The sequence below is a fragment of the Flavobacterium potami genome (assembly GCF_020026915.1).
Classification (GTDB): domain Bacteria; phylum Bacteroidota; class Bacteroidia; order Flavobacteriales; family Flavobacteriaceae; genus Flavobacterium; species Flavobacterium potami.
Map to the genome: position 1 here is coordinate 1,211,101 of NZ_JAINUY010000001.1, position 115,343 is coordinate 1,326,443.

Genomic DNA, 115,343 nt, shown 5'->3' on the forward strand with positions numbered 1-115,343 from the left:
AAATCAATAAAAGTATTCCGCTGGAAAGCAGAATGACGAAAACAGAAGAAATTGCAGATACAGCACTTTTTATCATTTCAGAAAAATCATCGCATACTACAGGACAGTTTGTTTTTGTGGATGGAGGTTACGTACATTTAGACCGCGCATTAATCAGCGATGTTAACTAAGAAATTATGAGTAAAAGAATTGATTCCCATCAGCATTTTTGGAAGTTTGATCCCGTTAGAGACAGCTGGATTGATGAAACCATGCAAAATATTCAGAGAGATTTTCTTCCTGAAGATTTAGAGCCCATATTAAAAGAAAATCAATTTGAAGGTTGTGTTGCGGTTCAAGCAAGTCAATCGGAAGAAGAAACCCATTTTTTATTGGATTTAGCTTCTAAAAATGATTTCATAAAAGGTGTTGTAGGTTGGATAGATTTAAGAAATGAAAATATCGAAGAACGTTTACAATTCTTTTCTAATCAAAAAAAACTGAAAGGTTTTAGACACGTTGTTCAAGGCGAACCAGACGATTTTATGTTTGGAGAAGCATTTAGAAACGGAATTAAAGCTTTAAAATCATTCGATTATACGTATGATATTTTAATTTTCGAACGTCAATTACCAGCAGCAATTAGCTTGGTAAAAGACTTCCCAAATCAGCGATTTGTGATTGATCATATTGCAAAACCAGATATTAAATCAGGAAGTATCGATTCTTGGAAAAAAGGTATCGAAGAAATTGCAAAATACGACAATGTTTACTGCAAAATATCAGGAATGGTCACAGAAGCCGATTGGAAAAACTGGAAGCCAGAAGATTTAAAACCATATTTAGATGTTGTTTTTGAAAACTTTTCTGCAGACAAACTAATGTACGGATCTGACTGGCCGGTTTTAAATGTAGCTTCAGATTATACTGAGGTAGTTAAAACGTTAGAAGATTATATTGCTAAGTTTTCAATTGAAGATCAGAATAAGATTTGGTTTGAAAATGTAATTACATTCTACAATTTAAATGATTAAGATTTAATTTTTGCGAGCTTCGGAGAAGCGAAATATTTATAGCAAGAAATACCCGTTTACAATATAAAGCTCCAGCGGAGCGACATGTTTTTTATAATTATATGTCGCTCCGTTGGAGCTTTTTCATTATGTGTTGTTGCTGTTCTATAGATATTTTGCTCCGCTGGAGCTTTAAGCAGTTTAATTACGACGCATGTTTGTCATTTCGACTGAAAGGAGACTCGAGCGATAGCGAACAGGCGAAGCAAATCACAATAGAAGCTCGACAAAGATTGATGATTCTCTTTGCGGAATCCCGCATGTGATTTCTCCTTTCAGTCGAAATGACAAAATTGAGAAAACATAGCCCATGGTTTCAACCATGGGAGACAAAGATTGGAAAAACGTTGCGTCCCCATGGTTGAAACCATGGGCTATGTTTTTCAGAATGGCAAAAAAATAGCCACAGATTAAAGGATTTTATAGATTTTTAAATCATTTTAATCCTGTAATCTGTGGCTAAAAATTTTAGAGCCAATAATTTTACTTCTTCAAAACATCCGCATCAGGCGTCCACTTCTTCTGCCATTCCGGATATTTTTTTAAAGCTTTTTCGGGTTTATCGGTATACCAAGCATAACCTGTTCTTCGTTCGCGGCTTACTTCTGCTAGAGAATATAAAAACTCACTGTCACGATCGCTGAATAAAGGTCTGTGTGTTTTTAATTCATAATAACGTGTCCAAATTGGTGGTGCTTTAGGATCATTTACAACTCTCACGTCATTTTTGATTTTCTTATATTTCGATTCCATTTCAGGAGCTTGAAAGCTTTCAACTCTTGTGTTGTAAATTTTAGAATCCTGAAACCATTTTACGGCACTTTGCACCGCATTAATAACCTTTTCATTTGGTTTATCGATGTCCATTAAAAACAAAACAATATCAACACTTTCAGCATTGCAGATGCTTGGCGGTTCAAACTTACGCGCCCAAGCAGGTTGAAGTGTTATTTCATCGTGTTGTTGGCACCATGCAGTCAGTTTTCCATTGTCTTTAATCTGCATTTCTAAAATACATTCCAAGCCTTTTTTATAGGACTTCTCAACTTTTTTTCTGGTTTTGGCATCAATAAAAGCATAATCAGGATCATTGTTTACAATCTTTTTGAAGAGATTCATAATTCCCATATACGCTCCGTCATTAAACGTAATATGACGGCTGTAACCTTTTTCTAGCGGATAATATTGAGGCCAGCCTCCGTTTGAATATTGCGCTTTTAAAGTAAAATTAATACCGCGAAGACAGCCATCTTTATATCTTGGGTCTTTTGTAAGCGTATAAACCTGTGCTAGATAATGAATGTGCGTATAAGTCGTTTCGTTATCAAAAGTCGTATGTTCAATATATTTCGTCTTAACAACACTATCAATTTGCTGTGGCGTCAAGATAGCTTTCATATCATAATTCTTCGGCCATCCGCCATTATCGCGCTGGAAATACAGAATATTATCGGCGATTTTAGCATAGTCCGTTTCAGCATATTTTGGCTGATTCGGGATTGGATTTATGATATTGGTTTTGTCTTTGATAAAGTACCAATGATTGGTGCCGTCTGTAAAAGGTTTTGTACTGATTTCACTGGATTGCGCATTGGAACATACAAATGAAAGCGTACAAAAAGCTGATAAAAGCAATTTGGGACTGTTTATAAAATTCGCTTTAAACATATTAGCTAAGATTTAGAATTTTACAGCCTTTTTAGGAACATCTTTTCCAACCGTAGTAGTTTTAGATAAACCGCTTAAATCAACATTTTTAGTTACTCCACCATCAATTGTAATAGTATTTGCAGAAGTAGGTTTAAATTCTACATTCTTTAAAGATAGATTCTGAGCATTGTAAATTTCAAACGCATTTTTAGTCGCAATATCTAATTTTAAATTACTGATTTTAATTCCGTTGGCATCAATTATAGAAAAGCCTTTTTGCGATTTTGCGATCAAGTTTGAAATCTCAATATTTTCTAAATTCATTTCAGGAAGACCTTGTAAAAACACCGCTTGTTGAGCGCCTCTAATCGTAATATTTTTGATCGAAATGTTTTTAAACTGAGGCGTTTCTTCGTTTAGAGGAACCAGTTTGGTTGTTACTGTATTGCCACCTTCAGCTAAGGTTTCAGCGATTGATTTTCCTCCATAGTACAAATCAAAAGAAATGGCTTGAGAAGGAATGTCTGTCATAAAAACATCAGAAATAAAGATGTTTTCTACAACTCCACCACGTCCGCGTGTGCTTTTGAAACGAAGTCCAACGTCAGTTCCCATAAAAGTACAGTTTGAAACGTGAAGATTTTTTACGCCTCCAGACATTTCACTTCCAACCGTTACACCGCCGTGACCGTGATACACGATATTGTTTTTTACGATAATATTTTCGCACGGAACACCTCTGTCACGTCCGTCTTTGTCTTTTCCAGATTTAATGCAAATCGCATCGTCGCCCACATCAAAACTTGAATTTTCGATTATGACATTTTTGCAAGATTCAACATCAAGTCCGTCACCATTTTGAGAAAACCAAGGATTTCTAACGGTTACATTTCTCACAATTAAATCTTCAATTAATAAAGGATGAATATTCCAAGCAGGAGAATTTTGAAAAACGGGTCCGTCAAACATAACTCGTTTACTGTTTTGAATACTCACCAAAACCGGACGAAGAAAATCGTGAATTGCTTCAAAATCTTCTTTTGTTTTCAAATCAGGACGCACGTTTTGATCAGCGCCTTTTGCACCTTTTAAATATTGTTCAGAAGGATACCAGCTGTCTTTCTTTTCGTTTAAAACTCCGCCAGAAGCAACAAATTTCTTCCATTGTTCGTCTGTCAATTTGCTTTTTTTCACTTGTCTCCAAGCTTCGCCAGAACCATCCCAAACGCCATTTCCAGTAAAAGCAATGTTTTCAAGGTTTTTACCATAAATAGGAGAGATGCAGCGCCAAGTATTTAAACCTTCAAAACTAGTTTCGATAATGGGATATAAAGTTTTGTCTGTCGAAAATTTGATTAAAGCTCCAGTTTGAGCATGAAGTTCGATATTGCTTTTCAAAATAATCGGACCTGTAAGCCAAATTCCAGGCGGAATAATTAGTTTTCCTCCTCCTTTTTTAGAAAGTGCCTCAATCGCATCTGCAAAAGCTTTTGTGTTTAAAACATAGCCGCCATTTGTTGCTCCAAAATCTTTTAGATTAACTGAATTAGCAGGAATTACAGGCTCATTAACTTTTGGCATTTTGAATTCGACATTAGCATAAGTATCGTAAGTTGTACTTTGAGCGTTACTATTCTTCGAACTCATACAAAGTATAATTGCCATTCCAAGAGAAAAAAGATTTAATCGGTTGGTTTTCATTGTTAGTAATTTTTTGGTGTTATTTTTATAGATGTGAAAAATTAGTTCTCACATAAATAATAATAGTTAAATGTAATCGATTACACAAATCTATTAAAAAAGTTTAAAAGATAGCCACGAATTCACGAATTTTCTTTTTTTTTAATCTTTGCGATTATTTATTCGAATTAATTCGAATTATACTTAGATAAAGTATATAAAAAGAAAATTCGTGAATTCGTGGCTATAAAACCAACTAAACAGGAGGGTACAGGATACATATAACTTTATGTTCAAGTAAATTGGACGAATTATTTGGTAAAAGTGTTAAAAATACATTTATTTGTAAATTATATATGCTTAAAATTGACTGCCTTATAATTTTTACCCAGAAAAAAAATCAAAATATTAAATAATGCGTTTAAATTCATTTACTAAAATCCTGAGCTTCTTTTTAATCCTCTGCATTTCATTTTCTATAAGTGCGGCTGAAATTTGGGTTTCCCCGAAAGGGAACGATAAAAACTCAGGAACAAAAGAGAGTCCGTTGGCAACAGTTAATATGGCGATGCGAAAAGCCAGAGAACTTCGTCGTTTAAAAGATTCATCAGTAAAAGACGGGATTCGTATCATTGTCATGAATGGAACGTATTATTTAAACGAACCTTTATTTGTAAGGCCTGAAGATTCTGGAACCGCAGATAGTCCAACTACAATTGAAGCCGATGCAAATGCAAAACCAATTATTAGCGGTGGAATTGAAATCAAAAACTGGACAAAATCAACTACAGTTATTAACGGACTTAAAAAAGGTTCGGTTTGGGTTGTCGATGCTCCTAAAAAAGCAGGAAGCATTATTGATTATAGACAATTATGGGTTAACGGTAAAAAAGCCGTAAGAGCCAAAAATACTGCTGGAACGACAATGGAACGTATTCTATCATGGAATCACGAAGAACAAACGTGTTGGATTCCGTTTAAAGATAAATCGGTTAAGTTCGAACCAGGAATGGAAATGTTTATTGTACAATGGTGGTCGAATGCCAACTTGCGTATCAAAAACATTGAAGTACAAAAAGACAGCGCAAAACTTTCGTTTGAAGAACCAGAAAGCCGTATTCAAAGCGAGCATCCATGGCCAGCGCCGTGGATTTCTAAAAACAACGGAAATTCGGCTTATTTTTTAAACAATGCTTTTTCACTTTTAAACGAGCCTGGGGAATGGTATTTGGACAAAAAAAATGCTAAAATCTATTATATTCCAAGAGCTGGAGAAGAAATTAATTCGGTTACGGTTACTGCTCCAATTTTAGAGAATTTGGTTGAAGTTAAAGGAACAATCGATTCTCCTGTACATCATTTTAGATTTAAAGGAATTTCGTTTCAATACAGCAACTGGCTTCGCCCTTCACAACAAGGTCACGTGCCGTTGCAATCCGGTTTGTATTTGTTAGATGCTTATAAATTGAAACAACCGGGAACTCCAAATCAGGCGAATTTGGAAAATCAGGCTTGGGTAGGAAGACCTCGCGCAGCAGTTGAAGTCAATTATTCGAATAATATTCAGTTTGAATCGTGCCGTTTTGAGCATTTGGCTTCGACTGGTTTAGATTTAAACAAAGGAACAAATCACAATACGGTAAAAGGAAATTTGTTTAAAGATATTGGCGGAAGTGCCATCAATGTTGGGATTTTCTCTGAAGAAGCTTTTGAAGCTCATTTGCCTTTAATCATTAAAGATGAAAGAGAAATGTGCTCTGATGAAGTGATTGCTGATAACTTAATCACAAACGTAACCAATGAAGATTGGGGAACTTTAGGAATCAGTGCTGGTTTTGTTAGAAATATTACGATTGAACACAACGAAATTTCAGATGTATCTTACTCTGGAATGGCAATGGGCTGGGGTTGGACGCACACGCCAAACGTAATGCAGAACAATAAAATTCTAGGAAATAAAATTCATCATTACGCGAAACATTTGCATGATGTAGCAGGAATTTACACGCTTTCTGCACAGCCAGGAAGCCGAATTGAAGAAAATTATATTGATAAAGTGTACAACAGTCCGTACGCGCACGATCCGTTTTTATGGTTGTATTTATATACCGATGAAGGTTCTGAAGGTTTTACAATTAAAAACAACTGGATTGCCGAAAAGAAAATCTTAAAAAACCATAACGGTCCAAAAGGGAATATCTGGGAACATAACGATCCCTATGTAAGCACAAAAATTAAAGACGCTGCAGGAATTAGAGCGCCTTACAAAGATTTAGAAAAAGAAGTTGTAATCGACGAAAAATGGGGATTACAGGAAATGCCAAAACCATACGCAATCGAATTGATAGGTTCTGATTTTGATATCGAAAAAATCAAATCGACTTTGACAGGGTTCAGAATTGTGGGTCAGGAATTATACCAATGGAAAAATCATTTGGTGATTTACGGAAAAATGAATCAGCCAGAAAGAACTAAGCGAAAATTGGCTGGAGCTTTTCCTTCTTTAGAAATTAAAATTTATGAAGATCTGGTTTACGATTTCCAAAACTTCGAAAGATGTAAAGATTCAAAACCTGCATCAGATTGGGAAAATTTGGTTTTAACAGCGAATCTTCCTGCTGATGAAAAACTGCAAAAAGAATATGTAGAATATCACAAAACGCAATTCGAGAAATGGCCAGAAGTAGCAAAAGGTTTCTGTAATGCCGATTTCCAGCAACTGCAGGTTTTCAAAAAAGACAGACAATTAATCTTGGTAATCAGTATTCCGAAAGGTGAAAATCTGGATAAACTAAATCCAAAAACAACACAAAACAATCCACGCGTAGACGACTGGAATGCCTTAATGAAAAAATACCAAAGCGGAATAGATGGTACAAAACCAGATGAAACTTGGATTTTCTTGAACAAAGTAGAAGTAGAAGCAAAAAAATAAAAGATAGCCACGAATTCACGAATTTTCTTTTTTAAAATCTTTGCGATTATTTTTTCGAATTAATTCGAATGAATAATATTAGATAAAGTATATAAAAAGAAAATTCGTGAATTCGTGGCGAAAAAAAAACTATCAAAAACCTAAAATAACAACCATGTTAAAAATAGCCATTCTGGGACTTGGAGAAGGACGAAGCACAATGTCGGCGGCTTTGGAGAGTTCAAAATTAGAACTTGTAAAAGTGTGCGACAGAAACGAAGAAATCTGCAAACAGAGAGCAAAGGAATTCGATTTTCATTCGTACACAACCAATTACGATGATTTACTAAACGACGCATCAATTGATATTATCGCGATTTATACGCCAGATCATTTGCACGCACAACACGTAAAACAAGCGTTATTAAGCGGAAAACACGTAGTTTGCACCAAACCGTTTATCGATGATCTTTCTGATGCTAAAGAGCTTTTAGAATTAAGCAAATCAACAGGAAAAAAGGTTTTCATTGGACAAAGTTCGCGTTTCTTTGAACCAGCCAAAAGACAAAGAGCAGATTACGAAGCAGGATTAATTGGAGATTTAATTACGATTGAAGCACAATATCATGCTGATCACAGATGGTTTTTAAAGAAAGAATGGTCTTTATTACAGTCATTTAAATGGTTGTATGGAGGGTTGAGTCATCCTGTAGATTTCATTAGATGGTATCTTCCAAACATTCAAGAAGTAATGGGTTACGGAATGATCAGTGCGAACGGACAATCAGCAGGATTGAAAAATGAAGACACGATGCACTTTATTTTCAAAGCTACAGACGGAAGAATTGCTCGTGTAAGTGGTGTTTATACGTCACCAACTCAACCTGCGCAACGTGACAGCGGAATGAGCACCATTTTAAGAGCAACAGAAGGAGCAAGTCAAGCCGATTATCATGAATTGCGTTATGCGGTTACCGATAAAACAGGCGAAGAAAAAGTGGTGACTTGGGGCGACAGTACTTTAAAATATTATTTCCGTTTTGAAGGACAAAGTCATCATGGTGGAGAATATCAAAACTATTTAGAATACTTTGTAGACAGTATCGAACAGAATTTCGAAGCGTATCCAAACATGGAAGAAGGAATTGGAACCGTAGCTTTATTACAAGCAATGGACAAATCGCTACAAACTGGAATGCCGGTTAAAATTGCTGATATTCTTAATGAATACGGACTATGAACAGTATCTACGATAAATTAACGACACTTGATTTTGTAATTGTGGCTGGTTATTTGGTCGCATTATTAATCATTGGTTATGTGGTAAGTGTCAAGCAGCGAAAGAAAGACGAAACCCTTTTTTTGGCCGGAAATTCATTAAACTGGTACAGCATCGGGTTTAATATGTGGGGAACCAATGTTGGTCCGTCGTCTTTATTGGCCTTCGCGAGTATTGGTTACGCAACCGGAATTGTAGCAGGAAATTTCGAATGGTACGCGTTTGTTTTTTTACTGCTTTTGGCGATGGTTTTTGCACCGCGTTATATTGCGAGTAAAGTAAGCACAATGCCCGAATATATGGGAAAACGTTACGGCGACAGTACCCAAAACATTTTAGCTTGGTATGCTTTGGTAAAAATCTTGGTAAGCTGGTTGTCTTTAGGATTATTCAGCGGAGGCGTTTTAGTACGTCAGATTTTGGGAATTCCGATGTGGCAGAGTGTTACCGTTTTAGTGATTTTTTCTGGAATTTTCACTTTTGCAGGAGGATTAAAAGCGATTGCTAAAGTCAACGTTTTTCAAATGATTTTATTGATTGTAGTTTCATTAACGCTTTCGTATTTAGGATTACAGAAAGTGGGCGGAATCGAAGCTTTGGCAGCAAAAACGCCATCAAATTTTTGGAATTTAGTTCGCCCTTCAGATGATGCGAGTTACCCGTGGCCAGCTATTTTATTAGGATATCCTGTTGCTGCAGTTGCTTTTTTCTGTACAGATCAATCGATGGTTCAGAGTGTTTTAGGAGCAAAAAACTTAGAACAGGGACAACTTGGCGTTAACTTTATTGGATGGCTGAAAGTGATGGCACTTCCGTTATTTATTTTACCTGGAATTTTGTGCTACGCTTTATATCCAGAATTAGGTAGCAACTCCGATTTAGCTTATATGACCATGGTTACAAACCTTTTCCCAAGCGGCATGAACGGATTGGTAATCTGTGTAATGATTGCAGTTTTGGTAGGAACAATTGGTTCTTCATTGAATGCTTTGAGTACCGTTTTTACGAATGATATTTATGTAAAGAAAATCAACCCGACAGCTACTATTAACGATCAAATTAGAATTGGTCGTTTAACCATTGCTGCAGGTTGTGTATTTGCGATTTTGATTGCCGTTGCGATTGACAATATCAAAGGGCAGAATTTATTCAACATCTTTCAGGCCGTTTTAGGTTTCTTGGCGCCTTCATTATCTGTCGTTTTCCTTTTGAGTGTTTTCTGGAAACGCACTACTAAAAAAGCTGTTAATGCAACGCTTTCTTGGGGGTCTGCTTTTAGTTTGTTTGTTGGAGTTTTATATTTATGGATTTTCCCAGCTGATAAATACCCAGTTTGGCCTCACTTTTTATTGATTTCGTTTTACATTTTTGCTGTGCTTTTAATTGGGGCAGTTATTATTTCTCTATTAGATAAAAATCCTGAAGTTAATGTTTCTGATGAAACGGATATTCCTAAGACTAGTAAGAAAGTAAAAGTATTATTTGGTTTATTAGGATTGACAATCTTTGTTTTATATCTAATTTTCAATTTCCATTAATATTAAAATTGCGAGATTAAAAAAGAAACTCTTTTTCGCAAAGAATCTAAAAATATAGCCAAAGGTTTCAACCTTTCGAAACGTTGCAGGATATATTACTTTTCAGTTAGAACCATTGTCCAATTTTTTAGGTAGGTTAAAAAAATAAAAAAGCGCTTTCTTCAGTTAGAAAGCGCTTTTTTTATTTCATTCTAGAAGAAAAAAATGATTTATAATTGAGAATGAGACTAGATGATACTTTAAATAAGTAATCTTTTTATTACTTATTTGTTCTTGAAATGTATTTATTTGTAGTTTTTATATTACATTTGTATTGCTTTTTTAAACAATGTTTAACGATAAAAATGTAATTATGTCAAAAAGTAATTTTTTAAGGATTTTAGTTTTCTTTCTTGTTGGTTTTAATACCATTACTGCTCAGAATCAAATTTATATTACAAAGGTTAGGAATTTAGATAACAGTGTAGAGTTTAAATACAATAAGGCAGTACAAGGCAATTATTTTGTAGAATTTAATATAGAAAATGTTTCTAATGTTAAAGATATAGCCTCAATCAAAAAAACGTACAATGTCAACTTGATTGGTGATACGGGAACACTTTTTAAACTTTATCCAGACGATAAAGAAAAACCTATTAACTGTTCTTATAGCTATAGTTATACACGAGGACTTATAAAGCCTCAAATAGATTATGCCGTTACGTATTTGCTTCCATTTAAAGAGAATAAAAACGTGACCATCTATGAATCTAATCGTTTTAATGTAAGATCAGATATTTGGAAAAATTACGTTGTGTATTCTAAAACAAAAGATACAATTTGCGCGATGAGAAAAGGTGTTGTGGTTGATATTAAAAGAAATGCCCTTGATAATAAAGGAAGTATTGTTTTTAAAACCGAAATTATTGTTGATCATGCAGACGGTACCAATGCATCTTATGTCGGGATTGATGAAAAATCATTAGCTGTAAAAGTAAATGATGCTATTTTACCTGGAACTTACCTGGGAGTGATGGATGATATATTGGACGAAGGAAAGAATCGCAATTTTAAATTTAATATTTATTATTTTTCTAATGAAGAAATAGACGGGGTAGATGGAGAAAAAAATGTCAAAATAATTGAAAAATCTGTTATGCCAGTTTTTTATACCTCAAATGGATATCAAAATTTAATGGCAGATCAAAATTATACAGTAAAATATACTGATGAGATTTTGTTTAAGGAAATGACTCCAGAAGAGAAAACAAACTACAAGTCTTAAATTAGAAGGTTAATTGTTATAAAATAAAAAATGCTCCAAATACTGGAGCATTTTTATTTTATAGTTTCTTAAGTTTAAGAGGCTTTTTTTCTCCCTTCAATATTTGGTAAAAATCCAGTGATAACTCCAATTAAAGGCAGGAATGCACAAATCTTAAATACATATTCTATACTCGTTGCATCGGCGATTTTTCCTAAAACAGCAGAACCTAATCCGCCCATTCCGAAGGCAAATCCGAAGAAAAGACCTGCTACTAAACCAACTTTTCCAGGCATTAATTCGGTTGCATAAACCAAGATGGCTGAGAAAGCAGAAGAAAGAATCAATCCGATGATTACAGATAAAGTTCCAACCCAGAATAAAGAAACGTAAGGTAGCATTAAAGTAAATGGAGCAACGCCAAGAATAGAAATCCATATTACATATTTTCTTCCGAAATAATCTCCAATTGGACCTCCGATTAAAGTTCCAGCGGCCACAGCTCCAGAAAACAAGAACAAATAGATTTGAGATTGTTGAACTGAAATATGGAATTTATCAATCAAAAAGAAAGTATAATAACTTGTAATACTGCTCATGTAGAAGAATTTAGAGAAAATCAAAATCAATAAAACAACTAAAGAAACAATAACTCTGTTTTTAGACAAATGATGCGTTTCAACTTTATACGCCGATTTATTAGCGTTTCTTTCAGACATATGATCGGTGTACCAAATTGCAATTTTATACAAAGCAAAAATTCCAACCAAAGCGATAATACAAAACCAAGCCACATAACTTTGTCCGTGTGGGATGATGATAAAAGCTGCTAATAAAGGTCCGATAGCACTTCCCGCATTTCCTCCTAATTGAAAAATAGACTGCGCCAATCCTTTTTTACCACCCGAAGCCAAATGCGCTACACGTGAAGATTCTGGGTGAAAAATCGAAGATCCAATTCCGATCAAGCTTACAGACATTAATAAGAAAACAAAGTTTGTCGCAATCGAAACCAAGAATAATCCAATCATTGTGAAACACATTCCGATTATAAGCGAATAAGGTTTAGAATTTTTATCAGTATACATTCCAACAAACGGCTGAAGGATTGAAGCAACGATTTGATAGGTGAAAGTGATAATTCCGATTTGCGTAAAACTTAGCCCAAAATTATCTTTAATTAAAGGATAAATTGACGGAACAATCGCTTGTAAAAGGTCATTGATTAAATGCGAAAAGCTGATTATAAAAAGTATCGAATACGTGGTTTTTTTAATTACTTCTGGTTGTGCTTTAACGGTTTCCATGAGTTGTATTTAGGTTAATGGTAATTCTAAAAATAACAGCTGTATTATTTTTTTACAAAATTGAAATAAATTAGAATGTCAAAATTGCTATATTTGGACAATGAATAGTCAATATCGGACATATAGAATGGCAACGGATTTTGGATATCGAGTAGATTCCTCAATCCCAGTTATTGGTTATACCGAAATGGTAACCAACGAAGAGTGTATTTCGCATTCGCATCCAAGGGCGCAATTAATTTATGCGACACGTGGCGTTATGAATGTTGTGGTAGGAAATAATATTTGGGTTGTGAATCCGCTTCAGGGTTTGTGGCTTCCGAGTGGAGTAGAGCATCAGGTTACTTTTCAGAAAGACGTAAACTATTACAGCGTTTTTATTGATCCTTCTGCAATTGTAGGATTGCCAGAGAAGAGTTTTTCATTTGATATTCCGATGTTTTTGAAGCAATTGGTTTTTAAAATTATTTCGTTCGGAACAAGTGGAAATTTAACAGAATCACAGTTAAGAATCATTTATGTCTTTTTGGACGAACTGGCTTTAATAATGCCAAGTGCCACTTTTTTACCAACAACAAACGATGAAAGATTGCAGAAAGTTGTAGAACTTTTAATGAGTGATGTTTCAAGCAAACAAACCATTGATTATTATGCCGAACTTTCTTTTATGAGCAGTAGAACTTTATCACGCTTATTCATCAAAGAATTAGGAATGAATTTCAGCGACTGGCGTACCCGAATGAAATTATTGGAAGCCATTAAAAGATTAGGAGAAAAACAATCTATAAAAGAAATCGCTTTAGATTTAGGTTACGAAACAGCTAGCGCTTTTATTTATATGTTCAAAAAGCATTTAGGCACAACACCTTCTAATTATATTTTAGAAGATGAGAATGAGTCCGAGAAACTGATTGCTTAGATTATAGGCATGTAATAGACGCTGATTAAACGGATTTACTTCGTAAAAACGCGGATTGACACGGATTTTTTATTTTTTTAAACACATAGAGACATAGATTTTTATCTGCTTAAAGAAATATAGATGATTGAAAATGACTAGTCATTAACACATAGCTATGTGTGTTTAAATAAGTGAAACGCCTTTTTTACGTATAGAAAGACTATGTTTCTATGTGTTAAAAATAAAATCTGTGTTCATCCGCGTCTTCGCAAAAGCGAATCCGTTTCATCCGCGTCTCATAAAAATTCTAACATCATTTTTTTTAATACTAAAAAAGTGATAACTCGTAATTTTTCCCTTAAAAAATTATGAAAGAATAGTATTTTTTATGAAATTACAGGATAGTGCAGGGTGTAAAATGTAATTACAACACTTATCTTTAGTCCCAAAATAAACTTACTATGCTAAACCGCTTTTCCAACTTTAAACTTTTACTTCTTTTTTTTACTCTTTTTTCTTGCTCCGTACTATTTGCTCAGGAAAAATCAAAAGAAGCGACATGGATCTGGTATCCAGGCGATTTCGAAGTTTGGTTAAGCAATAAAATGCAGGTAAGACGTACAGAACGCGAAGCAGTTTTTCCTCCGCTTTGGCAATATTATAGTCCGTATGCTTTGGTCACTTTTCAAACCGAAGTTGATATTCCAAAACCAGATCAGGTTAAAATTTTCTCAGAAGGACCTTTTCAATTACTTTTAGATGGGGTTCAAATTTACGGACAGCCAAAATCAATCACAATTCCTGCCGGAAAACATAAAATCTCTTTTAAAGTTTACAATCAGGAAGTATTGCCGGCTATTTATATTTCGGGTCAATACGTGAAATCGGATGCTTCTTGGAAAGTAACTAACGAAGATAAACTTTGGATTGACGAAGCCGGAAAAGCACAGCAATCTGGTACGCCGTGGGTTCCTGTTGGTTCTTGGAATTTTGATTCAGCAGAAAATAAACCTTCTGAATTTAAATTAACAACAAAACCTTTAAGTGCTAAGAAAACAGAAAAAATAACGGGTGGTGAATTAGTAGATTTCGGAAAAGAAACTTTTGGTTACATCAAAATTCACGGTTTAAAAGGAAAAGGTAAAGTTGCACTTTATTACGGAGAATCTCGTGAGGAAGCTTTGGATTCTGCTAAATGCGAAACTTTAGATCATTTATCTTTTGATGGAAAACAATCTGAAACTTATACACACGACGGTTCAAAAGCATTTCGCTATGTTCAAGTACAAGCAGATGCTGGGGTGAAATACGATTCGATTTCGATGCTTTATGAATATTTACCATTAGATTATCGTGGTTCATTCAAATCTTCAGATCAATTATTGAATAAAATTTGGGATGTGTCGGCTTACACGATGCATTTAACTTCTCGCGAATTTTTTATTGACGGAATCAAACGCGACCGTTGGGTTTGGTCTGGTGATGCCTATCAAAGTTATTTAATGAATTATTATTTATTCTTTGATTCGCCTTCTGTAGAACGAACAATGTCAGCGCTTCGCGGAAAAGATCCTGTAACGGCTCACGTCAATATTATTATGGATTATTCACTATATTGGTTTGTAGGTGTTTACGATTATTACTTACACACAGGCGATACGAAATTCATCAAAACCTATTATCCAAGAATGAAATCATTGATGGATTTCTGTTTAGAAAGAAGAAACAAAAACGGATTCCTGGAGCCATTAGAAGGCGACTGGGTTTTCATTGATTGGGCTGACGGATTACCAAAAACAGGCGAGGTTAGTTTTGAACAAATGCTTTTGGCAAGAAGTTTAGAAGCTATGGCGGTAAGTGCTGAAATCGCTGGTAAAAATGAAGACCAAAAAGAATATCAAAAATTAGCAGCCGATTTAAAAACTAGCTTATTTGATGTTTTTTGGGACAAGAAAGAAAACGTAATGAAACACCAACGTATCGACGGAAAAATGCAAAATATTGTAACCAGATACGCTAATATGTTCGGTATTTTCTTCAATTATTTTACGGAAGAACAAAAACAAAGTGTAAAAAATAAAGTGTTGTTGAATAAAGATGTTCTTCAAATTACAACGCCATATATGCGTTTTTACGAACTGGAAGCGTTATGTGCAATGGACGAACAAAAATTTGTTTTAAATGAAATTCGTGATTATTGGGGCGGCATGTTAAATCTTGGTGCAACATCTTTCTGGGAAAAATACGATCCAAAACAAAGCGGAAAAGACCATTTAGAAATGTACGGTCGCCCTTACGGGAAAAGTCTTTGCCACGCTTGGGGAGCAAGTCCGATTTATTTATTAGGAAAATATTATTTAGGTGTAAAACCAACCGCTCCAGGTTATTCAGAATATGAAATCAAACCAAATTTAGGAGGTTTGAAATGGATGGAAGGAAAAGTGCCAACACCAAACGGAGAAGTTGCTGTGTATTGCAGTACCAAAGAAATTAAAGTAAAAGCTGGAGAAGGAGAAGGAAAATTAATTTTCAAAAGCGCAAGCAAACCAAAAACAAACTCTGGAACAATTACAGAATTAGCAAAAGATAAATATCAGTTGATTGTAAAACCGAATGTGGAGTATGTTGTGAGTTATAAAGCGATTTAAAGTTCTTAGTAATTAGCTCATAGTTATCCGCACAGTTTGTCATTGCGAGGAACGAAGCAACCTCACTAATGATTACGCAAAGTTTGATATAGCAAATGTGATTGCTTCGTTCCTCGCAATGACGTAAAAATTCAAAAAAATAAAAACCAATGTTTTCAAAAAACACAAAACACAATTTCAAATTAAAAACCGCTTTCTTAGCATTGTTTTCAATCTGTTTACAACTTTCAGTAACAGCACAAAACGCATGGAAACCAGCTTCATTTGAAATCGTAAAATCAAATTACAAAACTTTCAAAACCACTCAATACGCTCATGTTTTTTCAGGAAGCAAACACAATATTGTTCGTTTAGCTCCAGAATTGCAAGGCTTGACGGGAATCGAACTTCCTTTAGATAAATATAAAAATGGAACGAATGCTCCTTTGCAATTAAAGTTTAAAGAACCTGTAATGGTTTTGGTTGGTGTTTTTCAGGATAAAAATGCAGAATATCTTCAAGTGAATCAAATTGGAAATAATAATGAGATTATTTCAAATGGAGTTACCATTACAGGTTTACCGCCTGTTGATGTTTATGCAATTCCTTACGGAAAAGGAACTCACACTATTTTACCCAATCAAAAAGGATTGTTTACTGTTTTGGGAGTTTTAAAAAGCGATCAGCAGTTGAATGCAAGAGATGCTAAATTTCCAGACGGAAAATTGTGGAACCCAACATTTATTGTAGAAGGATTTTCAGATGAAAAACCGCTTTTCGAAGTTATCGGCGGAGAAAACAAACCCGTTATTGATGAAGGAATGTCAGGAACTGATGGAATCCAAGGAGGTTTTGAAGGCGGGCGCGTGGTAAAAGTAGGCGATACGTATCATATGTTTCCAACAGAAAGAGCTGGAGAAAAAGGTGTCGATTATTATTATGATCGTGTAAAAACCAAAATCGGACATTGGACAAGTAAAGATGCGATTCATTGGAAAAGAGAATCAACAATTTACCAAGCAAGCGGAACTTACGCGGTAACCGAAGATGATAACCCAATGAACGATCGTCGTGCCGCAATTTGGTCGTATATGCCGGTTTTTAATGAAAAAGCAAACAAATGGTACGGCTATTATTTGGCTTATACAGTTAGTAAAGAAATAGAACCAAATCACTCATTTGGTAGAATTTGGCGTTGCGAATCGACTGTAGATGGAATCAACGGAATCGGTGGTCCTTATAAAGATATGGGAATTATCATGGAACCAGGATTAGATTCTCAGCCTTGGGAAGGTCGTCAAGGTGTGGCTTCTTTTTTTCCATACCAAGTTGGCGATAAATATTTCGGATTTTACAGCGGTGCATATCCGTTTAATTCATGGGCAGATTATCCGAAGAAATCAGGAAAAGGCTGGTTTGTGGCTTTAGCCGAATCTAAAAGTTTAGAAGGTCCTTGGCTGCGAATGAACAAAGGTTTGGAACCAATCAAAACTATGCATCCGCTTTTTGTTGAAAATCCAATTGTGAGTCAATTGCCAAATGGTCTATACATCGCGATTTTCGACGGAGGTCCAGACGGTTGGGGACATCATTTACCAAACATGATTGCCTATTCATTATCTGCGGATGGCGTTAATTGGGCAGAAGCACATTACTTGCCAATCGAAACCAAAGTAGATAAATGGTGGGATATTATGAGGACTCCGCTTTGTCTAATCCCAGAAGGAAATGACGTTTACACCATAGTTTATAATGCCATCGATTTAAAAAGAAGATTTCATCCAACAGGAATGGTTAAAGTAAAATTGAATAAGGATGTAATGGAATCTAAATTGAAAGAATTGAAGAAGTAATTTAGACGGGGTAGAAGAAGGAAGCAAGAGGCAAGATTTTTGAGAATAGAAAAACTTTGCGACTCTGCGACTTTGCGAGATTAATTCGTTCAAAAATAAAAAAAAAACTTAGAGTCTTAGTGTCTTTGTGGCAAAAGCAAACAAAACATAACCAAAAAATGAAAATTAAGTATCTAATCCTAACCATTTCAGCACTTGCCCTAACAAGCTGTGCAACCAAATACAAGAAAAGAGAAATTACCGACAGCGTAATGCAGGAAATTTACGAGGAAATAAAAACGCCTTATAAATACGGTTTGGTGATGGTGCCAACAGACAACTCCTATAAAATGGATTGTCCAAGCGTATTTAGAAAAGACGGCAAATGGTACATGACGTATTTAATTTATGATGGAAGAGGTTACGAAACTTGGTTAGCAGAAAGCGACAATTTACTAGACTGGAAACATCTAGGAAAAGTAATGTCATTCTCAGAAAATGAAAAACACTGGGATGTGAATCAAAAAGCAGGTTATATTTCGTTGCAAGACATGACTTGGGGTGGAAGCTACGAATGGGAAAAATACGAGGATAAATACTGGATGAGCTATTTCGGCGGAGACAGCAAAGGTTACGAAGCAGGAGTTTTATCAATTGGAATGGCTTATACGAAAGAAGCGCCGACAAAACCACACGAATTTCAGAGATTAGAAAATCCGGTTTTAACGCCAAAAGATAAAGATGCAAAATGGTGGGATAATAGCACAATGTACAAAAACAGTGTAATTCGTGATAAAGATAAATTGACAGGACATAATTTTATCATGTACTACAATGCCCGTGGCGATAGTATCAATCCTGCGAAAGGTGCGGAACGTATTGCTATGGCGGTTTCAAACGATATGAAACACTGGGAGCGCTATGGTAATAAACCTTTAATCAACCATCATAAAGGAATTTCAGGAGATGCTTATATTCAGCGTATTAATGATACTTGGGTAATGTTCTATTTCGGAGCTTTTTGGACGGGTTGGAATCAAGGCGCATTTAACCGTTTCGCCGTTTCAAATGATTTAGTAAACTGGACGGACTGGAAAGGAGAGGATTTAGTAAAATCATCTGAACCTTATGACGATTTATTTGCTCATAAATCATTTGTTGTAAAACATGATGGTGTTGTGTATCATTTCTATTGTGCCGTTAACAAAGCAGAACAAAGAGGAATCGCAATTGCCACTTCGAAAGATTTAGGGAAAAGCAAATTGAATTTTGTAGCTCCGCCGGAGAAGAAAAAGAAGAATTAAGAGAAAAGTACAAAGTACAAAGTACAAAGTACAAAGAATTAAGATATAGTACGTTTTAAACCTTACAGGTTTAATAATCACAAAATAAAACATCCAGTTTGTCATTTCGAGGAACGAGAAATCACACTCGTAATCACAAAGATTGTCGATTATAGTTGAGGAATTTCTAGTGCGATTTCTCCTTTCAGTCGAAATGACAAATAAAACTAAAAATAAAATAATGTTTCAACCAATTAAAAATAATCACTTTTCAAGGTTTCGATTTTCGATACCAAAATCAGTATTCACATTTTACATCTTACTTTTTACCATTTTCGCAAATGCCCAATCCGTAACAGGAGAACCTGCAGGAGTTCCAGAACTTCATAAAAAATATGAATTTGCACCTTGGGAAGATCCAACGATTACAAGCATCAACAGACAACCGTCTAGAGCAACTTCATACTCGTACACAAGTGTTGAAGACGCTTTAAAAGGCGACAGAACCAAAAGTAGAATTCAAATGCTTAATGGCGATTGGAATTTTAAATATGCAGTAAACTTAAATTTAGCTTCAAAAGACTTTTACAAAAATACCGTTTCAGGCTGGGATAAAATCGAAGTGCCTTCCAACTGGGAAATGAAAGGATATGATAACCCAATTTATAAAAGTGCCGTTTATCCGTTTAGACCCATAAATCCTCCTTATATTCCGAAAGATTATAACGGAGTAGGTTCTTATCAAAGAAGTTTTACTGTTCCAGAAAACTGGAAAGATATGACGGTTACGTTACATTTCGGAGCTGTAAGTTCAGGTTTTGAAGTTTGGTTAAACGGAGAATTTTTAGGATATGGAGAAGACAGTTTTCTTCCGTCAGAATTTGATGTAACACCTTATTTAAAAGCAGGAGAAAATGTAGTTTCCGTTCGTGTAATTCGTTGGACAGATGGTTCTTATTTAGAAGATCAGGACCATTGGCGCATGAGCGGAATCCAGCGTGAAGTTTTCATTATGGCAGAGCCAAAATTGCGTATTCAGGATTTCTTTGTTCAAACGAAATTAGACAAAGAATACAAAGACGCAATTTTCAAACTGAGACCAAAAGTAGAAAATCTTACAGGAGAAAAAATCAAAGATTATACGATGAATGTTCAGTTGTATGATGCGAATAATACGGCAATGTTCAAAGAGCCGCTTCAAAGACCTGTGATTGATTTGATCAACGAAAGTTATCCTCGTTTGGACAATGTTCGTTTCGGATTCTTCCAAGAAAACATCAAAAATCCAAAAAAATGGAGTTCAGAAGAACCGAATTTATATACGATGGTAATTTCGATAAAGGACAAAAACGGAAATGTTACAGAAGCAAAAAGCTGTAAAGTGGGTTTCCGTTCGATTGAATTCTCTAAAGAGAACGGAAAAATGCTCATCAACGGAAAAGAAACTTATGTATATGGCGTAAACCGTCACGATCATCATCCGACAAGAGGAAAAGCCGTTACGAGAGAAGATATCAAACAAGATATTACAACGATTAAGAAATTTAATTTCAACTTTATACGTACGAGCCATTATCCAAATGATCCTTATTTCTACGAATTATGCGATCAGTACGGAATCATGGTTATGGACGAAGCCAACCAAGAAACTCACGGAATTGGCGGTAAATTAAGCAATGACCCGCAATGGACAAACGCTTATATGGAGCGTATGATCAGAATGGTTGAACGCGATAAAAATCATCCATCAGTTGTAATGTGGAGTTTAGGTAACGAAGGCGGAAAAGGACCAAATCACGCTGCAATGTCGGGTTGGGTTCACGATTTCGATATCACGCGTCCGGTACATTATGAACCAGCGCAAGGAAATGCGAAATTAGACGGTTACATCGATCCACTTGATCCAAGATATCCAAAAACAATCGATCACGCTTACCGATTCGAAAATCCGCAAGATGATTCGTATGTCGATATGGTGAGTCGTTTTTATCCAGGCGTTTTCACACCGAAATTTTTAGTAGATCAAAAGAAAGATACACGTCCGATTATTTTCGTTGAATATTCTCATGCAATGGGGAATTCAGTTGGAAATTTAAAAGAATTATGGGATGAATTCCGTTCGCTTCCAAGAGTTATCGGAGGTTGTATTTGGGAGTTTAAAGATCAAGGTTTAGTAAAATTTGATTCAAGATCTGGTCAGAATTATTTTGCGCATGGTGGAGATTTTGGCGAAAAATACCATGATGGGAATTTCAATACAAAAGGAATTGTTGATTCTAATGGAAAACCAAAAGGTTCGATTTTTGAAAATAAATGGGTATATCAGCCAGCGATTTCAACTTTAAACGGAAATCAATTAGAAATTAAAAATCGTCAGGCGATTAAATCTTTAGAAGGTTATGTTCCGGTTTTGAAAGTGTTAGAAAATGGAAATGTAATCAAAACTCAGATTTTAAAACCATTAAAAGTAGAAGCAGGGCAATCGACAACAATAGACGTAAGTTCATATCTTCCAAAAATGAAAAATGATGCGGAATATCTTTTAAATATAGAGTTTCAGCTTTCAGCAGATGAACTTTGGGGTTCAAAAGGATATGTTGTTGCCGAAGATCAGTTTCAGTTGAAAAAGAAAGAAGCTTTGGTTTTAAATGCTAAAAAAGAAGCTTTGAATGTTTCAGAGTCTGATTCGGAATTTAAAATCAAAGGAAAAACGTTTGATATTACGATTGGAAAAGCAAACGGAGCTTTGAGTTCTTATGTTTTCAACGGAGAAGAACAAGTTTTTGCGCCTTTGTTGCCTAACTTCGTAAGACCGCTTACAGACAACGACAAACGCGGATGGAAATCGCAAAAGTTGTTGAAACAATGGTACAAAGCAAAGCCAAAATTGGTGAATGTAAAAATCGACAAATCGGCTTCTGAAATTAAAGTGATAAGCGATTACGAAATTATAAAAGACAGTGCGAGTGTAAATGTGGTTTACAATATCAGCCCAGACGGAGTGATAAAAGTAGATTATAGTTTGAAAGCTTCAAACAAACTGCCAAACCTTCCAAAAATCGGAATGCAGATGGGAGTTCAAAGAAAATTCGATCAAATTTCTTGGTACGGAAAAGGAGAATTGGAAAATTACAGCGACAGAAGTTTTGGCTCGTTTGTTGGTAAATATTCACTTCCAATTAATGACTTTATCGAACATTATCCAAAACCACAAGAAAACGGAAACAGATGTGATGTAAGATGGATGGCATTGACAACGCCACAAAAAAATAAAGGTTTTATGGTAGTTAATGATTCCAAAGTTTTGAGTATGAGCGCTTGGCCGTACACACAAGAAAATCTAAGTGCATCAGGTCATACCTATGATTTAAAAGATCCGGGATTTTTGACTCTAAATATCGATTTAATCCAAATGGGAGTGGGAGGAAACGACAGCTGGACAATTGTAGCACAGCCAATTGAACAATATCAGATTAAATCTGGAAATTATCAATATAGTTTTTATTTAACGCCTTTCAGCGGTTCAAAGAATCAGTTGGAAAGCAGTTTGAAGAAGTTTAAGTACTAGTAAATTTATAATTGACAATTAAAAATTGATAGTTAAAAATTAACGAAACAGTTTGTCATTTCGAGGAACGAGAAATCACACGCGGGATTCGACACAGATTGAAGACAAACTTTGAGGAGTTTCTAGTGTGATTTCTCCTTACGGCGAAATGACAAAAATGCGTAATACTAAGAGATTATCAAACATAGCCCAAGGTTTCAACCTTGGGAAACGCATAGTTTAATTACGTTGTGTCTCAATGGTTGAACCATTGGCTATGTTATAAAAATACCAAACCCGACAGGTTTCAAAAACCTGTCGGGTTTACAAACGAAATAAAACGATTAAAAATGTTTCAAAAAAAACACCTCTTTTTTATCCTCCTTCTCGCAAGTTTTGTCTCTGCGCAGGAACTCCATAAAAAAGAATCTTTTCAGCCAACACTAGAATCCTCCAAAACTTGGGTGTATTGGTATTGGATGAAATCGGCGTATTCTAAAGCAGGAATCACAGCCGATTTAGAAGCCATGAAACACAACGGAATTGCAGGCGCATATCTAATGACCATCAAAGGTCCAGCAAATCCGCCATTGATTAATCCGCCAATTTTGCAGCTGACGCCTGAATTTTGGGATATGATTAGCTGGGCTTTTAAAGAAGCAGATCGTTTAGGTTTGAAACTCGCTTTTCATGGAGCAGACGGATTTGCCGTTGCAGGTGGTCCGTGGATTAAACCAGAAATGTCGATGCAAAGAGTAGTTTGGTCAACGACAGAAATTTTAGGAGGAAAAAAAATCACTTCAAAACTTCCTGTTCCTGAGCATTACAAGGATTATTATAAAGATATTGCAGTTTTTGCAATCCCGATAAAAGAATATCAAACTACTTCACAAATTCAATTACCAAAAGTTACAACATCAAACAATACAGATGCTTCTTTTTTGGCTGATCCTAAAAAAGATGAAAACTTCAAATTTGCAGATGCAGGCTGGATTCAATACAAATTTGCACAGCCTTTTACCTGCAAATCGATTGTTATTGAAACCAAAGGAAGGGATTATCAGGCACAGCGTTTAATTGTGGAAGTAAGTGATGATGGAGTTCATTTTAAATTCCACGAAAGATTGGTTGCACCACGCCACGGTTGGCAGGATATGGATTTTCCGAATACGCATACTATTACGCCTGTTACAGCAAAATATTTCAGATTTGTTTATAATCCAGTAGGAACAGAACCAGGAGCTGAAGATTTGGATTTTGCGAAATGGAAACAAAATCTGAAAGTGAGTAAAATTATACTTTCGAATCAGTCTTTAATCAATAATTACGAAGGAAAATCAGGAGCGATTTGGCGTTTGACTCCAGAAACTACAGAGAAACAAATTCCGAATACAGATGCGTTCAAAAAATCAGAGACCATTAATATTTCGAGTTTTGTTGATGCTGATGGAAATTTGAATTGGAAAGCGCCAAAAGGGAAATGGAAAATTATCCGAATGGGACATACTTCTACAGGGCATGAAAATGCAACGGGTGGAGCTGGAAAAGGTTTAGAAGTAGATAAATTCAATCCAGAATTAATTCGTTTTCAACTAGATCATTGGTTCGGAGAAGCAGTGCGTTCTGCTAGTCCAGAATTGGCTTCAAGAGTTCTGGAAATACTACATTTTGATAGTTGGGAATGTGGAAGCCAAAACTGGTCTTCGGTTTTTCAGGCTGAATTTAAAAAGAGACGTGGTTACGATATTGTAGAATATTTGCCTGTAATGGCTGGAATTCCAGTAGAAAGTGCTGATTTTTCAGAGAAAGTTTTATACGATGTTAGAAAAACAATTGGCGATTTAGTGGCAGATAATTTCTACGGTACTGTCGCTCAAATTGCTAAAGAATATAAGGTTAAATTAAGTTCAGAAAATGTCGCGCCAACCATGATGAGTGATGCTTTGTTGCATTATAAATATGTCGATTATCCGGGTGGTGAATTTTGGCTGAAAAGCCCAACACATGACAAACCTTTTGATATGGTCGATGCCATTTCGGGAGGACATATTTATGGAAAAGACATTATTCAGGCGGAATCTTTTACGGCTTTGCGAATGGATTGGGACGAACATCCAGGAAATCTAAAAACAACTGCAGACCGAAATTATGCTTTGGGAATCAACCGTTTATTCTATCACGTTTTTGTACATAATCCGTGGACGGACAGAAAACCGGGAATGACTTTAGACGATATCGGAACTTTTTTTCAAAGAGACCAAACGTGGTGGAAACCCGGAAAAGCTTGGTTTGATTATTGTCAAAGAGTACAGTTTCAGTTACAAAAAGGAAAACCAGTAATTGATTTGGCGGTTTTTATTGGAGAAGATTTTCCTTCGCGTTCTTTTGTTCCAGATCGTTTGGTGTCTTTTATTCCGAATGTTTTTGGAAAGGAAAGATTAGAAAGCGAGAAAATCCGTTTAGAAAATGAAGGTCAGCCAACTGCAAAAATGCCGAAAGAAGTGACCTATTCTAAAAATATAACTGATTTATCGCAATGGATTAATGCTTTAAATGGTTATCAGTACGATTCATTTAACGCCGATGTTTTAATCAATAGAGCAAAAGTTGTAAACGGAAAAGTAACTTTTGAAGGCGGAATCGAATACGGAGCTTTACTATTTCCGGGAAGTCATAAAATGGCGCCGAATAAAATTTTGTCTTTGGCTTCAGCCGAAAAAATCCTGCAATTGCTAAAAGACGGAGCAACGATTTTTGTAGATGAAAAACCAACAATTCAACCAGGAATTCAATCAGAAGCAAACCAAAAGAAATGGCAAAATGTGATTGATGAAATTTGGAATAAAGCCAATTCATCTTCATGGAAAATCGGAAAAGGAACGGTCGTTAAACTACCTTATTTAGGAAATGATTTTGCTTCAATCGGAATCACTCAAGATGTTTATTTTCCAAACTTAAACAGAGCCGATTCCGAAACAATTGCTTGGGCGCATAGAAAAGCAGATAATGAAGAAGTCTATTTTCTTTCGAATCAAAAAGAACAAAAAAGAACATTTGATGCTTCATTTAGAATAGCTGGAAAAGTGCTACAATGGTACAATCCCGTTACGGACAAAACATCGGTTTTAACCAATTGGAAAATAGAAAACGGAAGAACAATTGTTTCCTTAACTTTAGAGGCAAACGAATCTGGTTTTGTGATTTTTAAAGAAGAAACGAAAGAAGTTTTAGCTCAAGGAAAAACAGCTGAATTTGAAAAAGTTCAGGTTTTAGATGAAAACTGGGAACTTCAGTTTGATTCAGAATTTAAAGGTCCGAAAGAAGTCATAAAAACAAATAAACTTTTTGATTGGAGTACTTCAGAAAATGATCAAATTAAGTATTATGCAGGTACTGTAGTTTACAAAAAAGAATTTGTTTGGAAAGGAAAAGACACCAGCAAAATTTGGCTTGATCTAGGAGAAATCGCTAATATAGCTGAAGTTTCCATCAATGGAAAAGATTGCGGAACACTTTGGACTTTCCCTTTCAAAACAGATATTTCGCAAGCATTACAAAAAGGAAAAAATACAATCGTAATAAAAGTGACCAATACGTGGGCAAATCGTTTAATTGGCGATCAAAAATTACCAAAAGAAGAAAGGTTAACGTGGACGACAGCACCATTTAGATTGGAAGGAAATCCATTGTTGAAAGCGGGATTATTAGGTCCAGTAAGTATTGTAAAAGAAAAGTAGGTAAAATATTAGCAACAGATTGAAAAGAATGGATTGTCACCCTGAGCGAAGTCGAAGGGCGCTCCAATTGGAATCGGGCTTCGACTTCGCTCAGCCTGACACAACTAAAACCAATAATCCATTTTAATCCTTTAATTTGTGGCGGAAAAAAAATATAAAAATGAGAAAATTTAGAAATTCAATTATTGCATTTGTGGTTGCTTTGTCAAGCCTTCAAATCAACGCAAAAATCAAAATGCCAGCATTGTTTTCAGACAATATGATGTTGCAGCAAAAATCAAATGCACCAATTTGGGGCTGGGCAGAAAAGAATGCAAACGTTACAATCAAAACATCTTGGAATTCTAAGGTTTACAAAACAAAAGCGGATGCTTCTGGTAAATGGAAAACTGATTTACAAACACCAGTTGCAGGGGGACCATTTACAATTGAAGTTACAGAGGGAACTGAAAAAGTAACGATTAAAAACATTTTAATTGGCGAAGTTTGGCTTTGTTCAGGACAATCAAATATGGAAATGCCTTTAAAAGGATTTCAAGGACAGCCTGTTAAAAACGGAAACGAGATCATTGTAAGATCAACCAATAAAAACATTCGTTTGATTACGATTCCGCGTGCGACGGTTTTAGAACCAAAAGACGATTTTGAAGGAAAATGGGAAGAAGCTTCTCCAAAATCAACATCCAATTTTAGTGCAACGGCTTGGTACTTTGGATCGCTTTTACAAGAAGTTTTAAATGTTCCTGTTGGGTTAATTCATGTTTCGTACGGCGGTTCGAGTATGGAAGCGTGGATGAACAAAGAAATGCTGAAAGATTTCGCTAGTGCTAAAATTCCGACTACAAAAGAAGAATTGGCAAAAGATCCAAATCGTGTTCCAACGACTTTGTTTAACGGAATGCTTTCACCTGTGATTGGCTACGGAATTAAAGGTTGTATTTGGTATCAGGGAGAATCAAATTACGAAAGAGCAAATGAATACACCGCTTTAATGAAGAAAATGGTAAGCAGTTGGAGAACGATGTGGAATCAGGGAGAATTTCCTTTTTATTTCGCTCAGATTGCACCGTTTAATTATGCTTCATTTCATCCAAAAGATTATTTGGAAAAATACAATTCGGCTTATTTGAGAGAGGCGCAGTTTAAGGCTTCAAAAGAAATTCCGAATTCGGCAATGGCAGTTTTAATGGATGTAGGAGAAGAAAATAATATTCACCCAATGGACAAGGAAAAAGGAGGAAACCGATTGGCTTTTCAGGCTTTGGCAAGAACATACGGAATAGAAGGATTCGAATTCGAAAGTCCGAAATATAAATCGATGGAAGTAAAAGACGGATCTGTAACGGTTTCTTTTGATGATGTGGCAAACGGAATTACGTCTTATGAAAAAGAAGTGACAGGTTTTGAAATAGCGGGAGAAGACAAAGTTTTCTATCCTGCGAAAACGGTTGTGAGAAGAAAATCAGTGGTTTTGACTTCTGATAAAGTATCCAAACCAGTTGCAATACGCTATTTATGGAAAGATTTCGCCAAAGCGGAATTGTTTAGTGCAGGAGGATTGCCGGTTTCTTCTTTCAGAACAGACGAATGGTAATACCTAACGAACTCCTGCAAGGTTTTCAAAACCTTGTAGGTGTCTTGTTAATTTAGAACTTAAAAAATATACCTACAAGGTTTTGAAAACCTTGCAGGAAACGAAAAAAATGAAATATTTAAAATACATAATTCTCTTCACCACGCTTTGCCTTAAGGCACAAATTCCTACGCTCGATAGTTACAATCAAGTCTGGACAACGCAAAGCGCAAATTCATCAGAATCTATGCCTTTGGGAGGCGGTGATATTGGTATGAATGTTTGGGTTGAGAAAGGAGATTTGTATTTCTATTTTTCACGAAGCGGCACTTTTGATGAACATAATACTTTATTGAAATTAGGACGCGTAAAAATTACATTAAGCCCAAATCCTTTTGAAGGAAAAGAAGTATTTCGTCAAGAATTAAAATTGAAAGACGGTTATGTTTTGGTGGGACAAAATGATACTAAAATCAAACTCTGGGTGGATGTTTTTAAACCAATTATTCATGTTGATTTAGAAAGTAAAAATCCGTTGAAAATGACGGCTTCTTATGAAAGCTGGCGCCATCAGAACCGTATTTCAAAAGGAAAAGAAAACAATTCCAATTCTTATAAATGGGCGCCTCAAGGAGATCTTGTCAATTTTAAAGATTCGATTGCTTTTGAAAATAACGGACTTAAATTCTACCACAGAAATCGTGAACAAACCGTTTTTGATGTTGCCGTAAAACAGCAAAAAATGGAATCGGTTAAAGATCAAATGATGAATCCGATTGCGAATTTAACTTTCGGCGGATTCATGAAGGGCGATAACTTAAAACCAGACGGAACTTATTTAGGAAAATATCAGGATACCGATTTTAAAGGTTTTAATTTAACGAGCATTAAACCTTCAAAAAAACATTCGTTAGAAATTTATTTAAATACTGACCAATCTGATTTTTCAACTTGGAATAACGGTTTACAAAGTTTGATTGCTTCAAATAAAAATACCGCAAAACAAGCCGAAAAAAACACGATAAAATGGTGGAATAATTTCTGGAATCGCAGTTTTATTTTTACACAAAAAAATCAATCGATTGGGAAGGATTCGGTTTATCAAATCGGACAGAATTATCAGTTGTTCAGATACATGTTGGGTTGCAATGCGTACGGAAAATATCCAACGAAATTCAACGGCGGACTTTTTACGGTTGATCCTGTTTACACGAATAAAGATTTGAATTTCACACCCGATTTTAGAAATTGGGGCGGAGGAACGATGACCGCTCAAAATCAGCGATTGGTTTATTTTCCGATGGTAAAAAGCGGTGATTTTGATATGATGAAATCGCAATTGAGTTTTTATTTGGATTTGCAAAAAAATGCCGAATTACGCAGTAAAGTCTATTGGAAACACAACGGAGCATCTTTTACAGAACAATTAGAAAATTTCGGACTTCCTAATCCTGCTGAATACGAATGGAAACGTCCCGCCGATTATGATCCGGGAATGGAATATAATGCTTGGCTGGAATACGAATGGGATACTGTTTTAGAATTCTGCCAAATGATGTTACAACAGAAAGAGTATGCAAAAGAAGACATTCAGAAATACAACCCATTTATCATAAGCTGTTTGCGTTTTTTCGATGAACATTATCAATATTTAGCGAAACAAAGAGGTCGAAAAGCTTTGGACGGAAACGGAAAATTAGTTCTTTTCCCAGGTTCAGCTGCTGAAACTTACAAAATGACGAATAACTCAAATAGCACGATTTCGGCTTTGCAAGTTATTACAGAAAGTCTTTTAAACCTTTCGGCGAATGAATTGTCAAAAGAAGACGTTGAATATTTAAAAGCATTTCAAAATAGAATTCCGCCTTTGAATTTTGGGCAGATTGAAAATCATAAAGTTCTGCTTCCTGCAAAAACTTGGGAACGAGTTAATAATACGGAAGTGCCGCAATTGTATCCTGTTTATCCGTGGGGAATTTATGGCGTTGGGAAACCAGATTTAGAAACAGCTTTAAATACATGGAAATACGATCCGGATGCTTTAAAATTCAGAAGTTACATTGGTTGGAAACAAGACAATATTTTCGCTGCTCGTTTAGGTTTGACCAATGAAGCATCAAAATACAATACGTTGAAAATGGCCAATTCAGAACGACGTTTTCCAGCATTTTGGGGACCAGGTTTTGATTGGGTTCCAGATCATAATTGGGGAGGGTCAGGAATGATTGGCATGCAGGAAATGCTTTTACAAGAAGCAGACGGGAAAATCTATCTTTTTCCAGCTTGGCCAAAAGAATGGAATGTTCATTTTAAATTACATGCGAAACAAAACACTACGATTGAAGCTGAATTGATTAATGGAGAAGTAAAGGTTTTAAAAGTAGTTCCAGAAGAAAGAAAAAAAGACATTATAAACCTGATTGGAAAATCAGAAACTGAAAAAATTACCATAAAATGATTAAGAAATTAGTTAGTTCATTTGCTTTAGCAATGCTTTTGACAGCAAATGGACACGCACAAAATACCGATAAACAGGTTGTAAAAGTCGATTTTGACTTTTTTCAAAGAAGATTGGAAGAAGTTCACGATCCAAGTTACGATTCGTGGGTGATCAATGAAAATAAAGAAGACCAGAAAACGTTTAATGGGGTGACTTTTAAACTAAAAGGAAACTTCACTTCAAAATGGTACAAGGTCGGAATGAGCGCTCCGTTTTATAATAAATTAGGCTCTGACGGATTGGTTACAACTGAAAATTTAGAACTGAAGATTAGCGGTTTAAAAGATGGTAAACATACACTTTTGACGTTTCATAATGCCTTTGATGTCATTACAGGAAAAACTTTTTCGCCAATAAAAATCTTTGTAAACGGAAAACTTCAAGAAACTGTAAATGCTAGTCAAAGAGCTAATGCTAAAGCAGATGCAGCAATGGCTTACATTACATTCAATGCAGAAAAAGGAAAAGATGTTGTGGTTCGTTTTGAAATTGATCCAACGAATAATGCTGATATTGTAAAACAAATCGTTGTGAATGGTTTTGAATTGGACACACCAAACTTAATGAATCAGGCGCGTTTTCCAGAACCTGCAAATAGAGATGAACATGTTGAAGTTACTAAAAATGTAATTTTAAAATGGGATGCTCCGAAAAATGTTGTCGCTCATAAATTGTATTTCGGTTTAGATCAAAACACAATAGCAAACGCAACAGAATCTTCAAAAGAATTTAAAGGAAAATTAGTTGATAAAAATTTCTCTGTTTCTGATTTATACAGCGGTTCAACTTATTATTGGAGAGTAGATGAAGTGGATAATAACGGACAGGAAACTTTAGGAAATGTTTGGTCGTTTAAACCTGCTCAATTGGCTTTTCCAGGTGCTGAAGGTTATGGACGTTATGCTGTTGGAGGACGTGGCGGAAAAGTAATTGAAGTAACAAATCTAAACGATGACGGGCCAGGAAGTTTACGTGATGCGATCAATCAGGAAATTGGTCCTAGAACGATTGTTTTTAATGTTTCGGGAAATATTAAACTGGCTTCGAGATTGGTTGTAAATCAGCCTTATATTACGATTGCTGGACAAACTGCTCCGGGCGAAGGAATTACAGTTACAAGAGCTCCAATTGGATTAACAGGAAATGAAGGTGTGATTCGCTTTTTGAAAGTGAGAATTGGCGGTGGAAAAACGTTTGACGGAATGGGATTAACAGGAGCTAATTTCAGTATTATTGATCATTGTTCAATCAGCTGGACAATTGATGAATCGTTTAGTTCTCGTGGTGCGCACCATATTACTTTACAACGAACTCTAATTTCTGAAGCTTTAAACGTGGCAGGACATGATAAATACGAAGCAGGAAAAATGCACGGTTATGCAGCTACAATTGGCGGAGATATCGGAAGTTTTCACCACAATTTACTAGCGCATAATGAAGGAAGAAACTGGAGTATTGGCGGTGGTTTAAGCGGTGACGGATTTTACACAGGAAGATTAGATATTCGTAACAACGTAGTGTACAACTGGGGAAAAAGAGCAACTGATGGTGGCGCAAACGAAGTAAACTTCGTAAATAATTATTACAAACCAGGAGCTTCAACTAAGATTTTTGTGGCTTTGAATGCACAACACGAAGGTGTTGGAAAAGGAATGCAGCGTTATTTCTTCGATGGAAATGTAATGCCAGGTTATTTCGATGAGAAATCTCAGGATAAAGGCAGAAAATCAACAATCAGTCATAACGAAATTGTGAATTATGAAACTTTCGTAGATAAACCATTTTTTGAGTCTTATGTAAACACACAATCGGCTAAAGGAGCTTATAAAAATGTTCTTTCAGACGTTGGAGCAAATCAGCCGTATTTTGACAAACACGATAACCGAATTATTGATGAAACTTTAAAAGGAACATTCACTTATAAAGGAAGCAAAAGCGGTTACGGCGGTATGATCGACAATGAAGAAGATGCTGGAGGATGGCCAAACTTTCCATCAGAAACTCGCGCAACAGATTGGGATACGGATCATGATGGATTGCCAAATTGGTGGGAGAAAGCTTTTGGTTTAAATGAAAATTCACCAGCAGGAGATTTCTCAGATGCGAATTCAGATGTAGATAAAGACGGATTTACACAACTAGATAATTATTTAGACTGGCTGGCACAACCTCATTATTTTATCAATTTAAAAGATAAAAAATCTTTGTCAGTTGCAGATTTTTTCAAAGGATACGATAACAAGCCAGTTTATACTTTTTCTGAAGTTAAGAACGGAAAAGCAAGTTTAAAAGGAAAAGAAATTCAGTTTACAGCTGAAAATAAAGGTTTTGCATCATTCGTAATCACTGTAAAAGATGCGGACGGAGATTCAATGAGCAGAACTATTAATTTCTTTGTAAAATAAAAAAATGATTTTGCCACGAATTACACAAATTTCCACGAATTAATTTTTGCCACAGATTAAAAGATTATCACAGATTATAAAAAATCAATTTAATCTTTTTAATCTGTGGCAGAAAAAAAAGAAAAATTAGTGCAATTCGTGTAATTCGTGGCAAACAAAAAAATATTCAAAATGAAAAAGAACATCATTCTATCCTCTTTATTTCTTTCAACTGTAATCTTTGCACAAAACAAAGGTTTGGTGGCGAATTCACAAAGTCCGTATTCAAAATTGCAAAGCGTTGGTTTGCAAGACGTAAAATGGACTAACGGATTCTGGAAAGAACAATTTGATGTAGAAACCAAAAGTACCTTGCCGTATATGTGGGATTTGTATCATAGCGAAACCTCTCATGCATACAAAAACTTCGAGATTGCGGCAGGATTGGATAAAGGAACTTTCAAAGGGCCTTCTTTTCATGATGGCGATTTCTATAAGATTTTTGAAGGAATGGCAGCCACTTATGCCGTTACAAAAGACAAAAAACTCGATGCCGAAATGGATAAAGCTATTGCGCTTTTCGCGAAAGTACAGCGTAAAGATGGTTATATTCATACTCCTGTTTTAATTGATGAACGTTGGGGAACTTTAGGTCCAGAAGAAGTTAAAAAACAATTGGGTTTCGAGAAATACAATATGGGGCATTTAATGACTGCGGCCTGCATTCATTATCGTGCTACTGGAAAAACGAATTTCCTAAATATTGCCAAGGGAGTTGCCGATTTCTTATACGATTTCTACAAAAAAGCATCTCCAGAATTGGCTAGAAATGCGATTTGTCCGTCTCATTATATGGGAATTGTCGAAATGTACAGAACGGTAAAAGACCCAAAATATTTAGAATTGGCTAATAATCTGATTGATATTAAAGGAACTACGAATGATGGAACCGATGACAATCAGGACAGAGTTCCGTTTAGACAGCAAACAACCGCAATGGGACACGCTGTAAGAGCGAATTACCTATATGCAGGAGTTGCAGATTTGTATGCCGAAACAGGAGAGAAGAAATTGTTAGACAATCTAGAATCTATTTGGGATGATGTGACGTATCGTAAAATGTACATTACAGGTGGTTGTGGTTCTTTATACGACGGAGTTTCGCCAGACGGAACTTCTTACGATCCAACTGTGGTTCAAAAGATTCATCAGGCCTACGGAAGACCTTTCCAATTGCCAAATGCAACAGCTCATACCGAAACTTGCGCCAATATTGGGAATGTGTTATGGAACTGGAGAATGCTGCAAATTACGGGAGATGCCAAATATGCTGATATTGTAGAATTAGCGCTTTACAACAGCGTACTTTCTGGAATGAATTTAGAGGGAGATAAATTCTTGTATAACAATCCGTTGAATGTTTCAAACGATTTGCCTTTTCACCAAAGATGGGGAAATGTGCGTGAAGGTTATATTGCATTATCAAACTGCTGCGCACCAAACGTAACGAGAACTGTTGCCGAAGTTGGGAATTACGCTTACAATCTTTCAAAAGAAGGTTTGTATATCAATTTATACGGAAGTAACAATTTGAATACAAAAACGTTAAACGGAGAAGCATTAGAGATTGAACAGCAAACCAATTATCCGTGGGACGGAAAAGTAACCTTGAAAATTGTAAAAGCTCCAAAAGATTTGCAGGCTTTCTTTTTAAGAATTCCGGGTTGGAGTCAGGACGCTGAAGTTTTGGTTAATAATTCGAAAGTTTCAGATAAAATTGTTTCGGGAACTTATCTGAAATTAAATCAAAAATGGAAAAAAGGCGATGTGATCGAATTGAATATGCCAATGCCAGTTGAGTTGATGGAAGCGAATCCGTTAGTGGAAGAAGTTAAAAATCAGGTTGCTGTAAAAAGAGGACCTTTGGTATATTGTTTAGAATCAGATCAATTGCCCGCAAATACGAGTGTGAATGATGTTATTTTAAACTTGAATTCTGATTTTAAAACTGATTTTACAGAATTAAAAAACAGAAAATTAGTTACGATTGAAGCGACTTCAAAAATTGCTGCTGATAATTCTTGGAACAAAACGCTTTACAAACCGATTTCAACAAAAGATGGAAAATCTTTAACGGTAAAATTGGTTCCCTATTTTGCGTGGGGAAATAAAGGACAAGGAGAAATGACGGTTTGGATGTCGCATTAATTTTTTTGGGACGCGGATTGGACGGATTTACTTCGTAAAGACGCGGATTAAAAACAGATTTTAGTCTTAATGTTTGTCATTCCGAGGAACGAGGAATCACACTCGTAACTCGACAAAGATTGGCGATTAAGATTGTGGAATTTCTAGTGTGATCTTTCCTTCGTCAAGATGACAAAACAAAATCAATAAATAAAAAAACTATGAAATATATTCTGGCTTTATTTTTAATAACGTTTTCTGTATCAGCCCAGACGCTCGATAAAAAATTAGCCTTAACTGTTGCTCAAGACGGTTCTGGAGATTTTAAAACCATTCAGGAAGCGGTAAATAATGTCAAAGACAATTCAGAAAAACGTGTTGTGATCACCATAAAGCCAGGAAAGTATGTGGAGAAATTAGAAATTCCAGTTTCTAAACCATTCATTACTTTAAAAGGAACAGACAGAAATAAAACCATTATTTCGTTTGATGATTATTCAGGGAAACCGCTTCGAGAACCAGATCCGTCAGGGAAAAAGGCATTTGGAACAGGAACTTCTTATTCTTTTATGATTAGAGGAAACGATTGTACACTTGAAAACTTAACTGTCGAAAATACGGCAGGAAGAGTAGGACAGGCGGTTGCACTTCATATAAAAGGAGATAGAGTTATCGTAAAGAATTGTAATCTTTTAGCAAATCAGGACACACTTTATTTATCCGAAGGAAATACCCGCATTTATTTCGAAAACTGCTTCATCAACGGAACAACTGATTTTATTTTTGGTGCTGCAACAGCATATTTTTATAAATGTACAATTGAAAGCTTAATAAACTCTTATATTACGGCAGCTTCGACACCGCAGGGACAGGCTTATGGTTTTGTTTTTACAGATTGTAAGCTTACTGCGAAAGACAAATCGGTAGACAAAGTATTTTTGGGAAGACCTTGGAGACCTTATGCGCAAACCGTTTTAATTAATACTGATATGGGTTCGCATATTATTCCAGAAGGATGGAACGCATGGATCGACACTAGATTTCCAGATAAAGACAAAACGGCTTATTATGCAGAATTTGGAAGTAAAGGTGTAAGTGCAAAAGATATTTCTCAGCGTGTTGTATGGTCGCATCAATTAAAGAAAGAGGAAATCAAAAAATACGATCGAGATTTAGTTTTAAACGGATGGAATCCAAATAAATAAGATAATATTTTTTTAGTCTTTTGTAACAAGTATTCTAAATATAAACCCGCTTGCATCTATTGTTGAGCGGGTTTTTTTATGTTCTATTTTTAGCTCTCTAATATTTTAGAAAAGCCATTTGCAATTCGTTGGTCAGAATTTACGTTTAAAAAAAAAATATTATGCTAATTTTTTTAACCTAATTTTAAATAGTATCCTGTATTTGTTTTGTAGGTTTTTATATGTAAATTAAATGTTATTTTAATGATTAACTCTAACGTTTTCGTAAAAATAAACTATTTATAAGCGTCTACTTATCAGCTATGGTACTTCTTAATTTTGCAGAATAAATAGTATATGTATATTTTTGATGTAAATCTTATTGTTTTTTAGTCAAAATAGGAATATAAATTTTGCTTTAAGCAATCAATTGACTTAAATATTTTGTATCGTTTATTTTTTTCATTCGTTTTTTATTAATATTGTTTTTTTTGTGACGTTTTTTTTGAATTTATGTTATTAAAACAGGATACAGCAGGACGGTTCTCATATATCATCGTCATATTTTTGGAATACTAAAATAAATGTGTTTTAAACATTTAATAAAATTCTTTAAGATTTCTTTAAGTAAAATTTTATTTTAATTAAGACATGTTAACATGACTAACTAACAATTAATAACCTAACCAAAAAAAACATTTATGAAACAAGCACTTATAAAAAGATGTAGTTTTCTTTTGTTTACATTGATGAGTGTGCTGAGTTATGCTCAAAGTAATCAAGTTACAGTAACAGGAACTGTTACAGATAATTTAGGAGGACTTCTTCCTGGGGTTAACGTCACAGAAAAATCTACCAAGAATTCGGTGACAACAGATTACAATGGTAAATACCAAATTAAAGTTAAGAGCGGAGGAACTTTAGTTTTTTCTTTCATTGGAATGAAAAAAATTGAAATCCCTCTTAATAACCGCACTGTTGTTAATGCAAAAATGGAAGACGATTTTAATCAATTAGAAAATATTGTAGTAGTTGGTTACGGTAGTCAGAAGAAAAAGGAACTTACTGGAGCTATTGCTACTATTAAGGCAGATGACTTAATGGATTTGCCAGTTACCAATTTATCTGACGCGTTAAAAGGATTAGTTCCTGGTGTTAACGTAACTAGTGGAACTGGGCGTCCTGGTGAAGCGGGAAGTGTTTCGATTCGTCAAACATTTAGTTTATCTAAAGATGGAGGATTTAGCGTTCCTTTGGTAATCATTGACGATATGATTCAGGTTGATCCTACTAATGGTAAACCTACATTAGAACAATTTAACAGATTAGATCCTTCTGAGATTGAGAGTATTACTGTATTAAAGGATGGTTCTGCCGCTATTTACGGTTCTCGTGCATCGCAAGGAGCAATTTTGGTAAAAACGAAACGTGGAAAATCAGGTAAAGCAAAATTCTCGTACAATAGTCAATTTGCTATCAATGACGCTGTAAGTCATAGTAAAGTTTTGGATGCTTATGAATTTGGGCTATTCAGTAACAGATTTTTTAAGTCGAGAGTAGCTGCACCAGCTGTGATTGATCCGGCTACAATTTATTCAGATGCAGAATTGGAGCAGATGAAAGGCTTAAATTACAACTGGTTGGAAGAAGCATGGAAACCTGCTATTCAACAAAAACACTCTTTCAACGTAAGTGGAGGTAGCGAAGATATTACTTATTTTGCAGGTGCTACTTACTTGACACAAGATGCAAACTTAGGATACCAAAAATATGAGAAGTGGAATTTCCGTACAGGGATTAATGCTAAAATTGCAAAGAATTTAGATTTATCTGCTTCTGTTTCTGGAAATGTTGGATTTATCGATAAGTCATTTACTAAAGCGTCATCTAATATCAGTGACGGTAGTTATGCTTCTGCTGCTGGTGGAGAACAAGCAGATTACGGATTCTTATTGCATATGCCACAACATGTGCCTTGGCAAACAACTATAGATGGAAAACAATATTACGTATCTCCATTTCCTAATTCAAACAAAAACTTTGGAAGTGCAAATGCTAATAACAATATTGCAGGTTGGAACTATTTTGCAAACTTAAATAATGGTTCTCATCAGACTACAGATGACAATACATTCAACGTAAATGCTTCGTTAAATTATAAAGTAGCTGCTGTAAAAGGATTATCTTTCAAAGTAAGCTATTCTAGAAATCAAAGTTCATCATATAATGAGCAAATTCAATTGCCATATGATTTAGCTAGAATTAGAGATTATCAACTTCAGGACAGACACTTAGCAAGTTCTGCTAATCCAAGTTTCTTTAATTCAAGTACTAATCCAACAGGAAGTTATGTTCTTGAAACAAACGCAAGAAACTCAAGAGTTTACTATAATAATACAGATAGTAAAAGTACTCAAGGAGATTTCTTGATTAACTACGACAGAACTTTTGGAGATCACCAGGTTGGAGCTATGGTAGGTGGAGAGGCTTCAGAAACGTATAATACTTTTACACGTTTGGCTTATGAGAACACAGGAAAAGATTATTTAGGAGATTATCGTACTGCTGGTACATTAAGTACTTCTAATAGCCAAGCTACAAAAGTAGAAGGAGGAACATTATCTTATTTTGGACGTTTGAACTATAGCTTTAAACAAAAATATTTGTTCCAGTTTATTCTTCGTAGTGATGCTTCGACAAAATTTGCACCAGAAAATTACTGGGGAACTTTCCCATCAGTTCAGGTTGGTTGGGTAATGTCGAAAGAAAGCTGGTTTGAAAAAGGTTTACCATGGGTTGATTTCTTCAAACTTCGTTACTCTATCGGAAAAACTGGTAAAGATAACATCGCTCCATGGAGATGGGAACAATATTACGATCTTATTGTAGATAAAGGTTTCCAATTTGGACCTGGTACTGCTACTAGTGGAGGTGGATTTAATGGAAATGGTTTAACACCTAGAGTAAATCCAAACAGACAAGTAACTTGGGATACTACTATAAAAAATAACTTCGGAGTTGATATTAATCTATTGAAAAACAGATTAAGTATAACTTATGATTACTACTACGACCAAAACAAAGATATGTTGACAGATATGAGTAGTGCTGTTGGGGTGCCAATCTCTGTTGGAGGTGCGTATGCTGAACAAAACTACGGTAGAATTGATGCATGGGGACACGAATTTGCGATTAACTGGAGTGATAAAATAAAAAGTAACATGAGTTATAATGTTGGAATCAACTTTAGTTACAATGATAATGAAGTTAAAAAATTCCCTGATCAAGGAAATTTAGTTCCATCAAATAATACAACAAGAGTAGGATATTCATCATATAATCCTATCTGGGGATTTGCAGTTTGGAAAGGAACATCTACAGGAGACGGTATCTTACGTACAGATGAAGACATTGCAAATTACTGGGCATATTTAACAGAACGCGCTACTGCAGTTGGAGGAGTGCCAAGATATTTGGACATCAATTCTGCTGCCGGAATGAGAAAAGGATCTTTAGCTTATCAAGACGTTGCAGGACAGCTTAATCCTGATGGTACATTGGCACCAGCAGATGGGCAAATCATGAAAGATAATGATTATGTGAAATTAGCAAACAGTAGCAGAACTTACGGTTTTACAACAAACTTAGGTTTTAAATATGACGGATTCTCTTTGAGAACTCAAATTGCAACTTCATGGGGTGGAGCTACTTTTGTAGATTTAGTAAACCAAGGTACATCATCAGCTCACAATATGTGGTCTCGTGAAAGTTTTTGGAAAGATATGTATGCTGAGGATAATCCAAATGGTAAATATCCAAACGTAGCACAGTGGGCTTATATGTCAAGTCCTTCAGATTTCTGGCAATTGAATACATTCCGTTGTTTTGTGAGAAACTTAAGTCTTAATTATGATATCCCTAAAAAGGTATTTGCAGATACAAAAATCTCTGCTATCACATTGGGTGTAACAGGTAATAATCTTTGGGATTTATACAATCCTTATCCAGATCATTATAGAAACATGTATGATAATTCTTCTGTAAATTATCCTACACTTAGAACTTGGTCGCTTAATTTTAACGTATCATTCTAATCAAAAATTAAAAGAAACTATGAAAACACCATTTAAATATATAACGCTATCACTATTACTTGCTGTAGGTGCTGCTTCTTGTAGTGATGATTTTCTTAAAGATAAGAAAGGTTACGGCTTTTATGACGATACATTCTACCAGACTCAAGAGCGTGCACAAGCTTATGTAGATAATCAATATTATGATTTTTATAACGCTTATAAGTCGCCAACTGCATCAATTATTGGTTCTTATACAGATGCAAATTCAAGATTAACAGAAGAGTTAGGTGGAACACAGGATTTTATCAATCCTAATAAAACCCTTGTAAACTCAGCTGACGGAAGTGGTTATTATGGAGCAAAATTAGCGACAAGTATCAACAACCATCCTTACAATAGAATTAGAGAGTGTAATGCTTTTTTAGAAGATATTGATGTAAAGGGTTCGAATCTAGATAAAACATTCCGCGATCAGGCAAAAGGACAAATGTATTACATGCGTGCTATGCAGTATTTTGATTTAATGCGTGTTTACGGTGGAGTTCCTATCGTAACTAGTGTTCAGAATGCTTCAGCAACTGATCCATCAATTCAATTACCTAGAGCAAAAGTTTCTGAAGTTGTAGCTCAAATCGTAAAAGATTTGGATATGGCAGCAAGTTTATTGCCTGGAAACTGGAGCTCTGCAGCTTACGGACGTTTCACAAGAGGAGCGGCTTTGGCACAAAAAGCTAGAGTACTTTTAACATTTGCTAGCCCTCTATTTAATAAAAACTGGGATGGATCAAATGAGCGTTGGGAAGCAGCTCTAAAAGCTGGATTAGAAGCAGAAACGCAATTGAGTGCAGATGGTTACGGATTATACGGAAGTACTGCAAAACAATGGGAACAAATGTTTTTAATTGATAACGCTTTCTGTTCAGAAGCAATTACTGTACAACTTTGCGGAATTGGTATTACTTCTCAGGCAATTAATAATTCTTGGGAAAAAGGAATTCGCTTATTAAGTTTAGGTGGAACAGGAGGAGGAGTTGCTGCTCCTAAAGAAATGATTGATTTGTTTCCAATGGCAGACGGAAGAAGACCAACTGCTGCAAATGGTTACAACGATTTTACGTTCTTCGTGAATAGAGATCCAAGATTCTACAGAACTTTTGCTTTCTCTGGAGTTAAATGGGGAAGTAAAGAAACTCCAAACAGTGTTCTTTGGGCATATCGTTGGGTAGATGGAGCTAATAAAGCAGGTTTTTCTGACGGAAATACTGCAATATCAAGTCCAGCATTTATTAGAAAAATGACTAATACTAATGCAAGTAAAGAAACTAACTTCCAGTATTCTGGTACAGATATCTTCGAATATCGTTATGCTGAATTATTGTTGAATATTGCAGAATGTTATGCTGCTTTAGGACAAACGAATAATACTTTAACGTATTTAGGAAGAATTAGAAACCGTGTTGGTATTCCTGCTGCAAACAATTACGGAATTGGAACTTTATCAACTAAATATCAAGCTATTGAAGCTGTTTTATATGAAAGAAGAGTTGAATTAGCGTATGAAGGAAAACGTTATTGGGATGTACAAAGATGGATGCTTTATGATAATGAAGTATTGCCAGGTCTTACAGGAGGTACTGTAAGTAAATTAGGTTTAACTCCTATTAACGGAACTAAACGTACAGGTAACTTCTTGCAATACAGAGTTGCAACAACATCTGCAACAACAGACCCATTAGCTGCGGCACGTGCAAGTGTTATAGCAGATCCAGATGCAGCAAATTTCACTACTCAGTTAGCGACTTTGGCAACATTTTATAACACTAACTTTATTCGTACAGCATTAGTTACGCCTATGGATAACTTTAACGGAGCTGCTGTTAATATTAAATTTAATCCAAATTACTATATTAATGGTCTTAACACTACAGCTTTAACTGCAAACCCATGGTTGTTACAAACTATTGGTTGGAATGATAATTTTGGTGGAGCTGGAACGTATAATTACCAAGAATAAATTTTAATATCAAAAAGATTATTATATAAAACTTTTCACCTGTATTCTTTCAAAAAGATACAGGTGATTTGTTTAAAAGAATTACCATAATTAAAAATTAACATGAAAAATTCCGCATTATTTATCGCATCTCTGCTTTTTTTGGGAAGTGCAAAATGTTTTGCTCAGTATCCGAAGATAAGTCCAGAAGTTCAGGCTCAGGAAAAAGCAATTAAAGAAGAAGCTCAAAGACTTTCTGACGAAGCTTGGGAAAAAGCTTTAGTTGTTATTGAAGAAGAAGCAAAACATGGTAAACCTTATATTCCATGGGCGGCAAGGCCAACAGATTTACCTCAGGCTGAAATTCCAGCTTTCCCAGGTGCTGAAGGAGGAGGAATGTATACTTTTGGAGGACGTGGCGGAAAAGTTTACGTAGTAACAAGTTTGGAAGACCGCGGACCTGGAACTTTACGTGAAGCTTGCGAACAAGGAGGAGCTAGAATAGTGGTATTTAATGTATCAGGAATTATCAGACTTAAAAGCCCATTAATCATTCGTGCGCCTTATATCACAATTGCAGGACAAACTGCTCCTGGAGATGGTATTTGTGTTGCCGGAGAATCAACTTGGATCGATACTCATGATGTAGTAATCAGACATATGCGTTTCCGTCGTGGAGAAACTTTTGTAGGACGCCGCGATGATTCAATTGGAGGAAACCCTGTTGGAAACATTATGATCGATCACGTTTCTGCAACTTGGGGATTAGATGAAAATATGTCAATCTACAGACACATGTACAACCCAGGACCAGGATATGCAGATATTAAAGTGGGTACAGTAAACATTACAATTCAAAACAGTTTATTTGGTGAAGCTTTAGATACTTACAACCACGCTTTCGGAAGTACTTTAGGTGGAGAAAATTGTTCTTTTATGAGAAATATGTGGGCTAACAATGCTGGAAGAAACCCTTCTATCGGATGGAACGGAATCTTCAACTTTGTGAACAACGTAGTTTTCAACTGGTACAACAGATCTACAGATGGTGGAGATTACACTGCAAATTATAACATCATCAACAACTTCTATAAACCGGGTCCTGTAACCGATTTAACACAGCCAATCAGCTATAGAATTCTAAAACCGGAATCTGGAAGAAGTAAATTGCCTTACATGGTTTTTGGTAGAGCGTATGTAAACGGAAACGTAATTAACGGAAACGAAAAAGTTACAAAAGACAACTGGGACGGTGGAATTCAACTTGAAAATAAAAAAGGAGAGTTAATGGCTTACGATGAAGCAAAAGAATATTTTGCTAAAATGAAAGCAGACAAACCTTTCCCAATGCCATGGTTCAATAAATTCATGACTGCTGAAGAATCATACGAATTTGTACTTAAAAATGTTGGAGCTACTTTACCACTTAGAGATAAAGTTGACGAAAGAATCGTAAGAACTGTAAAAACTGGAGTTCCAGAATATGCAAAAGGATTAGAGAAAAAGACTTTCTACCAATTCGAACACAGAAGACTTCCGATGGATTCTTATAAAAAAGGAATTATTACTGATATTTCTCAAGTTGGGGGATATCCAGAATACAAAGGAAAACCTTACGTAGACACAGACAAAGATGGTATGCCAGATGCATGGGAGAAAAAATACGGTTTAAACCCGAATGACCCATCAGATGCTCAAGGAGACTTAAACGGGGACGGTTATTCAAATATTGAAGATTACATCAACGGTGTAAATCCTGCAATAAAAGTAAACTGGAAAGATTTAGCTAATAACAAAGAAACATTAGTTAGACCTCTATTAGATTTAAAATAGGAACAGTTTTTGAAAACATAGAAAGCGCAGCTATTTTTTTCGCAAAAGCTGAAAAAATTGCTCGAAAAGTCGCTAAGACGCAAAGTATATTAAAAAAAGTAAAGAGAAAAAACTTTGCGTCTTAGCGACTTTACGAGATTAAAAAGAAAAGCGCCTTTAAATTTTAAAAAAAGTAAAATCATGAGACTAAATAAAATAAACGCAGGCTTATTATCAATCGTTTTCGCATTTTCAACTTTAAGTGCGCAGCAACATTTAGATCCTGAATATATCAAAGTTACAAACGAAAGAGCTGCGAAAATCGTTGTAAAATTAGATTTGAAAAATGATGCAAAAGAAAAAGCAGTTTCAAATATAATAGCGCAGCAATTCAGAGATTTAACGGAAATCCAGGACGGAAGGGATGCTGAAGTCAAAAAAGTAAAAGAAGACACTTCTTTAGCAAAAGAAAAACAAAATGAAAAAATTGACAAGCTGAAAACAAAAGCAGACGAGTCAATTGCAAAATTGCATAAATCATACCTTAAAAAATTAGGTAAAGAATTATCAGAAGACAAAATTACTGAAGTTAAAGACGGAATGACGTATGGCGTACTTCCAATTACGGTTGCGGGTTACAATGACATGCTTCCAGACTTGACTGCAGAACAAAAAGATTACATCTACAAAGCTTTAGTTGAAGCAAGAGAACACGCAATGGATGCTGGTTCATCTAAAGAAAAACACGGCTGGTTTGGTAAATACAAAGGAAGAATCAATAACTATTTATCAAAACAAGGTTACGATCTTAACAAAGAAAGTAAAGATTGGCACGAACGTGTTGAACAAAGAGAGAAAGCTAAAGCAGATAAAAAATAGCTATTAGTAATTAGTGAATAGTGTTAGTACTAAAGTAATCACTCTTCACTAATTACTAAGTACTAATCACTAACTATCAAGAACTAAACCAATGCAAAATATTTTTCCAAACCGTACTTTAAAGAGAACATTAATGGCTTTTTCATTTTGTTCGCTTGTTTCATCGGCGTATGCCCAATATCCTACGATTCCAAAAGACGTTCAAGCAAAAGCAGACGCAATTTTAGCTGATGAAGAGACAAGATTGAGCGAAATCTGGAATGCTAATCTTCACATTATTAAAGAAGAAGCAAAACAAGGAAAACCATATTTACCTTGGGCTTCTTATCCAAAAGATTTTGTTTTTGCAGATATTCCTGCTTTCCCAGGTGCTGAAGGCGGTGGAGCATATACACAAGGTGGACGTGGAGGAAAAATATTCGTAGTTACGAGTTTAGAAGACAGCGGAAAAGGAACTTTCCGTGAAGCTTGTGAAGCTGTTGGAGCAAGAACAATCGTTTTTAATGTTTCAGGAATCATTCGCTTAAAAAAGAGAATCAGCATGCGTGCGCCTTACGTAACAATTGCTGGACAAACTGCTCCTGGTGACGGAATTTGTATTGCAGGAGAAACTTTAGAAATCGATACACACGACGTTATTATCAGACACATGCGTTTCAGACGTGGTGCAACTGAGGTAACAAGAAGAGATGATGCACTTGGCGGAAATCCAATGGGAAATATCATTGTAGATCATTGTTCAGTAAGCTGGGGATTAGACGAGAATATTTCTCTTTACAGACATCAATTTGCTGCTAATGCAAAATCGAAATTGGAGAAATTACCAGCTTGTAACATCACGATTCAAAACACGATCTCATCAGAAGGTTTAGATACTTATAATCACGCATTTGGAAGTACAATTGGCGGATTAAATAGTACTTTTATGCGTAATTTATGGGCCGACAACATTTCTAGAAACGCTTCTATCGGAATGTATGGCGACTTTAATTTTGTGAATAATGTAGTATTTAATTGGTGGAATCGTACCTTAGATGGCGGTGATTACCGTTCGATGTTAAACATCATCAACAATTATTTTAAACCAGGTCCAATAACACCAGCAGGCGAACCAATTTCTCATAGAATTGTAAAACCAGAATCTGGATATATTGAACCAAAACAATATGGAAGAGCTTATGTTTCAGGAAATTTCATTGTAGGTTCTCCAGAAGTTACAGCAGATAACTGGAATGGCGGAGTACAATTGGAAAACCTTCCAGAAGCTGAAACAAAAGAGTTTTTAGCGGCAATCAAACAGCCAAAACCATTCTCTATGCCTCAATTCAAAATTATGAGTGCAGAAGAAGCGTATGATTTTGTTTTAACGAATGTTGGAGCGACAATTCCGAAAAGAGATGCAGTTGACGAAAGAATTTTAAAACAAGTTCGTACAGGAAAAATTGAAGCAAAAGATGGTTTAGAAAACTCAATCGGTAAAGAATTCATCAAAAGAAGATTACCTGCCGATTCATATAAAAAAGGAATTATAACACATCCAGATCAAGTTGGCGGTTATCCAACTTACAAAGGAAAAGCCTATAAAGATTCTGATAATGACGGAATTCCAGATGCTTGGGAGAAGAAATACGGTTTAAATCCAAATGATGCTTCAGATGCCAATAAAGATTTAAATGGAGATGGTTATACAAATATTGAGAAATATATAAATGGTATTGATCCAACTAGCAAAACAGATTGGACGAAAATCGAAAATAACACCGATACGTTGGCTAAATTAAAGTCATTATTACAATAGTGATTTAGTTATATAAGAATATTTTCAAAGCAAACCTGACAGGTTTTTAAAACCTGTCAGGTTTAATTAGCGTAAAGAATATCCATATAGTTTGTCATTCCGAGGAACGTGGAATCACACTCGTAACCACAAAGATATTTGACTATTATTGCGGAGTTTCTAGTGTGATTTCTCCTTCGTCGAAATGACAAGATTGTGAAGAATATAAAAACAAAAATAGCATTAAATTGAATTTCACTCAGTTAAAAAATATTGCTTCTTTTAAAAACACATTATTTGTAATGTGTTTTGCTTTGTCATTTAGTACAGACATCAAAGCCCAAAACACTTTCCCAGACATTGTAAAAACCAAAGAAGGAAAACTTTCTTTTACAGCAGACAATCAAGGAAACCAAATTCCTGATTTTTCTTTTGCAGGATACAGAAACTCTGAAGTCGCAATTCCGAATCTGGAAAACAAGATTTTTGTTTCCAAACAAGAAGACGATGCAACGCAGAAAATCCAAAATGCAATCGATTATGTAAGCGCATTAAAACCAGACAAATCAGGTTTTCGTGGAGCAGTTCTTTTAGATAAAGGAATTTTCAAAGTAAGCGGAACATTATACATCAGAAAATCGGGTGTTGTTTTAAGAGGAAGTGGAAATAGCGAAAACGGAACTGTACTTTTAGGAACAGGTTTAGAAAGAGAAGCTTTAATTAGAATTTTAGGTGTAAACGATAAAGTGTATAAAGATGCTTTCGAATTCAATAACGCTTACACACCGCTTGGAACTCAGAAAATCCAATTAAAAAACGCTTCGAAATTAAAAGTTTCTGACGAAATTGAAATCAGTAAACCTTTGACAGAGAATTTCATTAAAGAAGTAAATATGCAGGATTTCGGCGGAGAAACTTCTTGGATTGGATGGAAAAAAGGTGCTTGGGATATGACATGGAATAGAGTCGTAACCAAAATCAATGGAAATGAAGTTACGTTGAATGCTCCAATCACAATGTCATTAGATGATGTTTTCGGTGCTTCAAAAGTAACGGTTTATTCATGGCCGGGAAGAGTTGAAAATGCAGGAATTGAAAACATCTTGATTAAATCGACTTTTAACGCTTCAAATGCAAAAGACGAAGAGCACAGATGGCAGGCAATTAGTATTGAAAACACTAGAAATGCTTGGGTAAAACAAGTTAATTTCAAACATTTTGCAGGTGGAGCAGTCACGATTTTAAAAACAAGTCAGCAGATTACAGTTGAAGATTGTATTGCGACTGAACCAGTTTCTGAAATTGCTTCATTTAGAAGACATACATTTTATACAGAAGGTCAGCAAACGCTTTTCCAACGTTGCTATTCAGAATTCGGATATCATGATTTTGCTGTGGGAGGATTTGGAACAACAGGTCCAAATGCTTTTGTTCAGTGCGAATCGCATCTTCCTTTCAATAATAGCGGCGCAATCGGAAGCTGGGCAACTGGAGTTTTATTTGACATCGCTAATATAGATGGAAAGGAATTAAGTTATAATAACAGAGAACAAGGCGGAAGAGGAGCAGGATGGACAGCAGCAAATTCTGTTATTTGGGAATCTTCAGCTTCAAAAGTAGAATGTTACAGTCCACCAACAGCTCAAAACTGGGCTTTTGGAGTTTGGGGACAATTTGGAGGAAATGGACATTGGAAAGACGTAAACGGTCATATCAGTCCAAGAAGTTTATTCTACACACAATTAGAAAACAGATTAGGAAAACTTCCAACACCAGCTTTTATTTACGATTTAGGTTCAGAACCCTCTTCAAGTCCAACAATTGAAGTGGCGCAAGAACTGACAAAAGCTTCAGTTACAACGAAACAAAGTTTGCCTGAATGGATTGTGGAAGTTTCAAAACAAAACCCGATTAACATTAATAATTCAGGTTTAAAAAATGCAAATGATTTAAAAATTTCTTCTTCAAATAAGGCAGATAATAAATTAAAAGTTATCACAGAAAATGGCTGGTTAACTTTTAATGGAAAAGTAATTGCTGGAAAACAAATGAATGTGGCTTGGTGGAGAGGAGATCTTACAGACGATTTCGTAAACAAATCTTTACCACACGTAACTCGTTTTGTACCAGGAAGAACAGGAAACGGATTAACAGACAGAGTTCAGGAAACAGTTGATTATTTAACTTCGAATAACATCATCGCTTTAGAACATAATTATGGTTTGTGGTACGACCGCAGAATGGACGATCACGAACGCGTACGCCGAATTGACGATGATACTTGGCCTCCGTTTTACGAACAGCCTTTTGCAAGAAGCGGAAAAGATTTTGCTTGGGATCATTTGAGCAAATACGATTTAACAAAATTCAACGATTGGTACTGGAGCCGTTTAGCGCAATTTGCAACTTTGGCAGAACCAAACGGACAAATGTTAATCAATCAGCAATATTTTCAGCACAATATTTTAGAAGCTGGAGCGCACTGGGCAAGTTCACCTTGGCGTTCAGCAAACAATATCAATAACTCTGGATTTCCTGAGCCACCGCCTTACGCAGGGGACAAACGTATTTTTATGGCGGAACAATTTTACGATGTTACGAATGCCGAAAGAAGAAAATTACACCAAGGATTTATTAGAAAATCTTTCGAAAACTTTCAAGAGAACAGCAACGTAATTCAGTTAACAAGTGCCGAATATACAGGTCCGCTTCACTTTATGGAATTCTGGTTAGACGAAGCTCAAAAATGGAAAGACGAAACAGGTAAAAAAGGCTTAATAGGTTTAAGTGCAACAAAAGATGTTCAAGATGCTATTTTAAATGATGCCAAAAGAGTAAAAACAGTTGATGTAATCGACATTCGTTACTGGTATTACAAAGAAGACGGTTCGGCTTATGCTCCACAAGGAGGCGTTAATTTAGCTCCGAGACAGCACGCCAGAAAACTGAAAACAGGAAAAGAAACCGATAATCAAGTGTATCGCGCTGTTAGAGAATACCGAGAAAAATACCCTGAAAAGGTGATTTTATATTCAACAGACGGTTCTTCTCGTTTCGGATGGCCGGCTTTGATGGCAGGAGCTTCAATGCCAAATATTCCAAAAATTGAATTGCCTCAGTTTTATGCCGCTTTAAGCGAAATGAAATTAGTTGATGGAAACACGTTCTCAGACAATCTTTGGAAATTAGAAAACAAAGGCAAAAGCTATCTTTTCTATCTGAAAAACGATCAAAACATTACAATCGATTTATCAAACGAAAAAGGAACATTTGAAGTATTCGCAATCAATGCTTCAACAGGAAATATAACCAAAAAAGCAAACATCAGCGGAGGAAAACAAGTAACCATTCCACAAGCCGAAATAAAAGAAAAAGTGCTTTTTGTAGTAAGAAAATAAAAGTTTATTCGCCACGAATTCACGAATTAATTAATAATCTGTGTGAAATAAAACACAAAGTTGATCAAAATAAAATTCGTGAATTCGTGGCCATCAAACCCAAAAAACATAAATTCAAAAACAACCCAAAATGAATCTGAAAATAAAATCTTTATACGCTCTTAGTATAAGCTTTATGTTTACAGCACAAAGCGGATTTTCACAATCTGCTAAAACAAAAGCATCACTGCCTGAAATCAAAGTATCTAAAAATCAGCATTATTTTGTTACTGAAAACGAAAAACCATTTTTCTGGTTGGGCGACACAGGCTGGCTGACATTCGGAAAATTGGATAGAGCAGGAGTTGAGAAATATTTTAAAGACAGAAAAGAAAAAGGATTCAATGTTGTTCAGGTAATGGTTTTGCACAACATCAATGCCGTTAACGTTTATGGCGATGCGGCTTTAATAAACGAAGACGTTTCAAAACCGTTGCTTACGGCTGGAAATGATTTCAAAGATCCAAAACAATACGATTACTGGGATCACGTAGACTACACTTTAGACGTAGCTCAGAAAAACGGAATTTACGTTGCGATGGTTCCAGTTTGGGGAACAAACGTTGCAAAAGGCGACAGAGTAAGCAAACAACAGGCAACAGAATACGCTCAGTTCTTGGCTAATAGATATAAAAGCAGAACCAATGTAATTTGGTTAAACGGTGGAGACACACACGGAAACGAATTTCAAGATATTTGGAATGCTATCGGAAATACTTTAAAAACTAACAATCCAAATCAGTTAGTGACTTTTCACCCCTTTGGAAGAACCGACTCTTCAGAGAACTTCCACAACGAAAAATGGTTGGATTTCAATATGTTCCAATCAGGACACAGAAGATATGATCAGGATTCAGTGAAAACGAATTTCAAAGAAGACAATTATAAATTTGTTTTAAGAGATTTCGAATTAAAACCAACAAAACCAACACTTGACGGAGAGCCTTCATACGAAGGAATTCCACACGGTTTACACGACACTTTACAACCAAAATGGACAGCAAACGATGTACGTCGTTACGGATATTGGTCGGTTTTATCTGGTGGAGCAGGTTATACGTACGGACATAACGCTGTAATGCAAATGTTTAGAAAAGGCGACAAACCAGCTTATGGAAATAAAGAATTATGGACGTCAGCCATCAATGCGCCTGGAGCAAAACAAATGGTTTACATCAAGAAATTAATGGAAGAATTTCCGTTCTTAGAAGGAACTCCAGATGCTTCATTAGTGGTTAATCAAGGAGAAAAATACGATTATATTTCAGCTATTAGAGGAGAAAAATATGCTTTACTTTACACGTACAACGGAAGAATTATAGAAGTAAAGCTTGGAAAAATCGCCGGTGATAAATTCGAGGCGACTTGGTATAATCCAAGAAATGGTAAGAAAACCAAAATCGGAATTTTTGATAACAAAGGAACTCAAAATTTTCAGCCAGAAGGCAAAAAAGAAGATGGAAATGACTGGGTTTTGATTTTGAGATCTAAATAGTGATTAGTGAAAAGTAAAAAGTAATTAGCACAAGACTTTGAGGATTGTCCTCAATCTTGTCATCCCGAGGAACGAGGGATCTCCACAAGTAGCTCCATAAAGTGAATCGACAATCTTTGTCGAGTTTCTTGCGGAGATTTCTCCTTCGTCGAAATGACAAAAATGAGAATAGCTTAAAAAAACAACACAACCATGAAAATCAAAAATATACTATTCATAATATGTTTCATCACCAGTTTAACAACATTCGCACACGACGGCTGGTACAACATCTTAAACGAAGGTGGAAACAACAAAGGCCAAAAATGCACCCAAGCCATTCAGAATGCAATCGAAAAAGCATCCAAAAATGGAGGAGGAACCATCTTTTTCCCAGCAGGAGAATATTTAACAGGAGCCTTAACATTAAGAAGCAACATCACCATTCATTTAGATTCTGGAGCGCTTTTGAAGTTCTCAGAAAACTTCGATGATTTTCTGCCTTATGTAGAAATGCGTTACGAAGGAATCGTCATGAAAAGCTTCCAACCTTTATTTTATGCGAAAGACGTAGAAAACATCACCATTAAAGGAAGAGGCGTAATCGACGGACAAGGAAAAGCGTGGTGGAATGAAGTATACCGAATTGAATCAGCAAAAGAACCTTTGCCTCCAACAAAATACCAAACCATGTGGGAAGAGCAAAACAAAGGTCTTTACACAGAACCTTATTACAAAAGAACGGTTGACAAGAGATTTTTCAGACCTTCTTTCTTTCAGGCTTACAACTGCAAAAACATTATGATTGAAGGTGTAACTTTTCAAAATTCACCTTTCTGGACAATTAACCCAGAATTCTGCGATAACGTAACAGTGACAGGAATTTCAATTTTCAATCCGCATTCACCAAATACAGATGGAATCAATCCTTCTTCTTGTACCAATGTTCACATTTCAAACTGCCATATCAGCGTTGGAGATGACTGTATTACAATTAAATCGGGAAGAGACGGCGACGGTCGTAAATACGGAAAAGCGACAGAAAATGTAACCATCACAAACTGTACGATGTTAAGCGGTCACGGCGGAGTGGTTATCGGAAGTGAAATGTCGGGCGGAATCAAAAAAATAACGATTTCAAACTGTGTTTTTGACGGAACCGACAGAGGAATCCGTATCAAATCGGCTCGTGGAAGAGGCGGAGTGGTAGAAGATATTCGCGTCGATAATATCGTCATGAAAAACATCAAAGAAGAAGCTTTTGTATTAAGCCTTTTTTACGATAAAGGCACTAAAGTCGAGCCTGTAACAGAGAAAACGCCGATTTTCAGAAACATTCACATGAGCAATATTACGGCTTCAAACGTGAATAAAGCAGGACAAATTTTAGGAATCACAGAAATGCCAATTCAAAACATCACTTTTTCAAACATAAACATCGACGGAAAAGAAGGTTTTACGGTAAATACGGCAACGGATGTTGAATTTCATGATGTAAAAGTAAATGCAACTCTAGGTTCTTCTTTCAAAATTTCAGATTCAAAAAATGTTATTTTGGATAATGTTGGATCTTCAACACCTATAAAAGGCGTTCCCATTATCAAATTAGATAATGTTTCTAATACGTTAATCAACAATAATTTTCCATTTAATGCAACCGATATTTTTATCGAAGCAGATGGAAAAGAAACGAAGAACATTTTCTTGAAAAACAATGTTTTAAACAACGTAACAACGAAAATTAAAAAAGGAACTTCTTTAGATAAAAAAGCGATTACAGAATAGATTACACAAAATAATATAACACAAATTTCACGGATTGACACGAATTAAATCTGTGCTAATTGGTGAAATTCGTGTTCAACTTTATATTATGAAAAAAATATTCATCATACTAACCTTTTCACTTTTTGCGATATCTTACGCACAGAAAAAGAAAGAACTCTATCTTTTCACATCGTTTAGAGAACCCGCGACAGAAGGATTATATTTGGCTTACAGCGAAGATGGTTACAACTGGAAAGGTTTAGAAGGATCATTCTTAAAACCAGAAATCGGAGCCAGTAAAATCATGCGTGATCCGTCAATTACCAGAGGAGCCGACGGAACGTACCACATGGTTTGGACAACTGATTGGAAAGGCGGAAATGGTTTCGGTTACGCAAGTTCAAAAGACTTGATGCATTGGTCAGAACAGCAATATATTCCCGTAATGAAAAACGAGCCTGAAGTTATAAACGTTTGGGCGCCAGAGATTTTTTATGATGATGTAAAAAAGGAATACATTATTATTTGGGCATCGACAATTCCGTTCCGATTTCCAAAAGGGGTGGAAGAAGAGAAAAACAACCACAGAATGTATTATGTAACGACTAAAGATTTCAAAACTTTTTCGGATACAAAATTATATTACGATCCAGGTTTCAGTGTAATTGACTGTGTGATTGTCAAAAAAGGGAAGAAAGATTATGTTTTGGTTTTAAAAGACAACACAAGACCAATGCGAAACATAAAAGTAGCTTTTGGAAAATCGCCTTTAGGTCCGTTTGAGAAAAGTTCAGAACCTTTAACCGAATATTTATCAGAAGGTCCAACGGTTGTGAAAGTGGGTAAAAACTGGTTGTTATATTATGATAATTACGGTTCAAAAAATTATAAAGCTTTGAGTACCTCAGATTTTGTTCATTTTGAAGATGTTTCATCTAAAATAAGTCTTCCAGAAGGACATAAACACGGAACGATTACAACAATTTCAAGCGAAGTTTTAAAAGGATTAATTGATAAAAAATAAAATTATTCTCAACGTAAACCCGACAGGTTTTTAAAACCTGTCGGGTTTGATTAGGATTAAAAAAATAAAAGAATGATTACTTTCCAAAACATAAAAACCAACATCATCACTACAGCCACAATTCTGTTGGTTGGTACAGCTGTAAATGCTCAAAACGACACAGTTCGTTATGTTGGCAAAACACTTTCAAACATCGATTACCACCACGGAATGTTAAGTCCGGCAGTTGGAGTTCACGCTACACAAATCATGCGTGCAAGTCGTGAGCATCCAGAAAAAGCAGATGGTTTTGGATGGACGTACAATCATCAACCGATGATGGCGTATTGGAATAATACATTTTATTTGCATTATTTGAGTGATCCTTCGGGAGAACACATTCCGCCAAGTCAGACTTTAATTATGAGTTCTAAAGACGGCGTAACGTGGACAAAACCAGAAGTTATTTTTCCAATTTACAGAATTCCTGACGGTTGGAAAAAAGAAGGCGTAGAAGGCGTTGCCAAAGATTTGGATGCAATTATGCACCAAAGAATGGGTTTTTATACGTCAAAAGACAAACGACTTTTTGCTTTGGCGTATTACGGAATCGCAATGGATGAAAAAGACGATCCAAACGACGGAAAAGGAATTGGACGTGTGATCCGCGAAATCAAAAAAGATGGAAGTTTTGGTGAAATCTATTTCATTAGATACAATAAAACTTGGGACAAATCGAAATCAAAATTCCCATTTTATACGGCTTCGAAAGACAAAGGATTCAAAAAAGCTTGCGAAGAAATTTTATCTAATCCGTTAATGTTACAGCAATGGGTAGAAGAAGCCGATCGTGATGACGAATTGATTCCGTTACAGAAACCATACAAAGCTTTTAGCTATTATCATTTAGCAAACGGAAATGTGGTTGGTTTATGGAAACACGCTTTAACATCAATCAGTAGAGACGGAGGAAAATCGTGGGATTATATGCCGTTGCGTGCGCCAGGTTTTGTAAATAGCAATGCTAAAATCTGGGGACAAAAAACATCAGATAATCGTTATGCAACGCTTTATAATCCGTCAGAATATCGTTGGCCTTTGGCAATTTCTACAAGTGACGACGGATTGAATTACAAAGATTTATTATTGGTTCATGGAGAAGTGAGTCCGATGCGTTATGGTGGAAACTACAAATCTGCTGGACCTCAATACGTGCGTGGAATCACGGAAGGTGACGGAACTCCGCCAGACGGAAAAATTTGGGTGGGTTACAGTATGAATAAAGAAGATATTTGGGTGGCTTCGATTCCAGTTCCTGTAACTTCGGTAGTGACAGAAAATGTAAATGATGTTTTCAATACGCTTCCAAACGGAGAAGAATTGAAATTATGGAATACCTATGATCTTTCTTGGGCTTCGACAAAAATCGAAAAGAAAGCCGATGGTAAAAAATGGCTGACGTTAAGAGATCAGGATTATTTTGATTATTCTCGTGCGGAAAGAGTTATTCCTTTCGCAGCAAAAATGGAAGCTGTTTTTACTGTAATGCCAGAACAAAATAATCATGGTTTATTGCAGATTGAATTCCAAAATAAACAAGGTTTGCCATCAGTAAGATTAATTTTTGATTCTGATGGAGAATTAAAAGTAAAAAACGGCGCTCGTTTGAGTTCGGTTGCAAAATACGAAGCAAATAAAGCGTACAAAATCACAGTTAAATTAGATGCTAAAAACCGTCAATACACTATAAAAGTAAACGACGGAAAAGAATCAACAAAGATATTTTACGCTCCGACAGATGGTTTTGAAAGAATTATGTTCCGCACAGGAGAACAAAGATATTCGCCAAATCCAGACACAGCACCAGACACAGACGATTACGATGACTTGCCTCAAACCGGAAAACAAATTTCAGAGGCAGTATTCAATATCGAATCTTTGGTAACTAAAAAATTATAATGATTTTTACCATTAAGAGATTAAGAAAATTAAGCTGGATGTTTAATTAGACTTATCTTGAGAGCATAAAGTTAGAGAATGAAAAATCAACGTAACTGAATGCTTAATGAACTTAAGACAAAGTTTACATCTAGTGAGCTTAATTTACTTAATTACTTAATGGTTCAATTAAAAATTTATAAAGTGAATATTTCAAAATCCATATTATCCTTCATTTTTGCTTTTTGCTTTTTCCTTTCGAATGGACAAATCTTGCCTGTACGCTTAACAACAGAAATGGCTGAAAACCCATTAGCAGTTGTAGAGAATCAACCAAAATTAAGCTGGCAATTAGTTTCAAAAGAATCTGATGCATCGCAAGTCGCTTATTTGATTTTAGTAGCTTCTTCGGAAGAAAAACTAAAAATGGACGACGGCGATATCTGGAACAGCGGAAGAGTAAATACCGATAAAAATCTGCATATTGTTTATAGCGGAAAACCATTAAAAAACGAAACCAAATATTTTTGGAAAGTTAAAGTTTGGAATCAAGATGGAAAAGTTTCAAAATGGAGTAGAAATGCTTCTTTCAGAACCGTTCCGTTAGAATCAGATTTAAATCCAACTTGGATTGGAGCGATTACAAAAGCAGATAGTCATTTACCAGAAGGAAGAACGTATCATACAGCGACTTTCAATAGAGAAAAAAAGAACTCTTTTATTAATGCTTCCGATTCGTTGGCACGAAGAAGTATCATGCTTCGTAAACCTTTCGAAGTAGAAAAAGCAGTTAAAGAAGCAGTTGTTTATATTTCAGGTTTAGGACATTACGAATTAACGATCAACGGAAAAAAAGTAGGGAACAGCCAATTTGCACCACTGTGGACAGATTATGATAAAACGGTTAATTACAATGTTTATGAATTAAGCGCCAAAGATTTTCAAAAAGGCGATAACGTAATTGGCGTTCTGTTAGGAAATGGAATGTACAATACTTTGGCTGAAAGATATACCAAATTCTTCGTGAGTTTTGGTCCTCCGACTTTATTCTTCAAAATGAAAATCAAATATAATGATGGCTCAGAAGAAGTTGTAAAGTCAGATGGAACTTGGAAATACAGCAAAAGTCCGATTACTTATAATAGTATTTTTGGTGGAGAAGATTACAATTCGAACCTAGAACAAAAGGATTGGAATCAAAAAGGTTTCAAAGATAGAGATTGGAAAAAAGTAGTCATTCAAGAAGCTCCAAAAGGAGTTTTAAGACCGCAGACTGCACCACCAGTTACAATTCAAAAACAATATGAAGTTAAAACCGTAAAAGAGCTTAAACCGAATTTCTACGTTTTTGATATGGGACAAAATCTTTCTGGATTTCCAACGATCAAAGTAAAAGGAAAAAGAGGACAATCAATTCGTGTTTGGGTTGCCGAAGGATTAAATGAAGAAGGCACCATCGCGCAGGGAAGATCTGGAAAACCTTATTATTACGATTACACTTTAAAAGGCGATGGAGTTGAAGAATGGACACCGAAATTCAGTTTCTACGGTTATCAATATGTTCAAATTGAAAATATTAATTATAAAGATGCTAAGAATGCAGCGCTTCCAACTTTAGTAGATTTAAAATCGAATTTCATTTACAATTCGGCTGGTGAAGCAGGAAGTTTTGCCTGTTCGAATGAGATTTTCAATAAAACACATGAGCTGATTAACAACTCAATAAAAAGTAATTTCCAAAGTGTTTTTACTGATTGTCCGCAACGTGAAAAGTTAGGATGGTTAGAAGAAATTCAGTTGAATGGTCCAGGTTTAATGTTCAATTATAACTTGCAGACTTTCCTTCCTGCAACGATGCAAAATATTTCTGATTCGCAAAGAGACAACGGTTTAATTCCAACGATTGTCCCAGAATATGTGATTTTTGGCGGCGATTTTACCGATTCTCCAGAATGGGGCGTTACAGGAGTGATTCTGCCTTTGATGTATTACGAATATTATGGAGACGCTTCTTTATTAGAGAAATATTTTCCAATAATGAAAAAGTATGTAGATTATTTGGAAACAAAATCTACAAACCACATCGTTTCTCACGGATTAGGCGATTGGTACGATTACGGAACCCATGCAGCTGGATATTCAAAAAACAGTCCGATTGCGCTTTCTGCGACTTCACATTACTATTACGGAGCTTATTTGACAGCTAAAGCTGCAAAGTTACTAGGCAAGACCGAGGATTTTGAAAAATACGAAACATTGGCTTCTGAAATTAAAATAGCTTTCAACAAGGAGTTTTTTAATCCAGAAACGAAACAATACGGAACGAACAGTCAGTTTAGTAATTCGGTTCCAGTTTTTATGAATATCGTAGAACCGCAGTACAAAGAAGCGGTAATGCAAAATTTATTAGCTGACATCAAGGAAAAAGGAGATCGTTTGACAACGGGTGATGTTGGAAATCGCTATTTATTCCAGACTTTGGCAAGAAATGGAGAAAACGAAACGATGTACAGAATGCACAATCATTATGATGCGCCGGGTTATGGTTTTCAGATTAAATTTGGTTTGACCACTTTAACCGAACAATGGGATCCGAGAAAAGGAAATTCATGGAATCACTTTATGTTAGGACAAATTGAAGAATGGTTTTACCAAAGTTTAGCCGGAATTATGTCTGATCTTGAAAAACCGGGATTCAAACATTTCTTTATTCAGCCGGAAGTAGTTGGCGATATGACTTTCGCGAAAGCGGATTATCAATCGGTTTACGGAAAAATTGCTTCTTCTTGGGAGAAAAAAGACGGCAAGTTTATCTTAAATGTTCAAATTCCTGTGAATACGACAGCGACAATAAAATTGCCTGTTTCTAAAGATTCTGAAATAAAAATTGATGATAAAAAGGTTAGAGCAGGTTTTAATGAAAAAGATAAAAAACCGGTTTTAGAATTGGGTTCAGGAACTTATACAATAGAATGCAGCTTGTAAAATGTGAAATGTGATTTGTAAAAATGTAAAGTCACTTTTCTGCAGTAAAAAAGATAAAAATCAATTGCCTCCAGTTTTAACTGGAGGTCAGAAAATAAAGCAAGTCAAAGGCTTTAGCCAAATGAGTAAGTTCGGCTAAAGCCAATTTTTGAAAATCAATTTGTTTTCCTCCAGTTAAAACTGGAGGCAATTCAAAAAACATTTAATAATGAAAAATTTAAAATACATCATCTTAGTTTCCATTTTTGCTTTGACATTTGCTAATGCACAAAGTACTTCTGATACCAATTTTAGAAAACCAGTATCAGAAACTTTAAAGAAAATTGAAACGCTTTTTAAAGTAACAATCAATGATGACAGAGGTTTATTAAAAGGAAAAGAACTGGATTATGCCGATTGGAGAATTGAACCAGGAAATCTGCCGCTTTCGTTGACCAATATTTTGGCTCCATTCGAATTGATGTATTTCAAACAGCCGGATGGAACGTATATCATTCGTAAATATGAAAACCATAAAGTTTCAGTCGATAAAGGAAAAGAACGTTTGTTTTATTTAGAAAGCCTTTATTCGACTAAAGAAGAATGGGAAAAACGCAAAACGGAGTTAAAAGCTTGTATGATTACATCATTTGGTTTGGATAAGGCGCCCCCTACACCTAAGTCTAAACCACTTTTAACTCCAAAGAGAATTTACAAAGATTATAGTGTTGAAAATATAGCTTTGGAAATTTTACCAGGGGTTTACGCGACGGGTTCGATTTATAAACCGTATCCGCTAAATAAAAAAGCAGCTGTTATTCTAACTCCGGACGGACATTTTGGCGACGGTAGATACAGAAAAGACGAGCAGTACAGATGTGCGATGATGGCTAAAATGGGAGCAATTGTTGTGGGTTATGATTTATTTGCTTGGGGAGAATCGTTATTGCAATTTCCTGAAGAAACGCATAGAAACAGCATCGCATCAACAGTTCAGGTATTGACAGGAATTCGTTTCTTGGATTATCTGGCTACAGTTAAAAATGCTGATATGACAAGAGTTGGTGTTACAGGAGGTTCTGGCGGAGGATCGCACACGATGTTTTTAGCAGCGATTGATGACAGAGTAAAAGTTTCGGCTCCAGTTGTAATGGTTTCGTCTCACTTTTCAGGCGGATGCCCATGCGAAAGCGGACGCGGAATCCATTTATGCGGAAACGGAACTAACAATGCTGAAATTTCAGCAATGATGGCTCCAAAACCGCAATTGATTGTTTCTGATGGAAAAGATTGGACATTGGCAGTTCCTGAATTGGAATTTCCGTTCATTCAAAGAACTTATGAATTATACGGCAAGAAAGATTTAGTTGAAAATGCTCATTTTGCAAAAGAAGGACACGATTTCGGAATCTCGAAACGTATGGCTTTGTATCCATTTATGGCGAAATATTTAGATTTAGATTTGAATAAAGTAAAGAACGACAAAGGCGAAATCGACGAATCAACCTGTGTGATTGAACCAAAAGAAAAGCTTTTTGTTTTTGGAGATAAAGGAGAAAAACTACCGAAAAATGCTCTAAAAGACATCAACAAATTATATGAAATGTTCGGAGAAAAAAATCTGAAAGTTTACGAGGTTAAGAAATAAAGATAGTTGCCGCGAATTTCACTAATTCGCACGAATTATTTGTTTTCCCACAGATTTAGCAGATCAAACAGATTTTAATCAGTGAGAATTCTTTAATTAGTGGCTAAAAATAAAAAAAGAAATTAGTGCTAATTCGTGTAATTCGTGGCAAAAAGAAAAACATATTTATGAAGTTAAAATTTAAAATCACAGCAATCTGTTTTGGAATTTTTTCGTTTGCTGCAACAGCACAAAACGACTTAAAATTATGGTACGATAAACCAGCAGCCATCTGGAACGAAGCTTTACCATTAGGTAACGGACGTTTGGGCGCCATGGTTTTTGGTGATCCAGCAGTAGAGCGTTTGCAATTGAACGAAGAAACTATTTGGGCGGGTTCTCCAAACAGCAATGCACATAACAAATCTATCGAGGCTTTGCCAAAAGTAAGACAGCTTATTTTTGACGGAAAATTTGACGAAGCACAAGATTTGGCTACGAGAGATATTATGTCGCAAACCAATGACGGAATGCCGTATCAGACTTTCGGAAGCGTTTATATTTCATTCAATGGACATCAAAAATATACGGATTATTATAGAGATTTAGACATCAGCAATGCTACGGCTAAAGTAAAGTACAAAGTAAATGGCGTTGAATTTACAAGAGAAATTTTAACCGCATTTTCAGATCAGGTCATTGTAGTGAAGCTTTCTGCAAGTAAACCAGGTCAGATTACTTGTAATGTTTTTATGAACAGTCCAATTGACAAAACCGTGGCTTCGACAGAAGGAAACCAAATTATACTTTCTGGAGTTGGAACTAACTTTGAAGGCGTAAAAGGAAAAGTAAAATTTCAAGGAAGACTTACGGCTAAAAATAAAGGTGGAGAAATTGATGCCAGCAATGGTGTTTTAAGTATTAACAAAGCTGATGAAGTTGTTTTGTACATTTCGATTGCAACTAATTTTAAAAACTACCAAGATATTTCTGGAGATGAAATTGCGAAAAGCAAATCATTTTTAGATCAGGCATTACCAAAAAGTTTCGACGAAATCAAAAAAGTGCACGTTGATTATTACCAAAAATTCTTCAACAGAGTTTCTTTAGATTTAGGTTCGAATGATTTAGTTAAGAAACCAACAAACGAAAGAATTAAAGATTTCTCTAAACAATTCGATCCGCAATTGGCCGCTTTATATTTCCAGTTTGGACGTTATCTTTTAATTTCAAGTTCTCAGCCAGGCGGACAGCCAGCGAATTTACAAGGAATTTGGAACGATATGGTTACACCGCCTTGGGATAGTAAATACACCACAAACATCAATGCTGAAATGAATTATTGGCCAGCGCAAGTAACTAATCTTCAAGAAATGCACGAACCGTTTGTTCAAATGGCAAAAGAGTTAAGTGTTACAGGAGCAGAAACGGCTAGAATGATGTACAATGCCAGCGGATGGGTTTTGCATCACAATACTGACATTTGGCGAGTAACCGCTCCAGTAGATTCAGCTGCTTCGGGAATGTGGCCAACGGGCGGTGCTTGGGTTTGCCAAGATTTATGGGAAAGATATTTATATACTGGAGATAAAAAATATTTGGCAGAAATTTATCCAATCATGAAAGGTGCTGCCGATTTCTTTTTGGATTTCATGATTGTAGATCCAAATACAGGATATTTAGTTGTCGTTCCTTCAAGTTCTCCAGAAAACACACATGCTGGCGGAACAGGAAAAGCAACAATTGCATCAGGTACAACAATGGACAATCAATTGGTTTTTGATTTGTTTACGCATGTTATGGAAGCTTCTGCATTGGTTTCACCAGATGCTGCTTATGTGAAAAAAGTTAGTGATGCTTTGGCAAAAATGCCACCAATGAAAATTGGAAAACACAATCAGTTACAAGAATGGCAGGACGATTGGGATAATCCAAAAGACAATCACAGACACGTTTCGCATTTGTACGGATTGTATCCAAGTAATCAGATTTCGCCAATAAAAACACCAGAATTATTTGAAGCGGCTAAACAATCTTTAATTTACAGAACAGACGAATCTACAGGATGGTCAATGGGTTGGAAAGTAAATTTATGGGCAAGATTATTAGATGGAAATCACGCTTATAAATTGATTCAAGACCAATTGCATTTGGTAACGGCCGACCAAAGAAAAGGAGGAGGAACGTATCCGAATATGTTAGATGCGCATCAGCCTTTTCAAATCGATGGAAATTTTGGTTGCACAGCAGGTTTTGCTGAAATGTTGATGCAGAGTCAGGAGGGAGCGATTCAATTATTGCCTGCTTTACCAACGGTTTGGAAAGACGGAAGCATAAAAGGTTTAGTAGCAAGAGGCGGTTTTGTAATCGATATGACTTGGAAAAACAATAAAGTTTCGACTTTAAAAATATATTCGAAAATTGGTGGAAACTGTCGCTTAAAAGTTGAGAATAGTTTGAGTGGTTCTTCTATCAAAAAAGCAAAAGGTAAAAACTCAAATCCTTTGTTTTATGATGTTGAAGTGAAGAAACCAATTATTTCAAGTGAAGCAAAACTGGAAAAAGTAAAACTTCCGAATTATAATATTTACGATGTGAATATGAAAGCAGGACAGACGTATACTTTTACGGGAAATTAAAAATATTTTAAAACCATATAAGTGATATAAGAAAATATAAAGAAATGTTTAACTGAACTTATATTACTTATATGGTTTAACTTTTAAAGATTGAATTGTAAATGTTGACAAATTTCAAACATAAAATAATAGCCCTTTCCATCATAATTGCTTGTTTAAACAGCAGTTGCAAATCTGGTACAGGATCTTCGCAATTAGGAAAATCGGCTATTTTGAAAGAAAAAGATTTTAAACATTATGTTGATTATTTCAACACGATGGAAGATGAAAATTTAAAATTTGCCATTCCGAATGACAGTGCTTGGGCTTGGATGGAAAAGAATATTCCGTTGTTTGAATGTCCGCAGCAAAATTTTGAAGAAATCTATTATTTCAGATGGTGGAGTGTTCGCAAACACATCAAAAACACACCGCAAGGATTTGCTATTACAGAATTTTTAGTCGATCGTTCGTATGCCGACAAATATAATATGATCAGTTGTGCTTTGGGACATCATATTAATGAATTCAGATGGGTTCATGATCCAAAATACATTGAGCAAGATGTAAAGCTTTGGTACCGAGGCAATGATGGAAAACCGATGAACAAATTGTATAAATTCAGCAGTTGGACAGCTGATGCCTTGTACAATCGTTATTTGGTGAATAAGGACGAAAAGTTCTTATTGGATTTATATCCAGATATGGTTACAGATTATGCCGTTTGGGAAAAAGATCGTCAGCGTAAAGACGGTTTGTTTTGGCAACATGATGTAAAAGATGGAATGGAAGAATCTTTAAGCGGCGGAAGAAAAGTACAAAATGCAAGACCAACGATTAACAGTTATATGTACGGAAATGCTGTAGCGATTTCGAAAATGGCTGCAATGAAAGGCGATAAAGAAGTAGAAGCAAAATTTAAAGCTAAAGCGGATGATTTGAAGCAATTAGTAGAAACGAAATTGTGGAATCCAAAAAGTGAATTCTTTGAAACTTTGACACAAAAAGATACACTGGCGCAAGTTCGCGAGGCAATCGGATTTATTCCGTGGTATTTTAATCTTCCAGAAAAAGGAAAAGGATTTGAAAAAGCTTGGGAACAAATAAAAGATGAAAAAGGATTTTCGGCTCCGTTCGGTTTAACAACAGCAGAAAGAAGAAGTCCGCGTTTTAGAACTCATGGGACTGGAACTTGTGAGTGGGACGGGGCAATTTGGCCTTTTGCAAGTTCACAGACTTTGACCGCAATGGCGAATGTTCTAAACGATTACAGTCAAAATTTTGTTGGAAAACCAGATTATTTCAAACAAATGGAATTGTATGTTCAGTCGCAATATTATAGAGGAAAACCTTATCTTGGCGAATATTTGGACGAAACGACTGGCTATTGGTTAATGGGCGACAGAGAAAGAAGCCGTTATTACAATCACTCGACTTTCAACGATTTAATGATTACGGGATTGGTTGGTTTAAGACCGAGAGCTGATGAAAAAATTGAAGTCAATCCGTTGATTCCGCAAGAAAAATGGGATTGGTTTTGTTTGGATAATGTTCTATATCATGGCAATATTATCACCATTCTTTGGGATAAAACGGGAGAAAAATATAAAAAAGGAAAAGGTTTTAGAGTTTTCAAAAACGGAAAAGAAATTGCGTTTTCTGAGAAATTGGAGCGAGTGATTTCGGAGTAAATCGAAATGTTTTATCTAATTGTTTCACGCAGATTTTAAACAGATTTAAGCAGATTAAAAATGGATTTTTTATCCTTAATCTTGTTTCATATCAAAAAAATAAAATCTGCGTGCATCAGCTTAAATCTGCCTAATCTGCGTGAACTAAAAATCATCGCAAAGACAATAAAATAATATCATGAAAAAGTTTTTTTTACATCTTACCTTAATCATTTCACTTTTCACCATTTCGGCGAAAGCCCAAAATAAAATCAGTGTGAATGATTTAAAATGCGAAATGCTTACCAATCCCGAAGGAATTGACGTTTTACAGCCAAGATTGAGCTGGAAAATAAAAGCGGAGGTAAACGATGTAAAACAAACGGCTTATCAAATTATTGCTTCTTCTAGTTTAGAAAAATTAAATGCCGGAAATGGTGATTTATGGGACAGCGGAAAAGTACAAAGCGACGCTTCTGTAAATGTAATTTATAAAGGGAAAAAGCTCAAAGACCGTCAAGATGTTTTCTGGAAAGTAACTGTTTTTACGAATAAAGGAGAAATTCAATCCAAAGAAAATGCACATTTCAGCATAGGGATTTTGACTTATGCGGATTGGAAATCAACGCGATGGATTGGTTATGAAAAAACGTCTCCAGGTGATAGTATTTCGCAGTATTCTAGATTGTCAGCACGTTATCTTCGAAAAGAAATCAATCTAAAAAAGAAAGTCAAAAATGCTAAGGTTTTTATTATCGGAATGGGATTGTATGAGTTGTACATTAATGGAAATAAAATTGGAGATCAGGTTTTAGCTCCTGTTCCAACTGATTATACGAAGAATGTAAAATACAATGTTTTTGATGTGACTTCGAAGTTGCAAGAAGGTAAAAACATGTTGGGAACGATTTTAGGAAACGGACGTTTTTTTACGATGCGTCAGGATTATAAACCCTATAAAATTAAAACTTTTGGTTATCCAAAAATGGCTTTGCAGTTGTTTGTAGAATATACTGATGGAAGCAAAGACGTTATCAGAACAGATGACACTTGGAAAATTACGACTGACGGACCAATTTTAGCCAACAACGAATACGACGGAGAAGAGTATGATGCCCGTAAAGAAATGAAAGGCTGGAATACCGTTAATTTTGATGATAAAAAATGGCTTTCTGCTGAATATGTTCAAGAACCGGGCGGATTCTACGAAGGACAGATGTCGGCTAATATGAAAGTGAAGCGTGAAGTGAAACCTATTTCGATAAAACAAACGCCAAAAGGAACTTATATCTTAGATATGGGACAAAATATGGTGGGCTGGTTGCAATTGAAAGTCAAAGGAAATAAAGGCGATAAAATCACGATGAAATTTGCGGAATCACTTCAACCAGATGGTTCGTTGTATATTGCGAATTTGCGTGATGCAAAAACTACTGATATTTATACTTTAAAAGGTGAAGGAGAAGAAGTTTGGGAACCTCGTTTTATTTTCCACGGATTTAGATTTGTTGAAATTTCAGGTTTTACGACAAAACCAACTCTAGAAAATTTTGTTGGAAAAGTAGTTTATGATGATATCCAAACCACAGGAACTTTCGATTCTTCAAATCCAATAATGAATCAGATTTTTAAGAATGCTTGGTGGGGAATCAGTGGAAATTATAAAGGAATGCCAATCGATTGTCCGCAGAGAAACGAGCGTCAGCCTTGGTTGGGAGACAGAACAACGGGCGCTTATGGCGAAAGTTTTTTGTTCGATAATAATACTTTATACGCAAAATGGTTAGACGATATTAAAAACTCACAAACGATTGATGGCGGACTTCCAGATGTGGCACCAGCTTTCTGGCGTTATTACGGAGATAATGTCACTTGGCCAGGAACATACATTACAGTTGCCGATATGTTGTATCAGCAATTTGGTGATGCAAAAGTGGTCGAAAAACAATATCCGTACATGAAAAAATGGATGGATTACATGGAAGAAAATTATTTGGTTGATGATTTAATGACAAAAGATAAATACGGAGATTGGTGCGTTCCGCCAGAATCTTTAGAATTAATTCGTTCAAAAGATCCAGCTCGTTTAACCGATGGCGAATTGATTTCTAGTGCTTTTTATTATCAACTTTTGAATATCATGAAGAAATTTGCTGTGATTGCAAATTCAAAAAATGATATTCAACATTATGATGATTTGGCTTCAAGAATCAAAAAAGCATTCAACGCTAAATATCTGAATAAAGACAAAAACAGTTACGCCAATAATACCGTAACAGCAAATTTATTGCCTCTAACTTTCGGAATGGTTCCAGATGGACTTCAAACCAAAATATTCGAAAATTTAGCGCATGAAGTTGAAGTGACTAAAAACGGACACGTAAGTACGGGAGTTATTGGAACACAGTTTTTAATGCGAACTTTAACTGATTACGGTCGAGGTGATTTGGCTTTCAAATTAGCATCAAATAAAACCTATCCAAGTTGGGGATATATGGTTGAAAACGGTGCAACCACGATTTGGGAACTTTGGAACGGAAATACCGCAGATCCAGCAATGAACTCACAAAACCACGTGATGCTTCTAGGGGATTTACTGATTTGGTATTACGAAAATATGGCAGGAATTAAAAGTAATCCTGAAACTCCGGGCTTCAAACAAATTATTATGAAACCAGATTTCAATGCGGGATTGACTTATGTAAATGCTTCTTACGAATCGGTTTATGGAACAATAAAAAGCGACTGGAAGAAAGACAAAAAAGCTTTAGTTTGGAATATTACCATTCCGGCAAATAGTTCTGCTGTTGTGTATCTTCCGGCAAGTGATGTTTCAGCTGTTTCAATCAATAAACAGAAGCTGGATAAGACTTCTTTCGCTTATTCTACGGATAAAAATCAGGTTATCGTTACACTTTCGTCAGGAAATTATGCGGTAAACGTTAAATAAGATGCATTTTTAGTATTTCGGGACAGTACAGGATACATTGTTAATTTTTTAGTGTTATTTTTACACTTAATAAATATTTTTACCTAAAAAAATGTTAGGTATATATTTATAGTCGGAAAAAATAATTCATAATACAATTAAGAATGAAGATAACAAAATTAGCATTTGTCTTGTTTGGACTTTTCCTTTTAGGAAGTTGTAAGTCGGCTTTAGAAAAAAAGACTTGGAAAGAAGGAATTCTCGTAGACCAATTTGTTTACGATAAAGCGCCTTATCCGTCTTGCCACGCCATTACAATTGTCGAAGCTACAAATGGTGATTTAGTTGCTTCTTGGTTTGGAGGAACTCACGAAAGAAATCCTGACGTATGTATTTACGTTGCCATTAAACCAAAAGGAAGCGATACTTGGAATGAAGGCGTAAAAGTAGCTGACGGTGTCATGAAAGAAGGACCAAGATTACCAACTTGGAATCCTGTTTTATATCAAATTCCAGGTGGCGATTTAATGCTTTTTTACAAAATTGGACCAAAACCATCGGAATGGTGGGGCGTAATCAGAACTTCATCTGATGGCGGAAAAACATGGTCTGAAGCTCAAAAAATGCCTGATGGTTTCTTAGGACCAATCAAAAATAAACCTGTTTTATTAAGTAACGGAACTTTATTATGTCCGTCAAGTATCGAAGGCGACGGCTGGAGACTTCGCATGGAATCTACTCCAGATTTCGGAAAAACTTGGGTAATGGGCGATACGCTTTCAAGAGGAAAACAAAAAATCAATGCGATTCAGCCAAGTATTTTATTCCACAAAGACGGAAGCATTCAAGCAATAGGAAGAACTCGAAACAGAGCAATTTTCAGCACTTTCTCAAAAGACAACGGAAAAACGTGGTCGGATGTTGAGTTAATCGGACTTCCAAATAACAATTCTGGCACAGATGCTGTAACACTTAAAGATGGAAGACATTTATTGGTTTACAACCACGTTCTTCCTCCGGGAAAAGAAGCTAAAGGACCAAGAACACCTTTGAATGTTTCGGTTTCTAAAGACGGAATTCACTGGAATGCAGCTTTGGTTTTAGAAGATTCAAAAATCAGTCAGTATTCTTATCCTTCCATGATTCAAGGTTCAGACGGAATGGTGCATATCGTTTACACTTGGAGAAGAGAAAAACTGAAATATGTAAAAGTTGATCCAAGTAAATTAGTGGCACTTCCAATCAAAAATGGTGTTTGGCCAGGTGAAGAAGGAAAAGTGGTAACAGCAGTAAAAGCGGAAGAAGAGTAAAATTAATTGAACCATTAAGGCATTAAGAAAATTAAGTTGTTGTGCTTATTATGCTTTTTCTTTAAAAAGAACATTAAGCTTAATTCTCTTAAGTTTTCTAAGAATAAAAATAGTAAAAATACTGAAGCTTAATTTTCTTAATATCTTAATGGTAAATTCATATAACATGAAGCTAAATAAAAACTTAATTGTTGTATTATTTGTTGCGATGTCAACAACATTCAACAGCTGTGCAACGGCTCAGTCTTCAAACAAAAAGCAAAAATATAAAGTGGCGGTTTGTGATTGGATGATTTTAAAAAGACAAAAATTAAATGCTTTTGGTTTAGCAGCAGAAATAAAGGCTGACGGAATCGAACTAGACATGGGAGGTTTAGGAAATCGACCAACTTTTGACAGCAAATTGGGCGATCCTGTAGAAAGACAAAAATTCTTAGATAAATCGAAAGAAACAGGAGTTGGAATCAGTTCCATTGCTATGTCTGGATTTTACGCACAATCATTTGCAACAAGAGAAATCACGCCAATGATTAACGATTGTGTTCAAGCAATGAAAAACATGAAAGTTAAAGTGGCGTATTTACCTTTAGGAACACAAACCGATTTAGTTAAAAATCCAGAATTACGTCCAGAAGTAATTAAGAGATTACAATGGGCAGGAAAAGAAGTAGGGAAAATTGGTGGTGTAATTGCGATTGAAACTTCTTTGGATGCGACAGAAGAGAAAAAACTGTTAGATGAAGTAGGTTCGAAATACATTAAAAGCTCTTTCAACTTTGCGAATGCTTTAGACAATAAAAGAGATATTTCTTCTGAGTTAAAGATTTTAGGAAAATATGTAGTGCAGATTCACGCTTCAAATACCGATCAGTTTTGGTTAGAAAATGACCCAGCGATTGATATGCCAAAAATTAAACAAACTTTGGACGAAATGAAATGGAGCGGATGGCTGATTGTAGAGCGTTCGAGAGACGCGACACAAGTTCATAATGTAAAAGCCAATTACGGAGCAAACGTAGCTTATTTGAAGAAAATTTTTCAAAATTAAATAAAAATACAGTGATCAATATGTAATCGTTAAACTAAACAAATTATCACTACAAATCTGCCGAATCTGCTAGATCTGCGAGAGTTTATTTTTTCCCGCAGATCTAGCAGATTAAGCAGATTATTTTAAATAGAATACCCAAAAACAGCATACTATGAAATATTTACAATTACTTTTTTTATGTCTTTTCGTCTCTTTCGCGACAGCGCAAAACATTACTATTGTTAGTGATGCGACTTCGCCAAGAGCAAAATTTGGAGCAGAGAAATTATCAGAAACGCTTTCAGCAAAAGGTTTTACAGTTGCTTCTGCCGATAAATTAAAAAGTTCAAAAGATAAAGTAATTGTTATTGGAGAAAAAGGAACTGACTTTTGGAAAAAGAATGCAAAAAGCGCTAAAATCGACGATAGTAAATTAACGAAGAAAGAAGGTTTCTTAATTCGCACTCAAAAAAATATCATTTTCATTGAGGGAACAGATGCGAGCGGTACTTTGTATGGCGCAATGGAATTGGTAGACAGAATTAAAAGTTCAGGTCATCTTCCTTCAGAAATCAACATTGAAGATAGTCCGGAAATGGTTCTTCGTGGAGCTTGTATTGGAATGCAGAAACCGGTTTATCTTCCGGGCCGTGATGTTTACGAATATCCTTATACGCCAGAAACTTTTCCTTGGTTTTACGATAAAGCACTTTGGATAAAATATTTAGACATGCTGGTAGACAACCGCATGAACTCTTTGTATTTATGGAACGGACATCCGTTTGCTTCTTTAGTAAAATTGAAAGAATATCCGTTTGCAGTAGAAGTGAGCGACGAAGACTTCAAAAAGAACGAAGAAATCTATAAATTCCTAACCGTTGAAGCTAACAAAAGAGGGATTTGGGTTATTCAGATGTTCTACAATATTATTGTTTCTAAGCCTTTTGCAGAGCATTTTAATATTAAAACACAAGATCGCTCAAGACCAATCACGCCTTTATTGTCTGATTATACTAGAAAATCTATTGCGGCTTTCATCGAAAAATATCCAAATGTTGGTTTAATGGTTTGTTTGGGAGAAGCAATCAATACGGTTGATGATGACGTAGAATGGTTTACCAAAACGATTATTCCGGGTGTTCGTGATGGTTTGCAAGCATTAGGAAAAACAGAAGAACCGCCGATTATTTTACGTTCTCATGATACAGACGGACCTTTGGTGATGGAGAAATCACTTCCGTTATACAAAAATTTATATACAGAAAGTAAATATACAGGAGAGTCTTTAACGACTTATACGCCGGGCGGACCTTGGGGAGAAACGCACAAACAATTGAGCGCTTTGAAATCAATTCATATTGAGAATGTTCACATTTTGGCAAACTTAGAACCTTTTAGATATGGTTCTCCAGATTTTATTCAAAAAACAGTAAAAGCAATGCACAGTGTGCACGGAGCTAATGCATTACACTTATATCCGCAAGCTTCTTATTGGGATTGGCCATATTCTGCTGATAAAACAAAATCGGGTGAGCGTTTACTAGAAATGGATCGCGATTGGATTTGGTACAAAGCTTGGGCAAGATATGCTTGGGATAGCAAAAGAGACAGAAACGAAGAAGTTAAATATTGGGATAAAGATTTAGCAGCGAAATTTGGAACAAGCCAAGAAGCAGCAAATAATATTTTAAAAGCATACGAAGAAACAGGAGAAATTGCTCCAAAAACGTTAAGACGTTTCGGAATCACAGAAGGAAACAGACAAACCTTATTGTTAGGAATGTTCGAAAGCCAATTGGTGAATCCGTCGAAATGGAGAGTATATCCAGGTTTCCACGAATCTTGCGGACCAGCGGGCGAATTGCTTTTAGAATACGCTAAAAAAGAATGGAACAAAGAGCCACATTCTGGCGAACTTCCAACGCAGATTATTGCTGAAATTACAGAACACGGAAGATTGGCTGTTGAAGCGATAGACAAAGCAGAAGCTAGTGTAACGAAAGACAAAGAAGAATTTGCACGTCTTAAAAATGATATGCATGCGTACAAAGCTTTCGCCGATTTCTTTTCAGAAAAAGTAAAAGCAGCGTTGTTGGTTTTAAGATACAGTTATTCAAATGATATTGCCGATTTAGACAAAGCAATGCCTCATTTGGAAAAAAGCTTGGAGCATTACGAATTATTGGTAAAGTTGACAAAAGATACTTATTACTATGCCAACAGTATGCAGACTGCACAACGTAGAATTCCGATTGGAGGAGACGATGGAAACAACAAAACTTGGGCTGAATTATTGCCTCATTACGAGCGTGAATTGGCTAATTTTAAAAGAAATCTTGAGAAACTAAAATCTTCAAAAGACGGAAAAGTAGAAAGCAAAGAAGGAAAACCTTGGAAAACGGCAGAAGTAACTTTCATCGATGAAAAACCGGGAACTTATTTAGTAAAAACTGGAACAAAAGTCTACGGAACAGATATTTCTGAATTAACAAAAATAGCTCCTGAACTTCAAAACCTAAGAGGATATTCGTTTGTAGAAAACGATCAAAATGAAAAAGGAACACACTTGAAGTTTAGAAATACAAAATCGGTTAAATTGGTAGTTGGATATTTCAATTCAGATCAAAAGAGATTTTTATTGCCTCCAAGTTTAGAAACAGATGCGGCGGGAAATGCTCACGGTCAAGCCGAAGTAATTCTGGCAAGTGCGATGAACTTGAAAGATTTACCACGTGTAAACATTCATACGTATACTTTCCAACCAGGAGAAAATAAATTAGATTTAGGAAAAGGAAAAGTATTGATTTTAGGTTTCATCGATGCTGATCAAAACATTACACCACGTGATGTTGGATATATTGATGCAGGAGAAAAAGCAGCGGTGGATTGGTTATTTTATTAATCCGCATTCCTGCAAGGTTTTCAAAACCTTGTAGGTATTATAAATGAACGTTAAAATTAAACCTACAAGGTTTTGAAAACCTTGCAGGAAATAGAAAATATGAACAGAATAGTTTTTTTTATTTTTTGTTTTTTTTCAAGTCTTTGCTTTGTTTGGAGTCAGAGCAAAGATTCAGGTAAATTTCGAAAAGAGATTTCTCTGAATTCGTCTTGGGAAACCATAATCTTGGAAAATCTTCCGGTGCAGGAAGAGAGGTTTGTAGACCATCCAAAAACTGATTCCAATTGGCAGCAGGTTAGTGTGCCTCACAATTGGGATCAGTATTATGGTTTCAGGAGAACAAAACATGGAAATTTACACGGTACTGCATGGTACAAAAGAACATTAAAACTCGATAAAACTACGGCTGGAAAAAGGCTCTTTTTGTTTTTTGAAGGCGTTAGTTCTTATGCGACAGTTTGGGTAAACGGAAAAAAAGTGGGCGAACACAAAGGTGGGCGAACCACTTTTACGCTTGATATTACTAAAGTGGTTTCTTTAGATAAAGAAAACCAAATTTTGGTAAAAGCATCACATCCATCTTTTATAGCCGATCTTCCTTGGGTTTGCGGTGGTTGTTCTGGCGAATGGGGATTCTCAGAAGGTTCTCAGCCAATGGGGATTTTCAGACCTGTTTCTTTAGTCGTTACCAACGATGTTAGAATCGAACCTTTTGGCGTTCATATCTGGAATGACAAATCGGTTTCGAAACAAAAAGCAATTTTATTGACTACGACTGAAATCAAAAATTATGGGACTTCAGATCGAAATTTAACGATAGAAAATATTCTTTTTGATGCTTCAGGAAAGAAAGTTGCAAGCTCAAAAAGTTCGGTTAAATATACTTCGGGCGAAATAAAATCGGTTGCTCAGACTTTACCAGAAATTCAAAATCCGAAATTGTGGTCGCCGTCTAATCCGTATTTGTATAAATTGGTTACTTCTGTTATCGAAAACGGAAAAGTAATCGATCAATTAACAACGCCTTACGGAATTCGTTGGGTAAGCTGGCCTGTGAGTCGTGACGGAAAAGACAATCGTTTTTTTATTAACGATGAACCAGTTTTTATAAATGGTGTTTGTGAATACGAACATCAAATTGGAAATAGTCATGCGTTTTCAGACGAACAAATTCACGCTAGAATCGAACAGATTAAAGCTGGCGGATTTAACGCTTTTAGAGAAGCACATCAGCCTCATAATTTATTGTATCAAAAAGAATTGGACGAAAACGGAATTTTGTTTTGGAGTCAGTTTTCTGCACATATTTGGTATGACACACCAGAATTCAAAGAAAACTTCAAAACCTTATTGCGAGAATGGGTTAAAGAACGCAGAAACAGTCCTTCAGTTGTCATGTGGGGCTTGCAGAATGAAAGTACAATTCCGAAAGAGTTTGCCGAAGAATGTACGCAGATTATACGTGAAATGGACCCATTATCGGCTTCACAAAGAATTGTGACGACTTGTAACGGTGGAGAAGGAACAGATTGGAATGTTGTTCAAAACTGGTCAGGAACGTATGGCGGAGATCCGTTGAAATACCATTTAGAAATGACGACTCAATTATTAAATGGAGAATACGGTGCATGGCGTTCTGCCGATTTACATACAGAAGGTGAGTTCGATCAAAAAGGAACTTTAAGCGAAAATCGTTTTTCTCAATTAATGGAAATTAAAGTGAGAGAAGCTGAATCGGTTAGAGATAAAATCGCTGGACAATTCAATTGGCTTTTTGCTTCGCACGAAAACCCAGGACGTGTTCAAAACGGGGAAGGATTTAGAGATATTGATAAAGTTGGCCCAGTAAATTACAAAGGACTTTTTACAATTTGGGGCGAGCCGATGGATGCCTTTTATATGTATCGTGCTAATTACGCTTCAAACAAAACGAATCCGATGGTTTATATCGTTTCGCACACTTGGCCAAGCCGTTGGGAAAAAGCGGGAATCAAAAGTGGTATCGATATTTACTCGAATTGCGACGAAGTTGAATTGTTTAATGACGTGAATAAAATTTCACTTGGAAAACAAAAAAATCCTGGAATTGGAAAGCATTTTCAGTTTAACAATGTCAATATTCAATACAATGTTTTATACGCAGTTGGATATGTAAACGGAAAAGCAGTTGCCAAAGATTATATTGTTTTGAATACTCTTCCGAAAGCGCCAAATTTGGAATCTTTAGTTGCTGATAAAACGGATATTTTAAAAGCAAAAAGTGGTTTAAATTATATCTACAGAGTAAATTGCGGTGCTTCTGAATATACAGATAGTAACGGAAATACTTGGTTAACCGACACACACAAAAGCGGACATAACACTTGGGGATCTTTATCTTGGACAGATAATTTCGAAAAATTGCCAGACTTTTTTGCAAGTCAAAGAAGCAGTTTTGATCCTGTAAACGGAACAAAAGATCCAGAATTATTCCAGAATTTCAGATATGGAGTTGATAAACTGCGTTACGAATTTCCTGCGCCAGACGGCGAATATGTAATCGAATTGTATTTCTCAGAACCTTGGTACGGAACTGGTGGCGGATTAGACTGCAAAGGCTGGCGTTTGTTTGATGTAGCAATCAACAATAATACGGTTTTAAAAGACTTTGATATTTGGGCAGAAGTTGGACATGATAAAGCGTTAAAGAAAACTTTTACTGTAAAAAGTGTCAATGGAAAAATCGTGATTTCATTTCCAAATGTAAAAGCTGGACAAGCGATTATTTCAGCGATTGCGATTGCAACAAAAAATAAAAATGTAAAACCAGCGGATCAATCGCCAAGAAATATTCAGAATGTAAGTTTAGGTGCTAAAGATTTTAAAATGGGTTCTTGGTTAGATATCAATTCGAAACAATATTCTAATTCTGAAGTTATTTTTACCGAATTACCTTCTGAAGTTTTTGGTGCTGATTATTTACAGTTTGCCGCTAATTCAAAAACCTCAGGTTCATTCACAGCAAAAGAAGAATCAACTATTTTTGTTTTAGTCGATGATAAATCAAAGTCATTAAAAGGACTTTCAGATTATAAGAAAATAGAAGAAAAAGCGAAAAACAACAACGGAGTTTCTTTTGATGTTTTCACTAAAAAAGTAATAAAAGGGGAGAAGATCACTTTTGATAATGCTGAAACAATTTCGACAATTGCAGTAGTTCCAACTTACGATATGGGCGAAAAAGACGATTCAAGACCTGTCGTAATCATAGAAGCAGAAAAAACAAAAACGACTGGAACAGGAATTGAAAAAGGAAATTTCAAAAAAGCGGATTATATTGAATTTACTAAAAAGACCAATAACAGTATTGAGTTTGAAGTAAAACCAGGGGTTGCTGGAATTTATTTAATGCGTTTCCGTTTCATGAATCGAAATGAAACGCCAATGAAAGTAAAATTCAAAATGGAAGATGCATACGGAATTCTAATGCGAAATGACACTATTGAATTTTTCCCTTCACCAGAAAAATGGAAAATTTTGAACACCACATCAGGAGGTTATATCAATGCAGGAACGTATAAAATTACTTTGGAAGGAGATGATTTGAAAGGGTTGTTGATTGATAATTTTGAATTTCAGTAGGTTTTTGTGGGAGGTAGAAAGTGACAGAGTAACAAAGTGACAAAGGTTTCTTTTGAAAAGGTATTAGTTTGTCAGGCTGAGCGAAGTCGAAGCCCACGCAAAGTAACTCTACAATTTAGGATTATAAAGAAATAAAATAATCTCGCAAAGTCGCAAAAAACGCAAAGTTTTTTTCTGAACCATATAAGTAATATAAGTTCAATTAAGACAAAACTTAAATTATCTTATATTACTTATATGGTTTAATTTACTTTGCGACTCTGCGACTTTGCGAGAGAAAAAATAAAAATATGTTTAAAAAAATTACACTTACATTATTGTTTTCGGTATCAATTTTTGCACAAAAACAAGCCAGAATTGTAGAAGACTTCAACAAAAATTGGAACTTTAAATTAGGAGATTATCCCGAAGCGATAAATGCTAATTATAACGTATCAGATTGGAGAACGCTTCAATTGCCGCACGATTGGAGCATTGAAGGTGCTTTCGATAAAGATGCTAAAACCAAACAAGCGCAAGGATTTTTGCCTGCTGGAAAAGGATGGTATCGTAAAGTTTTTACGATTCCTGCGAGTTGGAAAAGCAAAACAATTTCGATTGAATTTGATGGTGTTTTTAAGAATAGCGAAGTATTCTTAAATGGGAAATCATTAGGAGTTCGTCCAAATGGTTATATCTCATTTGCTTACGATTTGTCTCCGTATTTAAATTATGGACAAGCCAATACTATCGCTGTTAAGGTCGATAATGATTCTCAGCCAAACTCAAGATGGTATACTGGTTCTGGAATTTACAGAAATGTGAGATTGGTGGCTAGCGAAAAATTGCACGTAGGGAAGTGGGGAACTTTTGTAACTACACCTGAGGTTTCAACAAAGCAATCAAAAGTGCATTTAGAAGTTACAATCAATAATGATAATGATAGTGCCAGAGAATTTACATTGGTGACTTCAATTTTAGATGCTAAGAATAAAGAAGTAGCCAATAAGACTTCTACAGAAAAAATCGGTGCTAAAACATTTGAAACAAAAGTGCATAACCTCGATGTTTTAAAGTCACAATTATGGAATACCGAAAATCCGTATTTGTATAAAGTCATTACTAAAATCTACGAGAAATCTGTACTAGTTGACAATTACGAAACGCCGCTTGGATTCCGTTATTTCAATTTCGATTCAGAAAAAGGATTTTCATTAAACGGTGTTCCAACTAAAATTTACGGAGTTTGTCTGCATCACGATAATGGTGCTTTGGGAGCTGTAGAAAATATTCACGCCGTTAGAAGAAAACTGACTTTGATGAAAGAAATGGGAGCAAACGCGATTAGAATGTCTCACAACCCACATTCTTTAGAAATGATGCAATTGTGCGACGAAATGGGATTTATCGTTCAGGACGAAGCTTTTGACGTTTGGAAAAAGAAAAAAGTAACCAACGACTACCACAAAGATTGGGATGCTTGGCACAAACAGGATTTAGAAGATTTTATCAAAAGAGACCGAAATCATCCGTCGGTTATGATGTGGAGTATTGGTAACGAAATTAGAGAGCAGTTTGACAGCACTGGAATTGCGATTACGAAAGAGTTAGCTAAAATTGTAAAATCTTTAGACGTTACTCGTCCCGTAACTTCTGCTTTGACTGAAAATGTAATCGAGAAAAACTTCATTTATCAATCAGGTGCTTTAGATCTTTTAGGATTCAATTACAAACATGAAGATTATAAAGATTTTCCAACTAAGTTTAAAGGGCAAAAAATATTAGCTTCAGAAAGTGTTTCAGCTTTAGAAACACGTGGACATTACGATCAATCAGATATTATCCAAGCTTGGCCTGTAAAACATGGCGCTCCATTTGATGGAAATGCAGATTGGACGGTTTCGGCTTACGATCAAATAAAATCTTATTGGGGAGCAACACACGAGGAAAACTGGAAAACAATTAAAAGTCAGGATTTCATGGCAGGAACTTTTATCTGGACTGGATTCGATTATATCGGAGAACCAGATCCTTATCCGTTTCCTGCAAGAAGTTCGTATTTCGGAATTGTAGATTTAGCCGGACTTCCAAAAGATGTCTATTATATGTACCAAAGCGAATGGTCGAATAAAACAGTTCTGCACATTTTACCGCATTGGAACTGGAAAAAAGATCAGGAAATCAACGTTTGGGCGTATTACAATAATGCAGATGAAGTAGAATTGTTCTTAAACGGAAAATCATTAGGAAAGAAATCAAAACAAAATGATGATCTACATATTTCTTGGAAAGTGAAGTTCGAACCAGGAACGTTAAAAGCGATTTCTAGAAAGAACGGAAAAGTAGTTTTAGAGAAAGAAATTAAAACCGCTGGAGAAGCTTCTAAATTGAATTTAGAAGCAGATAAAAAAGTGATTAAAAATGATACTTACGATTTAGTTTACGTAACGGTTTCGATGACAGACAAAGACGGAAACTTCGTTCCAAATGCAATGGATTTAATCAATTTTGAAGTTACGGGCGGAGGAAAATTAGTTGGAGTTGATAATGGTTATCAAGCCAATTTAGAATCCTTTAAAGCCAATTCTTGCAAGCTTTTCAACGGAAAATGTGTTGTGATTATTCAATCGAATGGCAAGAAAGAGAATGTTCAGTTGAAAGCGAGTACTGGAAATGGAATTCCTATTTCGTCAATCAATATTAAAGTGAATTAAAAAAATAGAAAGCTTAAAAAAACTCCATTAGAAATAATGGAGTTTTTTGTTCATAACCACATTTATTTTGGAAGTCTTGCCAGAATTGGCTGTCCTCTATATCTTTTGCTAAAAGCTAAAAGAAGAAAAAAATAGAAATCTTTAACTATTTTCAGATTTCTTCCGCAACCCTCACACTACAGGACACTTACTTCCTATAAATTCGTTTATTTAGAATTTCTTTAAAAATATACTAGATGGAAAGAGTTTTTGCAGAATATCTTATTGAAACCCCTTATGATGTAGAACAAGCTTCAGCGGTTTTGGCGGGAGAGCAGTCTTCGGGAACCTTTGTGTCAGTACCGGGCGAAACTGAAGAATTGAAAAAGCGTTTTGCAGCAAGAGTAGAGGATATTCAGTTATTGGATGTGTCAGAGGAACCATCCATTCCGGGCGGCAGTATTCCTGGAAAAAAATATCAGAAAGCAAGAGTAAAAGTTAGCTGGTCTATAGAAAATTTTGGGTATAATCTGCCAGTTTTAATTAGCACTTTACAAGGAAATCTATATGAAATCACGCAATTTACAGGTTTGAAACTAATGGATTTTGAAGTGCCGGAATCTTTTCAAAATCATTTCAAAGGACCTAAATTCGGAATCAAAGGCTCTAAATTATCTTGTGGCGTAACCGACAGACCAATGATTGGAACTATTATTAAACCCAGCATAGGAATGAGCGTGGAGGAAACTGCGACTTTGGTAAAATCATTAATTGATGCCGGAATCGACTTTATTAAAGATGATGAATTGATGGGATCTGCTGCTAATTCACCTTTTGATGAAAGAGTAAAAGCGATTATGAAAGTTATTCGTGACAACGAACAAAAAACGGGTAAAAAAGTAATGTATGCTTTCAATATCAGTGATGAAATTGACGAGATGCAGCGAAAATATGATCTGATTATAAAGGAAAAAGGAAGCTGTGCAATGATCAGCATCAACAGTGTCGGGCTTTCGGGAACGAAGAAAATATGTGATCAGGGCGAACTCGTTATTCACGGTCACAGAAATGGCTGGGGAATGCTGAACCGCCATCCTTTATTGGGAATCGAATTTCCTGCTTATCAAAAAATTCAGCGTCTGGCAGGAGTCGACCAACTTCACGTTAACGGAATTCAGAATAAATTTTGGGAATCGGATGATTCGGTAGTGACGTCCATAAAATCTTGTTTGAAACCGTTTTTAGGCGGATATGAAATCTTGCCTGTTGTCTCTTCGGGACAATGGGGTGGACAAGCAGTAGAAACTTACCGAAGAACCCAAACTACCGATTTGCTGTATATGGCAGGTGGCGGTATTTTGGCACATCCAATGGGACCAAAAGCTGGAGTAAACGCATTACAGCAAGCCTGGACAGGAGCCGTTGAAGGTTTGTCTGTTGAAGAAACTGCTTTGAAGTATCCTGAATTTGCCGCATCAGTAAAGAAATTTTCTAAGTAATGAAAAACAATAAATTGCTATTAGCTTATTATGGCGATGATTTTACGGGTTCTACGGATGCCCTTGAATTTCTGACATTGGCTGGAGTGAAAACCATTCTTTTTCTTCGAAAACCGACTCAAAAGGACTTAGATCGCTTTCCAAAAATTCAAGTAATTGGTCTGGCTGGAAAAAGCCGATCAATGTCGCCTTCGGAAATGGAAGCAGAACTTTTTCCTGCTTTCGAAAACCTGAAAAGTTTTGAACCCGCACATTTTCATTATAAAGTCTGTTCTACTTTCGATTCGGCACCACACGTTGGTAACATTGGAAAAGCAATTGAAATTGGAAGTGAGGTTTTTAATCAGAAAACAGTTTTGGTTTCGCCGTCAGCACCACATTTGGGAAGATTTTGTGTATTTGGAAATCTTTTTGCCCGAATGGGAACTATTGGAAACGGAGAAATTTACCGTATCGACCTTCATCCGTCTATGAGTAAACATCCTGTGACACCTGCTTTGGAAGGGGATTTGACGATTCATTTGGCAAAACAAACTCAGAAATCCATCAATCTTGTCAATTTAACCACAATTGAAAAAGGTTCTGAAAAAGTTCTGGAAGAAGTTGCTAATAACAAAAGTGAAATTCTGTTTTTTGACGGATTTAATTTGGAACATCTAAAAACGATTGGAAGTGTTTTTAATGAATTGGCGGCCGAAAAAACATTATTTTCTGTTGGTTCATCTGGAATCGAAATGGCTTTGGGATTAGATTGGAAAGACAAAAAAGTTATAGGAAATCAAAAAACATTTGAATCAGCAGGAGAAATTTCTCCCATACTTGTTTTATCAGGAAGCTGTTCTCCAGTAACATCAGATCAAATTGAATATGCTTTACAAAATGGATTTTTGGAAATCGCATTAGAAAGCAAAGCCGTTGCTATTCAAAATCAGGCTGAAATTATACAGAATACCGTTGCTCAAATTGTTGACAATTTCAATCAGGGCAAAAGTACCATTTTACATACTAGCAAAGGTTCAAACGATCAGCGTATTGCAGAAACCGAATTGTTTTTTAAATCAAAAGGCTTTTCAGCAAATGAAATTCAGAAACAATGCAGTTCAATTTACGGAAGCGTTTTGGGACAAATAGCGAAAGAAGTATTAAAAGCTGTCAAAATAAAAAGAATCCTTTTTGCAGGTGGGGATACTTCAAGTTATGCTGCTTCGAAATTGGATATTCTGGCACTGGAAATGATTGCGCCAATAGCTCCTGGAGCTCCGCTTTGCAAGGCAGTTTCGGACAATGAATGGGTAAATGGAATAGAAATGAATTTTAAAGGCGGACAAGTGGGCACCGCCGATTATTTTATAAAAGTATTAAAAGGAGAAAAATTATGAGCGCAAAAGTTTTAGGTTTTGTACATACATCGGCAACATTGGTTCCGTTGTTTCAGCAATTAAGCAATGAGTTTTTACAAGGAATTGAAACATTCAATATAGTGGATGACAGCTTGATAAAAGACGTAATCAAAAAAGGAAAACTAATGCCAAATACTGCTGCAAGAGTCGTAAGCCACATTCAGGCTGCCGAAACTGCAGGTGCGGATGTGATTTTGGTAACCTGTTCGTCTATTGGTGTGGCGATCGAAACGGCTGCGACATTGGCAACAGTTCCAGTAATTCGTGTAGATCAGGCAATGGCAGATGAAGCAGTGCAGATCAGCAGTAAAATTGGTGTAATTGCTACTTTGCCAACGACTTTGGAACCAACCAGTGATTTGGTTAGAAGAAGAGCAGAATTGGCAGGTAAAAATGCAACAATTACTTCGAAATTATGTGAAGGTGCTTTTGAAGCTTTAATGAGCGGAGATTCGGCTAAACATGATGAAATGGTTGCTAAAGCGCTGAAAGAATTAATGAAAGATGTAGATGTAATTGTTTTGGCGCAGGCTTCAATGGCACGTGTTGTTGATGGCTTAAGTGACGAAGAAAAACTAGTGCCTATTTTGGCAAGTCCAGCTATTGCAGTGAAAAAACTGGCGGAGCTTTATTTCTAAAATAAAATTCTGAGCAGAAAGATTAGCTGGTTTAGTAGAATCTTACCGCTTTCCGTTGCAATCTTTTGTGCCGAATCTCGGTACAAAAGGATTTTCCCTTCAATCGGGGTTAAGGTTTGTGATTTGGCTTATTGCCATCATTTAAAAACTAATATTTAATAAGTAATAAATTTATGCGTAAATATTTTGTTTGGGCTGTCCCAATATTTTTTATTGCAGCTGCTTTTGGCTGGTTACAGCAAATGGATATAATATGGAAGTTAGGATTGCTGTTTGGTTTTTCAAGTATTGCTATTGGGGCGGGACATCTGAAAATGTTAAGCGGTTATCAATACACGTTTTGGATCATTACTGCCGTTTGTGCAGGATTGCTGTATCCCGAATTTTTTCTTCACGTAGGCAGTTTCGATATGCGCAATAAATGGCTTATTTTGATTATAATTCAGATGGTAATGTTCGGAATGGGAACACAGATGAGCATTGAAGATTTTACAGGTATTCGAAAATCAGGAAAAGGGGTTCTGATTGGTTTATTAGGACATTTTACTATTATGCCGATTATGGGTTTTCTAATTGCCAAAACGTTTGGTTTTGAACCTGAAATCGCAGCGGGAATTATCTTGATTGGTTCTTGCAGTAGCGGATTGGCTTCGAATGTGATGACATATATAGCCAAAGGGAATTTGGTTTTGTCAGTAACTGTAACGGCAATGTCTACTTTGGCTGCGCCAATAATGACCCCGTTTTTGATGAAAATTTTTGCAGGTACCATGGTCGAAGTTCATTTCTTCAATATGATGATGGAAATTATTAAAATTGTCCTTGTACCTTTGGCAGCCGCAATGATTCACGATATATTAAAAAATTATGGGAATCTGGCAAAAAAGAGAATTTATATCCTGACTATCGTGTCAGCTGTTTGGCTGGCGATTGTCCTATTCTTCGGAAATTCATTTGCAGTTGCTGAAGATAGTACGGCTTCACATATTTTAGAAATAATCAATTTCACTTGCGGCGCTTTTATCGTTGGTACATTGTATCATTTATTGTATAAAGTATATCCAAAAATAGATGCGATTATGCCTTATTTCTCTATGTTCGGAATCATTTATTTTACATTGGTAACCACAGCAGCGGGAAGGGATAATTTAATTCAGATTGGTTTTTTACTTTTCTTAGCTTCGGTTTTACATAACGGAGCGGGTTATTTTTTTGGTTATTGGCTTAGCAGGTTAAGTGGTCTGGACAAAAAGAGCAGTCAGACTATCGCTTTCGAAGTGGGGCTTCAAAATGGTGGCATGGCTTCTGGATTGGCAGGTTCAATGGGAAAACTGGCAACTTTGGGTTTGGCTTCGGCTGTCTTTAGTCCGTGGATGAATGTTTCGGGATCTTTATTGGCTAATTATTGGCGAAAGAAAGGGGATGAGGAAGAAGTTATTTCTTGATTTCTTATTGTTTATAAAAGTAAAACTTCCGTTTAAAGCAATTTAAACGGAAGTTTGTAATTTAGCGTTGTATTGAATTACGATAATAATTTTTCATCATAAAAAAATAGAAAAATGACACCAACTTTCTTCGCAAACCAATCAGAATTTAGAAAATGGCTTGAGAAAAATCATAAAGAAGAAAAAGAGCTGTTGGTTGGTTTTTATAAAGTTACCAGTAAAAAAGCTTCTATGAGTTGGTCAGAATCGGTAGATCAAGCGCTTTGTTTTGGCTGGATTGACGGTGTTAGAAAATCAATTGATGCAGAGAGTTACACCATTCGTTTTACACCAAGAAAACCTTCAAGTATTTGGAGCGCTATCAATATTCAAAAAATAGAAGATTTAACTAAAGCAGGTTTAATGACTAATGCCGGTTTGAAAGCTTTTAGTTTTAGAACAGAAAACAAATCAAAAATCTACTCGCATGAAAAAGAACCAGTTCCATTATTAGAAACTTATGAAAAAGAGTTTAAAAGAAACAAAACGGCTTGGGAATTTTTTGAAAAACAAGCGCCATCTTACAAGAAAGTCATGATTCATTGGATCATGAGTGCCAAGCAGGAAAAAACGCAATTATCACGACTTGAAAAAACAATTTCAGAAAGTGAAAAACAGAAAAGGGTGCTATAAATATTAGAATAAAATTATTATTTTAGTGTGCTGACTTTTAGTGAAATATGGAAATAGAAAATACCACAAAAATAAAAGGGGAAATTTTGCTGGGTATTATTTTTGCTCTCGAATTATACGCCTTGCCTGTACAGTTTTATTTGCTATTAAAAGGTTCTGAATTTACTTTTTTCAGCGCCGCAGTTCGCTTTTTTAGCTTTTTTACCATCCTGACCAATACGATAGTTTTCTTCTGCACCGCTTTATTGTTGTTTGGAGGAAAATGCAGATTGAATTCTTTTTTTAGAAAATGCACCACTATTACTGCAATAACGGTTTATATCTTAATTGTGGGTATGGTTTTCAATTTACTGCTTCGTCAATTAATTGATTTAAAAGGACATCACCTCATTGTGAGCGAAATATTTCATACCGTTGTTCCTGTCTTGTTTTTCTTTTACTGGTTATTTTTTGTCAGTCCTGAAAAAATTTCGTTTAAGGTTATTTTGTTTTGGCTCGTTTATCCAATTATTTATATTATCTACACTCTTTTCCACGGAATTCTAACCAATTTTTATCCTTATCCTTTTATAGATGTTACCAAATTGGGGATGAAAACGGCGCTTTCTAATGGCTTTTTCGTATTGATCGCTTTTGTGATTTTATCGATTATTTTAATTTCTATCTCTAAAATCAGAACGAGATAAGTTGATATATTACGAAAAACAAAAATTAAATTATTACGTATATCTAGTAATGGATCATTTTTGAACTTTGCGAATTATTTTGACTTAAGTTAAAAAAGCATTTTATTCTTACTTTTTTGCAGTGCTTTAAGGAATTTGATGATAATTATTTGGCAAAAATGATGATTTGTTGATATTAAATTTATATTTGCGCAAATAAAGAAAAACTCAGATTAGCTCAGAACAAGGAAATATTAGAATTGATGAAGCTTATTACAAAGAATTATTTTACTCTTTGTATCCAAGACTTGTGAGCTATAGTTATACTTTTGTAAAAGACAATTTTCTAGCCGAAGAAGTGGTAGAAAATGTTATGCTACAACTTTGGGAAAACCGCATTAAGTTCGAAAAGATAAATGATGTAAAATCGTATCTCTACACTATGGTTCGTAACAGTTCTTTATTAGCATTGAAAAAAGAGCAAAAAGTGGTAGAATTAGATCATAAACTTTCAGACGAAGCCGCAGATTTTGATTTTAATATTTTGGAAGAAGAATTATATTCTGATTTAATCGATGCTTTAAATTCGTTGCCAGAAAAATGCAAAGAAGTTTTTGAACTTTCTTGTTTAGAGGGAATGAAGTATAAAGATATTGCTGAACAGCTTAATATTTCTGTTAATACCGTCAAGTCTCAACGCGCACGCGCCATAGAATTATTGAAGGAAAAACTTAAAAATCACTCCGAACTTTTATTTATTTTGCTTTTTCTTTAAAAAAAATCAAAAAACCTTCCACCCATTTTTGATGTTTCGTACTCTTAGTTATATAACATTTACTTAAAGTGTTAATAACCGATACTTAATATCAAAAAATATGTCCCAAGGAAAGAAAGAATTTGTAATCGCTGCTCTCATAAGAAAGGAACTGCTTACGGGAGAATTATCGATTGAAGAAAATGCTCTTTTGCAAGAGTGGCTTTCTGTACCCAAAAATCAAGAATATTATCAAAAAGTTATTGATTTAGAAACTTTAAAAGGAAAAGAAAGATTTTATAAAGCGGTCGATACTGATGTGGCTTTTGAAAGAATTAAAGAAAAACTAGGCTTTGAAGATTCGCCTGTAATTTCTCTTTTCAATTATAAAAGAATATGGAAATATGCGGCAGTTCTGATATTGCTGGCAGGAATTACTTCTGTTTTCTTTTATATGAATAACAATGAAGTTGCAACAAACGAGAAAATTGTTGTAAAAAGCATTGAACCGCAATACAACCATCCGACTTTGGTTTTGGCGGACGGAACAGTAGTTTCTTTAGAACCTAAAAAAGAAAAAATTGTTTCTAAAAATGGTGTCATTTCCAATGTAAATCATGTTTTAGTTTATGATGCAAAAGCATTGAACGGAAAAGTTTCAATAGGAGATAATACTTTGATTGTTCCTGTTGGCGGAATTTACGCTGTCAATCTTTCAGACGGTACAAAAGTTTGGTTGAACTCAAAATCTACTTTAAAATATCCAGTAGAGTTTAGCGGAAACAAACGTAATGTGACTTTAGAAGGAGAAGCTTATTTTGAAGTAAGCAAAGATTCTCATAGTCCGTTTACGGTAAAAACTAAATCTGGAAATGTTACCGTTTTAGGCACCCATTTTAATGTAAGTGCTTATGATGAAGATCATAATTTTGAAACGACATTGGCAGAAGGAAAAGTAAAAGTTTCAGGAGTTAATCAATCTGTGGTTTTAAATCCGGGGCAACAGGCTCGTTCTAAAAATGCCGGTTTAAGTGTAGTCGATGTTGATGCGGCTGTTTATACTTCTTGGAAAGACGGTAAGTTTTATTTCGAAAATGAAAATCTGAAAAACATTTTGACCAAAATGGCGAGATGGTATAACTTTAATGTGAAGTTCGAACAAAAAGCATTAGAGCAAATTAAATTTACCGGAATTGTTTTGAAAGACGAACCAATAGATCAGTTTCTTGATGTTATCAGTAAATCATCTAATATTAAATATAAAATAACCAAAGTAAACCAAACGTATGAAGTAACCGTAAGTAAGTAAAAACAAAAAAACCGGAAAATATTGCAGTATTTCCCGGCGAGTATTTGTTCAGTCGAAAAAAAGAGTTCGAATTCAATTAACCAACCAAAACATTTAAAAGTATGAAAAAAAACCTATCCGCAAAAGATTGTGGGGTAAAATCCGCGCTTTGGGATAAATTTCTTGATCTTATGAAGAAATCCCTAATATTAACCATATTTCTTTTTAACATTGTTGCCTTTGCCTATTCCCAAAAAGTAAGCATAAACGCGAGAAACCAATCAGTATCGAATGTTTTAAAAACAATTACGAGAAAAACTAATGTAGAGTTTTTTTACAGTGATGATGTTTTTGATGCACAGAGAAGAGTAAATATAGCAGTAAATAAAGCTGATGTAATGGCCGTTATCAAAGAATTAATTGGCGATGATTATAAAGCAGAATTTGTAAATAACAAATTGATTGTTATTTCATTAAATACAAAAGCTAAAATTGGAACGGCTTCAGTTTTAGAAGAAAAAGTAAAAATCAAAGGAGTTGTAACCAATTCTAAAAAAGAGTTTTTAATTGGTGCAACAGTTTGGGTAAAAGGGACTAAAGATGGTGCCGTTACCAATTTTGATGGTTCTTACGAAATTATGGCCAAAAAAGGAGATGTTCTTGTTTTTGAGTATTTAGGATATAAAAAAACGGAAGTTACCGTTTCTGACAATCTTATTATTAATCCGGTTTTATTAGAGGATGTAAGTAAGTTAGACGAAGTGAAAATCGTATCTACCGGTTACCAAAAAATTGATAAAGAACGTTCTACAGGATCTTTTGTTGCTCTTACTGCAAAAGATTTAGAAAAAGTTCCGGTTAATAATGTATTGCACAGATTGGAAGGTCAGGTTGCTGGATTGCAATTAAATATTCAGGATTCTGACAACACTTTTGTTTACGGAATTACGTATGGAAGCGGACAGGGAAATAGTAGTTATAATCTTGCCATTAGAGGTAAATCTACTTTTGAAAATGCAGGATCTAACGCAATGCCCTTAATTGTATTGGACGGTACGCCTACAGAATTAGATATCAGAACTATAAACCCAAATGATATTGAGAAGATTACTTTCCTAAAAGATGCAGCTGCGGCTTCTATTTATGGAGCACGTGCAGCAAATGGAGTAATGGTAATTGATACTAAAAAAGGAAAACAAGGAAAAACGAGAATTAGTTTTTCTCAAAATTATGGTTTTTCTAATAAGCCTTCTTTATCAAGCCTTCCGTTGATGAATTCGTCTCAGGTTTTAAATTTAGAGCAAGAATTTGTAGATAAAAATTTAGTTACAGATCCAGCTAGTATTACGTACATGTTAGCTCCTCCTATTAGTCAAGGATTAGATTTGATGTTTCAATATAAACGTGGTGATATCACATTGGCACAGAGAAATGCAGGTTTAGATGTTTTGCGTAATCGTAATACTTACGGACAGGCAGAAAAAACTTTTCTGCAAGCTTCGTCTACTCAAAATTACAATTTGTCATTTAGTGGTGCAGAAAATGATTATTCGTATTTCATGTCAGGATCGTATTCTAAAGAAGAAACTCAGTCAAAAGGAACTAGCGGACAACGTTTGACTTTGTTATCCAATCAAGACTTTAAACTTTTCAATTATTTAAAAATGAACACAAATTTAAGAGGTTCTATCTTTAAATATAACGATAATGGTTTAGGACTTAGACCTTTGGGAATTGATTCGAATACATTATTACCTTATAATCAGATTATTGGAGATGATGGTAATTCAGTAAACTACTACCGTCATTATTATAGTGTACAAACTATGGCGTTGGAACAACAGGGGTATTTACCATGGACTTACAATTATGTTGATGAAATGAACAATTTGGATAATTCATCAAATGAATTAAATATCGGAGCTACCATTTCGGCTACCGCTCCTTTGTTAAAAGGTTTAGATGCAGTAGGAACTTATTCTATAGAAAATGCACGTACATCCAATGATAATATGTACAATAAAGACACCTATTTTGCACGAGACCAAATCAACTCAGCGACTTCTATAAATAGTAATGGCGATTTAGTAAATGCAATTCCGTTGGGAGGTATTTATCAAAACAATGAATTTGGAACTAGTAGTTACACCATGAGAGGGCAATTAAACTATGATGGTATTATTGGTCAGGATCATTTGATTAATGCAATGGCGGGTATTGAAGCTAGAGAAACTAGAGAAAGCAGAGACAGTAGAAAATTATATGGCTATAATCCAAAAAACGCAAACTTCTGTAGATATTCCGTCGATGAATTACGTGGATGTAAATGGGTATAACTATACGCTAACTAATGGTAATGAACATAAAGATGTTCGCAGAAGATTTTTATCGTATTATGCAAATGCAGGTTATACTTATAAAAATAAATATACGCTTACAGGAAGTGCACGTTTAGATGACTACAATAATTTTGGAGTAGATAAAAGATTAAGAAGAACTCCACTTTGGTCAACAGGGGCAAGATGGAATGTTAAAGAAGAATCTTTTTTAAAAGACAATAACTTTTTTAATAGTTTGGGTTTAAGAGCTAGTTATGGTTATAACGGAAATATCAATTTACAAGTCTTTCCTTTTACCAATATCAGTCTGAATAATCTAGATAATTTTTCACAACAGCCTTATGCAAGTATTACTGAGCCTGCTAATCCTAATTTACGTTGGGAAAAAACAGCAATCTTGAACTTAGGAGTTGATTTTTCGATCTTAAATAATAGATTGAGCGGTACTGTAGAATATTACAAAAAGAATAGTAAAGATTTGATTGTAGAATTCCCTGTTTCTCCATTTTATGGTGTTCAAAATAATGACCTAGTACAAAATGCAGCAACATTAGATGGACATGGAGTTGATTTTAGTTTAAACGCAACTATTCTAAAGGCCAAAGATTTTTCTTGGAATTCAGGTCTTGTAGTTACTTATAATACAACAGAGGTAACCGATTCTCGTTTTAAAAATTTCAGTCAGTATTTAAATGGATCAGGTGGAACCCCACCCGTTGAAGGTTATCCATTGGGCAGTGTATTTGCTTTCAGATCAGCAGGATTAGATGCAACTGGAAGAACTCAGGTATATGATAAAGCTGGTAATATTGTGAACTCTTTTACTTCTCTAAAAGACATTGAGGACATGAGATATATGGGAACAAATATCCCTGCTTACTTTGGAAGTTTTAATCACACTTTTACTTATAAAAAATTGTCATTATACATTTTGGCAACATACAAATTCGATTACGTAATGTTTAAACCAACTTACGGAGGTTATGTAGACAGATCTGGCAGACTTAGCAGATACGACTTAAATACTGATATTGATCAAAGATGGAGAAATCCAGGAGATGAGGCTACTACATCTGTACCAGGAATTGTGGGTTCGTCTGGAACAAGTCTTGTAAGATATTTATCTTCAGATAACCGTATTATGGAAGGAGATCATATCCGTTTTAGAGAGCTTTCGTTAAAATACGATTTAAACGACCTAATCAACAGAGGCTCAATAACAGGTGCTTCGGTAACTTTTACAGCTAGAAATATTGGTTTCTTTTGGAGAAAAAACAAAGACGGTTTAGATCCTGACTTTTTGCCTTACACAGGATCTAATATGAAATTGCCAGCAATGGCCATGTACTCAATTGGTTTTAATGTTAATTTTTAATTTTTTGAAGATGAAAAAATATTTAAAATACATCACAATAATAGCTTTAGGAGCAGTTGTATTGAGCTGTGATAATTATGTTGATATCAAAACCGAGGGTAGACTAATACCTGAAGAAACTCAAAACTACAGATATCTTTTAAACAATACTTATACATTAGATATAAATTATGGCGCTTTAGATGTAGCATCAGATGATATAAGTTTTCAAAACGAAGCGCAGACAACTGCGTTAAGTGCTTCAGATTACATTCGTCCATTTGTGAATCAATACAAGTGGGCAGAACAAATATACTTTGATGGGGAAGTAGATTATAATATGAATAGTATGTATACAGCGTTATACAATGTCAATATCGTAATCAATGAAGTAATGAAAAGTAAAGAAGGAACAGAAGCTGAAAAACTTGCGATAAAAGGAGAAGCACAAGTTCACCGTGCTTTTATCTTTCTGACCCTAGTAAATGCTTTTGGAAAAGCTTACGATGCTACAACTGCAGCAACAGATTTAGGGATTGTACTTTTTACAACTCCAACAGTTTCAGACGACATCAAAAGAACATCTGTTCAAAATGCATACGATATTATTTTAAATGATTTGAATGAGGCTGTAAATTCAGGATTAAAACCAATTAATTCAGGAAACAACGTAGCATTTCCTTCTAGAGCGGCAGCTTACGCACTTTTGGCTAGAACGTATTTGTATATGCGCAACTATCCTTTGGCTTTAGATAATGCAGAAAAAGCATTGGCTATTCAAAGTACATTAACCAATTATGAAGATTATGAGTTTAGTGCTTTTCCAACGAGAAGATTAGACAGAGAATTGATTTTATCGAAATGGAATGGATATAGTTCTCTGACTTATGCGCCTCAGATTTTATCTTTAAGCAATGAACTTATCAATACGTTTGATACAAACGATTTGCGTTACGTATTGTTTACACAGCCAAGCAGCACTTTTAATTCTGAATATACAATAGGACGAACTTATGCAAAAGAAGGTTTAACAGGAGAAAGCCGAAATGGAGGTCCTACAGTTGCAGAAATGATGCTTATCAAAGCAGAATGTTTGGCAAGAGCTGGTTCTGGAGAACAAGCAATGACCGAAATCAATAAGCTAAGACAAAAAAGATTCAGAGCTGCGCAATATGTTGCCATGACTGCAACAGACAGCAAAGATGCCTTAATTAAAGTTTTAGCAGAAAGAAGAAGAGAATTAATGGGACATGGAAATTTTAGATGGTTTGATTTGAAACGATTAAACAAAGAACCAGAATTTGCCAGAACGATTACGCATACTTTTGCTGGACAAACATTTACACTAGCACCAAACAGCGATCGTTATCAAATGCCGTATGCTCCAATTTATTACGATTACGCGCCAAACTTACAACAGAATCCATAATTAGATTAATCATAAAAGTGCACTCAGACTTTTTTGAGTGCACTAAATTTCAAAAAACAAACAAATGAAAAATTTCAAACTGGTACTATTCTTTTTCGGTATCACAAGTACTTTATTGGCTCAAAGTAGCGAACAAAAGTTTCTTCTAACGCCAGAACATCCAAATGCGGGCGAAGAAATTACGATTACTTACAATGCTGCAGATACTCCATTAGAAAATGCAAAACATGTTGAAGGAGTTGTTTACACTTACGATAATTTCAGATGGCTTGCAGACGATATTACTTTAAAATCGGCTGGAGATAAAAAATGGCAGACTAAAATGAAACTTTCTGATAAAGCGGCTTTTATTACCTGCGTTTTCAAATCGGATACCATCAAAGATAATGGAGGAAAAATGACCTATTCTTGGATTCTTGAAAAAAGTAATGGATCTTATGTAGGTTGGGGATTTTTAAGAAGTCCAGATTTACAAGATCAGGTGCCGAATATTGTGCATGACAGCGCTTACATCAAAAAAGAGGTTTCTTTATTTTGGATCAACAACGAATTAAAATACCATCCAGAAAGCCGTACACACGTATTTTACGAAGGTTCAAAATTAAAACAGCTTGAAACTGGTCAACCACAGCCAAAGCTAATTATGAGAGAAGTTCGTTTTGTTTTAACAGAAAAGAACTTAGACAACGCAACACAATACAACATTCAAAAAACGATTGGTTTATTGACTCCAGAACATAAAGTTTTTGCAGATTCTGTTCAGAATGTTTTGTTGAAAAAATACCCTAATGGAGTTTGGGCTCGTGATATCGAAATCAAAAAGATATTTAATGAAGCAGATTTCAATAAAAAAGTAGCAATGTATAATGCTTTTGAGAAAAACTTTCCACAAAGTAATTTTCAAGATGTAAATACAGATACAGAAAGTTTGTTTTACGATAAAATGTTTAAAGGCATTGCTTATAATTATATCGTAAAAAACAAAGATTATAGCTATTCAATCAATAGTGTAAAAAAGGTTTCGTATAATATTTTATTGGATTATGCATGGCATTTAATTTCTATTCCGTTTGACAGAGATCAAGAAGGAGCAGAAAAAACATCATTAGAAACCTTGAAAAAATATGCAGAGGTAATTATTCCAGAACTAGAGGCTAGAGAAGCATTTGTGCCAAAAGAATACGTTGGAAAATTATCTTTAAAAGAATGGCAAGCACAAACGCTTCAAAACGGTGCAAGAGAATTTTTTACGTATGCAAAACTTCAAGGACTTTTTAAAAATTACGATTTAGAGAAAAAGTATTTAGAGAAAATAAAACCAATTATGGCAATTCAGAATGCTTCATACAATGAAGTATATTCTAAAATGCTTTTAAGAGAAGGAAAAACTGCCGAAGCAAAAGAATATATGGCACTTTCTGTAAAAGCAAATCAAGTAACGCCAACAATGTTAGCTTCTTTAAAAGAGATTTATTTGAAAGAAGGAAAACCAGAAGCAGGTTTTCAAGCTTATGTAGAATCTCTAAAATCTACAAGCAATATCGAAGAACACAAAAAGAAATTAATCTCAGAATTGATCAACCTTCCAATTGATGGATTTGAGATGGAAAGCAGCCGTGGCGGAAAAGTAAAATTAGCCGACCAAAAAGGTAAAATTGTAGTGCTGGATTTCTGGGCAATGTGGTGCGGACCTTGTAAAAATGCAATGCCAGGAATGAACATGGCGGTGAATAAATACAAAGCTGATGAGAATGTAAAATTCTATTTTGTTGATACTATGGAATACATCAAAGATTTTAAAGCGCAAACTCAGGCTTTCATCAAAGAAAAAGGATTTGATTTTACGATTCTTTACGATAGCAAAAATCCGAAAACAGGAAAATTTGATGCAGTTTACGACAAATATTCTAAAGCGTTTCATTTCTCTGGAATTCCGGAAAAAATGATTATCGACCAAAATGGAAATTTAAGATGGATGTCGAATGGTTATTTTGGAAGTCCAAGCGAATTGCTTGACGAAATTTCGATCATCGTTGACTATTTAAAAGCTGAGAAAAAATAATTTAGTTAAAAAAGGTTAAGTAATGAAAATTGTTCATTTTTTATATCTCAGTATTTTAGTATTGTGCTGTCAGACTGGTTTTTCACAAACCATCTGGCAGGGGCAATACCATTCTTCCCGAATAATAGTTACGGGTGATTTTGACAGCAAAAAAGATTCACTTTTGCTCAGTATCCCTGAAATGTCTTATGAAGGAATTAAAGTTGGAATTCGAACAGAAAAGGATAGTATTTTCTTTAAAAATGGAATGTATAATTTCGTTTTTAAAGGAAAGTACAATACCGAAAAAACGGCAATTTCTGGTGTTTTTGATAATTATTCGTTCCCAAATGCAGCCATTGTATTGAAGAAACAAAGCAGTATTGAGCCTTTGTTCTTTTCACAGCATCCGAAGAAACCATATCCGTATCAGGTTATTGATATGACTTTTTTAGGAAAAAATACCAAACTAACTTACGGAGGAACATTGACCATTCCGCAAGGAAAAAAGAAATATCCATTAGCGATTTTAATTTCAGGAACCGGACAACACGATCGAAATTATACTTATATGGGTAGACAATCTTTTACCGTTTTGGCAGATTATTTAGCAAAAAACGGAATAGCTTCTTTGCGTGTTGACGACAGAGGAATTGGCAAAACAACAGGAGATTTTCAGAATTCCACAACAGGAGATTTTGCAGATGATATTGATGCGCAAATTGCTTATTTAAAAAGTGATAAAAATATTGATGCTTCGTACATTGGTTTAATTGGACATAGCGAAGGCGGAATGATTGCATCGATTGTAAGTTCAAGAAATAAAGACGTAAAATTCATGGTAAGTCTTTCCGGTGTTGGAGTAAGCGGATTAGAAATGTTGAATCTTCAAAATACAGCAATTTTGAAAAGCTATAATTTCTCTGATAAAGTAGTAGCCAAACAAATGGAAATGTACAATATCATGTTCAATATTGTGTACAACACCAAAGACGGCGAATCGGCACAGCCAGCGATGGAGGTGAAGTTGAAAGAATGGATGCAAAAACAAGATTCGACAACTTTAAAAGAAGTGCAATTATTGGACGGACGCGATCAAACTTTCTTATATCGTTATGGAAAAGATGCCGACAGAAAATGGTATCGTTATACAATTCATTATAAACCAGAAAACTATCTTCCAAAAATTACAATTCCGGTATACATAGCAAACGGAGATAAAGACATTCAGGTTCCAGCGGTTGAGAACATTAATTCGTTCAAAAAATATCTTGGAACAAAAGATCTTACAACCAAGATTTATCCAGGTCTGAATCATATGTATCAACATTGTAAAACTTGTACGCAAAACGAAGCCAAAGAAATTGATGAAGTTTTTGCCGAAGAAGTAATGGCAGATGTTTCAAAATGGATTTGGAGTCGATATAAAAAGTAACAGTTGTCATGTTGGAGCGGGGCTTCGACCTCGCTCAGCCTGACAAATTTTACGTATTATTTATAAGAGCTACATGTGTTCCTCTTAACGAAGTCGAAGTGTCTCCCTGAGCGAAGTAGAAGGGCGCAAAGATTGTCAAAAACAACTTAGTATTTCATTATAAAATCATGAAAAAATTATTCCTTTTTATCGCATTTTTATTTGCGGTCAGTAATCTTACTGCCCAAATTTACGATCCAGTTTCGTTTACAACATCGGTAAAAGAAATAGGAGGAAACAAATATACCCTGAGCATAATTGCCAAAATTGATAAAAGCTGGCATATTTATTCTCAAAACGTTCCATCTGGCGGACCAGCGCCTACAAGTTTTACTTTTCCGAAGTCAAAAAACTACAAAACAATTGGTGCAGTAGTAGAACCTGCAGGACATGAAGTAGACGATCCTGTTTTTAATATGCGAATCAAATACTTTGCAGATAAAGCAGTTTTCACTCAAACAATAGAACGTAAAACTTCGGATGCTTTTTCCATCAATGCGATTGTGTTTTTTATGGTTTGCAACGATAATAGTTGTCTTCCTCCGGGAGAAAAGGAAGTGAAATTTACGTTTAAAAAATCAGAAACTCCAGTTAAAACTGAAGATGCAACAGTGGCATTAACAGAAGAAAAAAATACAGATTTGCCTGCACAAGACGAATCAATTACTAAACAGGATACCACAAACAACACAACAAATTCTGTTAACACTGCCAGTAAAGATGCTCCTGAAAGTTCTAAAAAGACAACAGAAACTGCTTCAGGAAAAACAGCTCCAGAAGAAAGCCTTTGGACTTTATTTTTCTTCAGCTTTTTAGGAGGTCTTGCTGCTTTGTTTACGCCGTGTGTATTCCCGATGATTCCAATGACAGTGAGTTTCTTTACCAAACAAAGTAAAACCAAAGCTGCAGGAATTAAAAATGCTATAATGTACGGTATTTTCATCATCATAATTTATGTGATTTTAGGAAGCTTGGTTACCGCAATTTTCGGCGCAGATGCCTTAAATGCGTTAGCAACAAACGTAGTTTTCAATATTGTTTTTTTCTTGTTATTATTGGTTTTTGCCTTGTCATTTTTAGGCGCTTTTGAAATTGTTTTACCAAGTTCATGGCTGACCAAAATTGATCAGAAATCGGAAATGGGTGGTGCTTTTGGAATTTTCTTTATGGCATTGGCATTAGCCGTAGTTTCATTTTCTTGCACAGGACCAATTGTCGGGACATTATTAGTACAAGCAGCAAGTCAGGCAGGAATTGCGCCGATCGTCGGAATGTTCGGATTTTCATTGGCTATTGCTTTACCGTTTGCCTTATTTGCCGCTTTTCCAGGCTGGATGAATTCATTGCCAAAATCAGGCGGATGGTTGAATTCGGTTAAAGTGGTTTTAGGATTTTTAGAATTGGCTTTAGCGCTTAAATTCTTAAGCAATGCCGACTTAGTTTTACAATTACATTTATTAGAAAGAGAAGTATTCCTAGCCATTTGGATTGCCATATTTACGGTATTGGCTTTTTATTTGTTTGGAAAAATCCAATTGTCACATGATTCGCCTTCTACTCCTATTTCTGTGGGGAGATTAAGTTTAGGAATTATCGTGTTGTCATTTGTGGTGTATATGATTCCGGGACTTTGGGGTGCTCCGTTGCAATACATCAGTGGGTTTCCACCAGCAAAACAATACAGTGAATCACCAAATGGCTTTGGAAATTCTGTGAGTACAAATACAGAAAAAAGCGATTTACCAGAAGGCGCAGAAAGTGGTCCAAACGGAATTCCGACTTTTCATAATTATGATGAAGGTTTAGCTTACGCGAAAAAAGTAAACAAACCCGTAATGATTGATTTTACTGGTTATGCCTGCGTAAATTGCCGTAAAATGGAAGAACGTGTTTGGCCAGATCCAAAAGTTTTAGCGGTTTTAAATAATGATGTCGTACTGATTTCTTTGTATGTTGATGACAAAAGACCTTTGCCGGAAAATGAACAAGTTGTTTCTAAAATTACGGGTAAAGTCTTAAAATATACAGGACAAAAATGGAGCGAACTTCAGATTCTAAAATACAAAACCAATGCACAGCCATATTATGTTTTAATGGATCATAACGAAAAAGATTTAAATAAACCATCGGCTTATAATCCAGATATTAACGCTTATTACAACTGGCTTCAAGAAGGAATCCGGAATTTCAAAAAATAATAAAATATATTGTTGGGTTTAATTTTTAAACACATAGAATCATAGATTTTGGATTACGTAAAAGGCATTTCATTTATTTTAAAAAAACATAGAAAAGCCTCAAAGCTATGTGTTGAGAAACGAGTTTCTCTTCAATTGACTTTTCAAAAGAAAGAAAAAACCTATGTTTCTATGTGTTTAAAAAAATCTCAACATAAAAACTAAAAATCTCAAATGAAAATCTTTCAATCAAAATATTGGCTTTTTGTCCTTTTAATCGGATTTAAAAGCGCCGCTCAATTTTCGACTACAGTTCCGTTGAGCAAAGAGGTGGTTTCAGGAAAACTGAAAAACGGAATGAAATATTATGTCCTTCACAACGAATGGCCAAAGGATCGTGTCTGTTTTTATTTCGCTCAAAATGTGGGAGCTATTTTAGAAAATGACGATCAAAACGGATTGGCGCATTTTTTAGAACATATGGCTTTTAACGGAACACAAAACTTCGAAGGAAAAGGTATTATCGATATGCTGGAGAAAAAAGGAGTTAGTTTTGGAAAAGACATCAACGCTTATACTGCGCAAGATCAAACTGTTTACAATTTGAGCAATGTTCCTGCAAACGATTCAAAACTAATTGATTCTTGTTTGTTGGCATTGCACGATTGGTCGGGTTTTCTTTCTTTAAAAGACTCAGAAATCGATGCAGAACGTGGTGTAATTCGTGAAGAATGGCGTACAAGAAGAAATTCAGAATTCAGACTTCGTTTGGAAACCGATAAGGTTTTATACAAAGATTCCAAATATGCAAAACGAGATGTAATCGGCGATTTAAATCTGATTAATACTTTTGATTATCAGGTTTTAAGAGATTATTATAAAAAATGGTATCGTCCAGATTTACAAGCAGTTATTGTAGTTGGAGATATTGATCCAAAGGAGATCGAAAAGAAGATTATTGCGACTTTTTCTTCTATAGAAATGCCTAAAAATGCGGCTGAACGTTATTATGTATCTATTCCAAAAAATAAAGGAATGAATTACGTTTTAGCTAAAGATAAAGAAGCAAACGAAACCAATGTTGTTTTATATTTTAAAAAGGAATTTGATAAAGTAAAAAGTGACGAAACCATCAGAAGAGATTTAATCAATAATCTTTGCACTGATATGATGAACAGACGTTATCAGGAATTTATTCAAAACAATGAAACAGCAGTTTTAGGAATCGGAACTGGAACTTCAGAAGTTTCAAGATTAACAGATTCTTATTATCTGTATGTGACGCCAAAAAACAACAAAACGCTGGAAGGTTTCAAAGAAATGATGATCGAAACCGAAAGAGCAGTTCGTTACGGATTTACCCAAAAAGAGTTTGACCGTAACAAAGAAGCGGTTTTGAGTTCGTATGAAAATATGCTTCAAAATAAAGACAAATTCGAAAGTGACGGATTGTCTGAAGAATTGGTAAATTATTTTCTAAAAGCAGTTCCGTTTGAAAGTATTGAAACACAATATGAAAATGTAAAAAAGAGATTAGCTTCAATTACGCTTTCAGATTTAAATCAGGCAGTTAAAAAATTGCAGACCACAGATAATATTGTAATGACTGTTACGGGTCCAGATAAGAACGAGATTGCTTATCCGTCAAAAGCAGATTACGAAAAGATTATGGCAGCTGTTAAGAAAATGCCTCTTGATAAGTACAAAGAAACAGATACAGACAAACCTTTAATTACAGAAGAATTAAAAGGTTCTAAAGCAGAAAAAGAAACTCCAATTGAAGGAATTGCAGGAGCAAAAAGTTATGTTTTAGGAAACGGAGCAAAGATTGTTTTATATCCGACGACTTTAGCAAAAGATGAGGTATTGTTTTCTGCGTTTAGTTTCGGAGGAAGTTCCTTAATTAAAACAGAAGATATTCCGTCGGCTCAAATTGCGGTAAGTTTGGTTGAAAGTTCTGGTTTAGGCGCTTTTAAAAGTACCGATTTGAAAGACAAACTAAACGGAAAAATTGTAGATATTAAACCTTATATCACCGAATTGACAGAAGGATTTAGAGGTTCAAGTAATCAGAAAGATTTTGAAACTTTATTACAATTGTTGTATTTGTATTTTGAAGAACCAAGATTTGATAAAGATTCGTACACAAGAATGATTACAGGTTTTTCAAATTCATTAGAAAATACTTTAAACACCAATCCGAAAGTTTTTCAGGATACTATTTCACAACTGAATTACAATCACAGCAAAAGAGTTCCTTTGGTAAATGAAGAATTTTTGAAACGTTTGAGTTTCGAAAAAGCATCGGAACTTTACAAACAAAGAATTCAAAATGCAGGCGATTTTACTTTTGTATTTAATGGAAATCTTCCTGACAATGCATTGGCGTTAATCGAAAAATATATTGGAAGTATATCTTCAGACACTAACAAAAAGGAAAATTTTGTAGACAATAAATTGGATCCAGCGCCAGGAGTTGCAAAGCAATTATTGGTTCGCGAAATGAATGTGCCAAAAGCAAGTGTTTATATTCGATTTGTAAAGCAATTTCCGTACAACTACAAAAACGTATTTACGTCGCATATTTTAGCTGAATTATTGTCTAAAAAATACTTGGATTTAATTCGTGAAGAAGAAGGCGGAAGTTACGGCGTTCATGTACAATCTGGAGTAAGCCGTTTACCATCAGATGAATATACCATGACCATCAACTTCGACAGTGATCCTGAAAAAGAAGAAAAACTGACTAAAATTGTTTACGAACAAATCGATCTAATTCAGAAAAAAGCACCAAAAGAAGAAGACGTTCAATCGGTAAAAAATACACTTTTAAAAGCCAGAGCAGAGAAAGTAATGACCAACGGATTTTGGTTGGGAAGTCTTAATAATATGATTCTGAATAATGAAACCTTCAAAGGCGATGTGATTTACAAGCAAACCTTGAACTCAGTAACGGCAGAAGATATTAAAGCTTTTGCAAAGGAGTTTTTCGCTAAACCAAGTACGGTTGAAGTAATCATGAAATCGAAAACTAAGGTGACGGCACCAGAATATTAAAAATCATTGGTTTTTCATCTATTTTTTAGAAGTATTTTGAATTAGTAAGCTTATACAACTAACTTGAAAAACCTTATAAAGAGCTGTTTTTAGGAACAGCTCTTTTCTTTTTGTATTAAAATGATATTTCTTTATGTAAGTTAATTTGGAAGACTAAAATAAACTGCTATTTTTGATAGCGATTTAATGATTAAAGATGTCTTTATGAATAAAATACTTTGGGAAAAAGTAGAGCGTTTTGAATTTGATAACGCAACCGATCAATACGGATTTTCTACAAGATTGGCACTTGAAAATCATTGGACATCCTATTTTACTCAAAGTGCTTTATTAGAGTATAAAAAATTCATGTTTTTGGCAGCAACCAACAATGAAATGGTTTCGCCTTCTGAAATAGTTGATATTGTTTGGCATCAACATTTAATTTTTACCAATTCCTATTCTGATTTCTGTACTCTTTTAGGAAAAAGAATCGAACATATTCCGTCAACTCATAACAGATCGGAGTTTGAAAAATTTAAATCTGCCAAAGAGCGTACTAAAGAGTTATACAAAATTAATTTTGGAGTTCAGCCAGCAGAGGTTTGGGATTACCATAATGAAATGGATTCTTTACAGCTTAAAAAAAGTAAATTTGACGTTTATAATCTGAGAAAGAAGTTTTTAATATATTCTCTATTGGCTTCTGTTCCAGTATGTATTTTGATTTTTCCTTTATTGATAAAAATTAAAAATCCATATTTTTTAATAGGATACATTTTATCATTTGCTTTATTGCTTTTGGTATTGAATTTTTACGCGAAAAGAAGTTTTTCTCTATTATATGAAAAGATTCGATCCAATCCGATTATCCAAAATCTTTCTCCTTTAGAATTGGTTTTTCTTACGGAAGATAATTTGGAAAAAGTAGTGCATGGTGTTGTCAATAATCTGATAATGAGTAAAAAGGTTAGAATTTTAACAGACAACAGATTAGGTCTAGTCGATAATAGTTTTAGTAATAATCGATATGAAAATTGTGTAATTGAGATTATGAAAGATTCTGATCCGATGCCTTACACACAATTATGTTATGCTGTTATACAGAAACCAATTTTTGGTCAATTGCAGAAATCAGCTAATAGAATTAAAGATAAAATTAGGGCATCTAAGGAGTTTACGATTGTGATAATTTCTTCTATGATTGCTTTAGGTTTATTTCTAGATATAATTTTAAGCAGGATTATTACAGGCATTTGGAGAGACAAACCTGTTGCGTATTTATTTATAGCAATCATTCCGTTCCTATTAACTGCATTCTATAATTTAGATCGTATTAGCAATCTTCTGTTTACTAAAGTTATTCCCACTTCATTCAAACAAGAAATAAGGAAAAATAGTCAAAATGAAAACGATTGGGAATGAAATTATTTTCTTTACGGAAGTGTAGTGCTTTCTAGTTTTTTTGTTCCATTAACAAACTACAATTCAAATAATTCATCTTCTAGCGATTCTAGTAGTTCAAGTTCTTGTGGTTCCTCTTGCGGAAGTTCCGGTGACAGCTCTTGCGGTAGTTCTTGTGGAGGCTGTGGTGGCGATTAAAATTCAGGTACTTCTGTGAAACATTTTGCCCCATAACATTCTAAAACTTGCTGTTGGTCGAAATTCTATACAACAGATTTCAAATTATACTACATTTATGCTTTATAGACTATCTAAAAGCAGACCAGTATGAAAAAAATATTCCTTTCCTTATGTCTTTTTGGTGTAATTTCTAATGTTTCGAGTCAGGAATTGGCAAATGCTCCAAAGCCTTTTGGACCGCTTCCAACGCAGAAACAAATCGATTGGCAGGAAATGGAATTTTATGCTTTTGTGCATTTTTCATTAAATACATTTACCAATAAAGAATGGGGATTTGGAGACGAGTCGCCAGAACTTTTTAATCCGTCGCAATTAGACGTTCGTCAATGGGCGCGCGTGGTGAAAGAGGCTGGAATGAAAGGAATTATTTTAGTTGCCAAACATCATGACGGATTTTGTTTATGGCCTTCAGCATACACAGAACGTTCTGTAAAAAATTCTCCTTGGGAAAACGGAAAAGGTGATTTGGTAAAAGAATTGGCTGCAGCTTGTAAAGAATACGATTTAAAATTAGGATTATATCTTTCGCCTTGGGACAGAAATCATCCGCAGTATGGAAAACCTGAATATGTAACGTATTTCAGAAATCAGTTAAAAGAATTATTGACGAATTACGGAGATGTTTTCGAAATGTGGTTTGATGGCGCGAACGGCGGCGACGGTTATTATGGAGGCGCAAATGAAACTAGAAAAATCAATTCGCTTACCTATTACAATTGGGATGAAACTTATAAATTAATTTACAGTATCGCACCAAAAACACTGGTTTGGGGAGTTGGACCTTCAGAAGCAAGATGGATTGGAAATGAAGAAGGACGTGCAGGAAAAACCAATTGGTCATTATTGCGCCAGAAAGATGAATTGGCTGGAAAAGTGCATTATAGCGAATTCACATCTGGGCATGAAGACGGAGAAAAATGGGTTCCTGGCGAAGCCGATGTTTCGATCAGACCGGGATGGTTTTATCATTCGGTTGAAGATGATAAAGTGCGTTCGCTTGACGAAATGGTCGATATTTATTACGAATCGATTGGACGTAATGCGACTTTGTTATTAAATCTTCCAGTTGATACAAGAGGTTTGGTTCATGAAAATGATGAAGCAAGATTGAAAGAATTAGTTACCACAATCAAAGCCGATTTCAAAACAGAATTATTAAAAGGAACAAAAGTTCAAGCTTCAAATACGAGAGGAAATGATTCTAATTTCGGTCCGCAAAATGTTATTGATGGAAATAAAAATACCTATTGGGCAACAGACGATAAAGTAAAACAAGCTACAATCGAATTTACGTTTAAGAAACCAACGGCAATCAATCGAATTTTGCTTCAAGAATATATTAAGCTTGGACAACGCGTAAAAGCTTTTTCTGTTGAAGCCAATGTAAACGGACAATGGAAAACGATTGCCAATGAAACTACAATTGGTTACAAAAGAATTTTGCGTGTAGATCGCGTTTTAGCTTCTGCTATTAGAGTTAATATTCTGGATGCGAAAGCGGGATTTGTAATTAGTACAATTGAGGCTTTTAATGCGCCAACTTTCGTTAAAGAACCACAGATTTCTAGAGATAAAAATGGTTTGATTACCATTAAAACCGAAGATGGAAATGCAGTTTATTATTCGCTTGACGGAAAAAATCCTTCAGAGAAAAGTACTTTATACAAAGCTCCTTTTGTTTACAATAAAGCGGTAGAAATTAAAGCGATTTCTAGAAATTCAAAAGAGAAAATCAATAGTGCGGTGAAATCGGCTAAATATGGAATTTCTAAAGAAAAATGGAAAGTGATTTCGATTTCAAGCGGCGACAACAAATCGGTTGAAAGAATTATTGACGGAGACGCCAATACCGATTGGGAATTTGGGAATAAAGATAATAAACTTCCTCAGTCGATAATTGTAGACATGGGCGAAGTGCGACCTATTAAAGGTTTTACTTTTACTCCAAAACAAATAGGAAGCAATTCTAATTTGATTTCGAATTATGAATTTTATGCAAGCGAAGATAACATCACTTGGACGAAACAATCGGAGGGAGAATTCTCTAATATCAAGCACAACCCAATTGAACAAATTAAGAATTTTACTGAAGTAAAAGCAAGATTTTTAAGATTTGTAGCAACAGCTGCTGTAGGAAATGGACAAAGTGTTTCGATTGCCGAAATTGGTATTGTGGAATAATTTTCGTTTTTAAATGTTTTAAAAATAGCTCAACATCCTTATTTTGTCTTTTGCCGAAGCGCAATCGTTATTAGTCGAAAATTTAATAAGAACGGATAATTTAATTCTACTTTTATCTTACTAATTAAATGACAAGCGGCAAATGATTAAAGAAGATATAGGTTTTAGAGAAGCAGGAAAATTTGAAGAAACTCGTTTCGAGAAAATTCATAATGTTATTTTCGAATCGTCTCAGGAAGCTTCTTTAATGGTAGCTCGCGAAATTGCCAATTTAATTCAGAGAAAAAATGAGCTGAACGAACCTTGTGTTTTAGGTTTGGCTACGGGTTCTTCGCCAATCAAAGTGTACGAAGAATTAGTACGAATGCATAAAGAAGAAAGGCTGAGTTTTGCAAACGTGGTTACTTTCAATTTAGATGAATACTATCCGATGGATGAAAATGATATTCAGAGTTATTATCATTTTATGCACGAACATTTATTTCATCATGTTGACATTCATCCAGAAAATATAAATATTCCAAACGGGCAGGTAAGTGCCGAGGAATTACAGCAATATTGTATCGATTACGAAATGAAAATCAAATCGTACGGCGGTTTGGATTTTCAGCTTTTAGGAATCGGTAGAACAGGTCATATTGGTTTTAATGAACCAGGTTCGCACGTAAATTCTGGAACCAGAAGTATTACTTTGGATCATTTGACCCGTATCGATGCGGCTTCTTCTTTTTTAGGAATTGACAACGTTCCGAGAAAAGCCATTACAATGGGAATTGGAACCGTAAGAAATGCAAAAAGAATCGTTTTACTAGGTTGGGGAATCAGTAAAGCGGGAATCATAAAAAAGACAATCGAAGGCGAGGTTTCTTCGCAAGTGCCAGCTACGTATTTACAAGAGCATCACAACACAACATTTGTTCTGGATACAGAGGCTTCGTCAGAATTAACGCGAGTAAAAACACCGTGGTTGGTTAAATCTTGTGTTTGGACAGACGAATTAAAGCTAAAAGCGGTCGCTTGGTTAAGTGAGTTAACGAAGAAACCTTTCCTAAAACTAACGGATAAAGATTATAACGACAACGGAATGTCGAGTCTTTTGACGGAAGAAGGAACTGCATACGATTTGAACATTAAGATGTTTAATAAAATGCAGCAAACCATCACGGGTTGGCCGGGTGGAAAACCAAATGCTGACGATACGTACAGACCAGAACGTTCTACACCAGAAAAGAAAAGAATTATCATTTTCAGTCCGCACCCAGACGATGATGTGATTTCGATGGGAGGAACATTTGACCGTTTGGTAGAACAAGGACATGAAGTTCATGTTGCCTATCAGACTTCTGGAAACATTGCAGTTTCTAATGAAGAAGCTTTGAAATTTGCAGAGATTTCTAGAGCGTTAAATCCCGATTCTAAAGTTTCTCAGGAGATTATAAATTTCCTAAAAAACAGAACGGGTACAGAAATCGATTCGCCTGAAGTTAGAAAATTAAAAGGATTGATTAGAAGAAGTGAATCTTTTGGAGCAACACGTTACATCGGTTTGTCAGATTCTAATGTGCACTTTTTAGATCTTCCGTTTTACGAAACAGGAACGGTTAAAAAGAATAATCTTTCGGATGCAGATGTCGACATTATGTGCGACATTATTGAAAGTATAAAACCGCATCAAATTTATGCCGCTGGAGATTTAGCAGATCCGCACGGAACTCATAAAGTCTGTTTAGACAGTTTGTTTGAAGCTTTAAAAAGATTGAAACAAAAAGACTTTATGAACGATTGCTGGGTTTGGTTATATCGAGGCGCATGGCATGAATGGGAATCGTACCAAATTGACATGGCAGTACCGATGAGTCCTGACCAGGTTTTAAAGAAACGGCATGCCATTTTTTATCATCAGTCTCAAAAAGACGGAGTAATGTTCCAAGGTGATGATAGCAGGGAGTTTTGGGTACGAGTTGAAGACAGAAATAGATTGACTGCAGAAAAATATCACAGCTTAGGATTGGCAGATTATTCGGCTATCGAAGCGTTTAAGAGATATCACTTTTAGTGGTTTTGCAGCAATAAAGATAATAGACTATTTCATGGTTTATTTTGGTTAGTTACCTATAATTGAGGAAAAAGCAGTCTGGAGAGACTGCTTTTTTGTTTTTTTAAACCGCAAAGTTTTTTACCGCAAAGAGCGCTAAGATTTACGCAAAGTTCGCTAAGGTTTTTTACACAGAGTTCGCTAAGATTTATTTTTTTTCTGAGAATTGAGAATAAAAAAGTTCGCAAAGCTTTTGGAAAATTTTTTTTCGAACTCTAAATAAAACATAGCCCAAGGTTTCAACCTTGGGTACACAAAGATTGGAACACGATACGTACCCAAGGTTGAAACCTTGGGCTATGTTCTGAATAAATTGTGAAATGCTTATATAAAAAGTTAGCCACAGATTAAAAAGATTTGCAGAGAATTTTAAAATCCTATTAATCTTTTAATCTGTGGCTAAAATAAACTTCTGCGAGGTTTGTTGCCTTTTTTAGCATCGACACAAAATAAACTTTGCGAACTTTGCGTAAATCTTAGCGCTCTTTGCGGTAAAAAAATGCGGTTTAAATCTATATAGAAGAATTCAAAATCTTCTGTTTTACTTCGTCGATATAAGATCTTCCGATAACGTATCTAAGTCCTTCAATTTCAATGCTGTTTCCTTCAACAGCATCGATTTTGTCAATGGCAATGGTGTAGGATCTATGGATTCTTATAAAATCTCTTTCTGGTAATAAACTCGTAAAATCTGATAAAGTGCTATGAATGATAAACTTTCCAGAAGTGGTGCTGATTTTTAGATAATCTTTCAAACTTTCAATTACCAAAATTTCGTTCAAGAAAATCTTTTTCATTTTTTTCTTGTCGATTTTTACAAAAATAAAAGGATTCTCCTTACTGTTTTCCTGTGGAGTTTTAGTGGTATTATTAAGACGTTTGTTAATCTTATTTACCGCTTTCATCAATCTCGGAAACTCAATTGGTTTTACTAAATAATCCAAAACGTCAAGTTCGTACGTTTCAATCGCAAACTGATCGTAAGCGCTTGTAATAATTAATAAAGGTGGGTTTTCTAAACTTTTGATAAAATTAATACCGTCCAAAACAGGCATATTGATGTCTAGAAAAATTACATCTATCGTATTGTTCTTTAAGAAATTTAATCCTTCAATAGAATTACTGAAAGTGTTTACCAATTCTAAATCTTCAATCTGTTCAATATAATTCTTAATAACGTTTATTGCCAATGGCTCATCATCGATAATTAAACACTTTATTTTCATTTGCAAAATATTATTTTAGGCCTGTATGTGGTTTTTTGTAGGTATAGTTTTCTAAACTATTAAAAGTGTGGGCTATGTGACTTTTATAACTAGTTTAACGACAAAAATATTCTTTTTATTTTTAAATGAAAGCTTATAGTCATTTTTATTATATCCTAATTCCAGTCTTTTTTTGACGTTTTCAATACCTATACCACTTGACTTGTTAAAATTATCTTTATGTACGGTAATTTCAGGCATTGGGTTTGAAATAATGAAATACAGACAATCTCCTTTTACTTTGAAGTTAATATCAATAACCACATTTCCAGTATTTTTGTTTACTCCGTGTTTAAAAGCATTTTCTACGAAAGTCAGAAGTAAAACCGGAGAGATTTCTTTATCATGAATATCTCCCGAAATATACATGTTGACTTCAAGTCGTTCTCCGTTTCGAATTCTTTCCAAATCGAGATAATTCTGAATGCACATAATCTCGTTTTCCAAAGTCTGTTTTTTACCTTTTGTTTCATAAAGCATATAACGCATTAATTCAGAAAGCTTTAGAACGATTTTTGGAGTTTTATTTGATTTTTCTACAGAAAGCGAATAGATATTATTTAAGGTATTGAAGAAAAAGTGCGGAGAAATCTGTGATTTCAAAAACAACAATTCTGTTTCTAATTGCGATTTTTCAAGATCGGTTACACGTCTTTGCTCTTGGAGAAAGTCAAATGTTATTTTTATGGCCGTGACAAAAGTCATAACATATAATTCACCCATCATCATATCAATTGTATAATTTAGCGTGAGATTGTTTATGGTTTGAGGTCCCTCTGGCCAAACATCGTGTGTAATGAACAGATAAGTCAAATTAAATTTTATGACAACCATGACAAAAATGGCAGAAAGTACACTTATTATATATAGGAAGTATTTCTTGCGATAAACCAAATGTGGCATCAAGACCAATATATTAAGGTAACATAAAGTCATGTGAATTGGAAAACCGAGAAGAGTAGTTTTTAAGGAGTAAACGTAGTCGTTAAAATAGCTTCCCCAGCGGAATGTATTAAATACAAAATACGTCAGCCAGAAGTAAGCATGAAAGCGAATTGGTACTCTGTAAAGCTTGCTTGAGTTAAAAATCATATTGGTAATTTATAATGTCGTTTGTTACTTTTTTTTGATGTTTAGAGCCGTTTAAATGTCGTCCGTCTAAAATTATTTTGGTAAAAGTTGAATTTATCTAAATTTAAAGTTAAATTAATATTGTTTTGATATGAAGAAAATTACTCTGCTATCTCTTACGGTAATTTTTATTGCAAGTTGCAAAATAAAAGTTGATAAAAATCAACATCCACAAAGTTTTGCAACAAATTATGTAGATCCTTTTATAGGTACTGGAGGTCACGGACATACGTATCCTGGCGCAACAGTTCCGTTTGGGATGTTGCAGGTGAGTCCAGATAATGGAATTTCGAGTTGGGACTGGTGTTCTGGCTATCATTATTCTGACTCTATAGTTTCTGGGTTCAGTCATTTACACTTAAGCGGGACAGGAATCGGTGATTTGGCAGATATTTTATTTATGCCGACAAACAAAAAATTAGACTTAACCGCCAAAGCCGCTTCACGCGATTTCCTACCGTATAAATCAAAATACAATCATGTTAACGAAAAAGCAGTACCGGGTTATTACCAAGTTTTTCTTGAAGATCCTAAAATCAATGTAGAATTAACGTCTACACAAAGAACCGCATACCATAAGTACACCTATAATAATAACGAAACACAATCTGTTGTGGTCGATTTAGGTTTTGCCATCAATTGGGACAAAGCAACAAAAACGGCTATTACGGTTGAAGACGCCAATACTATCAGCGGTTACCGTTTCAGTACAGGTTGGGCAAAAAATCAGAAAGTATTTTTTGTAGCGAAGTTTTCTAAACCAATTACAGAATCTATTATTACTGCTGATAAAAAAGTAGTTTCTGGTAAAAATGCTGAAGGTGAAAACACAGCTCTTCAATTATTCTTCGATGCTAAAAACTCTAAAGAATTAGGAGTAAAAGTGGCACTTTCTTCTGTTAGTATCGCTAATGCGAAAGATAATCTGGAAGAAAAAAAGGAATTTGAAAAAGTAAAAACAGATGCTTCTGCTGATTGGAACAAAGCTTTAAGCAAAATTACAGTTGAAACTCCAGTTGATTCTCTAAAAACAATTTTCTACACGGCTTTATACCACGCTCAAGTTGCTCCAGTTACTTATAGCGATAAAAACGGACAATTTAGAACGGAAGACGATAAAATTGTTACTTCTAAAAATTATACAGCATATTCTACTTTATCACTTTGGGATACCTTTAGAGCTGAAAATCCGTTGCTTACAATCTTAGATCCGAATAAAGTTTCAGATATGGTCAATTCGATGTTGGCGTATTATGAAACTAAAAAAATACTTCCGGTTTGGACATTATATGCCAATGAAACCAATACAATGACAGGATATCATTCGATTCCAGTTATTGCAGATGCTTATTTAAAAGGTATTAAAGGTTTTGATGCCGAGAAAGCTTTTGAAGCAATGAAAGCAACCATGATGCAAGACGAACGCGGACTAAACTTCTACAAAAAATACGGATACATTCCTTATAACTTATTAGATGAATCGGTTACCATCACTTTAGAATATGCTTACGATGATTGGTGCGTGGCGCAAATGGCGAAAGCTTTAGGAAAACAAGCTGATTATGAATTTTTCTCTAAACGTGCCAAAGCTTACGAATATTTATTTGATGCCAAATCTGGTTTCATGAGAGGAAAATCAGAAAATGGAAAGTCTTGGAACGAACCTTTCGATCCAAAACATTCCAACCATAGGGAGCATACCGACTATACCGAAGGAAATGCTTGGCAACACAGTTGGTTTGTACCTCATAATGTAGACAATTTGATTTCGCTTCACGGTGGAAATGAGATTTTTACCAAACGTTTAGAACAATTATTTACAGAGAGTTCTGAGATTACAGGAGACAATGTTTCAGCAGATATTTCTGGTCTAATCGGACAATATGCGCACGGAAACGAGCCAAGTCACCACATTACCTATATGTTTAATCACGCTGGTCAGCCTTGGAGAACACAATATTGGGTTCGTCATATTTTGGATACACAATATAATACAACAGCAAACGGTCTTAGTGGAAACGAAGATTGCGGACAAATGTCGGCTTGGTATGTATTCAGTTCAATGGGATTGTACCCAATGAATCCAGCTTCTGGAGAATACGAAATTGGAAGTCCGATTTTCAATAAATCAACTTTAAATCTTCCAAACGGAAAAACTTTTGTGATTGAAGCAGAAAATGTTTCTGAGAAGAATTTCTATATCCAATCGGCTACTTTAAACGGAAAAGCATTTAATAAAACAGCCATTTCTCACCAAGAAATGCTTAAAGGTGGTGTGCTTCATTTTGTAATGGGAGCACAGCCAAACAAAAACTGGGGTCAGAACTAACTAATTCAAAATAAATAATTTAATGAACATTATTGACGTATCAATCATTTTAATCTATATCGTAATGTCGGTCGGTATAGGAATCTGGATTTCAAGAAAAGCATCAAAAGGACTTGATGATTATTTCCTTGGCGGGAAATCGATCAAATGGTACTTCTTAGGATTGAGCAACGGCTCAGGAATGTTTGATGTTTCAGGAACTTCCTGGATGATTGGAGTTTTATTTTTATATGGAGTAAAAAGCTTCATGTTTATGTGGCTTTGGCCGATTTGGAATCAGATTTTCGTCATGATGTTCCTCGCAGTTTGGATCAGAAGATCGAAAGTAATGACCGGTTCTGAATGGATTCTAACTCGTTTTGGAAGTGATAAGGCAGGAAAAGCATCACATATTATTGTAGCGATTTTTGCGATTATTTCGACAATTGGTTTCATCGCTTATTTCTTCGTTGGAATCGGAAAATTTGTAACCATTATTCTTCCTTGGGATTTGACAGTTCACATTAATGGAAGTGTTTTCTTAACTTCAGAACAAGCTTATGCTTTGTTAATCATTTTCTTAACGACAATTTACACGGTCAAAGGAGGAATGTTTTCTGTAGTTGCGACAGAAGTTGTACAATATATTATTATGATTGTGGCTGGTGTTTTAATCGCGGGTTACGCTTTCATTAATTATACTGATATTCAAATCAATTCGGTTATTACGCCAGAATGGAAAAATGTTTTCTTCGGATGGGAATTTGAAACGCAATGGAGCGATAAATTCGAAACTTTCAACAGATTAATTGATACAGAAGGTTACAAAATGTTTGGCGCTTTCATTGGAATGACACTTTTCAAAGGTTTCTTCGCGAGTGTTGCGGGTCCAACTCCAAGTTACGATTTACAACGTGTTCTTTCTACAAAATCAGTAAAAGAAGCAGCTTATATGAGTGGTTTCACGAACTTGATTTTATTCATTCCTAGATATTTATTAATTACAGGAATTGTGGTTATTGCTTTAGTAAATTTAGCTCCAGAATTAAATGCAAATGTAAATCTAACAGGTGCCGATTTAGAATTATTGATGCCAAAAGTGGTAAATCTGTATATTCCAGTTGGAATTAAAGGAATTCTTCTAGCAGGTTTGTTAGCTGCTTTCATGTCTGGATTCTCAGCTTTCGTAAATGCAGGACCAGCGTATATTGTAAATGACATTTATAAAAAATATTTCAAACCAGTTGCTTCAAATAAGCATTATATTAAAGTAAGTCAGATTTCTTCTTTCTTGGTGGTTGGTCTTGGAGTTTTCATGGGATTCTTTGCAGATTCTATCAACTCATTGACACTTTGGATTACAAGTGCTTTGTACGGAGGTTACGTTGCAGCCAACTTCTTAAAATGGATTTGGTGGCGTTTTAACGGATGGGGTTATTTCTGGGGAATGGTCGGCGGATTAATCGCAGCTTCTCTTCAATTCGTTTTAGATCAAAACAAAGGAAATTTAACAGCTGGAACATTCTTACATGATCTTTCTCAAGTGCCATCTATTTACTTGTTCCCATTAATTTTCGGAATGTCAATTCTAGGTTGTCTTTTAGGAACTTACTTAAGCAAACCAACTGATATGGAAGTTTTAAAATCTTTCTACAGTAATGTAAGACCTTGGGGATTCTGGAATCCAGTTTTCAAACAATTAAAAGCAGAAGATCAATCTTTCCAAAAAAATAATGATTTCTACTTAGATATGATGAATTGTGTAATCGGAATTATTTGGCAGTCAAGTATGATTTTGCTTCCGATTTATTTTATTATCAGAGATTATCCAAAAGCGGGAGTGGCATTAACGGTTTTCTTGATAACAACTACAGTACTGAAATTTACTTGGTTGGATAGAGTTAGGAAGATTGAAGAGTAGATTTTAGACTAGGAAGATTTTAGAAGCAAGAAGAAAGATTTCTTGAATTGAGATAAAAATTAAACACATAGAAACATAGGTTTTCTTTTGCTTGAAAAGGAAATAAAAAGAAACTAGTTTCTAACACATAGAGCTTTGAACATAGCCCATAGTTTCAACTATGGGAACGCATAGAAGCTCTACAAAGATTGGCGAATAACGTGGTGGAGCTTCTTATGGAGATTTCTCCTTCGTCGAAATGACAAAACTGAGTGTGTATTCTAATAGAATAAGCACTCAACAAAAAACAAGCATAAAAAACTAATAAATAAAAAAACAAAAAAATGAGTACTATTCCTTGGCAAGACAGACCCGAAAACAGTAAAGATGTAATGTGGAGATATTCTGAGAATCCAATTATCGACAGATATTCGATTCCTTCATCAAACAGTATATTCAATAGTGCAGTTGTACCTTTTGGAGACGGATATGCTGGGGTTTTCAGATGCGATAACAAAGCGGTTCAAATGAATATTTTTGCTGGTTTCAGTAAAGATGGTATCAATTGGGACATCAATCATGAACCAATCGAGATGAAATCTGGTAACACAGAAATGATCGAATCGGCTTATAAATACGATCCTCGTGTGGTTTGGATTGAAGACCGTTATTGGATTACTTGGTGTAATGG

General features: G+C 35.2%; 64 protein-coding genes (2 of these 64 only partly in view). 58 read left to right on the top strand and 6 right to left on the bottom strand.

From position 1 onward, the window contains the following. Both K6T82_RS05065 and K6T82_RS05070 read left to right on the top strand, forming a co-directional pair. Positions 1 to 170 carry the 3' portion of an SDR family oxidoreductase gene (locus K6T82_RS05065; protein ID WP_223704835.1) on the top strand. It extends 628 nt beyond the left edge of the window, so only the last 170 of its 798 coding nucleotides appear in the window; the start codon falls outside the window, past its left edge; the stop codon is at positions 168 to 170. A 6-nt stretch (positions 171 to 176) separates the two neighbouring features. Further along, positions 177 to 1,013, top strand: a complete 837-nt coding sequence (locus K6T82_RS05070; protein ID WP_223704836.1) for an amidohydrolase family protein — start codon at positions 177 to 179, stop codon at positions 1,011 to 1,013. Between the two features lie 522 nt (positions 1,014 to 1,535). Here the strand turns inward: K6T82_RS05070 and pelA are convergent. Both pelA and K6T82_RS05080 read right to left on the bottom strand, forming a co-directional pair. Beyond that, complete coding sequence (pelA, locus tag K6T82_RS05075) at positions 1,536 to 2,720, bottom strand: pectate lyase (RefSeq protein ID WP_223704837.1); 1,185 nt, start codon at positions 2,718 to 2,720, stop codon at positions 1,536 to 1,538. A 12-nt stretch (positions 2,721 to 2,732) separates the two neighbouring features. Continuing rightward, complete coding sequence (locus K6T82_RS05080) at positions 2,733 to 4,403, bottom strand: glycoside hydrolase family 28 protein (RefSeq protein WP_223704838.1); 1,671 nt, start codon at positions 4,401 to 4,403, stop codon at positions 2,733 to 2,735. 394 nt (positions 4,404 to 4,797) lie between these two features. Between K6T82_RS05080 and K6T82_RS05085 the strand changes: the two genes are divergently transcribed. The 4 genes from K6T82_RS05085 to K6T82_RS05100 all read left to right on the top strand — a co-directional run bounded on the left by K6T82_RS05085 (position 4,798) and on the right by K6T82_RS05100 (position 11,377). Continuing rightward, on the top strand, positions 4,798 to 7,317 hold the full coding sequence (locus tag K6T82_RS05085; protein ID WP_223704839.1) for an L-rhamnose mutarotase: 2,520 nt from the start codon (positions 4,798 to 4,800) through the stop codon (positions 7,315 to 7,317). Between the two features lie 154 nt (positions 7,318 to 7,471). Next, positions 7,472 to 8,536 (top strand): Gfo/Idh/MocA family protein, encoded by a 1,065-nt coding sequence (locus K6T82_RS05090; RefSeq protein WP_223704840.1) that lies wholly within the window; start codon positions 7,472 to 7,474, stop codon positions 8,534 to 8,536. Then, positions 8,533 to 10,113, top strand: coding sequence for a sodium:solute symporter (locus K6T82_RS05095; protein ID WP_223704841.1), 1,581 nt, complete (start codon positions 8,533 to 8,535; stop codon positions 10,111 to 10,113). The genes K6T82_RS05090 and K6T82_RS05095 overlap by 4 nt, the downstream gene beginning before the upstream one ends. Positions 10,114 to 10,465: 352 nt before the next feature. After that, positions 10,466 to 11,377, top strand: a complete 912-nt coding sequence (locus tag K6T82_RS05100) for a hypothetical protein (protein WP_223704842.1) — start codon at positions 10,466 to 10,468, stop codon at positions 11,375 to 11,377. Positions 11,378 to 11,451: 74 nt separating this feature from the next. Here K6T82_RS05100 and K6T82_RS05105 read toward each other — a convergent pair whose 3' ends face one another. Next, entirely contained in the window at positions 11,452 to 12,663 is a 1,212-nt protein-coding gene (locus tag K6T82_RS05105) for an MFS transporter (protein WP_223704843.1), read from the bottom strand. Positions 12,664 to 12,790: 127 nt separating this feature from the next. Between K6T82_RS05105 and K6T82_RS05110 the strand changes: the two genes are divergently transcribed. The 22 genes from K6T82_RS05110 (at position 12,791) to K6T82_RS05215 (ending at position 59,559) form a co-directional block, all read left to right on the top strand. Then, entirely contained in the window at positions 12,791 to 13,582 is a 792-nt protein-coding gene (locus K6T82_RS05110) for an AraC family transcriptional regulator (RefSeq protein ID WP_223704844.1), read from the top strand. Between the two features lie 443 nt (positions 13,583 to 14,025). After that, the gene (locus K6T82_RS05115) at positions 14,026 to 16,212 is read left to right on the top strand and encodes an alpha-L-rhamnosidase-related protein (protein ID WP_223704845.1); all 2,187 of its coding nucleotides are present in this window, start codon (positions 14,026 to 14,028) and stop codon (positions 16,210 to 16,212) included. Between the two features lie 149 nt (positions 16,213 to 16,361). Further along, entirely contained in the window at positions 16,362 to 18,044 is a 1,683-nt protein-coding gene (locus K6T82_RS05120; protein WP_223704846.1) for a glycoside hydrolase family protein, read from the top strand. A gap of 158 nt (positions 18,045 to 18,202) precedes the next feature. Next, positions 18,203 to 19,327 carry a glycoside hydrolase family protein gene (locus K6T82_RS05125; protein WP_223704847.1) on the top strand — a complete coding sequence of 375 codons (1,125 nt, stop codon included), beginning with the start codon at positions 18,203 to 18,205 and terminating at the stop codon, positions 19,325 to 19,327. Between the two features lie 220 nt (positions 19,328 to 19,547). Beyond that, positions 19,548 to 22,874, top strand: coding sequence for a glycoside hydrolase family 2 TIM barrel-domain containing protein (locus tag K6T82_RS05130; RefSeq protein ID WP_223704848.1), 3,327 nt, complete (start codon positions 19,548 to 19,550; stop codon positions 22,872 to 22,874). Positions 22,875 to 23,203: 329 nt separating this feature from the next. Then, the gene (locus tag K6T82_RS05135) at positions 23,204 to 26,590 is read left to right on the top strand and encodes a glycosyl hydrolase (protein ID WP_223704849.1); all 3,387 of its coding nucleotides are present in this window, start codon (positions 23,204 to 23,206) and stop codon (positions 26,588 to 26,590) included. A gap of 160 nt (positions 26,591 to 26,750) precedes the next feature. Then, entirely contained in the window at positions 26,751 to 28,184 is a 1,434-nt protein-coding gene (locus K6T82_RS05140) for a sialate O-acetylesterase (protein WP_223704850.1), read from the top strand. Positions 28,185 to 28,293: 109 nt separating this feature from the next. Next, positions 28,294 to 30,621 (top strand): DUF5703 domain-containing protein, encoded by a 2,328-nt coding sequence (locus K6T82_RS05145; protein WP_223704851.1) that lies wholly within the window; start codon positions 28,294 to 28,296, stop codon positions 30,619 to 30,621. After that, positions 30,618 to 33,068: a T9SS C-terminal target domain-containing protein gene (locus K6T82_RS05150; protein WP_223704852.1), complete on the top strand. Its 2,451-nt coding sequence runs from the start codon at positions 30,618 to 30,620 to the stop codon at positions 33,066 to 33,068. Before K6T82_RS05145 ends, K6T82_RS05150 begins: the two co-directional genes overlap by 4 nt. 171 nt (positions 33,069 to 33,239) lie before the next feature. Further along, positions 33,240 to 35,255 carry an aceric acid hydrolase gene (locus tag K6T82_RS05155; protein WP_223704853.1) on the top strand — a complete coding sequence of 672 codons (2,016 nt, stop codon included), beginning with the start codon at positions 33,240 to 33,242 and terminating at the stop codon, positions 35,253 to 35,255. A gap of 200 nt (positions 35,256 to 35,455) precedes the next feature. Further along, entirely contained in the window at positions 35,456 to 36,439 is a 984-nt protein-coding gene (locus tag K6T82_RS05160) for a pectinesterase family protein (protein WP_223704854.1), read from the top strand. Positions 36,440 to 37,119: 680 nt separating this feature from the next. After that, complete coding sequence (locus K6T82_RS05165) at positions 37,120 to 40,512, top strand: SusC/RagA family TonB-linked outer membrane protein (RefSeq protein WP_223704855.1); 3,393 nt, start codon at positions 37,120 to 37,122, stop codon at positions 40,510 to 40,512. A 19-nt stretch (positions 40,513 to 40,531) separates the two neighbouring features. Further along, positions 40,532 to 42,508, top strand: coding sequence for a RagB/SusD family nutrient uptake outer membrane protein (locus K6T82_RS05170; protein WP_223704856.1), 1,977 nt, complete (start codon positions 40,532 to 40,534; stop codon positions 42,506 to 42,508). 102 nt (positions 42,509 to 42,610) lie between these two features. Further along, on the top strand, positions 42,611 to 44,320 hold the full coding sequence (locus K6T82_RS05175) for a polysaccharide lyase (RefSeq protein WP_223704857.1): 1,710 nt from the start codon (positions 42,611 to 42,613) through the stop codon (positions 44,318 to 44,320). A 180-nt stretch (positions 44,321 to 44,500) separates the two neighbouring features. Then, positions 44,501 to 45,178, top strand: coding sequence for a DUF3826 domain-containing protein (locus K6T82_RS05180; protein ID WP_223704858.1), 678 nt, complete (start codon positions 44,501 to 44,503; stop codon positions 45,176 to 45,178). A 91-nt stretch (positions 45,179 to 45,269) separates the two neighbouring features. Beyond that, positions 45,270 to 46,976 carry a polysaccharide lyase gene (locus K6T82_RS05185; protein WP_223704859.1) on the top strand — a complete coding sequence of 569 codons (1,707 nt, stop codon included), beginning with the start codon at positions 45,270 to 45,272 and terminating at the stop codon, positions 46,974 to 46,976. 227 nt (positions 46,977 to 47,203) lie between these two features. Further along, positions 47,204 to 50,353 (top strand): DUF6298 domain-containing protein, encoded by a 3,150-nt coding sequence (locus K6T82_RS05190; RefSeq protein ID WP_223704860.1) that lies wholly within the window; start codon positions 47,204 to 47,206, stop codon positions 50,351 to 50,353. 130 nt (positions 50,354 to 50,483) lie between these two features. Beyond that, positions 50,484 to 51,887, top strand: coding sequence for a glycoside hydrolase family 140 protein (locus K6T82_RS05195; protein ID WP_223704861.1), 1,404 nt, complete (start codon positions 50,484 to 50,486; stop codon positions 51,885 to 51,887). Between the two features lie 192 nt (positions 51,888 to 52,079). Next, a complete protein-coding gene (locus tag K6T82_RS05200; RefSeq protein ID WP_223704862.1) occupies positions 52,080 to 53,651 on the top strand; it encodes a glycoside hydrolase family 28 protein in 1,572 nt (523 codons plus the stop codon). 88 nt (positions 53,652 to 53,739) lie between these two features. Then, positions 53,740 to 54,657, top strand: a complete 918-nt coding sequence (locus tag K6T82_RS05205; RefSeq protein ID WP_223704863.1) for a glycoside hydrolase family 43 protein — start codon at positions 53,740 to 53,742, stop codon at positions 54,655 to 54,657. Positions 54,658 to 54,729: 72 nt separating this feature from the next. After that, positions 54,730 to 56,595: an exo-alpha-sialidase gene (locus K6T82_RS05210; RefSeq protein WP_223704864.1), complete on the top strand. Its 1,866-nt coding sequence runs from the start codon at positions 54,730 to 54,732 to the stop codon at positions 56,593 to 56,595. Positions 56,596 to 56,778: 183 nt separating this feature from the next. Next, on the top strand, positions 56,779 to 59,559 hold the full coding sequence (locus tag K6T82_RS05215) for a glycoside hydrolase family 78 protein (protein WP_476702578.1): 2,781 nt from the start codon (positions 56,779 to 56,781) through the stop codon (positions 59,557 to 59,559). 76 nt (positions 59,560 to 59,635) lie between these two features. Here the strand turns inward: K6T82_RS05215 and K6T82_RS24510 are convergent, their stop codons facing one another. Continuing rightward, positions 59,636 to 59,761 carry a hypothetical protein gene (locus K6T82_RS24510; RefSeq protein WP_255596526.1) on the bottom strand — a complete coding sequence of 42 codons (126 nt, stop codon included), beginning with the start codon at positions 59,759 to 59,761 and terminating at the stop codon, positions 59,636 to 59,638. 6 nt (positions 59,762 to 59,767) lie between these two features. Between K6T82_RS24510 and K6T82_RS05220 the strand changes: the two genes are divergently transcribed. From K6T82_RS05220 to nagB, 27 genes are all read left to right on the top strand, one after another. Continuing rightward, positions 59,768 to 61,186: an acetylxylan esterase gene (locus K6T82_RS05220; RefSeq protein WP_223704866.1), complete on the top strand. Its 1,419-nt coding sequence runs from the start codon at positions 59,768 to 59,770 to the stop codon at positions 61,184 to 61,186. Between the two features lie 167 nt (positions 61,187 to 61,353). Further along, positions 61,354 to 63,804: a glycoside hydrolase family 95 protein gene (locus K6T82_RS05225; RefSeq protein ID WP_223704867.1), complete on the top strand. Its 2,451-nt coding sequence runs from the start codon at positions 61,354 to 61,356 to the stop codon at positions 63,802 to 63,804. A 101-nt stretch (positions 63,805 to 63,905) separates the two neighbouring features. Then, positions 63,906 to 65,474 (top strand): MGH1-like glycoside hydrolase domain-containing protein, encoded by a 1,569-nt coding sequence (locus tag K6T82_RS05230; RefSeq protein ID WP_223704868.1) that lies wholly within the window; start codon positions 63,906 to 63,908, stop codon positions 65,472 to 65,474. Between the two features lie 178 nt (positions 65,475 to 65,652). Continuing rightward, positions 65,653 to 68,403 (top strand): glycoside hydrolase family 78 protein, encoded by a 2,751-nt coding sequence (locus K6T82_RS05235; RefSeq protein ID WP_223704869.1) that lies wholly within the window; start codon positions 65,653 to 65,655, stop codon positions 68,401 to 68,403. Between the two features lie 143 nt (positions 68,404 to 68,546). Next, positions 68,547 to 69,692 (top strand): sialidase family protein, encoded by a 1,146-nt coding sequence (locus K6T82_RS05240; RefSeq protein ID WP_223704870.1) that lies wholly within the window; start codon positions 68,547 to 68,549, stop codon positions 69,690 to 69,692. Positions 69,693 to 69,858: 166 nt separating this feature from the next. Continuing rightward, positions 69,859 to 70,740: a sugar phosphate isomerase/epimerase family protein gene (locus K6T82_RS05245; protein ID WP_223704871.1), complete on the top strand. Its 882-nt coding sequence runs from the start codon at positions 69,859 to 69,861 to the stop codon at positions 70,738 to 70,740. A gap of 154 nt (positions 70,741 to 70,894) precedes the next feature. Further along, positions 70,895 to 73,624 (top strand): alpha-d-galacturonidase, encoded by a 2,730-nt coding sequence (locus tag K6T82_RS05250; RefSeq protein ID WP_223704872.1) that lies wholly within the window; start codon positions 70,895 to 70,897, stop codon positions 73,622 to 73,624. Positions 73,625 to 73,849: 225 nt separating this feature from the next. After that, entirely contained in the window at positions 73,850 to 77,245 is a 3,396-nt protein-coding gene (locus K6T82_RS05255) for a malectin domain-containing carbohydrate-binding protein (RefSeq protein ID WP_223704873.1), read from the top strand. A gap of 290 nt (positions 77,246 to 77,535) precedes the next feature. Continuing rightward, the gene (locus K6T82_RS05260) at positions 77,536 to 79,938 is read left to right on the top strand and encodes a glycoside hydrolase family 2 TIM barrel-domain containing protein (protein ID WP_223704874.1); all 2,403 of its coding nucleotides are present in this window, start codon (positions 77,536 to 77,538) and stop codon (positions 79,936 to 79,938) included. Positions 79,939 to 80,174: 236 nt separating this feature from the next. Next, the gene (locus K6T82_RS05265) at positions 80,175 to 81,416 is read left to right on the top strand and encodes a ribulose-bisphosphate carboxylase large subunit family protein (RefSeq protein WP_223704875.1); all 1,242 of its coding nucleotides are present in this window, start codon (positions 80,175 to 80,177) and stop codon (positions 81,414 to 81,416) included. After that, a complete protein-coding gene (locus K6T82_RS05270) occupies positions 81,416 to 82,795 on the top strand; it encodes a four-carbon acid sugar kinase family protein (RefSeq protein ID WP_223704876.1) in 1,380 nt (459 codons plus the stop codon). The genes K6T82_RS05265 and K6T82_RS05270 overlap by 1 nt, the downstream gene beginning before the upstream one ends. Beyond that, positions 82,792 to 83,454, top strand: coding sequence for an aspartate/glutamate racemase family protein (locus tag K6T82_RS05275; RefSeq protein WP_223704877.1), 663 nt, complete (start codon positions 82,792 to 82,794; stop codon positions 83,452 to 83,454). The genes K6T82_RS05270 and K6T82_RS05275 overlap by 4 nt, the downstream gene beginning before the upstream one ends. Before the next feature lie 173 nt (positions 83,455 to 83,627). Continuing rightward, positions 83,628 to 84,899, top strand: coding sequence for a bile acid:sodium symporter family protein (locus tag K6T82_RS05280; RefSeq protein ID WP_223704878.1), 1,272 nt, complete (start codon positions 83,628 to 83,630; stop codon positions 84,897 to 84,899). 114 nt (positions 84,900 to 85,013) lie between these two features. Beyond that, positions 85,014 to 85,571: a YdeI/OmpD-associated family protein gene (locus tag K6T82_RS05285; RefSeq protein WP_223704879.1), complete on the top strand. Its 558-nt coding sequence runs from the start codon at positions 85,014 to 85,016 to the stop codon at positions 85,569 to 85,571. A 47-nt stretch (positions 85,572 to 85,618) separates the two neighbouring features. After that, complete coding sequence (locus K6T82_RS05290) at positions 85,619 to 86,257, top strand: Pr6Pr family membrane protein (RefSeq protein WP_223704880.1); 639 nt, start codon at positions 85,619 to 85,621, stop codon at positions 86,255 to 86,257. A gap of 238 nt (positions 86,258 to 86,495) precedes the next feature. Then, on the top strand, positions 86,496 to 87,011 hold the full coding sequence (locus tag K6T82_RS05295; RefSeq protein ID WP_223704998.1) for an RNA polymerase sigma-70 factor: 516 nt from the start codon (positions 86,496 to 86,498) through the stop codon (positions 87,009 to 87,011). 100 nt (positions 87,012 to 87,111) lie between these two features. Continuing rightward, on the top strand, positions 87,112 to 88,299 hold the full coding sequence (locus K6T82_RS05300; protein WP_223704881.1) for a FecR family protein: 1,188 nt from the start codon (positions 87,112 to 87,114) through the stop codon (positions 88,297 to 88,299). Between the two features lie 101 nt (positions 88,300 to 88,400). Next, the gene (locus tag K6T82_RS05305; RefSeq protein ID WP_223704882.1) at positions 88,401 to 90,614 is read left to right on the top strand and encodes a carboxypeptidase-like regulatory domain-containing protein; all 2,214 of its coding nucleotides are present in this window, start codon (positions 88,401 to 88,403) and stop codon (positions 90,612 to 90,614) included. Then, positions 90,541 to 91,992 carry a TonB-dependent receptor domain-containing protein gene (locus K6T82_RS05310; RefSeq protein WP_223704883.1) on the top strand — a complete coding sequence of 484 codons (1,452 nt, stop codon included), beginning with the start codon at positions 90,541 to 90,543 and terminating at the stop codon, positions 91,990 to 91,992. Before K6T82_RS05305 ends, K6T82_RS05310 begins: the two co-directional genes overlap by 74 nt. 10 nt (positions 91,993 to 92,002) lie before the next feature. Continuing rightward, the gene (locus K6T82_RS05315; protein ID WP_223704884.1) at positions 92,003 to 93,400 is read left to right on the top strand and encodes a RagB/SusD family nutrient uptake outer membrane protein; all 1,398 of its coding nucleotides are present in this window, start codon (positions 92,003 to 92,005) and stop codon (positions 93,398 to 93,400) included. Between the two features lie 64 nt (positions 93,401 to 93,464). Continuing rightward, positions 93,465 to 95,462 (top strand): TlpA family protein disulfide reductase, encoded by a 1,998-nt coding sequence (locus K6T82_RS05320; protein WP_223704885.1) that lies wholly within the window; start codon positions 93,465 to 93,467, stop codon positions 95,460 to 95,462. A gap of 22 nt (positions 95,463 to 95,484) precedes the next feature. Continuing rightward, entirely contained in the window at positions 95,485 to 96,876 is a 1,392-nt protein-coding gene (locus K6T82_RS05325) for an alpha/beta hydrolase family protein (RefSeq protein ID WP_223704886.1), read from the top strand. A 167-nt stretch (positions 96,877 to 97,043) separates the two neighbouring features. Next, positions 97,044 to 99,113: a protein-disulfide reductase DsbD family protein gene (locus K6T82_RS05330; RefSeq protein WP_223704887.1), complete on the top strand. Its 2,070-nt coding sequence runs from the start codon at positions 97,044 to 97,046 to the stop codon at positions 99,111 to 99,113. Positions 99,114 to 99,326: 213 nt separating this feature from the next. Continuing rightward, on the top strand, positions 99,327 to 102,149 hold the full coding sequence (locus K6T82_RS05335; RefSeq protein WP_223704888.1) for a M16 family metallopeptidase: 2,823 nt from the start codon (positions 99,327 to 99,329) through the stop codon (positions 102,147 to 102,149). Positions 102,150 to 102,353: 204 nt separating this feature from the next. Next, a complete protein-coding gene (locus K6T82_RS05340; RefSeq protein WP_223704889.1) occupies positions 102,354 to 103,553 on the top strand; it encodes a glycine-rich domain-containing protein in 1,200 nt (399 codons plus the stop codon). Between the two features lie 306 nt (positions 103,554 to 103,859). Then, the gene (locus K6T82_RS05345; RefSeq protein WP_223704890.1) at positions 103,860 to 105,953 is read left to right on the top strand and encodes an alpha-L-fucosidase; all 2,094 of its coding nucleotides are present in this window, start codon (positions 103,860 to 103,862) and stop codon (positions 105,951 to 105,953) included. Between the two features lie 142 nt (positions 105,954 to 106,095). After that, a complete protein-coding gene (gene nagB / locus K6T82_RS05350) occupies positions 106,096 to 108,009 on the top strand; it encodes a glucosamine-6-phosphate deaminase (RefSeq protein WP_223704891.1) in 1,914 nt (637 codons plus the stop codon). A 551-nt stretch (positions 108,010 to 108,560) separates the two neighbouring features. Here nagB and K6T82_RS05355 read toward each other — a convergent pair. Then, positions 108,561 to 109,274: a LytR/AlgR family response regulator transcription factor gene (locus K6T82_RS05355; protein WP_223704892.1), complete on the bottom strand. Its 714-nt coding sequence runs from the start codon at positions 109,272 to 109,274 to the stop codon at positions 108,561 to 108,563. 72 nt (positions 109,275 to 109,346) lie between these two features. Continuing rightward, positions 109,347 to 110,405, bottom strand: a complete 1,059-nt coding sequence (locus tag K6T82_RS05360) for a sensor histidine kinase (RefSeq protein ID WP_223704893.1) — start codon at positions 110,403 to 110,405, stop codon at positions 109,347 to 109,349. A gap of 130 nt (positions 110,406 to 110,535) precedes the next feature. Here K6T82_RS05360 and K6T82_RS05365 point away from each other — a divergent pair, with 130 nt between their 5' ends. From K6T82_RS05365 to K6T82_RS05375, 3 genes are all read left to right on the top strand, one after another. Further along, positions 110,536 to 112,773 (top strand): GH92 family glycosyl hydrolase, encoded by a 2,238-nt coding sequence (locus K6T82_RS05365; protein WP_223704894.1) that lies wholly within the window; start codon positions 110,536 to 110,538, stop codon positions 112,771 to 112,773. A 22-nt stretch (positions 112,774 to 112,795) separates the two neighbouring features. After that, complete coding sequence (locus K6T82_RS05370; RefSeq protein ID WP_223704895.1) at positions 112,796 to 114,673, top strand: sodium:solute symporter family protein; 1,878 nt, start codon at positions 112,796 to 112,798, stop codon at positions 114,671 to 114,673. Between the two features lie 323 nt (positions 114,674 to 114,996). Then, positions 114,997 to 115,343 carry the beginning of a glycoside hydrolase family 130 protein gene (locus K6T82_RS05375; protein ID WP_223704896.1) on the top strand. 619 nt of this gene lie beyond the right edge of the window, so 347 of the gene's 966 nt are visible here — the first part of the coding sequence; its start codon is at positions 114,997 to 114,999; its stop codon lies beyond the right edge, outside the window.

Excerpts from the sequence above, each read along its gene's own strand:
- K6T82_RS05070 (WP_223704836.1), top strand. The coding sequence starts at position 177 with ATGAGTAAAAGAATTGATTCCCATCAGCATTTTTGGAAGTTTGATCCC.
- pelA (WP_223704837.1), bottom strand. The coding sequence starts at position 2,720 with ATGTTTAAAGCGAATTTTATAAACAGTCCCAAATTGCTTTTATCAGCT.
- K6T82_RS05080 (WP_223704838.1), bottom strand. The coding sequence starts at position 4,403 with ATGAAAACCAACCGATTAAATCTTTTTTCTCTTGGAATGGCAATTATA.
- K6T82_RS05085 (WP_223704839.1), top strand. The coding sequence starts at position 4,798 with ATGCGTTTAAATTCATTTACTAAAATCCTGAGCTTCTTTTTAATCCTC.
- K6T82_RS05090 (WP_223704840.1), top strand. The coding sequence starts at position 7,472 with ATGTTAAAAATAGCCATTCTGGGACTTGGAGAAGGACGAAGCACAATG.
- K6T82_RS05095 (WP_223704841.1), top strand. The coding sequence starts at position 8,533 with ATGAACAGTATCTACGATAAATTAACGACACTTGATTTTGTAATTGTG.
- K6T82_RS05100 (WP_223704842.1), top strand. The coding sequence starts at position 10,466 with ATGTCAAAAAGTAATTTTTTAAGGATTTTAGTTTTCTTTCTTGTTGGT.
- K6T82_RS05105 (WP_223704843.1), bottom strand. The coding sequence starts at position 12,663 with ATGGAAACCGTTAAAGCACAACCAGAAGTAATTAAAAAAACCACGTAT.
- K6T82_RS05110 (WP_223704844.1), top strand. The coding sequence starts at position 12,791 with ATGGCAACGGATTTTGGATATCGAGTAGATTCCTCAATCCCAGTTATT.
- K6T82_RS05115 (WP_223704845.1), top strand. The coding sequence starts at position 14,026 with ATGCTAAACCGCTTTTCCAACTTTAAACTTTTACTTCTTTTTTTTACT.
- K6T82_RS05120 (WP_223704846.1), top strand. The coding sequence starts at position 16,362 with ATGTTTTCAAAAAACACAAAACACAATTTCAAATTAAAAACCGCTTTC.
- K6T82_RS05125 (WP_223704847.1), top strand. The coding sequence starts at position 18,203 with ATGAAAATTAAGTATCTAATCCTAACCATTTCAGCACTTGCCCTAACA.
- K6T82_RS05130 (WP_223704848.1), top strand. The coding sequence starts at position 19,548 with ATGTTTCAACCAATTAAAAATAATCACTTTTCAAGGTTTCGATTTTCG.
- K6T82_RS05135 (WP_223704849.1), top strand. The coding sequence starts at position 23,204 with ATGTTTCAAAAAAAACACCTCTTTTTTATCCTCCTTCTCGCAAGTTTT.
- K6T82_RS05140 (WP_223704850.1), top strand. The coding sequence starts at position 26,751 with ATGAGAAAATTTAGAAATTCAATTATTGCATTTGTGGTTGCTTTGTCA.
- K6T82_RS05145 (WP_223704851.1), top strand. The coding sequence starts at position 28,294 with ATGAAATATTTAAAATACATAATTCTCTTCACCACGCTTTGCCTTAAG.
- K6T82_RS05150 (WP_223704852.1), top strand. The coding sequence starts at position 30,618 with ATGATTAAGAAATTAGTTAGTTCATTTGCTTTAGCAATGCTTTTGACA.
- K6T82_RS05155 (WP_223704853.1), top strand. The coding sequence starts at position 33,240 with ATGAAAAAGAACATCATTCTATCCTCTTTATTTCTTTCAACTGTAATC.
- K6T82_RS05160 (WP_223704854.1), top strand. The coding sequence starts at position 35,456 with ATGAAATATATTCTGGCTTTATTTTTAATAACGTTTTCTGTATCAGCC.
- K6T82_RS05165 (WP_223704855.1), top strand. The coding sequence starts at position 37,120 with ATGAAACAAGCACTTATAAAAAGATGTAGTTTTCTTTTGTTTACATTG.
- K6T82_RS05170 (WP_223704856.1), top strand. The coding sequence starts at position 40,532 with ATGAAAACACCATTTAAATATATAACGCTATCACTATTACTTGCTGTA.
- K6T82_RS05175 (WP_223704857.1), top strand. The coding sequence starts at position 42,611 with ATGAAAAATTCCGCATTATTTATCGCATCTCTGCTTTTTTTGGGAAGT.
- K6T82_RS05180 (WP_223704858.1), top strand. The coding sequence starts at position 44,501 with ATGAGACTAAATAAAATAAACGCAGGCTTATTATCAATCGTTTTCGCA.
- K6T82_RS05185 (WP_223704859.1), top strand. The coding sequence starts at position 45,270 with ATGCAAAATATTTTTCCAAACCGTACTTTAAAGAGAACATTAATGGCT.
- K6T82_RS05195 (WP_223704861.1), top strand. The coding sequence starts at position 50,484 with ATGAATCTGAAAATAAAATCTTTATACGCTCTTAGTATAAGCTTTATG.
- K6T82_RS05200 (WP_223704862.1), top strand. The coding sequence starts at position 52,080 with ATGAAAATCAAAAATATACTATTCATAATATGTTTCATCACCAGTTTA.
- K6T82_RS05205 (WP_223704863.1), top strand. The coding sequence starts at position 53,740 with ATGAAAAAAATATTCATCATACTAACCTTTTCACTTTTTGCGATATCT.
- K6T82_RS05210 (WP_223704864.1), top strand. The coding sequence starts at position 54,730 with ATGATTACTTTCCAAAACATAAAAACCAACATCATCACTACAGCCACA.
- K6T82_RS24510 (WP_255596526.1), bottom strand. The coding sequence starts at position 59,761 with ATGTTTTTTGAATTGCCTCCAGTTTTAACTGGAGGAAAACAAATTGAT.
- K6T82_RS05220 (WP_223704866.1), top strand. The coding sequence starts at position 59,768 with ATGAAAAATTTAAAATACATCATCTTAGTTTCCATTTTTGCTTTGACA.
- K6T82_RS05225 (WP_223704867.1), top strand. The coding sequence starts at position 61,354 with ATGAAGTTAAAATTTAAAATCACAGCAATCTGTTTTGGAATTTTTTCG.
- K6T82_RS05230 (WP_223704868.1), top strand. The coding sequence starts at position 63,906 with ATGTTGACAAATTTCAAACATAAAATAATAGCCCTTTCCATCATAATT.
- K6T82_RS05235 (WP_223704869.1), top strand. The coding sequence starts at position 65,653 with ATGAAAAAGTTTTTTTTACATCTTACCTTAATCATTTCACTTTTCACC.
- K6T82_RS05240 (WP_223704870.1), top strand. The coding sequence starts at position 68,547 with ATGAAGATAACAAAATTAGCATTTGTCTTGTTTGGACTTTTCCTTTTA.
- K6T82_RS05245 (WP_223704871.1), top strand. The coding sequence starts at position 69,859 with ATGAAGCTAAATAAAAACTTAATTGTTGTATTATTTGTTGCGATGTCA.
- K6T82_RS05250 (WP_223704872.1), top strand. The coding sequence starts at position 70,895 with ATGAAATATTTACAATTACTTTTTTTATGTCTTTTCGTCTCTTTCGCG.
- K6T82_RS05260 (WP_223704874.1), top strand. The coding sequence starts at position 77,536 with ATGTTTAAAAAAATTACACTTACATTATTGTTTTCGGTATCAATTTTT.
- K6T82_RS05265 (WP_223704875.1), top strand. The coding sequence starts at position 80,175 with ATGGAAAGAGTTTTTGCAGAATATCTTATTGAAACCCCTTATGATGTA.
- K6T82_RS05270 (WP_223704876.1), top strand. The coding sequence starts at position 81,416 with ATGAAAAACAATAAATTGCTATTAGCTTATTATGGCGATGATTTTACG.
- K6T82_RS05275 (WP_223704877.1), top strand. The coding sequence starts at position 82,792 with ATGAGCGCAAAAGTTTTAGGTTTTGTACATACATCGGCAACATTGGTT.
- K6T82_RS05280 (WP_223704878.1), top strand. The coding sequence starts at position 83,628 with ATGCGTAAATATTTTGTTTGGGCTGTCCCAATATTTTTTATTGCAGCT.
- K6T82_RS05285 (WP_223704879.1), top strand. The coding sequence starts at position 85,014 with ATGACACCAACTTTCTTCGCAAACCAATCAGAATTTAGAAAATGGCTT.
- K6T82_RS05290 (WP_223704880.1), top strand. The coding sequence starts at position 85,619 with ATGGAAATAGAAAATACCACAAAAATAAAAGGGGAAATTTTGCTGGGT.
- K6T82_RS05300 (WP_223704881.1), top strand. The coding sequence starts at position 87,112 with ATGTCCCAAGGAAAGAAAGAATTTGTAATCGCTGCTCTCATAAGAAAG.
- K6T82_RS05305 (WP_223704882.1), top strand. The coding sequence starts at position 88,401 with ATGAAAAAAAACCTATCCGCAAAAGATTGTGGGGTAAAATCCGCGCTT.
- K6T82_RS05310 (WP_223704883.1), top strand. The coding sequence starts at position 90,541 with ATGGCTATAATCCAAAAAACGCAAACTTCTGTAGATATTCCGTCGATG.
- K6T82_RS05315 (WP_223704884.1), top strand. The coding sequence starts at position 92,003 with ATGAAAAAATATTTAAAATACATCACAATAATAGCTTTAGGAGCAGTT.
- K6T82_RS05320 (WP_223704885.1), top strand. The coding sequence starts at position 93,465 with ATGAAAAATTTCAAACTGGTACTATTCTTTTTCGGTATCACAAGTACT.
- K6T82_RS05325 (WP_223704886.1), top strand. The coding sequence starts at position 95,485 with ATGAAAATTGTTCATTTTTTATATCTCAGTATTTTAGTATTGTGCTGT.
- K6T82_RS05330 (WP_223704887.1), top strand. The coding sequence starts at position 97,044 with ATGAAAAAATTATTCCTTTTTATCGCATTTTTATTTGCGGTCAGTAAT.
- K6T82_RS05335 (WP_223704888.1), top strand. The coding sequence starts at position 99,327 with ATGAAAATCTTTCAATCAAAATATTGGCTTTTTGTCCTTTTAATCGGA.
- K6T82_RS05340 (WP_223704889.1), top strand. The coding sequence starts at position 102,354 with ATGAATAAAATACTTTGGGAAAAAGTAGAGCGTTTTGAATTTGATAAC.
- K6T82_RS05345 (WP_223704890.1), top strand. The coding sequence starts at position 103,860 with ATGAAAAAAATATTCCTTTCCTTATGTCTTTTTGGTGTAATTTCTAAT.
- nagB (WP_223704891.1), top strand. The coding sequence starts at position 106,096 with ATGATTAAAGAAGATATAGGTTTTAGAGAAGCAGGAAAATTTGAAGAA.
- K6T82_RS05355 (WP_223704892.1), bottom strand. The coding sequence starts at position 109,274 with ATGAAAATAAAGTGTTTAATTATCGATGATGAGCCATTGGCAATAAAC.
- K6T82_RS05360 (WP_223704893.1), bottom strand. The coding sequence starts at position 110,405 with ATGATTTTTAACTCAAGCAAGCTTTACAGAGTACCAATTCGCTTTCAT.
- K6T82_RS05365 (WP_223704894.1), top strand. The coding sequence starts at position 110,536 with ATGAAGAAAATTACTCTGCTATCTCTTACGGTAATTTTTATTGCAAGT.
- K6T82_RS05370 (WP_223704895.1), top strand. The coding sequence starts at position 112,796 with ATGAACATTATTGACGTATCAATCATTTTAATCTATATCGTAATGTCG.